Source organism: Marinomonas flavescens, assembly GCF_004352835.1.
Taxonomy (GTDB): domain Bacteria; phylum Pseudomonadota; class Gammaproteobacteria; order Pseudomonadales; family Marinomonadaceae; genus Marinomonas; species Marinomonas flavescens.
Genome location: NZ_SJSB01000003.1, coordinates 57672 through 173014, shown reverse-complemented (window position 1 = coordinate 173014; position 115343 = coordinate 57672). Strand labels below are relative to the sequence as shown.

Annotated in this window: 110 protein-coding genes and 1 tRNA gene (2 of these 111 cut by a window edge); 36 read left to right on the top strand and 75 right to left on the bottom strand. The window is 42.8% G+C overall.

The window, feature by feature from the left end:
• Window positions 1-194, bottom strand: partial view of an NAD(P)H-hydrate dehydratase gene (locus E0D70_RS04580; protein WP_133011101.1) — the beginning only. It extends 1357 nt beyond the left edge of the window; the window shows 194 of its 1551 coding nt (coding positions 1-194); its start codon is at window positions 192-194; its stop codon lies off the left edge, out of view.
• Between the two features lie 33 nt (window positions 195-227).
• Between E0D70_RS04580 and E0D70_RS04575 the strand changes: the two genes are divergently transcribed.
• Entirely contained in the window at window positions 228-977 is a 750-nt protein-coding gene (locus tag E0D70_RS04575; protein ID WP_133011100.1) for a sulfite exporter TauE/SafE family protein, read from the top strand.
• 70 nt (window positions 978-1047) lie between these two features.
• Here the strand turns inward: E0D70_RS04575 and orn are convergent, their stop codons facing one another.
• Entirely contained in the window at window positions 1048-1596 is a 549-nt protein-coding gene (gene orn, locus E0D70_RS04570) for an oligoribonuclease (RefSeq protein WP_133011099.1), read from the bottom strand.
• 74 nt (window positions 1597-1670) lie between these two features.
• Between orn and rsgA the strand changes: the two genes are divergently transcribed.
• On the top strand, window positions 1671-2708 hold the full coding sequence (gene rsgA, locus E0D70_RS04565) for a small ribosomal subunit biogenesis GTPase RsgA (protein ID WP_133011098.1): 1038 nt from the start codon (window positions 1671-1673) through the stop codon (window positions 2706-2708).
• 41 nt (window positions 2709-2749) lie between these two features.
• Here rsgA and E0D70_RS04560 read toward each other — a convergent pair whose 3' ends face one another.
• Window positions 2750-3655, bottom strand: coding sequence for a flagellar motor protein MotB (locus E0D70_RS04560; protein ID WP_133011097.1), 906 nt, complete (start codon window positions 3653-3655; stop codon window positions 2750-2752).
• Between the two features lie 31 nt (window positions 3656-3686).
• Window positions 3687-4541 carry a flagellar motor stator protein MotA gene (motA, locus tag E0D70_RS04555; protein WP_133011096.1) on the bottom strand — a complete coding sequence of 285 codons (855 nt, stop codon included), beginning with the start codon at window positions 4539-4541 and terminating at the stop codon, window positions 3687-3689.
• 91 nt (window positions 4542-4632) lie between these two features.
• On the opposite strand from motA, the gene E0D70_RS04550 reads away from it, so the two are divergent.
• The gene (locus tag E0D70_RS04550; protein ID WP_133011095.1) at window positions 4633-6108 is read left to right on the top strand and encodes an HDOD domain-containing protein; all 1476 of its coding nucleotides are present in this window, start codon (window positions 4633-4635) and stop codon (window positions 6106-6108) included.
• Window positions 6109-6129: 21 nt separating this feature from the next.
• Window positions 6130-7005 carry an archaetidylserine decarboxylase gene (gene asd / locus E0D70_RS04545; protein WP_133011094.1) on the top strand — a complete coding sequence of 292 codons (876 nt, stop codon included), beginning with the start codon at window positions 6130-6132 and terminating at the stop codon, window positions 7003-7005.
• A 79-nt stretch (window positions 7006-7084) separates the two neighbouring features.
• Here asd and secF read toward each other — a convergent pair whose 3' ends face one another.
• The 5 genes from secF to queA all read right to left on the bottom strand — a co-directional run bounded on the left by secF (window position 7085) and on the right by queA (window position 12550).
• A complete protein-coding gene (gene secF / locus E0D70_RS04540) occupies window positions 7085-7999 on the bottom strand; it encodes a protein translocase subunit SecF (RefSeq protein WP_133011093.1) in 915 nt (304 codons plus the stop codon).
• A 10-nt stretch (window positions 8000-8009) separates the two neighbouring features.
• Entirely contained in the window at window positions 8010-9860 is a 1851-nt protein-coding gene (gene secD, locus E0D70_RS04535) for a protein translocase subunit SecD (RefSeq protein WP_133011092.1), read from the bottom strand.
• Between the two features lie 77 nt (window positions 9861-9937).
• Entirely contained in the window at window positions 9938-10264 is a 327-nt protein-coding gene (gene yajC / locus E0D70_RS04530; protein WP_133011091.1) for a preprotein translocase subunit YajC, read from the bottom strand.
• A gap of 73 nt (window positions 10265-10337) precedes the next feature.
• Complete coding sequence (gene tgt / locus E0D70_RS04525; protein WP_207923203.1) at window positions 10338-11456, bottom strand: tRNA guanosine(34) transglycosylase Tgt; 1119 nt, start codon at window positions 11454-11456, stop codon at window positions 10338-10340.
• Between the two features lie 32 nt (window positions 11457-11488).
• The gene (gene queA, locus E0D70_RS04520) at window positions 11489-12550 is read right to left on the bottom strand and encodes a tRNA preQ1(34) S-adenosylmethionine ribosyltransferase-isomerase QueA (RefSeq protein ID WP_133011089.1); all 1062 of its coding nucleotides are present in this window, start codon (window positions 12548-12550) and stop codon (window positions 11489-11491) included.
• Between the two features lie 160 nt (window positions 12551-12710).
• Here queA and E0D70_RS04515 point away from each other — a divergent pair.
• Window positions 12711-12795 (top strand) — tRNA-Leu (locus E0D70_RS04515).
• 86 nt (window positions 12796-12881) lie between these two features.
• A complete protein-coding gene (locus E0D70_RS04510; protein ID WP_133011088.1) occupies window positions 12882-13079 on the top strand; it encodes a DUF2986 domain-containing protein in 198 nt (65 codons plus the stop codon).
• A 26-nt stretch (window positions 13080-13105) separates the two neighbouring features.
• On the opposite strand, the gene E0D70_RS04505 is transcribed toward E0D70_RS04510, so the two are convergent.
• The gene (locus tag E0D70_RS04505; protein ID WP_133011087.1) at window positions 13106-13918 is read right to left on the bottom strand and encodes a helix-turn-helix domain-containing protein; all 813 of its coding nucleotides are present in this window, start codon (window positions 13916-13918) and stop codon (window positions 13106-13108) included.
• A 216-nt stretch (window positions 13919-14134) separates the two neighbouring features.
• On the opposite strand from E0D70_RS04505, the gene E0D70_RS04500 reads away from it, so the two are divergent.
• From E0D70_RS04500 to E0D70_RS04460, 9 genes are all read left to right on the top strand, one after another.
• Complete coding sequence (locus E0D70_RS04500) at window positions 14135-15556, top strand: alanine/glycine:cation symporter family protein (RefSeq protein WP_133011086.1); 1422 nt, start codon at window positions 14135-14137, stop codon at window positions 15554-15556.
• 64 nt (window positions 15557-15620) lie between these two features.
• The gene (locus E0D70_RS04495) at window positions 15621-17024 is read left to right on the top strand and encodes an aspartate ammonia-lyase (RefSeq protein ID WP_133011085.1); all 1404 of its coding nucleotides are present in this window, start codon (window positions 15621-15623) and stop codon (window positions 17022-17024) included.
• The gene (locus E0D70_RS04490; protein WP_133011084.1) at window positions 17021-18049 is read left to right on the top strand and encodes an asparaginase; all 1029 of its coding nucleotides are present in this window, start codon (window positions 17021-17023) and stop codon (window positions 18047-18049) included. Before E0D70_RS04495 ends, E0D70_RS04490 begins: the two co-directional genes overlap by 4 nt.
• Before the next feature lie 228 nt (window positions 18050-18277).
• The gene (locus tag E0D70_RS04485; RefSeq protein ID WP_133011083.1) at window positions 18278-19165 is read left to right on the top strand and encodes a LysR family transcriptional regulator; all 888 of its coding nucleotides are present in this window, start codon (window positions 18278-18280) and stop codon (window positions 19163-19165) included.
• Between the two features lie 121 nt (window positions 19166-19286).
• Entirely contained in the window at window positions 19287-20543 is a 1257-nt protein-coding gene (locus tag E0D70_RS04480) for a CaiB/BaiF CoA transferase family protein (protein ID WP_133011082.1), read from the top strand.
• A 9-nt stretch (window positions 20544-20552) separates the two neighbouring features.
• Window positions 20553-21518 (top strand): hydroxymethylglutaryl-CoA lyase, encoded by a 966-nt coding sequence (locus tag E0D70_RS04475; protein ID WP_133011081.1) that lies wholly within the window; start codon window positions 20553-20555, stop codon window positions 21516-21518.
• Between the two features lie 56 nt (window positions 21519-21574).
• The gene (locus E0D70_RS04470; protein WP_133011080.1) at window positions 21575-22564 is read left to right on the top strand and encodes a TRAP transporter substrate-binding protein; all 990 of its coding nucleotides are present in this window, start codon (window positions 21575-21577) and stop codon (window positions 22562-22564) included.
• A gap of 57 nt (window positions 22565-22621) precedes the next feature.
• Window positions 22622-23185, top strand: a complete 564-nt coding sequence (locus E0D70_RS04465; protein WP_133011079.1) for a TRAP transporter small permease — start codon at window positions 22622-22624, stop codon at window positions 23183-23185.
• A complete protein-coding gene (locus E0D70_RS04460; RefSeq protein ID WP_133011078.1) occupies window positions 23185-24456 on the top strand; it encodes a TRAP transporter large permease in 1272 nt (423 codons plus the stop codon). Before E0D70_RS04465 ends, E0D70_RS04460 begins: the two co-directional genes overlap by 1 nt.
• A gap of 165 nt (window positions 24457-24621) precedes the next feature.
• Here E0D70_RS04460 and E0D70_RS04455 read toward each other — a convergent pair whose 3' ends face one another.
• A complete protein-coding gene (locus tag E0D70_RS04455; protein WP_133011077.1) occupies window positions 24622-25506 on the bottom strand; it encodes a DMT family transporter in 885 nt (294 codons plus the stop codon).
• Between the two features lie 154 nt (window positions 25507-25660).
• Window positions 25661-26449, bottom strand: coding sequence for an alpha/beta fold hydrolase (locus E0D70_RS04450; protein ID WP_133011076.1), 789 nt, complete (start codon window positions 26447-26449; stop codon window positions 25661-25663).
• Between the two features lie 432 nt (window positions 26450-26881).
• Between E0D70_RS04450 and E0D70_RS04445 the strand changes: the two genes are divergently transcribed.
• Window positions 26882-27676 (top strand): DODA-type extradiol aromatic ring-opening family dioxygenase, encoded by a 795-nt coding sequence (locus E0D70_RS04445; protein WP_133011075.1) that lies wholly within the window; start codon window positions 26882-26884, stop codon window positions 27674-27676.
• A gap of 31 nt (window positions 27677-27707) precedes the next feature.
• Here E0D70_RS04445 and E0D70_RS04440 read toward each other — a convergent pair whose 3' ends face one another.
• The 4 genes from E0D70_RS04440 to E0D70_RS04425 form a co-directional block, all read right to left on the bottom strand.
• Window positions 27708-28013, bottom strand: coding sequence for a hypothetical protein (locus E0D70_RS04440; protein WP_133011074.1), 306 nt, complete (start codon window positions 28011-28013; stop codon window positions 27708-27710).
• A gap of 51 nt (window positions 28014-28064) precedes the next feature.
• Window positions 28065-28358 (bottom strand): putative quinol monooxygenase, encoded by a 294-nt coding sequence (locus tag E0D70_RS04435; RefSeq protein ID WP_133011073.1) that lies wholly within the window; start codon window positions 28356-28358, stop codon window positions 28065-28067.
• A gap of 159 nt (window positions 28359-28517) precedes the next feature.
• Window positions 28518-29012, bottom strand: coding sequence for a TspO/MBR family protein (locus E0D70_RS04430; RefSeq protein WP_133011072.1), 495 nt, complete (start codon window positions 29010-29012; stop codon window positions 28518-28520).
• Window positions 29013-29572: 560 nt separating this feature from the next.
• Entirely contained in the window at window positions 29573-30088 is a 516-nt protein-coding gene (locus E0D70_RS04425; protein ID WP_133011071.1) for an NADPH-dependent FMN reductase, read from the bottom strand.
• A 77-nt stretch (window positions 30089-30165) separates the two neighbouring features.
• Here E0D70_RS04425 and E0D70_RS04420 point away from each other — a divergent pair, with 77 nt between their 5' ends.
• The gene (locus E0D70_RS04420; protein ID WP_240536983.1) at window positions 30166-30633 is read left to right on the top strand and encodes a GtrA family protein; all 468 of its coding nucleotides are present in this window, start codon (window positions 30166-30168) and stop codon (window positions 30631-30633) included.
• A gap of 20 nt (window positions 30634-30653) precedes the next feature.
• On the opposite strand, the gene E0D70_RS04415 is transcribed toward E0D70_RS04420, so the two are convergent.
• Genes E0D70_RS04415 through E0D70_RS04405 form a run of 3 tightly spaced genes read right to left on the bottom strand, consistent with a single transcriptional unit; the run spans window position 30654 to window position 33615 of the window.
• Window positions 30654-31673, bottom strand: a complete 1020-nt coding sequence (locus E0D70_RS04415) for a pirin family protein (protein WP_133011070.1) — start codon at window positions 31671-31673, stop codon at window positions 30654-30656.
• The gene (locus tag E0D70_RS04410; RefSeq protein WP_133011069.1) at window positions 31670-32938 is read right to left on the bottom strand and encodes a sensor histidine kinase; all 1269 of its coding nucleotides are present in this window, start codon (window positions 32936-32938) and stop codon (window positions 31670-31672) included. Before E0D70_RS04410 ends, E0D70_RS04415 begins: the two co-directional genes overlap by 4 nt.
• Window positions 32935-33615 carry a response regulator transcription factor gene (locus E0D70_RS04405; protein ID WP_133011068.1) on the bottom strand — a complete coding sequence of 227 codons (681 nt, stop codon included), beginning with the start codon at window positions 33613-33615 and terminating at the stop codon, window positions 32935-32937. The genes E0D70_RS04410 and E0D70_RS04405 overlap by 4 nt, the downstream gene beginning before the upstream one ends.
• 147 nt (window positions 33616-33762) lie before the next feature.
• On the opposite strand from E0D70_RS04405, the gene E0D70_RS04400 reads away from it, so the two are divergent.
• A complete protein-coding gene (locus E0D70_RS04400; RefSeq protein ID WP_133011067.1) occupies window positions 33763-34782 on the top strand; it encodes a glycosyltransferase family 2 protein in 1020 nt (339 codons plus the stop codon).
• On the top strand, window positions 34772-36226 hold the full coding sequence (locus E0D70_RS04395) for an ArnT family glycosyltransferase (protein ID WP_133011066.1): 1455 nt from the start codon (window positions 34772-34774) through the stop codon (window positions 36224-36226). The genes E0D70_RS04400 and E0D70_RS04395 overlap by 11 nt, the downstream gene beginning before the upstream one ends.
• A gap of 61 nt (window positions 36227-36287) precedes the next feature.
• Here E0D70_RS04395 and gbdR read toward each other — a convergent pair whose 3' ends face one another.
• Both gbdR and E0D70_RS04385 read right to left on the bottom strand, forming a co-directional pair.
• On the bottom strand, window positions 36288-37406 hold the full coding sequence (gene gbdR / locus E0D70_RS04390) for a choline metabolism transcriptional regulator GbdR (protein ID WP_133011065.1): 1119 nt from the start codon (window positions 37404-37406) through the stop codon (window positions 36288-36290).
• Between the two features lie 343 nt (window positions 37407-37749).
• A complete protein-coding gene (locus E0D70_RS04385) occupies window positions 37750-38874 on the bottom strand; it encodes an FAD-binding oxidoreductase (RefSeq protein ID WP_133011064.1) in 1125 nt (374 codons plus the stop codon).
• A gap of 300 nt (window positions 38875-39174) precedes the next feature.
• On the opposite strand from E0D70_RS04385, the gene E0D70_RS04380 reads away from it, so the two are divergent.
• Window positions 39175-40467, top strand: coding sequence for an aromatic ring-hydroxylating oxygenase subunit alpha (locus E0D70_RS04380; protein ID WP_133011063.1), 1293 nt, complete (start codon window positions 39175-39177; stop codon window positions 40465-40467).
• Window positions 40468-40569: 102 nt separating this feature from the next.
• On the opposite strand, the gene E0D70_RS04375 is transcribed toward E0D70_RS04380, so the two are convergent.
• The 9 genes from E0D70_RS04375 to dld all read right to left on the bottom strand — a co-directional run bounded on the left by E0D70_RS04375 (window position 40570) and on the right by dld (window position 51591).
• Window positions 40570-40818, bottom strand: a complete 249-nt coding sequence (locus E0D70_RS04375; RefSeq protein WP_133011062.1) for a hypothetical protein — start codon at window positions 40816-40818, stop codon at window positions 40570-40572.
• Between the two features lie 10 nt (window positions 40819-40828).
• Window positions 40829-41599: an electron transfer flavoprotein subunit beta gene (gene etfB / locus E0D70_RS04370; protein ID WP_133011061.1), complete on the bottom strand. Its 771-nt coding sequence runs from the start codon at window positions 41597-41599 to the stop codon at window positions 40829-40831.
• On the bottom strand, window positions 41589-42884 hold the full coding sequence (gene etfA, locus E0D70_RS04365; protein WP_133011060.1) for an electron transfer flavoprotein subunit alpha: 1296 nt from the start codon (window positions 42882-42884) through the stop codon (window positions 41589-41591). The genes etfB and etfA overlap by 11 nt, the downstream gene beginning before the upstream one ends.
• A complete protein-coding gene (locus E0D70_RS04360; RefSeq protein ID WP_133011059.1) occupies window positions 42884-44830 on the bottom strand; it encodes a (Fe-S)-binding protein in 1947 nt (648 codons plus the stop codon). Before E0D70_RS04360 ends, etfA begins: the two co-directional genes overlap by 1 nt.
• Before the next feature lie 32 nt (window positions 44831-44862).
• Window positions 44863-46938 carry a dimethylglycine demethylation protein DgcA gene (dgcA, locus tag E0D70_RS04355; RefSeq protein ID WP_133011058.1) on the bottom strand — a complete coding sequence of 692 codons (2076 nt, stop codon included), beginning with the start codon at window positions 46936-46938 and terminating at the stop codon, window positions 44863-44865.
• Window positions 46939-46983: 45 nt separating this feature from the next.
• Complete coding sequence (locus tag E0D70_RS04350; protein WP_133011057.1) at window positions 46984-47529, bottom strand: DUF5943 domain-containing protein; 546 nt, start codon at window positions 47527-47529, stop codon at window positions 46984-46986.
• 95 nt (window positions 47530-47624) lie between these two features.
• Window positions 47625-48602, bottom strand: a complete 978-nt coding sequence (locus tag E0D70_RS04345; protein WP_133011056.1) for a dipeptidase — start codon at window positions 48600-48602, stop codon at window positions 47625-47627.
• 300 nt (window positions 48603-48902) lie between these two features.
• Window positions 48903-49598, bottom strand: a complete 696-nt coding sequence (locus tag E0D70_RS04340; RefSeq protein ID WP_133011055.1) for a VC0807 family protein — start codon at window positions 49596-49598, stop codon at window positions 48903-48905.
• A gap of 256 nt (window positions 49599-49854) precedes the next feature.
• On the bottom strand, window positions 49855-51591 hold the full coding sequence (gene dld / locus E0D70_RS04335) for a D-lactate dehydrogenase (protein ID WP_133011054.1): 1737 nt from the start codon (window positions 51589-51591) through the stop codon (window positions 49855-49857).
• Between the two features lie 273 nt (window positions 51592-51864).
• On the opposite strand from dld, the gene E0D70_RS04330 reads away from it, so the two are divergent.
• A complete protein-coding gene (locus E0D70_RS04330; protein WP_133011053.1) occupies window positions 51865-52671 on the top strand; it encodes a M48 family metallopeptidase in 807 nt (268 codons plus the stop codon).
• Between the two features lie 319 nt (window positions 52672-52990).
• On the opposite strand, the gene E0D70_RS04325 is transcribed toward E0D70_RS04330, so the two are convergent.
• Complete coding sequence (locus E0D70_RS04325) at window positions 52991-53956, bottom strand: transposase (RefSeq protein ID WP_133011052.1); 966 nt, start codon at window positions 53954-53956, stop codon at window positions 52991-52993.
• A gap of 233 nt (window positions 53957-54189) precedes the next feature.
• On the opposite strand from E0D70_RS04325, the gene E0D70_RS04320 reads away from it, so the two are divergent.
• Window positions 54190-55065 (top strand): MYG1 family protein, encoded by an 876-nt coding sequence (locus E0D70_RS04320; RefSeq protein WP_133011051.1) that lies wholly within the window; start codon window positions 54190-54192, stop codon window positions 55063-55065.
• A 183-nt stretch (window positions 55066-55248) separates the two neighbouring features.
• Here E0D70_RS04320 and E0D70_RS04315 read toward each other — a convergent pair whose 3' ends face one another.
• The 12 genes from E0D70_RS04315 to E0D70_RS04260 form a co-directional block, all read right to left on the bottom strand.
• Window positions 55249-56139 (bottom strand): DMT family transporter, encoded by an 891-nt coding sequence (locus E0D70_RS04315; protein WP_133011050.1) that lies wholly within the window; start codon window positions 56137-56139, stop codon window positions 55249-55251.
• Between the two features lie 377 nt (window positions 56140-56516).
• Window positions 56517-56864, bottom strand: coding sequence for a DUF3024 domain-containing protein (locus E0D70_RS04310; RefSeq protein ID WP_133011049.1), 348 nt, complete (start codon window positions 56862-56864; stop codon window positions 56517-56519).
• 253 nt (window positions 56865-57117) lie between these two features.
• The gene (locus tag E0D70_RS04305) at window positions 57118-57465 is read right to left on the bottom strand and encodes a hypothetical protein (protein ID WP_133011048.1); all 348 of its coding nucleotides are present in this window, start codon (window positions 57463-57465) and stop codon (window positions 57118-57120) included.
• A gap of 93 nt (window positions 57466-57558) precedes the next feature.
• Window positions 57559-57879, bottom strand: coding sequence for a DUF4145 domain-containing protein (locus E0D70_RS17540; RefSeq protein ID WP_207923196.1), 321 nt, complete (start codon window positions 57877-57879; stop codon window positions 57559-57561).
• A 218-nt stretch (window positions 57880-58097) separates the two neighbouring features.
• Window positions 58098-58559, bottom strand: a complete 462-nt coding sequence (locus tag E0D70_RS04295) for a hypothetical protein (protein ID WP_207923195.1) — start codon at window positions 58557-58559, stop codon at window positions 58098-58100.
• A 141-nt stretch (window positions 58560-58700) separates the two neighbouring features.
• Window positions 58701-59768 carry a topoisomerase gene (locus E0D70_RS04290; protein WP_133011047.1) on the bottom strand — a complete coding sequence of 356 codons (1068 nt, stop codon included), beginning with the start codon at window positions 59766-59768 and terminating at the stop codon, window positions 58701-58703.
• A 1056-nt stretch (window positions 59769-60824) separates the two neighbouring features.
• Window positions 60825-60959 carry a hypothetical protein gene (locus E0D70_RS17755; protein WP_420813325.1) on the bottom strand — a complete coding sequence of 45 codons (135 nt, stop codon included), beginning with the start codon at window positions 60957-60959 and terminating at the stop codon, window positions 60825-60827.
• Between the two features lie 51 nt (window positions 60960-61010).
• Entirely contained in the window at window positions 61011-61856 is an 846-nt protein-coding gene (locus E0D70_RS04280) for a hypothetical protein (RefSeq protein WP_133011046.1), read from the bottom strand.
• Window positions 61840-62832 carry a type IV toxin-antitoxin system AbiEi family antitoxin gene (locus E0D70_RS04275; protein WP_133011045.1) on the bottom strand — a complete coding sequence of 331 codons (993 nt, stop codon included), beginning with the start codon at window positions 62830-62832 and terminating at the stop codon, window positions 61840-61842. Before E0D70_RS04275 ends, E0D70_RS04280 begins: the two co-directional genes overlap by 17 nt.
• Before the next feature lie 108 nt (window positions 62833-62940).
• A complete protein-coding gene (locus tag E0D70_RS04270; protein ID WP_133011044.1) occupies window positions 62941-64425 on the bottom strand; it encodes a carboxypeptidase M32 in 1485 nt (494 codons plus the stop codon).
• A gap of 210 nt (window positions 64426-64635) precedes the next feature.
• Window positions 64636-65826 carry a mannonate dehydratase gene (gene uxuA / locus E0D70_RS04265; RefSeq protein WP_133011043.1) on the bottom strand — a complete coding sequence of 397 codons (1191 nt, stop codon included), beginning with the start codon at window positions 65824-65826 and terminating at the stop codon, window positions 64636-64638.
• Between the two features lie 104 nt (window positions 65827-65930).
• Window positions 65931-67391, bottom strand: a complete 1461-nt coding sequence (locus E0D70_RS04260) for a mannitol dehydrogenase family protein (RefSeq protein ID WP_338068569.1) — start codon at window positions 67389-67391, stop codon at window positions 65931-65933.
• A 359-nt stretch (window positions 67392-67750) separates the two neighbouring features.
• On the opposite strand from E0D70_RS04260, the gene E0D70_RS04255 reads away from it, so the two are divergent.
• The 6 genes from E0D70_RS04255 (at window position 67751) to E0D70_RS04230 (ending at window position 73923) form a co-directional block, all read left to right on the top strand.
• Window positions 67751-68518, top strand: a complete 768-nt coding sequence (locus E0D70_RS04255) for an FCD domain-containing protein (RefSeq protein ID WP_133011042.1) — start codon at window positions 67751-67753, stop codon at window positions 68516-68518.
• A gap of 282 nt (window positions 68519-68800) precedes the next feature.
• Complete coding sequence (locus E0D70_RS04250) at window positions 68801-69802, top strand: TRAP transporter substrate-binding protein (protein WP_207923194.1); 1002 nt, start codon at window positions 68801-68803, stop codon at window positions 69800-69802.
• Window positions 69803-69896: 94 nt separating this feature from the next.
• Window positions 69897-70394, top strand: a complete 498-nt coding sequence (locus tag E0D70_RS04245; RefSeq protein ID WP_133011041.1) for a TRAP transporter small permease — start codon at window positions 69897-69899, stop codon at window positions 70392-70394.
• Window positions 70391-71701, top strand: coding sequence for a TRAP transporter large permease (locus E0D70_RS04240; RefSeq protein WP_133011040.1), 1311 nt, complete (start codon window positions 70391-70393; stop codon window positions 71699-71701). The genes E0D70_RS04245 and E0D70_RS04240 overlap by 4 nt, the downstream gene beginning before the upstream one ends.
• Before the next feature lie 173 nt (window positions 71702-71874).
• Complete coding sequence (locus E0D70_RS04235; protein ID WP_133011039.1) at window positions 71875-72960, top strand: class I mannose-6-phosphate isomerase; 1086 nt, start codon at window positions 71875-71877, stop codon at window positions 72958-72960.
• A gap of 75 nt (window positions 72961-73035) precedes the next feature.
• Window positions 73036-73923 (top strand): NAD(P)-dependent oxidoreductase, encoded by an 888-nt coding sequence (locus tag E0D70_RS04230; RefSeq protein ID WP_133011038.1) that lies wholly within the window; start codon window positions 73036-73038, stop codon window positions 73921-73923.
• 177 nt (window positions 73924-74100) lie between these two features.
• Here E0D70_RS04230 and E0D70_RS04225 read toward each other — a convergent pair whose 3' ends face one another.
• The 12 genes from E0D70_RS04225 to sdhC all read right to left on the bottom strand — a co-directional run bounded on the left by E0D70_RS04225 (window position 74101) and on the right by sdhC (window position 87979).
• Complete coding sequence (locus E0D70_RS04225; RefSeq protein WP_133011037.1) at window positions 74101-74580, bottom strand: hypothetical protein; 480 nt, start codon at window positions 74578-74580, stop codon at window positions 74101-74103.
• Between the two features lie 98 nt (window positions 74581-74678).
• A complete protein-coding gene (gene lhgO, locus E0D70_RS04220; RefSeq protein WP_133011036.1) occupies window positions 74679-75899 on the bottom strand; it encodes an L-2-hydroxyglutarate oxidase in 1221 nt (406 codons plus the stop codon).
• Window positions 75900-75930: 31 nt separating this feature from the next.
• Window positions 75931-76134, bottom strand: coding sequence for a cysteine-rich CWC family protein (locus tag E0D70_RS04215; protein ID WP_133011035.1), 204 nt, complete (start codon window positions 76132-76134; stop codon window positions 75931-75933).
• Window positions 76135-76305: 171 nt separating this feature from the next.
• Window positions 76306-77178 carry a succinate--CoA ligase subunit alpha gene (gene sucD / locus E0D70_RS04210; protein WP_133011034.1) on the bottom strand — a complete coding sequence of 291 codons (873 nt, stop codon included), beginning with the start codon at window positions 77176-77178 and terminating at the stop codon, window positions 76306-76308.
• 2 nt (window positions 77179-77180) lie between these two features.
• Entirely contained in the window at window positions 77181-78347 is a 1167-nt protein-coding gene (gene sucC, locus E0D70_RS04205; RefSeq protein ID WP_133011033.1) for an ADP-forming succinate--CoA ligase subunit beta, read from the bottom strand.
• 90 nt (window positions 78348-78437) lie between these two features.
• On the bottom strand, window positions 78438-79877 hold the full coding sequence (lpdA, locus tag E0D70_RS04200) for a dihydrolipoyl dehydrogenase (protein ID WP_133011032.1): 1440 nt from the start codon (window positions 79875-79877) through the stop codon (window positions 78438-78440).
• A gap of 114 nt (window positions 79878-79991) precedes the next feature.
• On the bottom strand, window positions 79992-81530 hold the full coding sequence (gene odhB, locus E0D70_RS04195) for a 2-oxoglutarate dehydrogenase complex dihydrolipoyllysine-residue succinyltransferase (protein WP_133011031.1): 1539 nt from the start codon (window positions 81528-81530) through the stop codon (window positions 79992-79994).
• Between the two features lie 33 nt (window positions 81531-81563).
• Window positions 81564-84407 carry a 2-oxoglutarate dehydrogenase E1 component gene (locus tag E0D70_RS04190; RefSeq protein WP_133011030.1) on the bottom strand — a complete coding sequence of 948 codons (2844 nt, stop codon included), beginning with the start codon at window positions 84405-84407 and terminating at the stop codon, window positions 81564-81566.
• A gap of 360 nt (window positions 84408-84767) precedes the next feature.
• Window positions 84768-85472 carry a succinate dehydrogenase iron-sulfur subunit gene (locus tag E0D70_RS04185; protein ID WP_133011029.1) on the bottom strand — a complete coding sequence of 235 codons (705 nt, stop codon included), beginning with the start codon at window positions 85470-85472 and terminating at the stop codon, window positions 84768-84770.
• Window positions 85473-85484: 12 nt separating this feature from the next.
• Window positions 85485-87257 (bottom strand): succinate dehydrogenase flavoprotein subunit, encoded by a 1773-nt coding sequence (gene sdhA / locus E0D70_RS04180; protein ID WP_133011028.1) that lies wholly within the window; start codon window positions 87255-87257, stop codon window positions 85485-85487.
• 3 nt (window positions 87258-87260) lie between these two features.
• On the bottom strand, window positions 87261-87608 hold the full coding sequence (sdhD, locus tag E0D70_RS04175) for a succinate dehydrogenase, hydrophobic membrane anchor protein (protein ID WP_133011027.1): 348 nt from the start codon (window positions 87606-87608) through the stop codon (window positions 87261-87263).
• Entirely contained in the window at window positions 87602-87979 is a 378-nt protein-coding gene (gene sdhC / locus E0D70_RS04170) for a succinate dehydrogenase, cytochrome b556 subunit (protein ID WP_133011026.1), read from the bottom strand. The genes sdhD and sdhC overlap by 7 nt, the downstream gene beginning before the upstream one ends.
• 569 nt (window positions 87980-88548) lie before the next feature.
• Here sdhC and gltA point away from each other — a divergent pair.
• Window positions 88549-89829 (top strand): citrate synthase, encoded by a 1281-nt coding sequence (gene gltA / locus E0D70_RS04165; RefSeq protein WP_133011025.1) that lies wholly within the window; start codon window positions 88549-88551, stop codon window positions 89827-89829.
• A gap of 73 nt (window positions 89830-89902) precedes the next feature.
• Here the strand turns inward: gltA and E0D70_RS04160 are convergent, their stop codons facing one another.
• Both E0D70_RS04160 and E0D70_RS04155 read right to left on the bottom strand, forming a co-directional pair.
• A complete protein-coding gene (locus E0D70_RS04160) occupies window positions 89903-90130 on the bottom strand; it encodes a hypothetical protein (protein WP_133011024.1) in 228 nt (75 codons plus the stop codon).
• The gene (locus tag E0D70_RS04155) at window positions 90127-91275 is read right to left on the bottom strand and encodes a DUF2066 domain-containing protein (RefSeq protein ID WP_133011023.1); all 1149 of its coding nucleotides are present in this window, start codon (window positions 91273-91275) and stop codon (window positions 90127-90129) included. Before E0D70_RS04155 ends, E0D70_RS04160 begins: the two co-directional genes overlap by 4 nt.
• A 116-nt stretch (window positions 91276-91391) precedes the next feature.
• Here E0D70_RS04155 and purM point away from each other — a divergent pair, with 116 nt between their 5' ends.
• The 3 genes from purM to E0D70_RS04140 are packed head-to-tail and all read left to right on the top strand — an operon-like array spanning window position 91392 to window position 93851.
• A complete protein-coding gene (purM, locus tag E0D70_RS04150; protein ID WP_133011022.1) occupies window positions 91392-92450 on the top strand; it encodes a phosphoribosylformylglycinamidine cyclo-ligase in 1059 nt (352 codons plus the stop codon).
• Window positions 92447-93100 (top strand): phosphoribosylglycinamide formyltransferase, encoded by a 654-nt coding sequence (gene purN, locus E0D70_RS04145; protein ID WP_133011021.1) that lies wholly within the window; start codon window positions 92447-92449, stop codon window positions 93098-93100. The genes purM and purN overlap by 4 nt, the downstream gene beginning before the upstream one ends.
• Before the next feature lie 16 nt (window positions 93101-93116).
• Window positions 93117-93851: a DUF3108 domain-containing protein gene (locus tag E0D70_RS04140; RefSeq protein WP_133011020.1), complete on the top strand. Its 735-nt coding sequence runs from the start codon at window positions 93117-93119 to the stop codon at window positions 93849-93851.
• Here E0D70_RS04140 and mobA read toward each other — a convergent pair.
• From mobA to E0D70_RS04120, 4 genes are all read right to left on the bottom strand, one after another.
• Window positions 93841-94419, bottom strand: a complete 579-nt coding sequence (gene mobA, locus E0D70_RS04135) for a molybdenum cofactor guanylyltransferase (RefSeq protein ID WP_133011019.1) — start codon at window positions 94417-94419, stop codon at window positions 93841-93843. The two genes, E0D70_RS04140 and mobA, sit on opposite strands and share 11 nt — an antisense overlap.
• 374 nt (window positions 94420-94793) lie before the next feature.
• Window positions 94794-95432 carry a helix-turn-helix transcriptional regulator gene (locus tag E0D70_RS04130; protein WP_133011018.1) on the bottom strand — a complete coding sequence of 213 codons (639 nt, stop codon included), beginning with the start codon at window positions 95430-95432 and terminating at the stop codon, window positions 94794-94796.
• A 107-nt stretch (window positions 95433-95539) separates the two neighbouring features.
• A complete protein-coding gene (locus E0D70_RS04125; protein WP_133011017.1) occupies window positions 95540-96874 on the bottom strand; it encodes an HlyD family type I secretion periplasmic adaptor subunit in 1335 nt (444 codons plus the stop codon).
• Between the two features lies 1 nt (window position 96875).
• The gene (locus tag E0D70_RS04120; RefSeq protein ID WP_133011016.1) at window positions 96876-99185 is read right to left on the bottom strand and encodes a type I secretion system permease/ATPase; all 2310 of its coding nucleotides are present in this window, start codon (window positions 99183-99185) and stop codon (window positions 96876-96878) included.
• A 144-nt stretch (window positions 99186-99329) separates the two neighbouring features.
• Here E0D70_RS04120 and E0D70_RS04115 point away from each other — a divergent pair, with 144 nt between their 5' ends.
• Entirely contained in the window at window positions 99330-99698 is a 369-nt protein-coding gene (locus E0D70_RS04115) for a hypothetical protein (protein WP_133011015.1), read from the top strand.
• 24 nt (window positions 99699-99722) lie between these two features.
• On the opposite strand, the gene E0D70_RS04110 is transcribed toward E0D70_RS04115, so the two are convergent.
• From E0D70_RS04110 to E0D70_RS04090, 5 genes are all read right to left on the bottom strand, one after another.
• Window positions 99723-101681 (bottom strand): bifunctional diguanylate cyclase/phosphodiesterase, encoded by a 1959-nt coding sequence (locus E0D70_RS04110; RefSeq protein ID WP_133011014.1) that lies wholly within the window; start codon window positions 101679-101681, stop codon window positions 99723-99725.
• A gap of 10 nt (window positions 101682-101691) precedes the next feature.
• Window positions 101692-102321 (bottom strand): transglutaminase-like cysteine peptidase, encoded by a 630-nt coding sequence (locus E0D70_RS04105; RefSeq protein ID WP_133011013.1) that lies wholly within the window; start codon window positions 102319-102321, stop codon window positions 101692-101694.
• A gap of 80 nt (window positions 102322-102401) precedes the next feature.
• On the bottom strand, window positions 102402-102689 hold the full coding sequence (locus tag E0D70_RS04100) for a DUF1244 domain-containing protein (RefSeq protein ID WP_133011012.1): 288 nt from the start codon (window positions 102687-102689) through the stop codon (window positions 102402-102404).
• 15 nt (window positions 102690-102704) lie between these two features.
• Window positions 102705-103316: a DTW domain-containing protein gene (locus E0D70_RS04095; RefSeq protein WP_133011011.1), complete on the bottom strand. Its 612-nt coding sequence runs from the start codon at window positions 103314-103316 to the stop codon at window positions 102705-102707.
• 4 nt (window positions 103317-103320) lie between these two features.
• Window positions 103321-104046, bottom strand: coding sequence for a pyridoxine 5'-phosphate synthase (locus E0D70_RS04090; RefSeq protein WP_133011010.1), 726 nt, complete (start codon window positions 104044-104046; stop codon window positions 103321-103323).
• 152 nt (window positions 104047-104198) lie between these two features.
• On the opposite strand from E0D70_RS04090, the gene E0D70_RS04085 reads away from it, so the two are divergent.
• From E0D70_RS04085 to E0D70_RS04075, 3 genes are all read left to right on the top strand, one after another.
• Window positions 104199-104873 (top strand): DNA-3-methyladenine glycosylase I, encoded by a 675-nt coding sequence (locus tag E0D70_RS04085; RefSeq protein WP_133011009.1) that lies wholly within the window; start codon window positions 104199-104201, stop codon window positions 104871-104873.
• Between the two features lie 34 nt (window positions 104874-104907).
• Complete coding sequence (locus E0D70_RS04080; protein ID WP_133011008.1) at window positions 104908-105555, top strand: DsbA family oxidoreductase; 648 nt, start codon at window positions 104908-104910, stop codon at window positions 105553-105555.
• 156 nt (window positions 105556-105711) lie between these two features.
• Window positions 105712-105906, top strand: coding sequence for a (2Fe-2S)-binding protein (locus E0D70_RS04075; RefSeq protein WP_133011007.1), 195 nt, complete (start codon window positions 105712-105714; stop codon window positions 105904-105906).
• A gap of 4 nt (window positions 105907-105910) precedes the next feature.
• Here the strand turns inward: E0D70_RS04075 and bfr (E0D70_RS04070) are convergent, their stop codons facing one another.
• From bfr (E0D70_RS04070) to E0D70_RS04030, 9 genes are all read right to left on the bottom strand, one after another.
• Window positions 105911-106375 carry a bacterioferritin gene (bfr, locus tag E0D70_RS04070; protein ID WP_133011006.1) on the bottom strand — a complete coding sequence of 155 codons (465 nt, stop codon included), beginning with the start codon at window positions 106373-106375 and terminating at the stop codon, window positions 105911-105913.
• Window positions 106376-106386: 11 nt separating this feature from the next.
• A complete protein-coding gene (gene bfr, locus E0D70_RS04065; RefSeq protein ID WP_133011005.1) occupies window positions 106387-106860 on the bottom strand; it encodes a bacterioferritin in 474 nt (157 codons plus the stop codon).
• Window positions 106861-106914: 54 nt separating this feature from the next.
• A complete protein-coding gene (parC, locus tag E0D70_RS04060) occupies window positions 106915-109218 on the bottom strand; it encodes a DNA topoisomerase IV subunit A (RefSeq protein ID WP_133011004.1) in 2304 nt (767 codons plus the stop codon).
• 238 nt (window positions 109219-109456) lie between these two features.
• The gene (locus E0D70_RS04055) at window positions 109457-110341 is read right to left on the bottom strand and encodes a GNAT family N-acetyltransferase (RefSeq protein WP_133011003.1); all 885 of its coding nucleotides are present in this window, start codon (window positions 110339-110341) and stop codon (window positions 109457-109459) included.
• A 112-nt stretch (window positions 110342-110453) separates the two neighbouring features.
• Window positions 110454-112349, bottom strand: a complete 1896-nt coding sequence (gene speA, locus E0D70_RS04050; RefSeq protein ID WP_133011002.1) for a biosynthetic arginine decarboxylase — start codon at window positions 112347-112349, stop codon at window positions 110454-110456.
• 169 nt (window positions 112350-112518) lie between these two features.
• Complete coding sequence (gene lipA / locus E0D70_RS04045) at window positions 112519-113478, bottom strand: lipoyl synthase (protein WP_133011001.1); 960 nt, start codon at window positions 113476-113478, stop codon at window positions 112519-112521.
• A gap of 1 nt (window position 113479) precedes the next feature.
• Entirely contained in the window at window positions 113480-114124 is a 645-nt protein-coding gene (gene lipB / locus E0D70_RS04040) for a lipoyl(octanoyl) transferase LipB (RefSeq protein WP_133011000.1), read from the bottom strand.
• Window positions 114125-114430, bottom strand: a complete 306-nt coding sequence (locus E0D70_RS04035) for a YbeD family protein (RefSeq protein ID WP_133010999.1) — start codon at window positions 114428-114430, stop codon at window positions 114125-114127.
• Window positions 114431-114455: 25 nt separating this feature from the next.
• On the bottom strand, window positions 114456-115343 hold the 3' portion of the coding sequence (locus tag E0D70_RS04030) for a D-alanyl-D-alanine carboxypeptidase family protein (protein ID WP_133010998.1). The gene runs 261 nt beyond the window's last position; the window shows 888 of its 1149 coding nt (coding positions 262-1149); its start codon lies off the right edge, out of view; its stop codon occupies window positions 114456-114458.

Here is a 115343-nt window from a genome sequence, read left to right as displayed (position 1 = left end):
ATAAAACGCTGGGAATTTGATGATTTTGTGGCAATATGTTTGTTTGTAGAAATATGTTTAAACAATGCATTTGCCGCACGCTGCATAACAGAAAAACTGTCACCTTCTGCGTCAAACAGAGCGGTCTCTATTTGCCTAATACCTGCTACGTCAAATGCTGGCTGAACAGAAAAACTCTCAATGTGCTTAGTCATTTTTTTCTCCTATCAACATCACTAAGGTTATCTATGGACTGGCTACTTATCTTACTCATTTCTATTGCCGTTATTATTACCGGCATTTCTAAAGGCGGATTTTCTGGCGCTTTTGGCATCATTGCCGTGCCACTCATTTCGCTAAAAACATCACCCATGCAAGCCGCCGCGATCATGCTGCCTATTCTATGTATTATGGACCTGTTCACCGTACAAAAATTCTGGAAAAAATGGGATACCACACAACTAATACAATGCATCCCGCCAGCTATTATAGGCGTTATCATAGGCGGCTTAACAGCTAATTGGTTTTCTGAAGACTGGTTGAAAATACTCGTTGGCATTATTGCCATTGGCTTTTCTATCAATTCTTGGCCAAGAAAAAATCGAAAAAAAGACCTAGCACCATTAGGGGCACTGGCGTCAAAATTTTGGTGCACACTGGGTGGTTTTACTAGCTTTATGGCCCATGCTGGAGGGCCGCCAATGAGCGTCTATCTTTTAAGGGCAAAGTTAGACAAAACACGCTACGTTGCAACAGCCGCCGTTATATTTGCCGCCATTAATTATGTCAAACTTATTCCATACACTCTCTTAGGAGACTTTCATACAGAAACCATTTTATTGTCCCTGTGCTTTACACCACTCGCTTATTTAGGCGTACACACTGGCGCCTGGCTGCACTACAAACTATCTTCCGATCTATTTTTCAAATGCATGTTCACATTTTTATTTCTAACAGGATTAAAACTCACCTGGAGTGGCTTATTGGTGGTTCTATAAAAAAAGCACGCTAGTTAAGCGTGCTTTTTTAACATCAAAATAAAACGGGTCACTTAAACCACTAAGTCAACTATGCCAAGTCAAACATAGTTTTTCGATAATGCTGCAGCTCCGCTATGGACTCCATAATATCGTCCAATGCTAAATGCGCTCCAGTTTTAGAGAACCCCTCTAAAGCTTCAGGTTTCCAACGTCTAGCCAACTCTTTGATAGTACTCACATCGATATAACGATAATGAAAAAACGCCTCAAGCTTTGGCATGTATTGGTACAAAAAACGACGATCTTGACCCACACTATTACCACAAATAGGCGACGCACCAGCAGGCAAGTATTGCTCTAAAAATGCAATGGTTTCTGCTTCAGCTTGCTCCATACTAATCTGTGATGATAACACTCGTGCCGTTAAACCAGACGCGCCATGATGCTGCGTGCACCATTCATCCATTGCATCCATAGTGGCTTTATCTTGATGAACAACAAGATTAGGCCCTTTTGCCAAAATATTTAGATCCTTATCCGTTACGACAGTAGCAATCTCGATAATGGTTTCTTTCTCAGGATCTAATCCGGTCATTTCTAGATCAATCCAGACTAAATTTTCATTACTAAAGCTCATCTTCATCCAAATCCTTTATTATCAATGCTAAGCATTATACTCTATGCGTCTTACTATATGGCTAGCCTAAACTAATGTCGAAGCGAAAACTAACGAAACAACAAACGTGGCGAATTGAAAGAATTCACAAAGAACGCGTTGAACGAACACAAAAACGTGACGATCGAGCTGAAGAAGTGCTCCAGTCTTCTGACTTAGGCCCTGAAACAAGCGGAATTATTCTGTCGCATTTTGGTACTCAAGTAGAAGTGGAAGGGACCCAAGAACCTTTTATTGGCGTTGCTACCCGCTGTAATCTGCGCGCTAACCTTGGCCAACTGGTCACCGGTGATAAGGTGATCTGGCGACCAAAACAAAACGAGGGTGGCATTGTTGTTGCCACAACACCTCGAACCACCTCACTTTCACGACCCGACATGCACGGCCGACTTAAACCAGTGGCCGCCAATATAGACCATATCGTTATCGTTATCGCCGTGGAGCCAGAAGCGCACGCCAATCTGATTGATCGCTATTTAGTGGCTGCTGAAACAGTGGGTATTCCTCCGGTGATCTTGCTCAACAAAAGCGATCTGATCAACGAGACAAATAAGCCTGGGCTCGATTCTTTAATGAGCACCTACGAAAAGCTCGGCTACCAAATTATTCGTACGTCCATATCCAACCAAGCAGGCATGGATTCTCTTTACGAGTTCATGCAAAACAAAACCAGTGTTTTTGTTGGTCAATCTGGCGTCGGTAAATCATCACTGATTAGCACCTTACTTCCCGGCGTAGACATCACCGTTGGGGAATTATCACAGAAAAGAAAAAAAGGAGTTCATACTACGACAGCCGCACGTTTATTCCATATGCCTAAGGGGGGCGATCTTATTGACTCTCCCGGCATCCGAGAATTTGGCTTGTGGCACATTTCAGAGGATGAACTATTAAATGGTTTTATTGAGTTTCGCCCGCACATTGGCTACTGCCGATTTAGAGATTGCGCTCACGAAAAAGAGCCTGGCTGCGCCATTTTAGAGGCTCTTGAGAAAGGCGAAATAGAGCAACATCGTTTCCAAAGCTACCTCCGAATTAAACAGTCTATTCGAGACAATAACGCCATCTTTTAGATGGCGTTATTACTTCTGTTACCTGATAAAAAATCAAACAACTAGAACACAGACTCAGGAGAGAGATTCAAATCTGATTGCTTTGTGACTGGACCATAATTCAGATTGTTTCTTTCTAACAACTTTTTATAAGCAGAATCCGTTAACAAGGTAATGCTAATTCGTCGATTCTCAGCACTATTTGGGTCCACTCGATTGTAGGGCACCGTATCAGACAAGCCAATAACTTGGGCAATTCGCCTATCTTTCACACCACCTTCTTCGAGAATTTTTCTGGCCGCATTAGCACGGCGTGAAGACAAATCCCAATTATCCAAGCCTTTACCATCAAACTTCACCGAGTCCGTATGCCCTGTAATAGCAATTGGATTGGTTACATTGGCAAAAATGGGCGCCATACTAAGCAAGGTGTTCTCAAAATCCGGTATGAATTGTGCACTACCTCGTTCAAACATGGGCTTATCAGGATTATCAAGCAAAGTCACTCGAACACCTTGAGGGGTAATTTCAATGCGAATACTATCCATCAATGAATTACTCAGATTCATTTTTTTCAAATCGGACTGCAGAGTCTTATTCATTTCTTGCAATTCTTTTTGGCCGTCATCCTTGGCTTTTTCTTTTTGATTATTGATTTCAGGCGTACTACCAGGATCAGGAAGATCGAGATCTAATTTTCTTTCTGTACTTTTCGCCGGACTGCCTCCTAAATCTATTGGTTTCGCACTATACCCTGCTGAGGATTGGCCAAGCGGATCATTAAAATAACCTTGGATACTGGCCAACTCTTGAGGAGAAGAGACATTAATAACCCACAACACCAAAAAAAACGCCATCATAGCCAACGCAAAATCAGCTAAAGCAATTTTCCAAGCTCCACCATGAGGGCCACCTTTTTTGACTTTTTTAACCCTACGGATAATGATGTTGTCAGAACCTACTGCCATAAATAATATTCCATATCAATCAACAACAAGATCATCGGTATTGCTTCAATTCATCAGACAGCTCAATAAAGCTGGGTCTCATTTCTGGTGGCAACAACTTACGACCTGTTTCTGCCGCAACCGGTGGAGCGTACCCAGAAACAACGGAAATCAAACAAGACTTAATACACAAATACGCTTTTAACTCATGGGTTCCTAAGTTTTCTAAATGCGCCGAAGCTGGGCCAATGAAACCATAAGCAAAGAAAATACCCAAAAAGGTACCAACCAATGCCGCCGCAACATGATTACCTATTTCTGTCATCGGGCCACCAATAGACCCCATGGTAATAACAATACCTAGCACCGCGGCCACAATACCAAAACCTGGCAATGCCTCTGCCACACGATTCACAGCGTGACTTGGCGCAATTAACTCTTCTGCAATTTGTTCAATCTCCGAATCCATAATGGCTTCAAGCTCGTAAGCAGGCAGCCCAGTCAGAGTAAAAATACGATAGTTGTCAGTTAAAAAATTTACAACCTCATGATCCCTTAACACATCAGGAAAGCGCGCAAATAATTCACTGGTAAAAGGCGATTCAATATCATCTTCAATCGCCAAAAAACCATCCTGACGGCTTTTTTGAAACAATGAATAAACCAACCCTAAAAGCTGAAGGTAAAAAACCTTATTATGACGACTTCCCATCACAACTTGAGGCGCCATAGAGAGCACTTTTTTCTGCAAAGAAAAGGGGTTCGCCATCATAAATGCACCTAAAGCGGCACCACAGATAATGAGAACCTCGAATGGCTGCCATAAAATAGCCATATTACCGTGTGACGCAAGGTACCCACTTACAACGCTGATAATAACAATCAGCATGCCCGCTAGCGCAAACATATTTTTTCCTTAATATGACAAAGTATGCTCTGTAATGAATATACAGTATGATTAATGAAATCAAGTATTTTAGAGCGCAATGCAGCAACCTATGAAAGATAAGTCACCATACGGCCTAAAAAAATGGCTACATTTTCTAAAAGAGCATAAGTTTCCTGTTGATGCAGGACACTTAGCGAACTTAAAGAAACATATAGCGCACCCTGATGCTACCATTGAAAACTTACAAACTAAAATTAAAACTGAACCCCTTGTTGCTTTTGCATTATTAAACCAAGCCAATGAAATCACTCCAAACAAGCGTGGCGAAATAAAAAACCCCTACCACGCAGGCTCTATGCTTGGCATGAGCGGAATTGCAAGCAGCCTTGAAAAGCTTACACCTTACAAGCATGCCAAAGACAACCCTGCTCACAATGCCTTCTTACGCGAAATACAAACAAGCTACGAAGCCGCTGGCATTGCGAATCGCTGGTCTGCTGATAAAAACATGGCTAATGAAGAAGTGTTCTGGCTAACTTTTTTCAGAAACACTCCTCGCTGGCTAATGTGGTTTTTCGCTTACCCTACTATGGATCGTCTGCAAAAAAAGCTCCTTTGTGGAGAAAGCGCTGCACAAGCTGAAGTGAGCGTACTGGGTTGTCGCATTGACGAAATAACCGTCCACATGTGCAAGCACTGGAATGCACCTAGAGCGATTATCGAATCTTTTTTAAACAAGCACATTCCCAATACAGAAGAACTAAAAACACTGGCTCGCTTAAGTCACACACCCGATGAGCTTCCAGGATTCACAGAAGACAAGCGACTGACGATACTCATTAATAGCCCACTCATTTTTGTTTATTGCGCGAACAAACTTACCCAAGAGGCAGCATTGCATGGCTGGCAAGGTAGTACGCTGCACTTTTACTATCGAATCATTGCGACAGTAACCCATGACTACCTAGGAAAAGCCATACAAAACGCACACTTAGGTAGCGCAGAAGCCGCAACATTGTATATCAATACAGCAAAAGTACCACTTGCCTGTCAGCTGCTATCCCCAACACTTTACTTAACCGAACAAGCATCAAAAACACCAACTAACGCACCAACCTCTGTTTTTGATAAACTTAAAAAACAGTTAACAAACCCCGCGCTCAAAACAAAAGAAAAGCTGAATCTCGCCATTAAAACCATTAAACTGGGCATACCCAATGCTCAACAGGCAATGTTATTAAAGCACAAAGACAATAACATCACGCCAATTATGCAATTCGGGCAGGATGTGAGCGTTATCAAGAGTGTAATGTGGAACTCATCATCACCACTTTTCAAAAAAATGATACGAAAACGCTCAGCCATTCACTGCCAAGGAGCAACCCTAGCCGAATTAGTTAATGAACTCCCCTTTGGAGCAGACAATCTAATTGATCAAAATGGCCATTTAATACTCGCGTCCACACAAGTATCAGAGACCGAAACCTGTATATTTTGGCTAACCACGTCAAAAGAATTTACTGAAAAAGATTATTCAGATCTAAAAAAGGTTGTGATGCTAATTAGCCACTCTCTTAAAAAATAACATTAATACTAGGAAATAATTGTGACCAAAGATCAACTTTTTGCGTTCGCGCAACAAATAACACCACAAAAAACCTTATCTAGAGCGATAGGGAAAATTGCTGAATGCGAAACGACTTGGGTTAAAAACACCTTCATCAGTCAATTTGTTAAAAAATATCAGGTCGATATGTCTGAGGCAGTCAACAATGATCCGCTGTCGTACCGCAATTTTAATGACTTTTTCACTCGCGCAATCCGCCCTGAACTTCGCCCTATCAGCGATAACGACATTGTCTGTCCAGCAGATGGCGCCATAAGCCAACTTGGCGCGATTGAGCACGGAACCATTCTGCAAGCGAAAGGCCACCACTACAGCTTAACCAGCTTACTGGGCGGCGACGCGTCCTTGTCTGATCAATTTCTTGGCGGCTCTTTTGCTACAGTCTATTTATCACCAAAAGACTACCATCGTGTGCACATGCCACTAACCGGAAAGCTGACCAAGATGATTCACATTCCTGGTAAATTATTTTCGGTTAACAAAGTAACTGCTGAGCAGATTCCCAGCGTCTTTGCTCGCAACGAACGTACTGTCTGTTTATTTGATACAGAAGCTGGCCCAATGGCCGTTATCTTAGTAGGCGCCATGATCGTTGCCAGCATAGAAACCGTTTGGGCAGGTCAAGTAACACCTTTCAACAAAAATGTGGTTACCTGGGATTACAACGCCCTTAACAACATAGAAATTAAGAAAGGCGAAGAGATGGGTCGATTTAAACTGGGCTCAACCGCCATCGTTTTATTCGGTAAAAATGCTATTAATTGGGAAGAAAGCTTACAAGCAGAAAGCCCAACAAAAATGGGAATGGCATTCGGTAGTATTAACCACCCGCAACCTCTCAACAGATCACGCTAAAACCTTTAAACAAACATAAAAAAAGCCTGCTTCAATAGCAGGCTTTTTTTATACTTAAAACCAAACAAATGATTTTCCGTTATGGCATTTCGTCCTCTAACTTCTCTTTAGGAGTAGGTATAAGATCTTCACGGGTGACATTCATCGTCAATAGCAAGTTAGCCGCTACGAAAATGGACGAATAAGTACCAATAATAATCCCGAACAACAATGCCAACGAGAAATTATGGATCGATTCACCACCATAAAAGAACAATACCACCAAAGAGAATAAGGTAGTTAATGACGTAATAATAGTACGCCCTAACGTCTGATTAATAGATAGGTTAATCAAGTCATAAGGTTTAATGTCGCGCAAAATTCGAAAATTCTCTCGAATTCGATCACACACCACAATAGTGTCGTTCAATGAGTAACCAATAAGCGCAAGAATTGCTGCCAAAACCGTTAAATCAAACTCATAACCAAACAATGAGAAAAAACCTAATGTAATGGTAACATCGTGAACCAATGCCACGACTGAAGCGACAGAGAACTTAAATTGGAATCTGATGGCGACGTAAATCATAACAATAAGCAAAGCCAGCAGCATACCTAAACCGCCCTGCTCACGTAGCTCCTGACCAACTTGCGCCCCGACAAACTCAGAGCGCTTCAAAGAGACAGCAACACGACCACCATCTTCCAGCGTCGTTAGCACTTCGCCACCCAGTTCAGGTGTATATTTATTCGCCATGCGCACAACGATATCGGTCGGCGAACCAAAGTTTTGCACCACAACGTCGCTGTAGCCACCCTTATCAAGCAAACCACGAACTTCGTCTAACTTAGGTGCCTGTTGATAGGACACTTCAATTAACGTACCACCCGTAAAGTCCAAGCCGAACTTAATGCCTTTTGTGGCTAAAGAAGCAATAGAAATAAGGATCAGCGTAATCGAGAACAGCGCTACGACTTTACGCATCGCCATAAATGGAATTTTTGTCACTTTCATGGCTTTCTCCTTAAATATAAAGTTTCTTATTAGCACGTCCGCCATAGACTAAATTGACTTGTGCGCGAGTCACTACAATTGCCGTAAACATGGACGTAAGAATACCGAGAGACAAGGTAACAGCGAAACCTTTCACTGAGCCCGTACCAACAGCAAACAAAATAATAGCAACCAACAAGGTTGTAATATTCGCATCAATAATCGTCGTAAACGCTCGATTAAAACCTGAATGAATTGCCTGATGACTCGGCATCCCAGTGGCTAGCTCCTCCTTGATCCTTGAGAATATGAGCACGTTGGCATCCACCGCCATCCCCATGGTAAGCACGATACCCGCTATACCAGGAAGCGTTAACGTTGCCCCTAAGATAGACATACATGCAAGCAGTAGCACCACGTTTAAGGCTAAGGAAACGTTCGCAAACAAACCAAACAATCGGTAATAGGCAAACATAAACAACATGACCACAAGCAAACCGATTTCTGCAGAGACTATCCCAAGATGGATATTTTCCGCACCTAAACTCGGCCCGATTGTACGCTCTTCTACAAAGTAGATCGGCGCCGCCAAGGCACCAGCACGAAGCAATAAAGCCAATTCAGACGATTCACGTGGACTATCAAGACCAGTAATGCGGAATGAATTACCTAAAGTGGTTTGTATGGTGGCTAAAGAAATAATACTTTTAGTGCTGTAAGACTTACGCACTGGGACTTTCTTACCATCTTTCTCTACAAAAATATTACGCGATTTATGCTCGATGAAAACCACTGCCATATTACGACCGACAGCCGCACGTGTCACACGCGCCATTTTCTTACCACCAGCAGAATCTAAACTGATGTTTACTTGAGCATTACCATTTTGATCGAAAGACGAAGAAGCATCAGAAACGTTATCGCCCGTTACTATAATGTCACGATCCAAGCGAGCTGTACGACCACTACCATTACGGAAGGCTAACGTTTCAACATCTGACCCTTTCGCATCTAAGCCTGCTTCAAGGTGAAATTCTAAGTTTGCAGTTGCACCAATAATACGTTTTGCTGCCGCAGTATCTTGAACCCCTGGAAGCTCCACAACGATACGGTTACTGCCTTGACGCTGAACCAATGGCTCAGCCACCCCTAACTCATTTACGCGGTTACGTAACGTGGTTAAGTTTTGTTGAATGGCATAAGACTCTATCGCTTTACGAGCAGCTTCAGTATAGGTCGCATCAATATAGTAACTGCCGTTCGCTTCACGTTCAGTGTATACATATTGATCAAACTTATCTTTCAACAAACTCTGAGCTGTTGTTTGATCGGCTTTTTGCAAAAAGCGAATAGACAAGACACCATCATTAATGGAAACACTACGATAGCGAATCAACTCTTTGCGTAGGTCCGCTTTCATTTCACTTGAAGCAATTTCTAATTTTTGTTTCAGCGCTGCAGGCATATCGACCTGAAGTAAGAAATGAACACCACCACGTAAGTCCAAGCCAAGTTTAGCAGGACCTGCTCCAATAGAAGCCAACCAATGTGGCGTCGTTGGAACTAGGTTCAATGCTGTTACATAACCATCACCTAACGCAGCAGAAACAACTGGTTTAGCCGCTAATTGGTCCTCACCGTTATTGAAACGCAAGGTACCGCCAGCAGAGGTCAGCTCTGCTTTTTTCAAATTTATATGGGCGTCAGAAAGCGCCTTTTTTGCCTTATCTAATGCGGCTTCATCAACGACTGTCGTTGCACGCTGAGTGGATATTTGCAACGCCGGATCATCCGGATATAAGTTGGGTACGGCGTAGATAACCCCTAACGCCAATACAAGAAGAATTAGAAGATACTTCCACAAGGGGTACTTGTTAAGCATGAGAAATCCCTTACACCTAAAAATTAAGACTGAGTAGAATAAGAAAAGCGCCTAATAAAGGCGCTTTTCTAGAAAGGTTAGATGGATTTCAATGTACCCTTCGGTAGCACTGCGGCTACAGAAGACTTTTGGAATTTCATCTCAATTCCTTCAGAGACTTCTAGCGACACATAATTGTCATCAACTTTAGTCACTTTGCCCAAAATACCGCCACCAGTAATGACTTCAGTGCCTTTTGCCAAAGAAGAAATTAGGTTTTTATGGGCTTTCGTACGTTTTGCTTGAGGGCGCCACATAAGAAAATAAAAAATAACGACGAAGCCTGCAAGCAATACTAGATTAAAAATACCTGCACTGGCTGGGGCGCCATCTGCCGCGTAAGCGGATGAGATCAATGAGATCATGTTGTTAAACTCTCCAATGGTTTATGAAACTGTGATCAACTCTTTATTAAGAGCCGACCTTATAAATTGATTATTATTCACTCAAAGGCGGCGTTTCTAAGCCACGTTTCGCATAAAACTCATCAACAAAGGCGTCAAATTTACCTTCATCAAGAGCTTGACGCAATCCCGCCATGAGAGTTTGGTAATACCTTAAGTTATGAATGGTATTCAATTGAGCACCAACCATTTCTCGACACTTGTCCAAATGATGTAGATAAGACCGAGAAAAGTTTTTACAAGTGTAACAATCACATTCTTTGTCTAATGGGCCCGTATCGTGACGATTTGATGCATTACGAATACGAACAACGCCATCAGAAGTAAATAAATGACCATTACGAGCATTACGAGTAGGCATCACGCAATCGAACATATCGATACCACGACGCACTCCTTCGACGAGATCTTCAGGCTTACCCACTCCCATCAAATAACGCGGCTTATCCTGCGGCATTTTAGGAGTAACATAATCCAACACCTTCATCATTTCGTCTTTTGGCTCACCCACTGACAAACCGCCAATAGCATAACCGTCAAAGCCAATATCTACCAAGCCTTCTAACGATTCATCGCGAAGATTTTCGTACATACTACCTTGAATGATGCCGAATAGCGCTGATGGACTATCTCCATGCTCTTTTTTCGAACGTTTCGCCCAACGCAAACTCATGCGCATGGAATCAGCCGCACGCTCTGGCGTCGCTGGGTATGGCGTACATTCGTCAAAAATCATCACAATGTCAGAACCCAAGTCTTTTTGCACCTGCATAGAAATCTCAGGACTTAAGAAAACCTTGGAACCATTAATAGGTGAACGAAAGCTCACCCCTTCTTCAGTGATTTTGCGCATTTCCCCAAGAGAGAAAACCTGAAATCCACCGGAATCCGTTAAAATGGGTTTTTTCCATTGGGTAAAATCATGCAAATCGCCGTGAGCTTTAACGACATCCGTACCAGGACGCAACCAAAGATGAAACGTGTTGCCCAAAATAATATCGGCACCAATCTCTTCAATATCTTTAGTCAACATTCCCTTAACAGTACCGTAAGTACCCACTGGCATAAAAGCAGGGGTTTCCACTTTACCTCGAGGAAAAGTCAGCGTCGCTCGACGCGCCTTTCCTGATGTTGTGTGAAGGTCAAAGTCCATGAAACACTCTGGACGCTTATCTGACATACGTCTTATTCCTCACTCTGCGGGCCTAAAGCCTGCTCATTTCGCGTAATAAACATGGCATCGCCATAACTAAAAAAACGATATTCATTTTCAACAGCAGACTGATAAGCCGCCATAACATGATCGTAACCAGCAAACGCACTAATCAACATAATCAGTGTTGATTCTGGAAGGTGAAAATTCGTCACCATGCAATCCACTGTTTTGAACTCATAACCTGGGTAGATGAAAATGCTAGTATCATCTTTCATCGCTTTCAACTCGCCCGTTTGGCTGGCCGATTCCAAGCTGCGTACGCTTGTCGTACCGACTGCAATAACCCGACCGCCTCGTGCTTTCGCTGCTTTCACTTGCTCAACAACGCTTTCTTCTACCTCAACATACTCAGCGTGCATGATATGATCTTTTACATCATCCACTTTCACCGGTTGAAACGTCCCAGCACCCACATGCAAAGTTACAAAGGCTGTCTCAACACCTTTCGCCTTAAGCTTTTCCAACAATGCATCATCGAAATGCAACCCTGCGGTTGGCGCGGCAACTGCACCGGGCTTTTCGTTATAGACTGTTTGGTAACGCTCTTGATCACTGTCTTCATCTGGACGTTCAATATAAGGCGGCAATGGCATATGACCAATCCTCGCCAATACATCCAACACCGGCTCTTTAAACAACACTCGAAACAAGGGACCAGATCGGTCTACCATCGTTGCTTCGATTGCCTCACCTTTATCTTGCCCAAGAATTAACTTATTACCTGGTTTCGGCGCCTTACTTGCTCGAATATGAGCCAAGGCTTCTTTCTCATCAACGATTCGCTCAATCAAGATTTCGATCTTGCCACCGGATTCTTTCTGACCAAATACTCGCGCGGGAATAACACGCGTATTATTAAAGACCATCAGATCGCCAGGGCGAACCAAATCTAAAATATCAGGAAACTGCAAATGTCCCAACTCACCACTTGGTCCATCAAGGTGCAACAATCGGCTCGCCGTCCTATCCGGCATCGGATAAGTAGCAATTAGTTTTTCTGGTAAGTCAAAATGGTAATCAGAAACTCGCATGATAAAGAAAACGACCTAAAAAAAAAGACCCAGCATTTTATCGAATTTTCATACGAAAAGGTACGACTGTAATAAAATACCTGAAACATAGTAAAAAATACTTCAACACACTGTTGACAACCCTGAAAATTCCTATAGAATACGCCTCACCTTTTTCAAGGCCAGTGTGGTGGAATTGGTAGACACGACGGATTCAAAATCCGTTGCCTTCGGGTGTGGCGGTTCGAGTCCGCCTACTGGTACCAACATTAAAAGCCCTGATCATTGATCAGGGCTTTTTTTTTCGTTCCTTAATGGAATGTTCAATAATCATGCATTAGGAACTAGCACTATGAATCGCCGCAAAAAAATTAAAGACATTTACGATAAGCGCATGAAACAAGCCAATCTAAAGGTCAATCCGAAGAAAGCCAAAGCTAAATATATTTCTAAAGCGGATAGAGCAAAGATGGAAGCCGAAAGTGCCGCTCTTGAAAATAATGAAGAAAACAACGAAACAACAGAAGTGATTGACGATACCCAAGCCTAATCACCTCCTGCCTTTCTAAAGATTGACTAAAAACGCGCTCGAAAATGCCATTCGTCGGGCGCCATTTGGTTATCAATAGCCTGACGAATTCCTAAATCAATCTCCTCACTGTCTCTACTATATAAGCCACAAAGCTTAAGTGCATTATGTCGGTCTACGCGTGGCCCAAGGTATTCATACACCACACGTGCGCAACATGGCATCCTTTCACCACTACCAGACACCCCCAACCTCAAACCATTCAACCTATCTACACGACTCTTAAAGGAAGGGAATAAAATCGTTTGCGTCATTTCAACTCCCGTCAATGATTCATAGTCCATTAAAAAAATGCGACCTGAAAGAAATTGCACCATTCCTTTATATAAGTTATGAAACGGCTTCTTTCTGCCTTTTTCTTGTAACCTTTCGGTTCTTTGGTAACAGGTCTTTCCATCTTGCTCTTCAATACAAATCAAAGTGCGTAATATTTTTCCGGGATGAGCCATCGAGAAATAATATTCAAAATAATAACCCAGATACTTATCTAATCCATTTTGACCCAGCTCATTCAGCTTTGTTAAATGCTCAGTCTCAATGGATACGCCTCTTGATTGTATTTGCGACGCTGGCCGTACCTGAACTAATCGTAAAAATTGGTGATGGGGCAACACAATCTCATAGTGCTCAACCCCAAAAAACTCACAAAATCGACGCATCGTATTGGCAGAAGGTCTGTTTATACCGCTCAAATACCGGTTAAATTGTGGTCGATTAATGCCTAAGCGACGACACACTTCGGCCGTCGATTTGTAATAACTGCATAACAAGCGCAAGTTATCTTTAAAATCATCGTTCATTAGCAACACAACACCCCCATCAATTAAGGCGCCATTCTAAAGCAAAACAAATCAAAGCCGAACCTAGGAATAGTGTAAGTTGCCTCCTTATTAGCATCAACTTGCACCAAATAGTAACAAGTCACAAACTATCTATCAGGCTTCCTCTCTAGTTCAATTAGCCCTCGCCGTATTTAGATAAAAATAGTTTATACATCCTTTATAAGGAGCACATTAATGCTTTCCCTTCTTAGCGACCTCTTATGGAGTAAAATCCTAATAGCTGTACTTCTCGGCCTTGGTCTATGGTTCACCCTCGCTTCTGGCTTTATCCAGTTCCGTTACTTTAAAAAAATGTTCTCCATTCTTACTGCGCGCCATCACGAATCGGATGGACATTTAAGCTCTTTTCAAGCCTTAATTTTGTCTGTTGCCGGTCGCGTTGGTGGTGGCAATATTGCTGGTGTCGCCGTGGCTATCACTCTAGGTGGCCCTGGCGCTATCTTTTGGATGTGGGTGGTGGGTTTAATCGGCATGGCCACAAGCTTTGTTGAATGTACACTGGCGCAAATATACAAGGTCGCAGAGCCAGACGGCACTTACCGTGGCGGACCCGCTTTTTATATTTCAAAAGGCCTTGGTAAAAAATGGAAATGGCTTGCCGTCATTTATTCTGTTTTATTACTCGCCACTTTCGGTATCGCGTTTACCACCCTACAGTCTTACGCTGTTGCCAACTCCCTTAAAGATGCTTTTGGCATCCCACTTTCTTACAGCGGTATCGGTTTAGCGATCGTTGTTGGCTTAATCATCTTCGGTGGTGTAAAGCGTATTGCAAAAGTGGCTGAGATTTTAGTGCCAGTAATGGCGGTGGGTTACCTATTAATCGCACTGGTCGTACTGGCTATGAACATTAGTGCAATACCCGACACCTTGATGATGATAGTTAAAAGCGCATTTGGCTTAGAACCAGCCATCGGTGGTGGTGTCGGCGCTGCCATTTTAATGGGCGTCAAGCGCGGTCTATTCTCTAATGAAGCGGGTCTGGGTAGTGCTCCAAATGTTGCTGCCGTTGCCTATGTACCTCACCCTGCAAACCAAGGCGTTGTTCAAGCTTTCTCGGTATTCATTGACACCATAGTGTTATGCACCTGCACCGCACTTATTATTCTTCTGGGTACGACATACGACCCAAGTGTCGTTAGCGCCGCCGATGGCGTTGCACTAACTCAAGCGTCTTTAGCCACTTTTATCGGTGAACCTGGACGCATATTCGTCAGTATTGCTCTGTTACTATTTAGTTTTAGTACTGTTTTGTATAACTACTACCTAGGTGAAAACAGCCTGAGCTACTTAACAAAAAGCAGCAACGCATTCCTAATGAATGGCTTTCGTATTTTGATTCTTTGCTTATGCTGCTTGGGCGCTATTTTGGACTTAAGTACAGTATTTTCTTTTGCCGATTTAACCATGGGACTACTTGCCCTAGTTAACTTGTTCGCATTAGCACTTTTGTTCAAAAAGGCACTCAGCGTTATCAAAGATTATGACAGTCAAGTTAAAGCAGGTCATGCACATCCGACGTTCAACTCAGCCAATTTTCCTGAGCTAGATCTCGACAAAACAGCGTGGCCTGAAATTAAGGCAATTAAAAAATAATCCAACCGCCACACCTTAATGATTAAGGTGTGGCTTTTACATTTAGTAATGAGGAATAATAAAAATGGCAACTCGCTCAGAATACGATTTACTTGGCAATATGGATGTTCCTGCTGATGCATTGTATGGCATACAAACTCAGCGTGCGGCACAAAACTTCTCAATTACTGGCGTCCCGATTTCACACTTCCCTGAACTAATCAAAGCGCTTGCTATGGTCAAAGCCGCCGCCGCTCGCACCAATCAGGAAATGAAGTTACTGTCTGCTGAAAAAGCCGATGCCATTGTCTTTGCTTGCCAAGATTTAATACAAGGCGATCATCACGATCAATTTATCGTTGATGTTATTCAAGGTGGCGCAGGCACTTCCACCAACATGAATGCTAACGAAGTCATCGCCAATTTGGCCTTAGGAAAACTTGGCTTTGAAAAAGGTGATTACAAAAACCTACACCCGAATGATGACGTAAATCGCTCACAATCAACAAACGATGCCTACCCAACCGCCGCGTGTCTCGGCATTCAATTTGCTGCAGATAACTTTATTCCAAGCCTAACTTCGCTTAAAGAAGCACTAGAAGAGAAAGCCAAAGAATTTGCACACATCGTTAAGATGGGCCGCACCCAATTACAAGATGCCGTGCCGATGACACTCGGACAAGAATTTGATGCTTTTGCCGTCACATTAGGCGAAGACATAGATCGTATTAGCGAAGCTTGCGCCCTACTTTGTGAAGTTAACCTTGGCGGTACCGCTATTGGTACCGGCATCAATACCACAGAAGGCTATGCCAAGCTGGTCGTTGAAAAACTCGCTATAATATCTGCAAAGCCGTTAGTTCCTGCCAGCAACCTAGTTGAAGCCACGTCTGATATGGGCGCATTTGTGTTCTTTTCAGGCATTTTAAAGCGCTTAGCGATTAAACTCAGCAAGATGAGCAATGACTTACGCTTGCTTTCTAGTGGACCACGCGCCGGTCTTGGTGAAATTAATCTACCGGCAATGCAACCTGGCTCCTCCATTATGCCTGGCAAGGTGAACCCAGTTATTCCAGAAGCAATGAACCAAACTGCCTATCAAGTCATTGCCTCTGATTTAGCCGTCACCCTCGCTGCCGAAGCGGGTCAATTGCAGTTAAATGCAATGGAGCCAATGATCATTTACAATTTACTCAATTCATTGAAAATGCTAAAAGAAGCATGCTATATGATGGAGCATCGTTGCATCCGAGGAATCGAGGCTAACGAAGCCGTTTGTGCAGGTCACGTAGAAAACAGTATCGGCATTATTACCGCACTTGTTCCCCATATCGGTTATGCTAATGCCTCTCGTATTGCTAACACAGCACTGCATACTGGTAGCACCGTTAGATCGTTAGTCATCGAAGAAAATCTCTTGTCGGAAGAGCAACTGAACATTCTTTTGGACCCGAAATCCATGTTATCGCCTAGTAAGGTTAAGTTATGAGTTCACAAGTCTTAATTCTTTATACTGGTGGCACCATCGGTATGGTACAAACAGAGCAAGGTTTGGCGCCCGCCTCCGGTTTAGAAGCTCGCATCAAGCAAGCCATGGGAGCAAGCTTAGCAGACCTGCCAAGCTTCGATGTGATTGAGCTGAATCCACTCATCGATAGTGCCAACATCACCCCCAACAACTGGACCGAGTTAGTCTCAACCCTCGCAACTCACTGGCAAGACTATGAAGGATTCATCATCCTACATGGGACTGATACCATGGCATACACTACCTCGGCATTATCTTTTATGCTGGGCGCTTGTGATAAAAATGTCTTAGTGACGGGGTCGCAAATCCCTCTTGGGATGAATCGCAGTGATGCAACCAGCAATTTACAAGCCGCATTGTCTTTAGCGTGTAGTCACCCTATTACAGACGTTAGTTTGGTATTTGATGGCAAACTGATGCGCGGCAACCGCGTACAAAAAGTCAGCAGCGGTCGATTTAAAGCATTTACGACACCAAATGACGAGTTACTCGGCGAAATAGCCATCGATATGCAGCTTCACTTCGATCGGATGCTAAAAAAATCTCCCACAACAGACACTCTTTCTATGTCTGAAAAAGCACTTACATTTCAAGAAGGGGCTGTAGCGGTACTTATGTTGCACCCTAGCCAACCCATTTCTATCTATCAAAGCATTCTGAATGATGATAACTGCAAAGCCATTGTTTTAATGACCTATGGCGCAGGAAACGTACCAGATAAAAATACTGATTTTTTAGATTTTTTAATGCAAACATCATTGCGCAATAAAATCGTGATTAATCTGACACAATGCATGCACGGCGGTGTATCACAAGGCGCTTATGCCGCTGGTTCCGTATTGTCTGAACGAAAAGTGCTAAGTGGTTACGACATGACCCTTGAAGCCGCATTTTGCAAACTGCATTTTTTGTTAGCACAAGGCAACAGCTACAACGACATCCAAGAGAAATGGGATACTAATATTTGTAACGAATTCAGCGCTTAAAGCATTCGTTTTACAGCAAAAAAAAAAGGATTTGAAGACTACCTTCAAATCCTTTTTTTTATCCTCTTTTAGCAACCGTATATTTGTCTATCCTAAGCACCATATAACCAATATCGAAAACAATCTAGTAATCGCTATACGTCATTGCGGCCTTTAATCGATTACAATGTTGCTGTCATAGGACACTTTTATTTCGCCACCATAAAAAATATAACAAGGAATAGATTGATGCGCATATCTCCTGAATCACTAAGACTATTCATCAGTGTTATTGAGCAAGGTTCCATTTCTCGCGCTGCAGAAGCCAACCATATCGCAGCATCTGCCATCTCAAAACGAATAAAAGAATTAGAACTGTTACTTCATACCCCACTCATCATGAGAAATAACAGAGGTATTAAGCCCACGCCAGCAGGAAGATCACTGATTAACCTATCAAGAGGAGTATTAAACCAACTGGATGACATATATGATCAAATGAATGATTTTTCCCATGGCGTAAAGGGGCAAGTCCGTATGGTTGCTAATATTTCTGCGATTAGCCAGTTTCTCCCCAAACAATTACGTTCGTTCTTAAATAAGCACCCTCTTGTTCAAATTCACTTAGAAGAAAAAATCAGTAGTGAAATTATTAGAGCAGTCGCTGAAAATGAAGCAGATATTGGTATTGTCAGCACTGCATCAGATGAATACCCAAACCTTTCTATTTATCCCTACAAAACAGATCGCCTTGTTGTCATTACCCCCATCGGTCATCAACTTAATCTAAAAAAAGACGTCATGTTTGTCGACACTTTAGACTATGCCTATGTGGGGCTGCATACTGGCAGCGCGATAAACAATCAAATGATTAAAACGTCTTTAGCGGCCAATATTCCATTAAACATGCTCATCCAAGTCACCAGCTACGAAGCCCTGTGCAGTATGGTCGAATCTGGATTAGGCATTGGCTTAATGCCTATCGACATTGCTCGCCCTTACATAAAAACCGCTCGAATCGAAGCGGTTCCATTATTAGACAAATGGGCTCACAGAGATTTGAAAATCTGCACCAGAAACTCAAGTGAGCTACTTGATGCGGCTTACCATTTATTAGACCACCTGCGAACAACCTAATGAGTGTCTTAGCCATCTCCTAATGAGATGGCGGTCTAACATATGAATTCTTTAAACCTATAACTATTTGCAAGATGATAGCCCTATCAAATAATAAAAATAGCTGTAAGGGTAGGCAAAAATGGACAACAACAATTCCTCTACTGACAATCAATCCGCAGAGCATCAATCTACTGACAAGCAAACAACAGAACTACCCTTAATGGGGGTACGTGTTTTAGAACTTGGATCTCTTATTGCTGGTCCTTATGCCGGTAGTATATTGGCTCAGTTTGGTGCAGAAGTAATCAAGGTCGAGCCCCCTGGGAGCGGCGACCCACTACGAAAATGGCGTAAAATGTACAAGGACACGTCTTTGTGGTGGTACTCACAAAGCCGCAATAAAAAGTCCATTACGCTGAACCTAAAGTCTGAAGAAGCTCAAAAAATCATTCAAGAATTAGTACAAAGCGCAGATATAGTTATTGAGAATTTTCGCCCAGGCACTCTTGAAAAATGGAATATCGGTTGGGAACAACTGTCCGCAATAAACCCAAAACTCATCATGCTAAGAGTGTCTGGCTATGGCCAAGATGGCCCTTACTCTTCTCGCCCGGGATTCGCCGCCATTGCGGAATCCATCGGTGGTTTACGCCACCTTACTGGTTATCCAGATCGCGCACCTGTACGTGTCGGTGTCAGTATTGGTGATACCTTAGCGTCTCTTTATGGTGTGATCGGGGCCATGATGGCCATGCATCACCTGAAAAACAATAATGGTGTCGGCCAGTTCATCGATGTTGCTCTCTACGAGTCTGTCTTTGGCGTTATGGAAAGCTTGATTCCTGAATATGGAATGTTTGGTTTTATTCGCGAACGAACCGGTGCAAGCATGCCAGGCATAGCACCATCCGGCTCTTACACGACAAAAGATGATCGTTACATTGTTATTGCCGCCAACAGCGACAGTATTTTTAAGCGCTTTATGAAGGCCATCGGCCGCAGTGATCTAGCAGACGCCCCTGACCTCGCACAAAATGATGGCCGCGCCAAACGCTCGGATGAATTAGACATTGCCATTCAAACTTGGACCTCCACACTGTCACTTAAAGCGGCATTAGAGGTGCTAGAAAAAGCCGCGGTTCCGTCTAGCGGCATTAATAACGCAGAAGATATTTTTAATGACCCACATTTTCATGCCAGAGAAATGATAGTCGAACACCCTCTTTCTGAAACCGATACTATTTCTCTACCAGGTATTGTTCCAAAACTGAGCCTTACACCAGGAAAAACAAAATGGCTAGGCCCAAAATTGGGAGAACACACGGAAGAAGTTTTAAGTTCAATTGGTATTGATTCGACAAACGTTGAATTGTTACGCCGTAATGGTGTTATTTAGGGGATGAACATGTTCGCACAAAACTTTCCGTCTAAAGTACTGATTAATGAAGTGGCTACCAGAGATGGTTTTCAAAGTGAGGAGGTATTTATTCCCACCGAGAAAAAAATTGACATGATTAATCGATTGTCTTTATTAGGCCTTAATAAAATAGAAGTAACTTCCTTCGTTTCGCCAAAAGCGATTCCTAACCTGCGTGACGCAGAGCAAGTAATGGCGGGGATTACTCGCCACCCTAACGTCACTTACGTGGCACTTGTACCCAATGAAAGAGGCGTAGAAAGAGCACTGGCAAGTAAAGTCGATGAAGTTAACTTAGTCATGTCGGTCAGTGAATCTCATAACTTAGCCAATATGCGTATGACCTGTGATCAATCTTTAGTGCAATTCAAACAGATCGTAAAACGCTTGGAAGGCAGTGATATTAAAATAAATGCATCACTTGCCACGGCGTTTGGCTGCCCATTTGAAGGCATAACACCGCCCCAAAATGTTATCGATACCATACATAAATACCTAGATATCGGCGTCCAAAGTATCTCTGTCGCTGATACCACAGGCATGGCAGCCCCACGTCAAGTGTACGATCTATGCACTCAAATAAAAGAGATGTTTCCCTCTCTTGAAACCACTCTACACCTTCATAATACTCGCGGTATGGGGCTAGCAAATGCCCTTGCAGGAATCAACGCGGGCATAGTTCAGTTAGACGCTTCTTTGGGCGGCATTGGCGGTTGTCCATATGCGCCCGGCGCAACCGGTAATATTTGCACTGAAGATTTGGTTCATATGTTAGAGTCCATCGGGTTAAATACTGGCGTTGATCTAGCATCATTATTAACAATCGCTCGAGAATTACCTGATTTATTAGGACATGATATTTCAGGGCAAGTTGCTAAAGCGGGATTGAGGACAGAGACACGACCTCTATCAAACAGTGTCATTGAACTTAAAAGGAGAATGTCACAATACTAAAAATGCTCAAAATATAAAAAAACATTAATGATTTATAATAAAAATAGGACAAAATCATGAATTATAAAACTTTTTTAACCGCTGGGTTATTAACCTCTGCTTTGACTTTCTCACTCTCCGCTGCAGCAGAAACTACGCTTAGAATCTCTTTACAGCTACCCTTAACTCACCATCTTGGAAAAAACCTTATAGACTTCAAAAAAGAAGTCGAGGCAAAAAGCCATGGTGATATTAAAGTTAAAATATTTCCTTCCGCACAATTATTTAAAGACAGTGAAGTGCATCAGGCAGTCAGTTCAGGCGCTATTGAAATGGGCGTAATTAGCCTATCTCAATTAGCCGGCACTATCCCAGCGGTAGACATTTTTTACGTTCCTTTCATGTTCCCAAGCCAAGACAAAGTTGAAGAAGCCACTCAACCAGACAGCCCAGTACGGACTCTATTAGATAACGCTATTTTAAAAACCGGAGTTCGCCCACTTTGGTGGCAAGCATACGGTGGCGTCGCCCTTCTCTCGAAGAAAAAAGCCATCAAACACCCTGAAGATATGGAAGGAATGAAAGTTCGAGTGTTCGGTAAAACACTGGGAGAATTTGTCACTGCGGTTGGCGGCGCGCCAACCTCCATGTCAGGCTCAGAACAGTTCCTCGCCTATCAAAGAGGCACGGTTGATGCGGGTATGACGGGTGTATCTGCCGTTGGACCAAGAAAACTGTATCAAGTGATGGACTATCTGACGCTAACAAACCACGCTGATATTGAATTCATGACCATCATCAATGAAAAAACATGGGAATCTTTATCCGCTGGCGATCAAAAAATCATTTCATCAGCCGCTCGCGATGTTGAGGTCCAGCTACGCAATAAAATTAAGAAAATTGAAAGCGATGCCGTTGCTGATGCTGAAAAGCACATGACCGTCATTCGCCTAGACGATAATGATATTGCACAGTGGAAAGAAGCGACTACCTCGGTAAAAGAAACATACCTTAAAAACTCTGGTCCTCTTGGCGCCAAAGTCCTTAAAGCCGCTGAAAACCTTTAAAAGTCCGTTGCGAGCACGCAAGTGCTCGCAACGATTTTCTCGTTTAGGAGCACGGTAATGCCTAATACTGAAGAAAAACGAACCGATCCCACTGCCAGTAGAGAGCATGATCCTGCTCTTTGGGTTCGCTTAAATTATAAATTAATCACCTTTTGCGGTCGTCTCTCTGCTGCCTTTTATGTCGCTATCACACTCATAATCACCTATGAAGTCGTCGCGCGATATATTTTTACAGCGCCTACTATTTGGTCAGAAGATGTTTCTTTGTTGTGTCAAATATGGGCAACTTGTTTAGGAGCAAGCTGGGCTCTGCAAAACAAAACACTCATTCGAATTGATTTTTTAACCAATTTATTAGGTTTAAAAGCAAAAAAAGCGTCTGATTTTCTCTCCCTCCTTTCCATTACTTTTTTCGCTGGATTTATCGCTTACTACGGCTACCAGCTAGTAGTAGATTCCATCTCAATCGGCGCCGCGTCGGCAAGCATGTTAGGACTTCCTCTATGGATAACTAAATCCGCTATCCCGATTGGTTTTGGATTACTGACCATTCAATCTATTCTGGAAATGGGTTTATTGTTCACCAGAGAATATAAAAATCACGAAGAGGTCTCGCTATAATGACCATTGTTTTATTATTAAGCCTATTAGTCGTGACCTTGCTCATTGGTATCCCTGTCGCTTTTGCATTAGGTGGTATTGGTCTTGCTATGCTTCTTTATGCTGGTTTTTCTCCCATCATGGCACCCATGGCGATCTACTCCTCATTCGATAGCTTCATTCTGTTATCTGTTCCGCTGTTTTTAATGATGTCGAACATACTGCTACAAGGTGGCGTCGGACGGGATTTATTTAGAGCGGTTCAATCTTGGGTAGGCCATTGGCCTGGCGGCCTTGGCATTGCAACTATCGCGTCTTGCACCATTTTTTCTGCCATTTCTGGTTCATCCGTCGCAACGGCTGCGACCATCGGCAGCATAGCCATCAACGAAATGACTGAGCGCGGCTATAATCGCCCTTTTGTGTATGGATTAATCGCCGCTGGCGGCACATTAGGCATTCTAATTCCTCCTTCTATTCCGATGATTGTGTATGGGGTAATTACAGAAGAATCCATTGTTGATTTATTTTTAGCCGGAATCGTACCTGGCTTATTAATGGCGACAGGTTTCATTCTCTATTGCCTTTTTTATGCAAGATACAGCAAAGATTATATTGCCAGCGAGAAAGCCACTAGCGCAGAACGTAAGTCTGCCACCTTGCGAGCATTACCGACTATTTTCTTGGCAACCATCATCATTGGTGGTATTTACACTGGTATTTTCACACCAACAGAATCTGCCGGCGTTGGCGTGACAGTCTCCCTTGCTATTGTGATTCTCATGAGAACCTTCAGTGTCGAGAAATTCAAAGCCGCAGCGATGAATACGATGAAGCACACGGTAACTATCTTCTTAATCATTGCCGGCGCCAAAGTATTTAGTAAAGCCATTACCCTGTATCAAATACCACAAGATATCTCCATGTTAGTCAGTGAAAATATCTCTGAAGTGGGTTTATTTATTGCGGCAGTGTGTTTTATTCTATTAATAATGGGATTCTTTTTAGAGTCTGTTTCTATGTTATTAATTATGATGCCTGTGCTTTATCCGTCACTCGGATTATTAGGCATTGACCCAATATGGTTCGCAATTATTTTTGTCATAATGATAGAGTGCGCTTTAATAACCCCACCCGTAGGTTTGAATTTATTCGTCATACAGTCAGTTTCTGGTGGGCGATCATCGGAGATAATAAAAGGGGTCTGGCCATTTATAGTAATAATGCTTCTTTGCTTACTACTGGTTTATTTCTTTCCCGGTATTGCGCTATACGTTCCCTTTAATTTTTAGTCTAGAGGAATGGAACACCGATATCTGCATGAAGTGTAGTGCTTAAGTCATTCACTCTACAGCAGAACCAAAAAAGGGTTTGAAGATTGTCTTCAAACCCTTTTTTATCCAACTTTTTTATGTAACATGCTTTTATTCGTTATGGTTGCGGTTTCAGTATGAGATTCAGACAGAGGCCGCTGTCACTAATAAAACGCTGACCACTATCATGGAACCACCAAACCATTGCTGCGCCGTTATTTTTTCTGAAAATCGATATTTGGAATAATACAAGGTACCTAAGATTTCCAGCTGACCTAACGTTTTAACCATAGCTGGATTTACTAACGCGAATCCTGTAAACCAACCAATGGACCCTAAAGAGCTCAAGACACCCACTTTAAGACTCAGCGCTCTATTTTTCCTAAATGGAGCCAGAACATCACGACTTTTCACCACTTGTAAGCCGCACAAAATCACAGACTGTAACGCTAATACATACCATAAGGTTACGCCTGCACTGGTAATAATAGAACCTTCCAATGAATGGCTTGCCATTGACGCCATCACTGATGTAATTGCAAAACAAAGACCACTACCCAGACCAAACATTAATGATGAATCTTTATGAACTTGTTTTAAATTCTTCCATTTCAAACTCATCACCAAGGCTCCGAAAACACCAAAAGCGATTCCCCACCACGCCATGGTGGTCAATGCATAATTCAGTAGCGGCAAACCAATTAGTGCCGCTAGCACCGCTTCCGTCTTCGCCAACAATGTACCTAAAGCAAAGCTGCCAGATTGAAACACTCGCAACATTAAATAGGTCGCAAAAATCTGAGCAAGCGCACAAATACTTGCCGTAATAAAGAAAATCGACCCTGCTGGTAACGACACCCATCCCAATAAAAAAGCACAAATCAACAGATATAAAGTAACCAGTGGCAATCCATAAAACGAACGGGACATAGTGGCATGCAAAAAGCCTGATTCATGCGCTAATGTATTTTGATGAGCCGTACGAACAGACTGACATGCCGCCGCAAATAAAGTAATAAAAACCCACATGAAATCAATGCTTTCCTAGTAAAAAATCAAGAGCGCTAAGCATGACGTTAAGTGTGGTATTTGTAAAAGGAATTAATATTATTAGTTAGATTCCTAAGCGGAATATTAGCTTCAATGTCAGACTATCATCTATTCTTATGAGAAGAATATCACCTTAAAGCAGAGTGTCGTCACTAAGAACGTGTGTGCACTCTTCTGCGTGGCTTGTCACCAAAAAGTGACTTGCCCCCTTAATCTCATAGGTTTTACTATTCGGAATATGTTCTTTCAAATGTTCACATATTGAGCGAGCCACTGGGTTAGAGTGGTCGCCGTAAACCAGACGCGTTGGTACAGTACATTTTTCTAGATGGCTCAGATCATAGTCCATACTAGAACAGAGTTCCCAATGACGGATATTATTACTCGTTAAAGGCTCCATACTCTCTTTTATAAAGTCAGGAAATAATTCAAAAGCCCCCGCTTCACCCCAAAAATCGATAACTTGACCACAAGCATAATGTTTTTTATTCGCCACATCTCGACGATATTTAAACAAAAAATCCTGAACAGAGTCACTCATTTCTGTATCTTGAGTACGATCCAACACCCATGTCGCAACCGGTTCAAATAGCGTGACTTGACTAAGCTTTAAATTACCTTGAAGTGCTTGAACTAATGCAACAACACCACCAAAAGAGTGACCAACCAAATGAATAGCTTCATCCGTTAACGACTGAACTACCTGCTCTAAAATAGCCAACTCTGTTTGGATAGAAGGCGTAGAGAAGTCATCAGGGTCTGGCATACCACAATGGCCAGGAAGCTTTATCGAGATACAACGATGATTTTCAGCTAACAGTTTAATCATTTTTTTCCATGTCGATGTAGTCGCATAAGAGCCATGAATAAACACAATTGGTGATCCAGCCCCCTGTTCTTCAAAATAATTTTCTATATTCATGCTGACTACCTAACGCTTACGTTTGACTTCTAATACTGAATAAACAGAATACACGTTTTATAGTTGACTAAAAAGTAATCAATGCCGTTTTGTATCGTATTCTGAGATACCCGTTGCAAAAATTAACCATCTTGAGCGAAGAATTTAAAGCCCGATTATATTTCGGACTTTAAAAACACCATGATATAGAAACATACCGTGCCACTACACCTCATGGAATGGCGCGCCACCAACAAAAAACACTCGTGAATTAGAAACGATTTGTTGTTAATGATTCAACAATAGATCTATTTATCTTCAAATTGACAATGAATATTATACTTCCATCAGATCACCAAGCCGTGATCAGCCACGTTTTTAACCTTAGCCCTCACTGCGCCTGTGCTTGATGGCGTGCCGAATAACCTATTCATTACTTATCGAGACATTAGAATGACCCACCAGCCGACCCTTTTTATTTCTCACGGCTCACCAATGATGGCCTCAGAAATCAGCAGTACTTCTATTTTTTTAAGTCAATTAGGAAAGGAATTAGCCAGACCCAAAGCCATCGTCATTTTCTCAGCCCACTTTGATCTAGCGGCCGACATCGTGATCACATCCGGCCAGCACCCTGAGACCATCCATGACTTTTACGGTTTCCCTAAACCCTTTTATGACATCCAATATAAGGCACCAGGCGCCCCTTTATTAGCACAAGAAATCGCGTCTTTTTTCCATAAGGCAGGATTAAAACCGATATTAGACAGTACACAAGGCTGGGATCATGGTGTCTGGATCCCTCTTAAATTGATGTATCCGAAGGCAGACATTCCTATCGTGCAAATCTCTATTAATAGCCAGCTAGGCCCGCAAAGAAATTACCTCTATGGGCAACTTGTTAGCACATTAAAAGATGACAATATCATGATCATTGGATCAGGAGGTATTAGCCACAATCTGAAAGAACTGTTTAACCGAAAACCAACGGAAAATCGCGTAGCGATGGTGACAAGCTTTACCGATTGGGTGCATGAGAAGCTGATAAATAAAGACATAGATGCACTATTAAACTACGAGAAAGAAGCGCCTTTTGCTCACTTTAACCACCCGACTAAAGAGCATTTTTTGCCACTGTTCGCCGCGCTCGGCAGCAGCGACTTGAGTTCCGACTCAACTCACGTTCGGCGTCTTCATAGCGACGTAGAAGGAGACGTTCTGTCGTTAGACACCTATTTATTCTCATAAGCTCCTACAAGAACCCCATGCATCAGCCCGATTATACTTCGGGCTTTAAAAATACCATGGTATAGAAAATATACAGTGCCACTACACCCCATGGAACGGCGTACCACCAAAAACTGGTAATTGTGCTGCCTTTCCAATAGTGAATCAGTACGATGATCGCCGTAATCACAAAGGACAATGGCAAGACAAAGAAAGAAGAACTCAATACCTTGTCATCAAACTCTGTTAAGACATGATGTTGAGCAATGGCGCCACCAGCAAAAATACTCATGATGACCATATAGCCACCCAGCGCCAACTGCACAAACGTGCCTATCACCACCCATATTAAAGGCATTACTCATCCTTAAATTTTATTCATCTTTGATACTGTTACTGGCAGAATTGGTTATACCAAATCCAAGCGTAATACCTTAGTTGGACCTGCTCGAAACGAAGGCGTCAGCTTACTGGCTTCTTTCATATGAGGTGTTTCATGATGCGCATGCCATGCGGCTTCACTGGCCCAACGTTCAGTAAGTACAAGCTGGTCATCGTTATCTGATACTTTATGAAGCTCATACTCAAAGCAACCCTCTTCTTCTAATACCAGTGGTTGAAGCGTTTTAAAAAGACGGATTTGTTCATTGGCTTTACCCGTTTGAACATCAATCAAGACCACTAGTTTTACTTCCTTATCCATAATAACCTCATATTCTCGGTAGTCCGATAGACAGCACTCAGTGCTATCACGTTTATAGTCAATATTTGAGCACCTTCTCTTTATATCAAACTCAATGCGTTAAGTACGATTCTATTGAGCTGTTTCTAATCATTATTCACTGTGTATTACTGAATAGCATTAACTCAATATAGAGAGATTGAGCTGCCAAATAGAAAAGTTAAGTGCAGCCGCGAAGCTTACCCAAAGAAGATATGGTAATAGTAGAAAACTTGCCAGTGGACTAACACGCCAAAATGCAATCAGCGTAGCGACAATCATGCCCCACAAAAAGAGAATATTGACGAAGGCATAGGCACCAAGATGCCACGCAAAAAAGAGCCAGCTCCATAGACCATTCAAGGCAAGTTGAATAAGAAACAGCGAGAGCGCTACTCGTGCAGAACGATCTCCATGACACCAAACAAGCCATGCTGAAAATGCTATTAGAACATAAAGGAATGTCCATACCGGACCAAATAACCAAGCAGGTGGTGCCCATTCTGGCTGCGTTAATTGTGCATAAAAACTTTTCGCTTGGATGGAAGCCATCGCACCAAGTAACGCGACAAGAAAACAAACGCAAAGCCAAAAAAACAGACCTAGCGCTTGTTGTCGTTTTGAAAACACAGCCATATTTCAACCCTCTGTTAATTGTTTTTTAATTGATACTCCACGAGTAAGCTAGCCATACGAAAAACCTCTTATATATTGATTTTAATCGTTTTTTTAGGCCAATCGTGAGCCAATATAAATATATTATGAAAGCATTTTATTTACCTATATCACTTCACTGAAAATAGGCACATACTAATTTTGTTGTAAATGAATTGATTCAACTCTTTACAGCAATAGCCCTCAGGTTAGCTCAAACTGACTTTAGGTTAATTCAGTTTATAACGAGTAGAAATTATTATGAGCAAGGGTCAAGACAGTAAAAAAGATTCGAAGAAGAAACCGCTTTTAACAGCAAAAGAAAAAAAAGCAGCCAAGGTTATTAAAAAGTCCCCCATTAGTAACGTGTTAACTAAGTAAGCTTATTATGGTCACCATCATATCTGGTGACTTTTACGTCTACCGATACTCATATCTCTTATTTAGGAGTACGGCTGAAGGTGCTTTTAATGACAATACCAGATATAAAAAATCCAACACGATCGTTGGATTTTTTATATCTCGGGTAACACCAATAACACTTAAGCTTTAGCAATAAGGTCCAGCAAAGACTGCTTAACACTGGCATCAAGTATTTCACCCTCTTTCATGACCTCATAAAAAGAAGGTACACTCAAACTACCCAGCACATTAGCATCAAAAAACGGTAAATTATTCAGTGCTAAGTTCAGTACATTTTGAGCACCTCCAGGACCTGGCGATGTCGACAAAACAATAACGGATTTATTCTGATACACCTTTTTAACCAACCGTGATGCCCAATCAAATGTATTCTTGTAGGCCGCTGAGTAAGATCCATTATGCTCAGCAAAAGACACAACGATTAGATCAGCATCCGCAATTTCATCGATAAAAGATTGAGCTTCCTCTGGGATACCAAACTCCTTCTCTCTATTTTCACTGAAAATTGGCATAGCAAAATCATTAAGATCCAACACAGTGACCGACGCACCTTCAATTAAACTTGCCGTATAAGAAGCAAGCGCTTTATTGATTGACTGTTCACTCGAACTCGCACCAAATGCTAGTACTTTCATATATTCATATTCCTTCAACTATGTTGTTTTAAAGACAATTCATTTTTTTTCGACGAACCTATTTTTACACTAACTCAATGATTCAAACTATCTTTCAAAAATCTTTTGTACGCTTCGCCATTGTTGGCAGTCTTGGCTTCTTAGTAGACCTAATAAGTATGATTGTTCTGTCTTTTTGGTTATCACCAATGATGGCAAGAGCTGGTGCTTTTTGGTTTGCCGCTAGCTCAAATTGGTTATGGAATAGACAATTTACATTTAACACCAAAAAGAAAATGGCTATAAAGGAAATAATCCATCAGTGGGCTCATTTTATTTTTTGCTCTGCTTTATCTTTTATCCCTAATTGGGGGTGTTATTACTTCTTAATGCATTTTTTCACACCAAATCCCCAGTTACACTTACTCTCGTTACTGTGGCCTTATTTAGCAATGGCGCCTGGAATTCTTATAGGATTGTTTTTAAATTACGTTTTTTCCCTGCGATGGGTATTTGCAACTAATTCCAACGAGCCTTTAGCTAAGGTACAAAAAAGGCCTCTATAAAGAGACCTTGAATTATCGAATCATTGATCAGGTTGTTCTTCTAAACCATTTACATGATGAGCAAAACGACCTTTCTTCTTATCATGTACTTGATCGTGTCGTGACCATGGCCAACCACCAAATTGCGTACGCTGATAATCTGCGACAGCTTGCTGAAGCTCTAATTTGGTATTCATTACAAATGGGCCCCGCTGTTGAATTGGCTCCTCAATGGGGCGACCTTGTAACAATAAAAATCGCGCTTGTTTTCCTACGTTCTCAATCACTAATGATGCATCACTTTTCAGCTCAATGGCTTCTTTAACATCCACACTGGTGCCATCAAGAATGACTTCCTCTCCTTCGAAAAAGTACAACATACGGCTCAACCCAGCTAGTGCTTTTGGCAAAGTCCAGCAACCATTTTTTGGAATATCAATCACCCAAATAGCCACATCATTACTTTTCTCAGCGGCCCATGAATCAGGAGGACAAGGCAAGGCCTCTACCGTACTAAGCTCACCAGCAATAATACGAACAGAAGTAGTAATACCCGCCTCATCATGCAATTCAACAATCGGCGTGTCTTCACGCCATAACATCGCAAAGTGAGGTGGCACCATTTTATTTTTAGCAGGTAGGTTTAGCCAAACTTGAAAGAGTTCAAGAGGATTTTTGTCCGACTCTTTAAGCAAAGGAAACATTTCAGAGTGCTGAACCCCCTTACCCGCAGTCATCCATTGCGTATCACCTTTCCCATAACGTCCAGCCGACCCAAGTGAATCTGAGTGATCTACAAAACCTTCATTTACAATAGTGATGGTTTCAAAGCCTCTGTGTGGGTGTACTGGAAAGCCTGGCACTTTTCTACCATGATACATGCGCCAACCGTCAATACCTTGAAAGTCTTGACCAATCGGACGGCCTTGCAACGAGGCGTCTGGTCCCATATCTGGATTCGCTTTTGGATAATCATCGTTATGAAACGCACAAAATAAAAATGGGTCTAACGTTGGCCAAAACATTTTTAACGGTAACCGTTTTATAATGTTGACACTCATGCTTTCCTCTCTGGTGGGAACCGTACTGTCGCGGTACACCCAACCTCTTCATTGTTTAACAAAGTAAACTCACAATGATATTTCGTACAAATATCACGAACGATCATTAACCCTAACCCATAACTTTCGCCTGTAGGCTTCCCTTCAAGGCCGCAACCAGAATCAATAATTTTGATAAGATTATCCTCCATGACCACCAAAACCTGCCCTTTATCTGTGCAAGCTAAAGCATTCTTAACAAGGTTACCGACCAAAATATGCAAAGTGGGTACAGGAAGCTTTGTTTTAACACTGCCTTGAGAAGAGACTTTCAGCTCGACAAATTCATTAGGCTGATATTCTCTGTGCGCTTCGCAAATCAATGCCAGTTCGGCCTCATTAATCACGCGCGTAGACATGCTGTCCGTGTCTTCATCGCGCGTCAGAGACAACAAAGTAGTGATATAATCTTCCATTTCTTGGCAAGCTTTAACCATGCGCGTACGCTGACGTTCCATGAATTCTTTTGAATCTGATTTATTTAATAAGGTAAGCGCCCCTCGCATTACCATTAATGGCGTCCTAAGTTCATGACTTGCATTACGGTTAAATGCACGCTCACGCTCGACCAAGCTTCTAATTTGATTTTGATAACTATTTAAGCGGTCGACTAACTGATGTATTTCCCGTGTTGCGGCACCATCAGGTAGAGATATTGGTGAAAAATTTTCAGGGCTGCGTGACTCTAAATTTTTGGATAAATTAGACAATGGCTTAGTCAATCGATTCGAAATACGCATAACTACCCACAAACTGATGATCAAAAGCAATAACGACATAAACAGTTGCGTAGTTTGTGTATCAAACATTTTTTCTTCACTCGATTCATAAATTGCATCGTGGTGAATCAGGTATAAATCTCTAAGCTTACCGTTGATCATCACTTTAGACAGCATAGAGAAGTATTCGAGTTTTGTTTCTGAACTAGGGGCTAGATGATAAGGTTTATCATTAGATATATCTGATTCTAATACCACCCAAGCAGGTAAGTTTTTCTTGCCTAAATACGCATTAGAAAACGGTGGCACGGCAACATGTGTTAGGTTTGTGCCCTGAAAAAGCGCGGTTGCAGTAGCAATATCTTTATCCATTCTTGTTTCAGCGTAGACAGATTCCATATCTTCGATCATGGATTCAAGCATCGAAAAATGAAAAGCAATAATGGCAAAAGCAACAATTGAAAAATACGTAACGGTTAACTGTTTAGAGGTTCTTATCTGTTTCATTCTTCGTCTTCTGCTACCAAGCGATAACCAACTTTTGAAATGGTTCTTAAATAAGCATGTTCAAAGGGGCGATCTATTAAACTGCGTAACTGATAAATATGGCTACGCAGCACCTTACTATCTGGCTCTTCATCTCCCCATAGGGCATCACAAATTTCTTCTTTACTCACTACTTCCGGCGCATGATTCATTAAAGCTTTCAAAATTGTGTATTGTGATGGGTTTAGAGAATAGCGGCTGCCTTCCCTTTGTAACACGCGTGTTTTCATATCCAATGTCAGAGCGCCAAAGGTTAATATTCGATTAGCAATACCACCATTTCGACGGCGAATAAGCGCCTGAAGACGAGTGTCTAGAATCTCTAAGTCGAAGGGCTTAATCAGGTAATCATCTGCCGCATGGGCAAAACCATTAAGAATATCTTCTTTTGTATCTCGTGCTGTAAGCATTAATACAGGCGTATCTATGCCGCTTTCTCGCAGTAGGCGACACACTGTCAGACCGTCCATTTTAGGCAACATAACATCTAAAACAATCGCATCGTAGTGGCCTTTTTTGGCCAACTCAAGACCTTGCAAACCATTATTTGCGTAATCTAAAATATCGCCTTTGATTTCAAAATAATCGAAAATAACACCAGCAATATCTTTATGATCTTCAACCAATAGTAACTTCATACGTTTCTCTGTTTTTATACCTAGTGGATACTGTATTACCTAGGATGAATTGTTACACAATAGCATGAAAAAAAAGTGAATCATCTTTTTACGACACCACTATAGCTAGTATGCCATTATCCAAAACAAAGTACGCAAAGGTGAGTTATGAGTGCAGTACCTTATCTCTACAAAGCACAAATAAAAAAACCGCAGCGACAGCAGGCATTAGTGAGCGTTATCATTCCCTTTTTAAACGAAGAGGATGTGTTAATTGCCTGTCATCGAAGAGTCTGCCGTGCATTGGACGCACTGGGTCAACAGTGTGAAATCATCTATGTTGATGATGGTAGCACAGACAATAGTTGGCACATTGTCAAAAATTTCAACCATCCTCTTCATCAAGTCCAGTGTTTAAGATTGAGCCGTAATTTTGGCAAAGAAGCGGCGACCAGCGCTGGACTAAAAGCCTCAACCGCTCGTTGTGCAATCCTGCTAGATGCTGATTTGCAAGACCCACCTGAATATATTAAAGACATGGTGAAAGCATGGAAAGACGGCGCTCAAGTCGTTGAAATGCAGCGCAAGAAACGTCATGGAGAAAATGTCCTAAAACGTTTGAGCGCACACCTTTTTTATAAACTCATGTCAAAAATGAGCGACCACCCGATTACAGAAAATGTTGGGGATTTTCGCTTACTAGATCAAAAAGTTGTGGACGTAATTAATGCACTGCCAGAACGCACACGCTTTATGAAAGGCTTATTAGCATGGCCGGGGTTCAAACGTGTTATTTTGCAATTTGATCGAGACCCCCGTTTAGCTGGCACGACCAAATGGAATTATCCAAAACTGATTCATTTGGCTTTAGAAGGTATTACATCTTTTAGTACAACGCCTTTGCGTTGGGCGACTATAGCGGGCATTCTTACCTCTCTAAGTGCATTTGTTATGGCACTCGTCATTCTCACCAAAACACTCATATGGGGAGACCCTGTCACAGGCTACCCTTCAACTATGTTAATAATACTCTTTCTAGGAGGTATACAATTATTATCCATTGGTGTACTTGGCGAGTATATTGGCCGCTTATTTATTGAATCAAAACAGCGCCCTCTCTACATCCTTATGGAAGAGACATTCAACCACCCCACATTTGCACGTCAGGAAATAGAGTATGCCCCTTAAGTCAAATACATTCCCCTCGTCTAAACTACTGTTACTCTTATTACTAGGCTGTGTGGTACTGCGTCTTTTATCATTAGGCCTTTATCCATTAATGGACACTACCGAAGCTCGCTACGGTGAGATGGCACGTATCATGGTAGAGACAGGCAATTGGATCACCCCAATGTTTGATTACAATGTGCCTTTTTGGGGGAAACCTCCAATGTTTGCCTGGCTCAGTGGCCTCGGTTTTAGTTTATTTGGCATCACTGAATTCGCCGCTCGCATCCCTCATTTATTAGTAGGAATAGGCATTCTTTATCTGGTCTATTTTCTGACAAAAGAATATTTTGACTCTAAAAAAATGGGCATTTTTTCGAGTGCTGTATTAGCCTCTACTTTTTCATTTTTATTAATTTCAGGCGCTGTCACCGCAGACACGGCACTGACATTTTCGATTACACTTAGTATGGTCAGCTTTTGGCAAGCCTGGAACAATAAGCACCCTATTTGGGGCTATTTATTTTTCATTGGACTTGCATTAGGCATGTTATCTAAAGGACCGCTAGCCGTTGTTTTAGTTGGTATTAGCCTTACTCTATGGCTTATTCCTAATTACCGCTGGAAACGTTTATGGGAAGTTTTACCATGGGGCTACGGTAGCCTTCTTTTTCTAATTCTATCGATTCCTTGGTACGCAATTGCTGAATATAGAACGCCTGGATTCTTGGATTACTTTATTGTTGGTGAGCACATCAAACGCTTTATCATTGGTGGCTGGCAAGGCGATTTATACGGCACCGCCCACGAAAGAACTCGCGGTACTATTTGGGTATATGCAGTGGTCGCTATGTTGCCTTGGACACCACTGTTAATCGCCCAATGGATACGATTAATTCGGACTGGTCAAGACACTCAAGAGTCTAGTAATGGATTTGGCAGCTTTCTGATTGCTTGGATGCTAGCACCATTGCTGCTCTTTACATTTGCAGGCAATATCCTATTGACCTATGTCATGCCAGCATTACCAGCGGCTGCAATTTTAGTGGTTCATTACCACCGCTATAGAGCATTACCGAAATGGCTTTATAGTCTAGGACTAGTAACACCAATCTTGCTAATTGCATTTATTAGCGCACTGCATTTTCACTATGGTGAAATACGTTCAGATAAAAAAATAATGACCATATGGAAACTACAAGACGAAAGCAAAGCGGATGATTTATTTTATCTAAGAAGCCGCCCTTTTTCGTCCGAGTTTTATTCTTCAGGGAAAGCATTACAACGATCTGGTGATGTCCATTCTTGGCTGCCTAAGCAAGAAAAACCGTTTTTCATAGTGCAAAAAATAGACAGAAGTGCAGTGTACCCAAATTGGACTTGTTCAGAACGAGCTGAGATAGCAAAGAAAAAACTTTTATTCTGCGAGCCAACACCGCACACAGTACCAAATACTAAATACTAAATAAGAGAGTTTAAATAAGGGAGTAATTATTACTCCCTTATTTAAAGAGGCCTAGACCATGTTAAATAGCCACAGAGCCATAACTTGGCTCAGCATGGGCATTGTCCAAGGCCGAAGAAGCATGAGCCATATAAACAACACTTCCTGCATCATTTAACTCACTAAGATGAGGCACAGCCTCTACGTTGGCCCAAGCTATCTTACGCTCATCGCGGGGTGAAATTCCGATGTGTTTACGGTAGCAACGGCTAAAATGTGGAGTCGAAATAAATCCGCACGCGGTGGATATTTCCACGATGGACATGTTCGATTGTTTTAATAACTGACGCGCTCGATCTAAGCGCAAGCGCAGATAATAACGTGAGGGTGAACAATCTAAGTATTTGTGAAACATACGCTCTATTTGTCGACGAGACACATCCACAAACATGGCCATTTCATCCAACTCAATAGGTTCTTCTAAGTTATTTTCCATTAACTGAATCACATCAACCAGCTTAGGCTTACAACCTCCGCCGTTATTTAATTGTCGCAATGGCATACGCTGTTGGTCAGATTCCGTACGGATACGCTCACAAATAAACATATCTGACACGGCATTCGAAAGCTTGGCCCCATGCTGACGAGCAATCATCGTCAGAAACATGTCCATTGGTGCACTACCACCAGAAGATGTTAGTCGATTACGGTCGATGGAAAACAATAAATTATTGCAGTTTACCTTAGGGTAACGCTCTTGCAAGGCGGTTAAACACTCCCAATGAACACTGCAATTATATTCGTCTAGTAAACCGGCATGCGCTAGCACATAAGCGCCAGTGCAAATACTTCCTAAATGAACGCCTTTGCGCGCTCTTTGTTGCAACCAAGACACCTGCTTACCGGTAAAAGTACGGGTAATGTCTAATCCACCCACAACGATGATCAAATCCAGTTCAGGCGCATTCGCTATGGAAAAATCTGGTGTCAGGCTTAAGCCGTCACTGGCGGATAATGGTTGTCCATCTTCAGAAATTAATTGCCAGCTATACAACTCTTCTGCAGATAATTGATTCGCCATTCTTAATGGCTCTATTGAAGAGGCCAAGGCGATCATAGTGAAATGATCCAATAATAAAAAACCCACTCTCGTGACTTTTTTCGCTTCTCGATGAGAAGCTGGGGGTGTCGCTGTAGCCATGTCTGTGCCCTCCTATTATGTTTCTTTAAATTAGGCAAAATTCAGACCAATATTAAAGAAACACTATTTTTATTTTTTAGGGTTAAACGATCAAATTTCAAAGAGTGCTAGTCACGCTTTGCATTCAAAAAATAGTTAACCATTACTGTAAAATAGCGGCATTAATCACATGACAATGTAATCAAGCTACTTACAACAATCAAACAAAATTGAACGCTATTTCTTACCTGACTAGCATTTAATTTTTTCTGAGACGGATAAGCGCCTGCACTACTTTAGCTTATCCTTGACCTTTTATTGATCACTCATTTAATAAAAAATTATCCCTTACAAAATTTTTGGCTCAAAACTCAATAACAACATTAGACTTAGGGACGGTACAACAAGAAAGAACATACCCTTCCGCCACATCGTCATCAGTGATACCACCGTTATGGTCCATTTGTGTTTGCCCTTCTTTTACCAACACTTTACAGGTACCACAAATGCCCATACCGCAGGCTTTGGGGATCATTAAATCCAATTTGGCCGCCGCGGTATGTAAGGTTTCTCCAGCCGATACCTGAATACTTTTGCCGGTGTTAGTAAACTCCACCCGCAGTAAATCTTCTTGATTAATGGCATCGGCTTCCGCTTGTGCCACTTCCGCTTGCTCTAAGGCATCTTCAACCGCGCTCTCTGGCGTCGCACCAAAAGATTCTTCATGGTAATGGGACATGTCGAAGCCATGTTCTTGCAATAACTGCTTTACCGCTTTCATATACGGCGTTGGACCACAGCAAAAAATCTCTCGCTCCATAAAATCTGGCGAAATCATTTTTAGTTTATCTTCATCAAAGAAGCCTCGATAACCTTGCCACGGCAAGCCGTTTTCCATGCGTTCGACAATCAAATACAAGCCAAAGTTATCTAACCGTGACGCCATATGATCCAGTTCGCGCGGATAAATCACATCTCGAGGAGAACGGGCGCTATGGATAAAGGTAATGTCCACATCGGCGTTTGTATCAAACCACCAGCGTGCCATCGACATGACCGGGGTAATGCCCACGCCGCCCGACAGCAGAAGCACTTTATCAGCACTAAAATCAATACAGTTAAACTGGCCTACTGGCCCATGAACCGCCAACTCGCTGCCGATTGCCATATTGTCATGAAGCCAGTTCGATACTTCCCCACCCGGCACACGCTTAACCGTAATGGAAAAACTGTAAGGCACCGATGGTGAACTCGAAATCGTATAAGAGCGCATCACTTGTTTGTCGTTGATCTCTAGTTCCAAGGTCACAAATTGACCCGGTTTAAAGAAGAACATCACCGGCTGCTGCGCCATAAAACAAAAAGTGCGTACGTCCCACGTCTCATGAATGACTTTTACGCAGCGCACATTGTGACGGCCATTCACCCAAGTTTGAGTATTTACTGGGGCTAAGTAATCCGCATTTACAGCAGGAGTCGAATCAGTCATAAAGAGTTCCCAATTAGTGACGCTATTGTCTGGTATTTCGAACATTCTCTTAGGAGTTTGGATAGACCAATTAACTCTAAACGACAATAACTTGCTCATTGCAGCCAACACCATGTAATACAAGCCATTGATGGTCGATTTGAATGTCACAGGATGTCGTGATTAGACATTTTAATAAGCCGTCATTGGGAGAAGATAAGCCTAATGTTATCGCTCAAGAATCTCATCATACGAGATGAGCATCTCGCCTATATTAATAGGCTCATTCTCCATTCTTTTTGTTATTAAGGGTCCAGAAAGATGAACCAGAACGATCTACTCAATGTCCGCCACGCTACCCTTGATGAGGCACGCTCTGGCATGCTCAGCTTGTTGGAAAACCGTCTTGAAAATCACTCTCTTGAGGCACCGCTTTATAACGACCCTCATTTGTTTCGAGTAGACATGGAAGAAGTCTTCCAAAAAGAATGGCTGTTCGTTGGCATGACCAGTGAAATCCCCCAAAAGGGCAACTATTTCACCGTCGAAGTAGGCCAGAACCCAGTGTTAGTACTGCGCGATGCGGATGGCAATATCAACGCCTTTCACAATACCTGTCGCCATCGGGGCTCGGTCATTTGTACCGAACATCGAGGCAAGGTAGCCAACCTCGTTTGCCCTTATCATCAATGGACCTATGATCTAAAAGGCAATCTTCTGTTTGCTGGCACCGAGATGAAGCAAAATTTTGATAAAACACAGCACGGCCTAAAAGCAGCCCATTGTAAAAATGCCGGTGGCTTTATTTTTGTCTGTTTAGGAGAGACGGCACCCGACGATCAGTTTGATGAGTTTCTAACCACCTTGGATAAATACATGGAACCCTACGACGTCGAGAACACCAAATTGGCGGCGGAATCGACCATGTACGAACGCGCTAACTGGAAGTTGGTGCTTGAGAACAATCGTGAGTGTTATCACTGCTCAGCCAGCCACCCAGAACTACTAAACTCTTTACTTGAGTGGGATGACACTCACGACCCACGCGCACCTCAGGACTTTCACGATCACTACAATGCTCAAGCCGCACAATGGGACGCTGAGGGTATTCCCCATGAACACAAAAGCTTTGGCGCTTCTCAGCGTAACCGCGTGGTGCGTATGCCACTGAAAAAAGGCACCAAGGCGATGACGATTGATGGCAGCGCAGCGTGTAAAAAGCTGCTTGGTAGAGTGAAAAATCCAGAGCTCGGCTCAATGCGTATTTTGCACTTGCCGAATTCTTGGAACCACATGCAATCTGATCATTTTGTGGTCTTCCGCGTGCTGCCGGTATCGGCTCAAGAAAGCATAGTGACGACCAAATGGTTTGTTCACAAAGACGCAGTAGAAGGCGTCGATTATGATCCTAAGACATTACGTCATGTTTGGGACGCCACCAATGAACAAGACAAAATCCTCGGTGAACGTAACCAACTGGGCATTAACTCCATTGGCTATCAACCCGGCCCTTATTCAGAAACCTATGAATTTGGCGTTATTAACTTCTTAGAATGGTACGCCAATACTATTAAAAAGAACCTTGTGACTAAAAAGAACCTTGTGACACCGTAAGGTTACACAGCAAGCACTTGATTCAGACATGCTCTTAATACCAGGCATAAAAAAACGGGCGTTTAAACAGCGCCCGTTTTACAACACATCTCTTTGCCCTGATTACGCTGCACCAGTAAAACTGGCAAAACGCTGCAACAGTGCTTTCACTTCTGGTAACACAGTCACTTCATTATGCTCCATCTCTTGGCAAAGTTGTTGCACAAAAGAGATTTGCTCAGGGTAATCCTTTAACCAAGCTAAGGTCGCATCGCGCACTTCATCCAAGCTTTGCTGTTGGCTAATAGGCGCACCAAGCGCGATCAGCTTTTCTTTAAAATCTACTTCATCAACCAAGTCTACAATCATCATAGTTTAGTACCTAGCGAATCACTTTCTCTTCTAGTAAAAGATCAAAAATAGCACGCGCTTTCTCTTTCGGCGTTTCGTTCTTCATCACCTTGCCAGTGCCCCCTTCGGGTTTCGCCGTGGCCGCTTTAAAGCGTTCGGCAGCGGTTTTCGCTTTCACTGTTTTTAAGCGCTTCGGACGAGATTTTGCGACTGACTCTTGCCAATCTACACGAATCCGATCCACTTCACCAACACTCTCGACGCTTTCTATACTCGCTCGTAAACCAAGCGCAAACGCACTTTGGCGGGCGATTTCAGCGGCATGATCAACACTGGCAATAAACGGCAGCTTAACACTTACTGCACGACGCTGGCCTCGTGGTAGCGCCAACAACACTTGCGCTTCGCCATCCTTCACTGAAACGATATCCGCCACCCGCGCCACCACTGGCCAACCTAAAGCATGGGCCAATAAATAAGGCACCATGCCAGAGGATTCTCCACTTTCAGCGCGCACACCGGTGAGCACAATGTCTATTTTTTCTTGCTGTAAAAACTGGCTCAATATCGGCACCGCATCAATACTTTTGTCTTGTTTCAAGATCGTCATTGATGGCAAGCCCATGCCCGCATATTGACGTAATACCGGATCATCCGGATCACCAACATGCACCACAGACAGCGCCTTAGCAACCAACTTTAAACCCAATTCTACCGCCCGCCCATCTTGATCCGCACGTCGTGCACGACCCGATTGAGGATGACGCCCCACCGACACCAAAGAAACAACATTAAGCGACATTCTGGCTCTCCTCCGGGCTATTCTCTTGGCTGGGCTTATCATTCACCCCGTATTCTTGAGCCAACTGCATCAGCTCCGATAAAATAACGTCACTGTCATCAATCACACTTAAATGCGATCGCTTCACCATGTCACAACCGGCGTCCGTATTAATGGCAATAATCTTTTCGCACTGACCAATCCCCTGCATGTGCTGAATTGCACCAGAAATTCCGACAGCAAGATAAACCCGCGCTGTGACCCAAGTACCTGAAGCGCCCACCTGACGAAAACGCGGCATAAAGCCATCGTCTACTGCAACGCGGCTTGCTCCTTCAGTGGCACCCAGTGCCTGTGCCGTTTGATGATATTGCGCCCAGTTATGGATGCCATTGCCTGCCGAAACAATAAACTCCGCTTCGGCCAATGGAATTTCATTAGGGTCTACCGCCACCTGACCGTGATCGATCAAGTGTGCCGACTGAATCTCCAGAGCGTCCACACTGATCGGCAAAACTTCATGTCGTGTTTCATCAATGGCGTTACCGCACTCTTCTAACACCATCACAATACGAGGTGTTTGTCTGGCGATATCAAGGCTGCCCCCTGCACCACGACAAACGACTTTCTCAGGTATCACTTGCCAAGCTTGTGTCGCTGGCCGTTCTCCCAAGCTCGCCGCAAGACGAGAACCTAAGTCCGTACCACCATGAATACTGTCTGGAAATAACCAATGCTGAGGCGCCAATTGCGTGTCTATTTGGACCAACGCCGCCACTCTCGCTTCTGGCGTAAATCCTTCAAACTCAGTACCGGTTAGGTGAATCAAGCGATCCACACCCGCCAAATCAAACTGGGTTTCTTTGACATCACCAAAGCACACTGCCACCACGGCGCCGTTGCCTTCCATGCCCCCTTGTAACGCATGCGCAAGACCCAGAATGTCTTTGTCATGGGAGGACAAGCGACCACCCACTAAATCTGGTACCACGACAAGATAAAAATCAGGCGTCGTCACCACATGCAACGGCAACACAACCTCTTGTGCTGAACCATGGCGTTTGTTTGACGTGTCTGCACCATTGCCCTTTAAGCGATCAATTCGTTTAATGCCATTGGGGCCAATAAAACCAATTTGATGCGGATTTTTACGGATCAAGCCACTGGGCCCAACGACACTACCAAGGCCTTCATTGATCACCTCATGGTACAAAGGGTGTAAGCGATTACGAGCAATCCATTCCTTACGAGGATCACGACGTACTATGCCTAACGAAGATATGCCTAACGAAGAGACGTTACTCATTAGTGCACCTCCTCAGCCAGCTGACCCACCAAAATTTCAGCAATGTCTTTCACCACAGGTCGAGGCTCCACCACCCCTTCCAACATCGCCGTACATTGCTGACAACCGACCGCCACTAGTTCAGCACTTGTCGCAATCACATCTTCCATTCGCATGTCCGCAATACGACGTTCGCCTGGAATGTCGGTGATCGGTGCGCCACCGCCACCGCCACAACAACGAGAGCGGAAACCGGAGCGTTCCATTTCAGCAATCTCAATGCCTAATGAACGCAGCAGTTCACGTGGCGCATCGTACTCACCGTTATAACGCCCTAAGTAACAAGGGTCATGATAGGTTACTTTGCCACCTTTGAAGGCGTCTAGCTTGAGCAAACCTTGTTGCACCAATTGATTCAAAAACGTCGTGTGATGAAGAATCTCAACACCTTGACCTGATGCGCCTTTAGAAAGCACACCATCGTCATCAAAATCCCCATATTCATTGCGCAAACAGTGATAAGCATGCGGGTCTGTCGTCACTATCTTGTTAAATTCATACTGCGACAAGGTCGCTAAATTACGCTTCGCCAAACTTTGAAACGTAGCGTCATCGCCTAAGCGTCTTGCCACATCGCCACTGTCTCGCTCTTCATCCCCTAAAATCGCCACATCGACATTGGCGGCTTTCATTAGCGAGACAAACGCCCTAAGAATACGCTGACTGCGCATATCAAAAGCGCCATCGGAGACCCAAAACAAGACATCAACGACTTTTTTCTCTTTCATCAAGGGCAAGTTCTGATCCGCGGCCCAATGGGTCCGGCTCGCTGGCGAATGGCCATTTGGATTGTCTGTCGCTATGATATTTTCTAAAATCTCGGCGCCTTTGTTTGGCGTTTTGCCTTTTTCCATGGTGAGAAAACGACGCATATCGACAATCGCATCCACATGCTCAATCATCATTGGGCATTCTTCGACACAGGCCCGGCAAGTGGTACAAGACCATAAGGTATCCGCATCGATCAAACCGGCGGTAATCACATTATTGATGCCACCTTGGGCCTCACCAAGCGCTTTACCTTTTCCGTCAGCCGCAGGATAAGGGCTTCCTGCGTAGTTCGCATCTGTCCCACCCGCTAAACCAACCACCATATCTTGAATCAGCTTTTTCGGATTTAATGGCTGTCCTGCTGCAAACGCTGGGCACATGGCCTCGCATTTACCACACTGCACACAGGCATCAAAACCGAGTAATTGGTTCCATTTAAAATCACTAGGCTTGGCCACACCGTGAACCTTGCCGCCTAATTCAGCCGGCTTCAAACCCGTAGAGCGGCCACCACCAAAACGCTCAGGACGACGGTGAAAAGCAAGATGCAACGCCCCTGCAAAAGCGTGCTTCATCGGCCCGCCCCACGTCATGCCAAAAAGCATTTCCGACAAACTCAGCACAATGCCAATCGACAAGACGATCGTCAGTAACCAACCGCCAGTGCCTTCTGGCAAAACACCCGCCATCGGCAACGTCAGTACAAAAAAGGTCACGGCAAACGTCAGCAAGCTTTTCGGCAGACGCATCCAAGGCCCTTTCGATAATCGACTAGGTGGATTAAAACGACGCTTAGCAATAAAGAGTGCACCAACAAACATCAGCACCAAGGCAACCAAAAGCGCCCCAGCAAGAAGCTGATGACCAACGCCAAACACATGCACCAAGATCACCAGAGCCATGGACAAAACGAATCCGCCAGCGGTCGCCACATGGATTCGAGACATGTATTTGTCGCGTTCCACCACATGATGAAGGTCGTGCAGATAGCGCTTCGGCATTGCCAATAAGCCAGCCACTATGTTTACTTTGTCCGGCTGCCCGGCGCGCCACAAATTCGCACGCCGAACCCCGCCAATCACCGCCAAAACAAGCAGCGTCACAATCAACACTGAAGGTAACCAGTCAATAACCATGATGAATCCTCATCAACCAAGCGCGCTAATCGTTAAAGGTCTTTGCACAAACGCAAAGCATCGTACAGCGCCGCATGGGTATTTCGCTGTGACACACAATCGCCCAAACGCCATAAGATCATGCCATCGCCTGTGTCTTTGCCATGTTGCTCAAGCACAGGTTGTGGCTTGATATCGTACAAAGCCTCAACGTCGATTTGACCTTTATTGCAAGACGCGGCTTTTAACGCGTAATACAAATCTTCATTAGGTCGGGTGCCATTTTCAACCACCACTTGGTCCACGACGCGCTCTTCTTGTTGGCCGGTGTATTCGTTTTCTAATACCGCCACCAAGTTGCTGCCTTCACGATAGACTTTTTCGAGAATCAGATCCGAAGACATGATGACTTCTTTTTCATAAAGCGAACGATAGTAAGTCGGGAACGTAGTACCGCCGATGCCAACACCTGGCTTGATATCATCCGTAACCAACTCCACCAAGGCGCCTTTTGACGCTAAGAAATCCGCCGCTGACATGCCAGAGAACTCACAAATAGTGTCGTAGATCAGCACGTTTTTGCCCGGCTCAACCTTGCCACTCAAAATATCCCAAGTGGACACAACCAAACCTTCTTCTGCGCCCCACTCTGGGTTTTGCTCAAGAAAAGGACGACCACCCGTGGCCAAAATACACACATCGGGCGCCAAGCTGTTCACCAAGACTTCATCCGCTGCGGTGTTGAGTCGGATATCCACGCCCAAGCGTTCTAGCTCCATGATCAGCCAACGACTAATACCGGCGATTTGATCCCGTTGTGGCGCTTTCGCAGCAAGGGTAATTTGCCCACCCAGCTCAGCGGCGGCTTCAATCAAGGTAACCTTATGACCGCGTTCTGCCGCCACTCGAGCGGATTCCATACCACCAGGACCACCCCCAATCACCACCACATTGCGAATCACTCCACTGGTTTTTTCTATCACATGAGGCAAGCCCATGTACTCACGGGAAGTCGCCGCATTTTGAATGCACAATACATCCAAGCCTTGGTATTGGCGGTCGATGCAATAGTTTGCGCCGACACACTGGCGAATTTGATCGACCTGATCCATTTTGATCTTGGCGATAAAATGCGGGTCAGCAATGTGCGCTCTTGTCATACCGACAAAATCCACATAGCCCCCTTCAATAATACGTTTCGCTTGATTTGGATCCTTGATGTTTTGCGCATGAATCACAGGCACATCCACCACAGTCTTAATCCCAGCCGCAAGATGCAAAAAAGGCTCAGGCGGATAAGTCATATTCGGAATCACGTTTGCCAAGGTATTGTGCGTGTCACAACCGGACCCCACCACACCAAAGAAATCGATCATGCCAGTGTCGTTAAAGTATTTGGCAATTTGCTTCATGTCTTCATGGTTCAAGCCATCAGGGTGAAATTCATCCCCTGAAATACGCATACCCACAACAAAGTCAGGACCGACTTCTTTGCGTACCGCTTTCACCACTTCCATGCCGAATTTCATCCGACCTTCAAAGGTACCGCCCCACTCATCGGTGCGTTTATTAACCCGAGGCGACCAGAACTGATCGATCATATGCTGATGCACGGCGGATAACTCAACGCCATCCAAACCACCTTCTTTCGCGCGCCGCGCTGCTTGCGCAAAATCACCAACAATACGCCAGATTTCTTCTACTTCAATGGTTTTACAGGTCGCACGATGGACCGGCTCACGAATACCAGAAGGCGACATAAGGTTGGGCCAGTTTTCACCATCCCAACGAGAGCGGCGCCCCATGTGACTGATTTGAATCATTATTTTTCCGCCATGCTTATGCACGGCGTCGGCTAGATTCTGGAAATGAGGAATAATACGATCAACCGATAGATTGACAGAACTCCACCAGCTTTGTGGGCTATCGATCGACACCACACTGGAGCCACCACAAATACACAGACCACAACCACCTTTGGCCTTTTCTTCGTAATACTTCACATAACGGTCTGTTGTCATGCCCCCATCAGTGGCATATACCTCCGCGTGAGCCGTACTGACAATGCGGTTACGCACTGTTAACTTGTTGATATTTAATGGCTCGAACAACGCATCATATTGGGACATAGTAGAACCCCGCCTTCTTTAAAATAACGGACAGCAAATGAAAAATTAAATCGGTGAAACAGAGAAATAACCGACATCAAAACCTTCTTGTGCAGCACTTTGCGTTTGCTCAGCTTTGGTACGAATAGACAGGCCTTGGCTTTTGGCGACCTGATCCAAGGCACCGGCAAACCAACCGGTAAACATGTAATCCACTTTACGATTAACCTTACTGCCGTGCTCTTGCAGGTAATGGTAAACAAACGCCGAGTTTTCCAGACGAACCTTAGCCGTGCCTTTTGCGACATCCAGCGCTTCGGTAATGAAAAATCCCCAGCCACGCTGAGAGAGACGTTTTAAATAATGGTGCCACACCTCATCGCCAGTAAAACCATGCAACTCAGCTTCTTTTTCACACCAAAAATACGCGGATTTATAACCTGCTTTATAAAGAATTTCGGCATATCGCTCTGCCCCAATTTCGTTTTCAATTCCCATGTGGTTATTCACGAAAAAGTGACGAGGTACATACAACATTGGCAAAGCATCGGTATTCCAAACACCGGTTTCATCGTCTACTTGGATTGGCATTTCTGGTACGTGCGTTCCCATAATTTTCCCTTAAATCGTTATTATCTATCATCTTTTGTTTTCTAGAGATTGAAGCTAAATGAGCCAGTATGTTGCGATAACACAACAAAACCGTCTTATTCGCCCCACACGTTTTCCAGTAATGAAACCCAGTTTTCACCCATGATCTTGCACACTTGGCGTTCGCTGAACCCGCCTTTCAGCAAGGCTTCCGTTAAATTAGGAAACTCACCCACGGTACGAATGCCTTTCGGATTAATGATCTCCCCAAAGCGGGTTAGTCGGCGGGCATAGCCCTTGTCATGAGTCAGATATTCGAAGAAATCTTCACCGTGACCTTGGGTAAAATCGGTACCAATGCCAATGGCGTCTTCACCCACTATGTTGTAGATGTAGCGAATGGCTTCTACGTAATCTTCGATGGTGGCATTGACGCCGGCGCGCAAGAATGGAGTGAACATGGTCACACCCACAAAACCGCCATGATCAGCGATAAACTTAAGCTCTTCGTCGCTGCGATTGCGAGGGTGCTCTTTTAGCCCTGACGGCAAGCAATGGGAATAAGCGACGGGGTGTTTGGATTCGAGAATAACTTCTTTGGCGGTATTGGGTCCCACATGAGATAAATCACACAGCATGCCAACGCGATTCATTTCGGCCACAATCTCACGACCGAAACCAGACAAACCACCATCGCGCTCGTAGCAACCAGTGCCTACTAAGTTTTGCGTGTTGTAGCACATCTGCACAATACCAACACCAAGGTCTTTAAAGATCTGTACATAACCGATTTGGTCCTCAAACGCATGGGCATTTTGAAAGCCCATCATGACGCCGGTTTTGCCCTCGGCTTTCGCTCGATGAATGTCTTTGGTGGTATAGACCTTAGTCAGCAAATCACTGTTGGTTTCAATCAGCTGATTCATTTCCACCACATTGCGTACCGTGCCTTCAAAATTTTCCCAGAAAGACACTGTGCAATTTGCGGCGGTTAATTTGCCTTTGGCCATGTCTTCAAAGAGTTCGCGATTCCACTTCGCGCAAATCAAACCGTCAATAACAATGGCTTTATCATGTAGCTCTGCTGCGTTCATTGTTTTTCCTTCCCGATCAAAATGAGGCTGTAAAAGTTGAAAATCATCAATGAACTCAGTGTAATTTTTCGATTCATTAGAGAGGTAGCTGGAAACGACTAGAGGAACACCAAAAGCGACTTAGCCAAAACAGCACGGCAAAAGAACGACTTCATTAATGCGAGAAAATGATCAGGAAAGGACGTTCTGGTCGTTAAGAATGATTTTATGGGAATGAATAAAAAAGAAATGGCCATGTTTACCTAGGATGATAAACATGACCATTAATTGTCTGGCGGGCTGTGTAACGCTAATAAAGTGCTATTTTTTTACCAACAACTCTTCGAGCTTTAACCCCGTCGCTTTATTAATGCTGCGCCATAGGTAATAGAAAATGCCCATCATCATGATCATCGACGGAATCGCAATCATCGGATAACTGTAGAGCGTCATTTGCCCTAGTTCTTCATTGAAGGCTTCGGTGCCCGATGGGCTAATAACAATCCATTTTGCCAAGATGTAATTCATCGTCGCAGAAAAAGCGAAGGACGCCACAATCAAATACGTCGCTATCATCAGCCTTTTCTCAAACTCAACCGTGCTGTGGTTTTCCTCCAGCTTTTGCTTAATGGTCTCAACGTTCATAACAGAGGCATTAAAAAACAAAGTTCGCACCAGAGGATAGCGCGTAAAAGTAGACACCCACACGCTGATACCAATTAACGCAGGGACCGCGGCTTCTTTGATCGCCAACCACTTGTTGTCTAGCTCAAACAAACCAATGCTGCCAGTGAGCAACACACTGACCAACCCTAGTAAGGCAATAAAGTTAAATTTCCTGTACTTAATCAGCTCAAACAGCCCCCAACCCAATGGAAACGCAAGCGCAGCCACCAAGCCACCACTGACGCCGAGTTTGTCTTCACCGCTCATTTTCATCAAAATAAAAGAAGGCAAGATAACACTCACCATAAGATCAACCATCGGACGTGGCTTGTGTGTTGGTGTACTGTTCATAATTTTTGGGTTCCAAGGTAAAAACAAAAACACAGGCGGACTATCATAAAGGAAAACGCACTCATAAAGAAAACGTATCATAAACGAGATAGACAATGTTTCACTGTAAAAGTGCCATACTGAGAATCAACTAACACTCCCAGTCTTAATCGCTTTCCACCCTATTGATTGTTGAAAAAAAAGAAACCGAGATGTTTCCATCTCGGCTTCTTGTCATTGTACTGCTAAATCAAGGTTCTTTTAGATCAGGCCGTGCTTATTTGCAGCCACAACCCTGATGCTTATCATCTAGTGATTGCCAGTTTTTTAGTTTACTGGTGCCACCGATGCCGGAGTTGAAGCTGTTGGTTGGATCTGTTTTTTGATAAAACTCACGCAACGCAGGCTTCGCAATGTATTCATGCCCAACATTGTGCTCCGCTGGGTACTCAGCGCCACGAGCGTCATAGCTGGATAGAATTTGCTTTTTGACCGCCTTCGCATCCACACCTTTTTTCATGATGTAGTTTTGATGCATGACATGGCAAAAGAAATGGCCGTAGTACATTTTTACCGCCACTTTTTCGTCGATCTCGGCTGGCAAGGTTTCAAACCAATCTTGTTCATTACGCGGGAACGCCACGTCAATGGTCATGATCGAGCCCAAATCTTTGCCATTCATCACATGGTAACGACCCAATGCGCCGCCGGTCACATAACGATGTAAAATCGCTTGATCCGCTTCGCGATCCGTACACTCTAGAAAATCCCCTTCATTGTCTTTGAAGAAGTTGTCCAAGTAGGCTTTAGTTTCTGCTACGCCATCATTACTAGTTTCGACAATCCAATGGTGCTCGTATTTATCGCGGTATTCTTCCATACGTTTTGGCAAATGATTCGGGAACAACTGGCTGATGTACTGCATCATACGATCTGAAAACTTGTTCGGCATAAACTTAAATTTGCCAGCCCAACGATCGACCGCACGTTTTATCGCAAACATCTTAGGAATGTATTTGGTGCCTAATTTATCAATCACCAAGAAGCTGTCTTTACCGTATTTTTTACTGATGTCATAACTACTGCGATGCATGTATTCACCAGACACGGGTAAATTGGTAAACGTCGACAACATATCCCGACGCATCTGCTCCATAACCGCAGGATCGTTAGTACCAACATAAAACACCTGATGCTTTTCAGGAATGGGAAAAGTATCAATACGCACCGCGAACACCGCCAATTTACCGGCGCAACCAGACGCTTCAAACAAGCGCCTTGCATCTGCATTAAAACGGGATGGCGTGTCGGCGTCGACATCGCGAATACGCTGCTGGTATTCGTTATCGGAACCGCGTTTGTCTGGGAAATGAATGTCTTTTTCTTGGTAACTTTGATTACCAAGGCTCGCTAGCACCTGCTCTGGCGTATCGCCTAGATCGATGCCAAGGTTATTCACCAACTCCAACTCGCCGTCGCTTGTCACTTGGGCAAACAAGGACATTTCTGTGTACGCAGGGCCACGCTGCACTAACGCACCACCTGAGTTATTACAAATACCACCGACAATCGACGCACCAATACACGATGAACCAATCACAGAATGTGGCTCACGACCGTACGGTTTTAGCCTTTCTTCTAGACCAAACAAGGTACTGCCTGCCAAGCCCACGATCTGTTTACCTTGGTCGATAAGCTGAATGTCCTCAATACGCATGGTGCTGATGATCACAATCGGGCGATCGTACTCAGCACCATTCGGCGTCGATCCGCCAGTCAAACCCGTGTTCGCGGCTTGCATGATGACAATCACATCCGCCTTCACACAGGCTTTTAATACTTTCCAAATCTCCACCAAACTGCCCGGTCGCACCACCGCATATGCCTTACCACCACCAAGGCGAAAGCCCTGACAATAAGGCTGCTTCTTGTCTTCATCCGTTAAGGTATATTGACTTCCTACAATGGCCTTTAATTCAGCGGCCAAATCTAAGCTAAAACTGGATTCTGTCATAAAAATGCTTCGTAACATGTTGATGGAGGGGGAATAAGTATACTCGACTCGCGCGACGATAAAAACGCGCTACCTTCACCAGATGGGACATAAAAATAGGTCATCTGGCGCAAATTCTTTTACTGACACTTTTAGCACGCTCTCAAAGCATGCTGCTAGACGATTCATAATGAGAGCCGCGTTAACAAATATCCCACTGCTAGCGCGAATTATTTGCTGCTAGAATGAAAAAATATTCGACCCTACACAGGTTACTTTTAAGGCAGTTCAGACATGAAATTAATAGCGCATTCACAAAAAGTGGCCTTAGCCGCCGCAATGATCCTATTGGCAGGTTGCAGCGCCTCTCCTACAGGTCGCACCCAATTTGTGGCCTTACCAGACAGCCAACTGGATCAAATGGGCACGGAATCCTTCACCGCCATGAAGAAAGAAACGCCTATCTCAAGTGATACGCAATTGCGCCAGCAAGTACAATGTGTCGCGAACGCGCTAATCGCCGTATTACCAGATGATTACCGCAACCAAAAATGGGAAGTAGTGCTGTTTGACGACAAGCAAGTCAACGCCTTTGCCCTACCGGGTTATAAAATCGGTGTCTACACTGGCCTACTGAGCGTGGCGAAAAATCAATCTCAACTCGCCGCCGTTGTCGGCCACGAAATCGCCCATGTGATCGCCCGCCACGGTAACGAAAGAGCCTCAACGCAAATGGCCACCAGCCAAGCCTTAGCATTAGGCTATCAATTGAGTGGCGAAGAGTCGGTAGAGAAAACCGCGATTTTCCAAGCGCTTGGCATAGGCGTACAAGTAGGCATCATCTTACCCTTTAGCCGAACCCATGAATCCGAAGCAGATTTACTCGGTTTAGAATACATGGCGAAAGCAGGATTTGACCCAAGAGCAAGCGTACAGCTCTGGCGCAACATGGCCGCCGCCGGCAGCAGCGCCACACCAGAACTCCTATCTACTCACCCATCCCATGACACCCGGATCAACGACTTACAGACCTACATGCCTAAAAACCTCGCCGTCTACGACACCCTAGTCGCACGTCATAAACAGGCAAAATGCTACTAAACACATTGTTCAGCGTAATGCTTTAATTGCTTTCTTTAATAAGACAGGCTTTGCTTTAATGCTTTAATGCTTTAATGCTTTAATAAGACAGGCACCTTTAAAACCCAGCAATAGCAAGGATTTGAGTATGCCTGTCTTGTTAATTCGCACCCAACCTAGTCGTTGCCAATGAATGCAGAAAACAAGATATAGTCGATAGGAGGAAGAAACTGAGCTAGAGAGCTCATTATCGTTGAATACTGTGGTTATTAGGTTATTTTTTCCGTGGGAGCGCCTCAATAACAAGCTGATAAGCCGTGATTTAATCGTTTGTTTTCATTCAGGCGAGTAGTTGAACACTCTTTCTATTGCACTTTCGCTGGTGTGATTCGCAATATTGCTCAATCGATAACTCTTGCCCGACAACACTCCCCGTTCTGGCTTCAAATTCAGTGGCAATACACAGCCAATTGTCGGATGAAATATTCAGTCTTTGTAGAATGGGAAGCAACGATGCATCAATAGAGCCTTTTTTACCTTCTTTCACTATTCGTCCTGTCATATCGATGAGTTCTAAGTAATCCACGAGTTTAAAAGGCAAACCATTTGGCATGTCTTTTTGTGGATTCCCGACAAATGGATAAAGCGCTTTAGCTTGATACTTTCCTTTCATCGCCGCTACTCGTTTCTTAATACTGGTGAAATCTGAGCCTTCTGGTGTATCACTGATGCCTGATCTTACGGGATTTAAATCAACGTAGGCCATGCAAGCCATGAGTGCCGCCTCATCAAGTAAAGCCTGAGACTTAAAGCGCCCTTCCCAGAAATGTCCTGTGCATTCATCTTCTCGATTAGCTCGCCGTGCAATCGGTTCGTTAAGCTCTTTCATAAACCAGCTTAAGTCTGTTAAGCGTTCTCGGTAAGTTTCAGCGGCGGCTTCTGCTAAAGCAATCACATAGGCTGGAAGCGAACCACCGGCCAGATATTGCTGAGTAAACGCTGTGCCTTTATGAATCCTATGCCAACGCTCTAACACTTCAAACACAGACCAATGCTTCGCTTTTTCTGAATCGATATGAAGCACCACATGAAGGTGGTTACTCATCACCGCGTAGGCACAAATATCGATTGAAAAGACACTGGCAAGAAACAGCAAGCGGCTCTCCACCCAACTGCGTCGATGCTCATAACTTGTTCCTGTGAATGGATCTTCACCACATAAAAAGGCCCGACGAACACATCGGGCAACGCAGTGGTAATAAGGGGTATCGTTCACGCATACTTGCTGACTTCTGGGCATTGGCATAATCCCGCTCCTCTTCCTTGAGAAAACATAGATTAAGTATAGAAGAAGACTGGGGAATAAGCCGAAAAGGGCTGAAAGACCTATGGTTACTGGCTTTTGTACATGCCTGTCTTGGATACTGTGAGACATATTTAAAATGAACGGTGTCACCTATCATTAAAACCCCGTAAAATCCCGATTTTTAGTACGTGTGTGCTGTTAAGTGAAATGACATCAATAAAAGAGACCATAGAATGACCAAACAAACTCAAGTAATCGCAACGCACAATGGCAACTTTCACGCAGACGACGTATTTGCGGTAGCGGCACTTAAACACATTTTTCCATCGGTAGAATTAATACGCACACGTGACTTAGACGTAATGGCCAAAGCCGACATTGTGTTAGACGTAGGCGGAATATACGACGCTGAAAAAGGCCGTTTTGATCATCACCAAAAAGGCGGCGCAGGCGCACGAGAAAACGGCATCCCGTTTTCATCATTTGGATTGATTTGGCAAAAGTACGGTCTAGAAATATGCGCTGGCAATCAAGAAGTCGCCAACTCATTGGATAAAAACCTAGTATCAACCATAGACGCGATAGATTGTGGCCACGTAGAAGGTGTAGCAACGGGCATTAGCCTGAGTCAAACCATCTCAATGTTTAACCCTACATGGCAAGAAGAAGGCGACTTTGATGCCTGCTTTGATGAAGCCGTTGCCTTTGCATCTCGCCTATTAACTCGATTCATTGCGGCGGCAAGTGGTGGCGTAAACGCAAAAACTATCGTCGCCGACGCTATAGAAAAAGCCGCTGATCCAAGAGTCATCGTATTAGAACAATACACGCCATGGAAAACGACTGTCCTGAAAACATCAGAAGACGCTTTGTTTATGGTCTACCCGTCGCAAACAGGCCAATGGCGCATACAAACCGTGCCCGTTGAACTCGGCTCGTTTGAAGATCGTAAAAAGCTCCCAGCGCCGTGGGCAGGTTTATCTGATAAAGAACTGCAAGACGTCACCGGTTTAGACGATGCCATGTTCTGCCATAACGGCTTGTTTATCGCAGGTTGTGCCTCGTTTGAAAATACAATGAAAATGGCACAAATGGCGTTAGATTACTAACCCTTACCCCCCCCCTCGTAGGACAATCCCCACGTAGGACAGGCACTGTTAATACCCAGTAATCACAAGGGTTTTGATGTGCCTGTCCTGTGTTCTACTGGACAGTTCATTGCTCAGGGCTTTCTGCTTGTAAACAGCCCTCCCTTAAGAAAACAAAGATTAAACATACCTATCTTGGGTACTTTATTCAATCAGCACCCGCTTGCGCGTTAGCGCTATCCCTAAAATTATTAATAGCATCGCCGCTAGGCTGTGCCATTCAATGACTTCGCCCAAAAGAAGCACGCCAGTAAAATACGCCACAATAGGAATTACGTAATTAATGTAAGAAAGAAACGTAGGGCCTGCGGTGGCGATAACGGCAAACAAGAGAATGGTACCAAACGCCGTTGGGCCAACACCTAACCACAACATGGATAACGCGGCTTCTAAAGAATAGCTTTGTTGCCATGGTAAATCTTGCCACAGCCACAATGGCACGATAGCGATACTGGAAATGATCATCACGCCAGCCGCTGTTACGACAGGAGTATAGGAAGGCAATCTCCTTACCAAAATGGCATTTATCGCATAACTAAACGTAGCGAGAAAAATCAATAAACCACTCAATAAGTTACTGTGAGCGCCTACTAACGACGGCCAAAGCACAATCGCCACGCCGGTAATACCTAGCACAAAACCGAGGATTTTAAAGCGATTAAGACTTTCCCCTGAGACAAAATAATGTGCCAAAATCATGGTCGCCAACGGCATAAATGCCATCAACAATCCCGTAATACCTGAGCTAATATCCTTCTGACCGGTTGAGATCAAAAAAAATGGCAACAAGTTACCCATAGTACCCAGCAGCAAAAATACCGCCCAAGCCAACGGGTCCACAGGCAAACGCCAACCCTTTGCATACATAAAAAAAGTGAGAATAATCGCTGCAATCAAGACCCTAAGAGAAACAATAGCCACAGGGCTAAAGCTTTCCAGTGACACAGCGGTAAACATGAATGACGTGCCCCACAACAGAATAAGCAACAGCAGGGAAAGCCAGTTTTTAACAGTAGGTGTGTCGTTGTGAGCCATATGATTGATCCAATTAGCATTCTTACCGCATACATAAATAGAGAGTGTAACCGACAAACTCCCTCTTATTTGATGTTTTTAAATACCAGCTTTTTTCGAGGTCATATTTGACAGCAAGCGACTCTTTAGACAGCTGAACGCTAAACCTATTTGAGAACGCAAAAATTAACCATAGGAAACATCAGGAAAACAGACTAAATCTTTGTTTTTATTAGGCTTTAAGCATGCCTGTCTTGGTTAAGAGGCGGTCTTGGTTAAGAGGCGCAGATTTGTTGTGGGCTTTAGTTATGCCTGTCTTGGTTAATATTGATTAATAAAGAAAGGCGCTCTGGAGCCATTTAAAACTCTAGAACGACCACATAGATTTGAAGAATTCCTTACCCAAAAAAGCAGCTGTTCTCATCTTCTGCCACTAAGCTAAGAAAGTCCTCAATGTGCTTCACCTCTGGTGCCACCGAATAACTGTGCCATTTTAAGTCTTGGCGCATCCAGTACACTTTCCAGATTTTTTTAGACTTCACATACGTTGCTTTAGCCACTGACGACTCTATTTTCTTGTTAGGGTCACGGTAGTGAGGCCGAACCTCAAATATTTCGACACTTTGATTATCAATACGGTAACCCAAATCAATTTCTGCCCGCACATACGCCGGTGGTCGCTTTTCCTTCAAAAACTTCTCAAGCTCATTCTCGCAGCGCTTTATTTCAAACTCACTTATTGCCATTCTTCAGTCTCTATTTTTGGTTTCACAGATAACGCCCACAATAATGGGAGAACTTCAAACAGTCTACAATCAACAAGAAAAAAACTTAGGTTGGTGGGCTCTGTGGTACTAAAGGCTTATGTATGCCTGTCTTGGGTGCCGCTCCTATGAAAGGGCTAACGCCCGCATAAGGGGCAGCAAAACGTAGCGGCGGTGTCCCGTGAGCAAAGCGAATATGCTTGATACGCTTGTTATATTTGCGCTTCTATTGCAGCTAATTTAACATTCCTTGTCTCTCTGCTCGTTTAATATTGTCAAGAGGTTTGAGGCATGCATGCTGATACATTTCCTCTCGTTGCCTTTTGTTTAGCTTGAGCACTTCCTGAGCAGCATACCCCATATATTCATAGTGCTGCTCAGCTTTGAAGCCACTAGAACGCCTTAAGACAGAGATCATTTTTGCGAACAAGTTAGAGTCTTCCTCTTTCTCGGATCCGTTAGCAAGATGCCAGCATACGTAAGCCATAGCAACATGGCTTTTTCCAAGGTTTTGCTGGGCTTTCGCTGGGTCAAACCCAATGAAAAACAAACAAAGCAGCAATAACTTAAAGCTGAATTTCATGTAACTCTCCTTGTCCACCAAAGTACATAACGCCCGCATAAAAGGCGGAGCGTCAGCGACGTCCAGCCCGTGGGGCGATTTTTGATGCGTTTGTTATGTTCGTTGCATCGACTGCATATACTCTTGAGTCATTAGGTTGCTAACAACCCAATGAATTACTAAGTTGATCAATAATTTAAGGTCACCAATATCCTTGTCTTTCCACTTGCGTTGGTAGTGTGTTTCATCGTTGCCCAACCAAACGGCACGAGTGGCACATTCTTTAATGTTGGTGTCGGTGATATATTGATTAATGCATTGCATCAACATCATTTTCCTGATCTTTTCAGCATCATCAGTTTGTGATGATACACAATAATCTTTTATCAGGAACTCAAGTGCTTTTCGGTAGCCCATACCACAAACTTCACTCAACCCAGCTTGCTCTGCATTTGTTGATTGGTTGAATATTTCAACAAAACTTGGAGATATAGTGGCTATTCTTTCATCAAACTCAACTGGTTTAAAGTGATTAGGTGTCGAATGCGTATAACTAAAATAGCCATCTGTTATGCCTTTACTTTTAGACTTTCTCTCAAAGTGAGCAAGAAACAGATGCCCACACTTGAGTGATGGACATTCGTATAGCCCCTCTAAATATCGACTCCAATTCGAATCCCCTGTATTAATTTCTTTAAATATCTCAGTTCTGTTTGTTCATAAGTAGTATCTTCACTGCTTGATATACCTTTAAATCGATAGACTCGCTTTGAAACTTTCCTACTTTCTCCAGACAGACCAAAGCTCCCAGTCTGGCTTTCAGCGTTTACACTTAAGCCAGCACTACCTTTACCGCTATTGTCGTAATATTCTTCTATTTCTACTTCTACAGCATTTTCAATTCTTTTTGCTATAGCAAGCTCCTGAGCTACTCTAGCTTGGTGCTGCGAAAATTCCATTTTTATTTCTTGTTTTGCTGCCTCTTCCCTCAAAGCCTCAAGGCTTCGGGCAGATGCTTCATTCATTGAATTTGAAGAAGCTTCTACTCCATCAATAACTAAACCAACAAGCGGACCACCAACAAGTCGAGCAGCGGTTTTCCATGCACTAGACATAACTTATATTTCCATAATTTAAGAGAAGGCTAACGCCAAGCTCAGGCGTTTTGTGAGCTTGACCGATTTTTTGCGCTTTTGCTCTTACAGCAAAAAACGGGCGAGTTTGCAAAATCGCTTGCAGCGCCTTGTTATGTGATTTTAGAAATACTCTTCCATTATCATAAATGAAAGCTGCGTTCCTTCCCTTTCTGGAGAAAGCAACGGAACGATGTCATTTTGGAAAATTTGATTACAGTCTGCAAGCGCTTCATCAGCATAAATTAATGTATATACATTATGCTTATTGAAATAGGCTCGATGCTTTTTCATTTCTTTAGAAAAATTATCTGCGGCTATTTCATTTACTTTCTTCTGTGTCATACCTTTAATTTTACGAAGATAACCATGGGTAGACCAAGGGGATATTTCGAAACCTACCTTGTTAAGTGTAAAAGGGTTAGTAATCATGAAATCTAATCTGTACCTATGCTTAGGTTCCAAGCCTAAATATCTGTATTCAGGAATCATAAGAGGTATGGATAAAGGATTGGCTGATTGTCGGACGAAGTCGCAATATAATCCCGCTATCTCGTACTCGTAAGGTGAACCTGAATTTCGGACCAATACATTTTTATAAAAGACCAAGTATTGCTCTATGTCTTTAAATTCAACTATTTCATCTTGACCCGGAATCACTAGTCCAGTTTCTAGAACGTGACCTATTGTCCAATAACCATGCTTAAATGCTCTAATTTCACTATTATCATTTTCCCACTGGTCCCCATTAAACCGAGGCGTAACGAGTAATCCGTAATTTGCATTTTGCTGACCAATCCATATTTCAGACTCTTCTACTTTAGGACGGTTTTTGGATAATTCGTCAAAACGTTTTAAGTAGCTTCTCTTTAAAAATAGTATTAAATATTTTTTGAAAGGTGCACTATCCTTGGCTGAACTTTGTATCCATTCGTATGATTCTCCTGCACCAGCTTCAATTGCTTGTTTTAGCCCGCTAAGCCATTTGATAGTAAATTCATCATGGGAATGTATTACTTCATGTTTCAAGTCAAAAAAATCATCTGTTTTACTGCCTATCTTGGCATTCAATGATGCTTCATCTCTTACATCTGTATCTGCCAAGACTAATGGAAGTAGCTCCCTTAGTTCCTTCTTTATGGATTCTACAATACGATTTCTTGCAGTTTTATTGGGATCTCTTTTAGCCATAATTTAACACCATACTTCCCTGATCACATAACAGCTTATTAGTACGCGTGCGCGTTTACACATTTTCAAACTTTCCAAAATTATCTATAACCAACTGATTTTTAATAATTTTATAAAGCTATTCACAATATTAAAAACGGGCTAAACGAGCGTGCGCGTTATCACTTTTATCCCCAGCCTCTTATCTCAGTACTGTGAATCATTAGTCATTGATCTTAAGGCGGTTTTCCATTTTATGCCAGTGTATACGCGCAAAATATGGTTATTCAAATTTGCTAAATGAGCAAACAATAGACTCGTTTAAAAATAACCTTTCTACTTATTGTTTTTTTCTATCAGGAATTGACTACCTACCTGCCTTAATGCTGGCCATTAGAGTTCGATTTTTGTGTTGAGATAGCGATCAGAGAAGCAAGGTGAGTGTCTAGGACAAGGTCAAACGGATATCTAAAAAAGTAACGTCGATCGGTGATATTTACACTGTTCCAAGTGGTGAGGTAAAAGTCAGGTCAAAGCCCTTTTTGAAGCAGTGTTTCTGGTTGCGAGAGGCTTGTTGGGCAAAAAGGGGTTCGACCCTTTAGTCAGCAAAACGATAGAAGTAAAGCCCATAAAAACCAAAGAAATAACCCCATCTTCCGTCTTCCCCTTGAAGAAAAAAGGGGAAGAAACTCGTGCTCGTATTCATAGAGTATTTGCGGTAACAAATCCTTGTGAAAGCGTTGCTTTCATTGCCAGATTCCCGTCGTTCCTCCGTTCATACTGACCTACGTTTAGGTAAGCTCAATCGGTGTTTTCGATGAGGTAGGCGGCAGTTTCGAAGAGAAACGCCGGTTGAGCTGGATGACATGCCATTTATCGGCAAAGTAGCCACCAGCCGGGGTCAAGTCCCTTTAAGCGCAGTGGGTTTAGGTGTTGCCAATTCAGTGGGATTTTTAAGGGGCATATCCCTTAAAAAATCCTATCGAAAGTGATTGTTCACGATTGCATAATGTTCATGATTCATGAACAAGGCTAGATCGTGAACAATCATAGATATAAAAGCCTTCTCTCAGCTTATTACAAGTAGCGTCCTTCTAGGTGTTTTCTGAAATGTGCGGCGTTTAGGGTTTCGCCTGTGGCGCGTTTAACCAGTTCATCTGTGGTGTACAACGAGGCTTGTGTCCAGATGTTGTCGCTGAGCCATTGGAAAATTGCGTTTGAGTTCAGGTAAGTATCTAATTTTTTTTAGATTCCAGATTTCAGTCACAACGACTCCAAGCTCACTCCATCCCAAAAATCGGCAAGCCACAGCTCTATGTCATCGGAATTATGCGGGCTTTGGATTTTTAGTAAACTGGTTATCAACCATTCCATTTGAGACGTCTTGAGTTCTCTCAAATAGCCTAATGTTTTAGCGCTGGTGTTGTGATGAGACAAGAGCATATTGAGATCGTGTCCTAATAAAAACGCACCTTGTCGCTCAATATTATAATTGAGCTTTTCCGCTGGAATAAAATCTTCATATAAACGGTCCCACTCGACGTTGGAATATTCAGTGAGAATCGTTAAAAAGTCCGCTATATCTTTGTTTGTTTCTAAATGTCGCTCTTGCCATGCAATTAATTTTAGCAGTACAAAACCAGCCAACGAAGACACTTTCAGATTTAAGTCTTTACCTATGTCGATTAACACCGAATTATCAAAAGCTTCTTGAAAACCTGCAACCGACATAGTGATGGCATGCTCTGGTGGCCATTGTATCTCACTCTCATCATCAGCAATGGAACCAAACGGGATAATATCTACAGGCAGCCCACTTACGTCGTGCATTAGACGATGAGGTAATTTTGTATCGCTTAGCCCAGATTCCAACAATGCAATTTTAACTGAAGTAAAGCTTTCCCAATCAGAGACCAAGATTGCTGTATCTATATCATGGGTTTTTCTACCTGGTTTTCTATCAAAGACATGATAAAGCAATAAATCCCGCGCTGTAGCTCCGGCAATAAAATAAGGTATGTTAAGCAGCGATGTCACATTCATAATGATATCAAGCACTGGTTTGAATGCAGGATTGATTGGGTGTTTGAGTCTATAGATATTTTTCATAAATCATCCTTGAGGTTTCTATATTGCGGCTATCCTTGCTCGCTTCTAGTTCGGCCACAGCCAATAAGGCTTGGCTTTTAATAGTCCATTCTAGCTTCGGTCCCCAGAACGCAGGAACCAACCATAAAGCACCTTCTGGATTTGCTCGATAATTCAGTTGAGCCAGTTTTTTTTGTAACGGTAAACGGGTAAATAGCTGTAAGTCGTGAGGATGAAGGTAGTGGGTAAGAACATCTGCTGCGGCTTCTCCCCCCCAGTAATCGTCATCTTCTATTGGTAGGTCTTGCCAATTGCCTTTATATTCAAGGCGAACACCACCTAACTTAGGCCGAATAGACAATCGATAAGTGTCTATCCAAATAGCTAACATGCGTTTCGCATCAAGTATTCGTCTGTTTTTTCCAAGACTAATTAAAGATTCCTCTTCAAAAAAGCCCAACCCCTTACTTACCATTCCCAATGAGATGTTCGCGTATTCCGCGATTTCTCTATAAGAGCTATTAAGAATGTCAGGCTTAGACAGCAAAGCAAACAAAAGTTTCGCTGAACCTTCACCTAATTTACTGGGTTTGGCTTCATTGCTGAATGTCTTTTGAGTTCTGTCTTTTTGTGACTCAATCCAAAGATGTAAACCATTATTATCTACTTTCGTATTGCCAGCAGTATCAATGAAGTTAAGCCCTTTTTGCGTGCATATCTCAGCTAAATAAGGCGTAAGACGATTACAGATTAATAAAGCATTAGAAGCGACTTCGCTCAATAAAGGCTCTAGGCTTTCCTTTCGATGTATATTTTTTACCGCAACATAAAAGTGATAACTATCACCACTGACAGTCAAACATAATTCACCATCACTGAAGCTACCATCATTGAGCTTGTCATTCTGTATGAATTTATCATTTTCTATGAACTGAGCTTTAATGTGCGCAGGAAGTAATGCCAGCGCGTTGACCGCTAATGATGATTGCTTAGTCATAGTTAATATCGCTCTATCTCAAGTTATTGTTCACGATAATATATCGTTCATGATTCATGAACAAGACTATATCGTGAACAATCATAGATATAAAAGCCTTCTCTCAGCTTATTTTAAGTAGCGTCCTTCTAGGTGTTTTCTGAAATGCGCGGCGTTTAGGGTTTCGCCTGTGGCGCGTTTGACGAGTTCATCTGTGGTGTGCAGCGAGGCTTGTGTCCAGATGTTGTCGCTGAGCCATTGGAAGATGGGGCTTAGATCGCCGCTTTGGATGGCGGCGTCGAAGTCGACGGTTTTTGTCATGGTGGCTTTGTATTGGGCGGCGTACATGGCGCCAAGTGTGTAGCTTGGGAAGTAGCCGAAGGCGCCGTCTGTCCAGTGGATGTCTTGCATGCAGCCGTTTTTGTAGTTGTCTTTGGTGGAGAGACCAAGAGACGCTTTCATTTTTTCGTCCCACAGTGCAGGCACGTCTTTGTGCTCGATGACGCCGTTGATCAAGTCGCGTTCTATCTCATACCGTAAGATCACGTGCGCTGGGTAAGTGAGTTCGTCTGCGTCGACACGGATGAAGCCTTTGTCCACACGAGTGTAGATTTTCTGTAGATTTTGTTCGGCAAATACGGGGTCTTGCTGCGCATTAAAGGCGTCTTTTGAAAGTCGTGACAAGTGTGAAACGAAGGCGTTGCTACGCCCTATTTGCATTTCAAAGAACAAGGATTGGGATTCATGAATGCCCATGGAGCGCGCTTCGCCAACGGGTAATCCTGCTAGGGCTTTTGGTAAACCTTGTTCGTATCGTGCGTGGCCTGTTTCGTGAACAATGCCCATTAAAGCTTGCACGAAATCTTCTTCATCATAGCGGGTGGTGATGCGTACGTCCGATGGTACGCCGCCACAAAATGGGTGTACGCTTTCGTCTAAGCGACCGCGCGCAAAGTCAAATTTCAGCAATTTCATGACTTCTAGGCCGAGGGCTTTTTGCGTGGCACTTGAATAGCGACCCGTTGGCATGATGATGGATTCAGAACGCTGTTTGTCTAGGGCCTTTTCAATGAGTTCTGGTAGCCAGAGTTTCACATCAGAGAATAAAACATCTAGGGAGGCGCTGCTGGTGCCCGGTTCGAATTTATCGAGCATGGCGTCGTATGGTGTCAGTCCTAATGCATCGCCACGGATCTGTGCTTCTTCTCTCGATAGCGCGACCACTTCTTGCCAGTTTTTCTCAAACCCTGTCCAGTCGTTTTCTTGGCGTTGTGAGCGCCATGCGTGTTCACATTTAGAACCTGCCATGGATTGCGCTTGCACTAAGGCTTCTGGCAGTAAGGCAGCTTGCTGCCATTGGCGTTTCATTTCACGTAGGCTGGCGTCTTGCTCAAAAGTTAGCGACTCTTGTGCCGCCTTGGCAAACCATTCTTCTAGCTGTGGCTGGGTGGATAATCTGTGCACGTGGACAGAAAGTTCTGCCATGGCGCTGGAGCGCGCCTCATTGCCACCAGCCGGCATATTGGCCGCGGCGTCCCAGCCAAGCATCGCCTGTGCATGGTTAAAGTGATGGATCGTTTGGTAATGCGAGGTTAGCTGATTGTATGCTGACATGATTCGATTTTATTCCTATTTACGTTATGCACTTACTCTCTGACGCCAAGTAATGAAATTTTATGGCTGATATCTTATTACATTGCCCTTCATGGGAATAGGCTAATAAGATGCAGTAACTTGCATAGAGGCGACCAAAAATACCAAGGAGGCGCCTAAAAAAAAGCCCGAGTTAACGGGCAATGGAAAAGTGGGTATCACGAGAGACTATCAAGAAGCGTCTAACATCGCTTTCAAACCCATTTCTAGGCCTCGGACTTCGGCAAGCCCTTTCATTCGGCCAAGTGTGGAATACCCTGGCTTAGCATTTTTATCTAGGTCGTTGAGTATTTGATGGCCGTGGTCTGGCCTCATAGGAATCAATCGATGGGCATTATTTGTGTCGCCCTTGCGTTTCTTTTCTTCCATTATCAATGCTCGTACAACTCCCACCATGTCGACATCGCCGGTTAGGTGAGAGGCTTCATGAAAGCTGCCATCTACGTCTTCTCGTTTAGTCGATCTTAAGTGCGTGAAGTAGATGCTAGAACCAAAGCGTTCAATCATATCAACAAGATCATTGTCTGCTCGCACCCCATATGAACCCGTGCATAAGGTGATGCCATTCGCCGAACTGGGTACCGCATTAAGAATCCATTCTATGTCGTCTTTTACGGAAACGACGCGAGGTAGACCAAGAATAGGTCGTGGTGGATCATCTGGGTGAATGGCAAGCTTTAAACCGCCCTGCTCTGCGGCTGGAACAATAGCCTCTAAAAAGAGCTTGAGATTATGACGCAATACGTCTTTGTCTATATGGTCGTATTCTGCCAATTTAGAGCGAAACTGCTCTAATGTGTAGCTTTCTTCTGCGCCCGGTAAGCCAGCAATAATGTTGGCAACTAGACGATTTTTATCTTCTTCTTTTATATTTTCAAGAAACGTTTTTGCGGCTTCTTTTTCTGCCTCACTGTACTCAGCAGCAGCACCTTTGCGCTCTAAAATATACAATTCAAAGGCCGCAAACGCAGTTTGGTCAAAGCGTAGAGCTCTTGAGCCATCTGCCAGTTCGTAGGAAAGATCGGTACGTGTCCAATCCAACACAGGCATAAAGTTGTAGCAAACAGTATCAATGCCACATTGCGATACATTCAAAAGCGTTTGCTTATAATTTTGAATGTATTCAAGGTAGTTACCTGTGCGCTTTTTTATGTCTTCATGCACAGGCACACTTTCTACCACGGACCAACGCAAACCACTGGCTTCTATCATGGCTTTGCGAGCCTGAATAGCGGCTACCGGCCATACTTCGCCATTGGCAATATCATGCAATGCGGTAACAACGCCTGTTGCGCCTGTCTGACGAATATCTGTTAATGTGGTGTCGTCATTTGGTCCAAACCAACGCCAAGTATGTTCCATTTTTTTCTCCGCTAAATACTTTATTACTTCTGTGTTTACTTCGTTATAAAACGTTGCGTTTCATATTAAGGATACAAGGCTAATCCACGCTAGATTACCTATCACTACTCGTCACTTTCGAACACTGTCAAACACGCCATCACACCCTGTGTGATTAGCATTCGGTACGCACTTAACACAGCCTGATAAAAGCCATCGTGCTCACGTAATATGCTAGGAAAAATGTCGCTCATATCGAGAATATTTCGAACAATTTCTTGAGGTTTATCTGTATTCGCATGACACTCACTCAACCGTTCAGCCAGAGGATCGTCAACTAAATGTTGTTGACCCTTTAAATTTCGACCACTCACATAAAGAATCCAAGCGGCAATCCCCAATGCGACGGCAAAGATATCTTTATTCGCGTTAAGTCTTTCTTCTGTACAAGCGAACCAACGCTGAGGGATTTTCTGGGAGCCATCTATCGCTACCTGTGACAGCCGATGATGCAGGCTGTCATTAGAAAAACGTAACATTAGGCTTTCTATATAAACCGGTACATCCACTTCTTCCGGCATTTCTAATGTGGGTGCGGCTTCCACATGCATGTAATGTCGAACCAATGCAGCAAACTCGGGAACCGCTCTGGTTTTTGCAATGGTTTCAAAATTCGCCGCTGACCCGATATAAGCCAACAAAGAGTGACTTCCATTAAGTAAACGCAATTTCATGGTTTCAAATGGGTGCACGTCTTTGACCATTTGCACGCCATCATTTTCCCAATCAGGCCGCCCTAACGGGAAGTTATCTTCTATTACCCATTGACTAAATGCTTCACTGAGCACCGCATTAGGATCTTCTATCTTAAAATCGCGCTGTAGTCGTTTTTTTGATTCATCTGTCATGGCCGGAACTATCCTATCGACCATAGAACTCGGAAACGCCACTTCATCTTTAATCCATTGAGCAAACTCATCACTACGCTGGGCGGCCAATTCGCAGACGGCCTGACGAGTCAAGGAACCATTATTAGGAATATTATCGCAAGACAATATGGTAAATGGCGCAAGCCCTATTTCTCTTCTTCGATACAAGGCTTCAACAAGAATACCGGGGGCCGTTTTAGGCTGTGCTGGGTGCTTCAGGTCATACTGAATACTCGGATCATCAAGACGCAACTTTTTATCCGTCAAAGCGATGTAGTAGCCCTTTTCAGTGACGGTTAACGTAACTATTTTGGTATGCTCTGACAGCAACCTTTCAAACAAAACCTCTTTGTCATCACCTGCATACAACGCTTCTCTGATAGCGTTAATTTCTCTTAAATGCCCATTCTGGCTATTTCTATATTCAACAACGTGGTAACGACAACCGTAGCGTTCTAATTGGTCGACCAATTGATAATTAGAACGAATATTGACCGCACAAATCCCCCAAGACCCTCCCATATTTCGGTTTAAGTTTTTTTCTATATAAACCGCTTGATGTGCTCGGTGAAATGCACCTAACCCAATATGTACGATTCCAACTTCTATGTTTTCTGGGGAATATAGGGTTTTTGTTGTATTTATCGTCACCATCATAATTCCTTTCTTTTATTAGACGTTATGCTCTATATATATGAATTTATAGTGATTTTTTAGTGAGTTATTTATATTTCATTAACATAAAAACAGACATTTATCAGTTAAATAGCATCATCCTAAAGAGCGCTAAAAAGCATGACCTCAGAGGTATATATTGGATGAAAGTATTTTTTAGGTCAACCAATTGATAAATTGGTTGACCTATCTATCATATATTTATAATCTTGAATGATAATACATTGTGAGATCATACAAAGAGACCTCATCCAAACACGCTGCCTAAATAACTATCAGACAATTCATGACAGCTCTTATTAAAGGGTGTTTTTACTCATTGGCTTAAGCGAATTATAAATATGATCAATAAACTAACTAAACCCAAACGCCTATATCAAGAAATTGGATTAGCACTTTATGAAGAGTTCAGACAAAGTAACTTTCATATTGGCGATCGGCTTCCAACAGAGCGTGATATTGCTGAACGCTTAAAAGTCAGCCGTACCGTCGTTCGTGAAGCGTTGATTATGCTAGAGCTTATGGAGCTTGTTGAAATACGCAAAGGCAGCGGTATTTATTTAATCAAACAGCCAACAAATGACACATCGAACCACGAGCTGGAGTCATCATTAGATAAAGACGATGCAGGGCCATTTGAGATGATGCAAGCCAGACAACTGCTTGAAAGTCATGTGGCCGAGTTCGCAGCTACACAAGCCACTAAAAAAGACATCATAAAAATGCGTAATGCCTTAGAACTTGAGAAACAAAATATTGATGTGCTTGATCATAAACATGATGGAGATAAGCTTTTCCATTTTGCCATCGCTGAAGCAACTCAAAATAGTGTGCTAGTAGATCTAGTCGAGAATCTATGGGAACGACGAGAAAACAGTTTGATGTGGAAGCAGCTTCATTCTCATATTACCGATCAAACTTATCGTAAAAAGTGGCTAATTGATCATCAAAATATTCTATCTGCCATTCAGCAAAGGAATCCAGATGCAGCACGTATGGCAATGTGGCGACATTTGGAAAATGTAAAAGACACATTACTCATGCTATCTGAACACCAAGACCCCAACTTTGATGGTTATCTTTTTAGCTCAAACCCTGTGCAAGTCTAAAACAATTTGTACGACTTTATATAAATAAAATCACAGAATACGACTAAAACACTACCAATACTCAGATGTCTGAAAACTAGAATAGTCACTTCAAAACACCATGTTTTGGCCTGAAGCGACTATTCTAGATGATTTTACTACCAAAAAACCTAAGATAAAGAATAAGGAAAAATAACGCATAGACAAGGTACAAAATTTTAAATATAGTGGAATCGCCTGTTTAAGTACTATTGCATTACAAATAGATACTTTTAACTTGATCATATAATAAGGATAAAAATAATGATGACTTTCGATAAACACCTAAAGAAAATGCTAAAAGCAACATTGATTGGTGCTGCAATCGCAGCGTTAGCAGTACCTGCAAGCGCTGAGACAACTTTGCGTGGCGCTAGTATGTTTGATGGTCAGCACGCATTCACCAAGACATTGGTAAAATTCGGCGACCTAGTGACTAAGTATTATCATGGCGATGTAAAGTTTGATTTACGCCTCAACAGTGAACTTGGTGTTGAAAAAGATTATGTAACTTACCTAAACCAAGGTATCGCAATCGACTACACTATATTAGCCCCTTCAAACATGGCACGTTTTGCACCTTCTATCCCATTAATGGATATGCCGTTCTTGTTCCGAGATCAAGCACAGTGGAACAGAGTACTTTCTAGTAATGTGTTTGCACCTCTTGAAAAGGAGCTTTATAAAAAGGCTGACATCCTTATTGTTGGCTACGCAGGCGGCGGAACACGCAACATCATTTCCAATAGAAAAGTCAGCAACCTAAAAGAATTGGCTGGTCTCAAAATGCGAGTAATGGGCGCCCCTATTCAGGCCCAAGTCTTTAGCGCAATCGGCGCCATACCTTCCGCAATTGCTTATAACGAAGTATATAACGCAATCCAAACAGGTGTGGTAAGTGGCCTAGAAAATGAAGCGTCTAGCATCCAAGATTTAAAGTTTTATGAAGTCGCTCCCTATCTTGCAAAAACGGAACATACCATCACCGTACGCCCTATTGTGTTTAGCGGAAAAACCTTCCGAAAATTACCACCTAAACTTCAAGCTGCCATTATGAAAGCGGGTAAAGAAGCAGGCGAATATGGCCGCAAACTTGAGACTCATGAGGACGCAGTTAAGCTGAAACAAATGGCTGACGCTGGTGAACTCAAAGTATCTGAGTTTACTGATCGCGATAAACTTCTAGAAATGGTTAAACCTGTCCAAGATAAGTATGCAGCAAGTATCGGCGCAACTGCGTTACTAGAAGCTATTCGTAGCAAGTAATCATTTCGTCATTCTCGTTTAATATCTCCCGTGATCTGTATAGATCACGGGGATGTTTTTTCATTAAACGCATCTTATGTTTGAAGGTTTTTTTATGATTAAACACATTTTAGAATCGCTCTGTAACGTACTACGAGTAATTTTGGCGATATTAGTAGGTGCCTTAATTATCCCTGTTGCGATGCAAGTTATTGCACGCTACACCGGTATAATTCCTGTTTATCTATGGACTGAAGAGCTAGCGACATTCATTTTTGTTTGGGTCGTTATGATTGGTTCTGTCGTGGCAGTTTGGGATGGCATCCATTTTGATGTACAAGTGATTCCAGATAGCTCTAACCCTCTTATTCTGTTTTTTCAAAAAGCCATTGTGCAAATCCTTGTCGGTGTTTTCGGAATGCTATTCGCTTGGTATGGAATCGGCTACGCGGAGTTTGGCTTTATTCAACATTCGGTAATGATGAACGCCAATCTAATTGTCACTTTCATTTCAGTTCCTCTAGCTGGATTACTATGGGCTATTTTCTCACTTTACCGCCTGTATGAAGCTTTTGAGACCTATCGCTCTTACTCTATAAGGATTGCCTCATGATTCTTACTACTGGACTCGCTTGCTCTTTATTAATTGGCGTATTTGTTCTCTTAGTTATTCTGCGCGTACCTGTTGCGTTTGCATTAGGTCTTGCCACTATTCCTGTCGTAGCACTTGAAGTGCGATTAAATCCATTTATCATTATCGATCGCATGTTTCAGTCGTATAATTCGTTTATTTTATTGGCGGTTCCCTTCTTCTTGTTAGCCGCCAATTTAATGAATTCAGGAAAGATCACAGACAAGCTCATTGATTTAGCCAAGGTGCTTACCGGTTGGATGCCTGGTGGTTTGGGTCATGTTAACGTTGCCGTGTCTATGTTGTTTGCTGGAATTTCAGGCTCCTCCACGGCAGATGCCGCAGGTTGTGGAAAAATATTGATACCCGCCATGATCAACGAAGGTTATGATCGTCGCTTTGCTATTGCTATCACTGCATGCTCATCTGTCATGGGGGTTATTATTCCCCCCAGTATTTTGATGATTGTTTGGGGTGGAGTTATGCAGGTTTCTGTTGGTGCACTCTTCTTGGCTGGTGCCATACCAGGCATCATGATCGGCGGCGCACTTATGGCAACGGTTTACGGTTTTGCCAAAGTGTACAACTACCCAATCGAAGCAAAACCAACCCTTGCTTCCACCTTTAAAGCCTTTAAAGGTGCTGCGCTTGCCATGCTAACACCAGTGTTCGTCATTTATGGCATTGTTGCAGGAATTGTTACACCAACTGAAAGTGCCATCGTCGCTGCTATTTATTCATTATTCCTTGGTATGGTAGTTTATCGAACTGTCACTCCTAGAGATGTTGGAATTATTCTTTATGACACAGGGCGATTTGCTTCAATTTCTCTATTTGCCATTGGTACCGCGTCTGTATTTGGCTGGTTACTTGCTTATTACAATGTTCCGCGCTTGATCATTGGAGGGATGACAGAAATGCATTTAGGCAGTTTAGGAACGGCCCTTGTTATTGCTTTCTTATTCTTATTCTTTGGCCTCTTTATTGATGCAATACCCACCATTATAATCTTAGGCACGGTATTACTACCCGTCGCAACACAGGCAGATATTTCGCCTATTGTGTTTGCCATGATAGGGATTATTTCTTTAGCATTTGGACTGGTGACTCCCCCGTATGGCCTCTGTCTTCTGATTTCGGCCTCAATAGGCGAAATGAACGTAACTAGCGTATTGAAGCAAGTTGCCATTATTCTTCTACCTATGCTGTTAATATTATTACTGGTTATTATCTTTCCAGAAATTTCTTTATGGCTCCCTAAAACACTCATGCCAAATTCTTTTAAGTAATTAAATATCTTACCTCCACACCTTCACTAATAGGGTGTGGAGTTTTTAAGCAATGAATATTTCATATCATCACAATTCAATCTAAGCCGCATATATTCTACTTATAGATTAGCGCCACAAAGTGCCGTATCCAAACTGCAAAATATAGGCTGCATTAAACAAAAGGAATGCTTATGAATTATAGAAAAAAACTCGTTCGCTTTACTTCAAACCGTGTATGGCGCACTTACACTGGGGGGAAAATCCTTGATCAGCTAGAGAATAAAAATACCCCTGAAGATACCCACTTCCCTGAGGATTGGATAGGCTCAACAACTCAAGCGGTCAACCCAGATAGGGGAAATATTGTTGAAGGAATTTCACATGCCACTATTGGTAATGACACTATTCGCTTTGATGAACTAATTGCTTTAGATCCTGACTATTTCTTAGGTAAACAACACATAAAAGCATTTGATGTAAACCCAATGCTACTTGTAAAGTTTTTAGATTCCTCCGTTCGACTGCACTTTCAAGCACACCCTACAGCGGAATTTGCTCGTGAGCATCTCAACAGTAATCACGGCAAAGCAGAAGGTTACTACATCCTAGATGTCCGTGAAGATATCACTGACCCCTATGTCTATGTTGGCTTTCAGCACCCACCATCACGAAATGCGTTTAAAGAAATGATAGAGACCCAAAACATCAACGCTATGGAAGCCTGTTTTGATAAAGTTCCCGTAAAATCCGGTGATTGTCTGTATATACCTGGTGGCTCACCGCATGCCATTGGCGAAGGAATCTTAATGGTTGAAATAATGGAGCCATCTGACTTAGCAGTACGCTTTGAATTCACTAAAGCTGGTTACACCATGCCAGAAGAAGCACGTTTCATGAAACGAGGCCTCGATTTTTGTATGGATGTGTTTGATTTTTCAGCATTGTCTGTGCCGGAAGCAATTAAGAAATTTTATCAGCAACCAAAACTAGAGCGCCATTATTCTGAGCATTCATTCCAAGAAACCTTGATCGATGAAAAAGTAACAGACAAATTTAGGGTTAAAAAATCGACTATTTCTGAAACCATTGATAAATCAGAAAAAGATTTCTATATAGGCATTATTGTTGCTGGTGAATGCAGCATAACGATCGGTAATGAAACAACTAAGCTTAAAAAACTTGATCGGTTTTTTTGTCCTGCTGGTATCGATGTCGCAACAATAAGTACAGAGTTAGGCGTGGAAATTTTAGAATGCTACCCACCGAAAGTTCAATAAACGTAGACCCTTATTCCTTATTTTATTACAGAGACTTACGTCTCATACATGACTAGCTTTATTGGGAGAAAGAAAATGACAAAACCGACTATTGGATTTATAGGACTTGGCTTAATGGGAGCCGCCATGGTAGGACGCCTTCAGTCTTTAGGGTATTCATTAACTGTAATGGGCAATGTCTCTCGCCCTCGAATTGATGCAGCGGTGGCAGCAGGTGCAATCGAAGCGACTAATCCTCGCGCGGTAGCTGAAGCCAGTGATATTGTCATGCTATGCATGGATACATCAGCTTCAGTTGAAAGTCGCATGCATGGAGATAATGGTGTAATCAGTGGATTAAAACCTGGAACGATAGTCATCGACTTTGGTACGTCTCTGCCTTCTTCCACACTGGCATTAGGAGATGAAGTCGCGTCTGTCGGAGGTGCTTACTTGGATGCACCATTGGGTAGAACACCCTCTCATGCCATTGATGGTTTACTGAATATCATGTGCTCTGGTGACAAAACTGCTTTTGAAAAAGTTCATCCTATATTGCTAGACTTAGGTGAGAATGTTTTTCATTTGGGTAAGCTAGGCTCAGGCAATACAATCAAACTAATTAATAATTTTTTTGGTATGACAACCGCAAACGCAATGGCTGAAGCTTTTGCAATGGCTGACCAAGCAGGTGTGTCACGCCAAAGCCTTTATGACGTAATGTCAGCCGGCCCGCTACACTCAGGTATGATGGATTTCGTAAAAGCGTACGGTGTAGATGGAGACTCTAGTAAGTTAGCTTTTTCTATCCGCAATGCATCAAAAGACGTAGGCTACTACCGTCAAATGGCAAAAGATCTAGGCGTAAAAACAATCATGTCTAGCGGCGCTAATGAAGCCCTCTCTACCGCAATAGATCAGGGTATGGGTGATAACATGGTCTCTGAGATGGTAGATTATTTTGCTAAAGACTTAACTAAGTAAGAGAATTTAATAAAACGGTCTTTCGATCGTAATGAGTCTAAATAAAAAGCCTAACAAGGAAAAAGTTAGGCTTTTCGATAAGAGGGTCCACTTTAGCCAATAGTGCATAACATATAATGTAAGAAACCATGTGCAACCTGATTCATCCGCTACTTTACGTGAAACCGTATGGACTCGTTATTGATAAACCTTAGCCATCGCTAACTGTTGATTTGCATTGGATAAGTGTAAAGCATTCATCATAGCGACTTGCGAAGGCATAGGCTGAGTTTTCAATTTATCTGATGAGGCCGCGGCGGGTAATGCTAAATCTCCTCGTTCGGCAATAACTTGTTTAAACGCTTTCATGTCGATTTCATCAGAGCCGCGCTTCACTCTGTTCATTTCATCGGGTGTTAATGTGGCGACTTTGCCACCTGGTAGATAAATAGCACCAGTGACAAAATCGACACCAAAAGCAACGACACCGGGCACAAAGAAAAACAATAACCCTACCGCGTCTAATACGGCAACACCCACATCTATCGTGCCCTTTGTCTGCCCTCTTCTTTCTGGATAAAGAAGTGTGCCACAAGCCGTCAGTTGAGTGACTAATAGCATTGAAATGACACTTCGAAAGAATAATTTCGATTGTTTTTTGCCTTTTAACGCCAACATGATTTCGCCTCAGAATAGCCAATTAGATTGACCGAACTCTATATTGAAATGGTCAACACAATCAAACCATACCATGTTGTTTTCATAATCCTTTCGGTTTAAATAGTTGTGATCAGGTCATCTAATTTATCGACAATGTAATTGCCGATAGGGAAAGCGCTGGTTGCTGCAGGCGATGGAGCGTTGCAGACGTGTAAGGATCGCGGGCTTTTAGCAAACAGAAAATCGTGTACCAAACTGCCGTCACGCATCACCGCTTGAGCACGAATACCCGCCGGATAATTTTGCAGGTCCTCTAGTGCTATTTGATCACAGTACTTTCTAACTTGAGATAAGTAGCCTATTTTAAACCAAGAGTTTTTGGTCTCTTTTAGCCCTACTTTCCAATTGTTTCCGATCAAGCGCCAGAAACCGGGAAAACGTACCATGTCCCAAATATCACGCGGACTAATATTAATCGTGCCGTAGCCTTCACGTTTCCAGCCTTGTACGGCATTCGGCCCTACCGTCACTGAGCCGTCTATCATTCGGGTTAGATGCACGCCTAAAAAAGGCAGTTCAGGATCAGGTACAGGGTAAATTAGGTGATTGACGATTTGGCTGTGCTTGCGTGGAAGTTGGTAATATTCCCCTCGAAACGGGATGATTTGAAAATCGGTAGGAATATTTAGCATACGAGTGAGTCTGTCCGCCATTAAGCCAGCACAACACACTAGATAGCGCGTATTTATTAAATCATGTCCAACATGAATAGAGACTTTCTCATGGCTTTCTTGCAACGCGGATACTTTGCAGCCAAAGCGAATTTCACCGCCTTTGTGCACAAAAAGCTCGGCTATTTTTTGGCAAACTTCGCGATAATTGACGATACCGGTAGCAGGCACAAACAAAGCGGCGATGCCTTTTACATTGGGCTCACGGCGATATAAGGCGTCGCGATCTAAACGAAACACTTCCAGTTCATTTTCTTGGCAACGCGCATAGAGCGCATTCATTCGCTCTTCTTCTTCGGCATTGGTGGCGACAATCAACTTACCGCACTCTTCGAATTCAATCCCATGCTTTAAACAAAAAGCTTTAGTCGCGGCCGCTCCTTGCTTGCAAAAAGATGCTTTTAAACTGCCCGGAGCATAATACACGCCAGCGTGAATCACACCAGAATTGTGCCCGGTTTGGTGCTGAGCGACTTCCTGCTCCTTCTCTAACAATAAAATCCGATAGGTAGGATAACGCTGCTGCAGCTGCCAAGCCGTTGATAAACCTACGATGCCACCTCCGACTACCGTAATATCATATGTGACGCTTTCTGAATCATTCATCCACTGTCTCTTTTAATTGTTTTAAGGAAGCTTAAACACCGGTCTTGTGTGCGGTGGCAAACGCCTTTGGATCACTCTTATATTGCTCAATACAGCGCAGGCAAATGCAGTTACGGCCCACTAATGCCTCGGGTAAAAGAGACAGCAATGCTTCAGGAACATCCTCCATAAAACACCAACACGCACCATCAGGGTTGCATGAATTTGCAGCCGAGCAAAAAGGACAATTCATCATAAACCAAGTGCCCTGTTTAGTTGGTAAAAAGGCAAAAAAAATCCCTGCCGAAACAGGGATTTTACTATAGCTGTAGACTTAGCACTATTAGCCTAAAGGCTAGTTATCTAAGTCTCTAGTTTCTAACTAAAAAGCATCTAACTAAAGAGCCTCTCATTAGACACTAGTAACTTACCAGCCAGTAAGTTCTTTAAGGCCAGCACCGATGTCTGCAAGAGAGCGAACGGTTTTAACACCAGCGTCTTCTAGTGCAGCAAATTTCTCATCCGCTGTACCTTTACCACCAGAGATGATCGCGCCAGCATGACCCATACGCTTACCAGCAGGTGCAGTAACACCAGCAATGTAAGATACAACAGGCTTAGTTACGTTTGCTTTGATGTAAGCAGCCGCTTCTTCTTCAGCAGTACCACCGATTTCACCGATCATAACAATCGCTTCAGTCTGTGGATCGTTTTGGAACATTTCCAATACGTCGATGAAGTTTGTGCCTGGGATTGGATCACCACCGATACCAACACAAGTAGACTGACCGAAACCAGCATCTGTTGTTTGCTTAACGGCTTCATAAGTCAAAGTACCTGAACGAGATACGATACCTACTTTACCTGGCATATGAATATGGCCAGGCATGATGCCGATTTTACATTCGCCCGGTGTGATAATACCTGGGCAGTTAGGACCGATAAGGCGAACGCCCAAAGAGTCACAAACTACTTTACAGTCAAGCATATCAAGAGTCGGAACACCTTCAGTGATACAAACGATAAGTTTGATACCAGAGTTAGCCGCTTCAAGAATAGAATCTTTACAGAAAGGCGCTGGAACGTAGATAACAGACGCTTCAGCGCCAGTTTGTTCTACTGCTTCTTTTACTGTATTGAAAACAGGTAGGCCTAGGTGAGTTTGACCACCTTTACCTGGAGTTACACCACCAACCATTTTTGTACCGTAAGCAATTGCTTGCTCAGAATGGAAAGTACCCTGTCCGCCAGTGAAACCCTGACAGATAACTTTAGTATCTTTGTTAATTAAGACAGACATTATTATTTGCCCTCCGCAGCTTTAACGACTTGGATAGCTGCGTCTTTAAGACTTGTTGCAGCGATGATGTCTAGGCCAGAATTAGCTAGCACTTCACGACCTTTTTCAGCGTTAGTACCTTCAAGACGTACAACAACAGGCACAGTTACGCCTACTTGTTCTACTGCTCCGATGATACCTTCAGCGATCATGTCACAACGTACGATACCACCAAAGATGTTAACCAATACTGCCTTAACATTGCTGTCAGAAAGAATGATTTTAAATGCTTCAGCAACACGTTCTTTTGTCGCGCCGCCACCAACGTCTAGGAAGTTAGCTGGCTTGCCACCGTGTAGATTAACGATGTCCATTGTACCCATTGCTAGGCCGGCACCGTTTACCATGCAGCCAACGTTTCCGTCTAGAGCAACATAGTTAAGTTCCCATTGTGCTGCATGTGCTTCACGCTCATCTTCTTGAGATGGATCGTGGAACTCTTGCATTTTCTTCTGACGGTAAACAGCGTTGCTGTCGATACCGATTTTGCCATCTAGGCAATGAAGATTACCTTCGTCAGTGATAACTAGAGGGTTGATTTCTAGCAATGCAAAGTCGTAGTCGTGGAACATTTGAGACAAACCAAGGAAGATCTTAGTGAACTGCTTGATTTGAACTGGGTTAAGGCCCAATTTAAATGCTAATTCACGAGCTTGGTAAGGTTGAGCGCCAACAACAGGATCAATGATCGCTTTGTGGATTAGCTCAGGAGTTTCCTCAGCTACTTTCTCAATCTCAACACCGCCTTCAGTAGACGCCATGAAAACAACACGACGAGTAGAACGGTCAACAACGGCACCAAGGTACAGTTCGTTAGCAATGTCAGTGCAAGATTCAACAAGAATCTTAGCGACTGGCTGGCCTTTTTCGTCAGTTTGGTAAGTAACTAGATTTTTACCTATCCAATTATTTGTGAATGCTGTAATTTCTTCATAAGAATCAACAAGTTTTACACCACCTGCTTTACCGCGACCACCAGCGTGAACCTGAGCTTTAACCACCCATTTGTCACCGCCAATTTTTTTCGCTGCTTCCACTGCCGCTTCCGGCGTGTCTACTGCGTACCCTGTAGATACTGGCAGACCGTATTCAGCAAAAAGCTGTTTAGCCTGATATTCATGTAAGTTCATTTGATTCTTCCGCTCATCTGAATGATTGACATAAGCTCTGCCTGTTAAGGCAGACATTACCGGCACAAGGCCGGCAAATCTAAATTTCTATTAACGCTTTTTACGGTTTGCAATGTGGATAGCATGGCCATCTACTGCTAACGCCGCTTCATGTACTGCTTCACTTACCGTTGGGTGAGCGAATACAGTCAAGGCGATATCTTCCGCTGTAGAACCAAATTCCATTGCAATAACAGCTTGTGCGATCAAGTCAGCCGCATGACCACCAATAATATGGCAACCCAAGATACGGTCTGTTTCTTCATCAGCAATGATTTTAACAAAACCATCGGTGTCGTTAGCTGCCATTGCACGACCAGACGCCGCGAATGGGAATTTACCTACTTTGTATTTAACGCCTTCTGATTTCAATTCCTGTTCGTTTTTACCAACCCAAGCAAGTTCTGGGTGAGTGTAAATAACAGAAGGAATGCAATCGTAATTCATTTGCGCTTTATGGCCTGCGATAATGTCCGCAACCATTACACCTTCTTCAGATGCTTTGTGCGCCAACATTGGACCACGAACGATATCACCAATAGCAAATACACCTGGTACAGACGTACGGCATTGCTCATCAACGAAAACAAATCCACGCTCGTCTAGCTTAACGCCAGAATCGTCTGAGAAACAACCTTGAGTGAATGGCTTACGGCCAACCGCTACGATTAATTTGTCGAACGTTTGCTTCTGCTCTTCACCCTTAGCATCAAGGTAAGTCACTTCCACTTCTTCGCCGTTGATTTGGCTGCCTGTTACACGAGCGCCAAGACGAATGTCTAGATCTTGTTTTTTGAAGATTTTAGCGGCTTCTTTCGCGATGTCTTGATCACAGATACTTAGGAAAGAATCTTGTGCTTCTAATACAACCACTTCAGAACCAAGACGAGCCCATACAGAACCCAACTCAAGACCAATAACGCCAGCACCGATAACGCCAAGACGTTTAGGTACAGCGCGGAAATCCAATGCACCCACGTTATCAACGATAATATCGCCAGTTTGTGGTGCAGGTGGAATATTTACTGGAATAGAACCTGTCGCCAAAATCACATTGTCTGCGTCCATAACAGTAACGGTACCGTCATGCGCTGTGAATTCAACTTTTTTGTTGGCTAGAACTTTACCGAAACCTTCAAAGCTAGTAACACCATTGGCTTTGAAAAGACCTGTAATACCACTGGTCAATTGATCAACGATTTTGTCTTTGCGATCAACCATGGTATCAATATCCATAGCAACTTCGCCAACACTGATTCCGTGAACACCGTAAGAGGCTTTCGCATCATGGTATTTTTGTGAAGAATCTAGCAATGCTTTAGAAGGGATACAACCCACGTTTAAACAAGTACCACCTAGACGAGGCTTATCTTCTTTATCTAACCATTTTTCGATACAAGCCGTTTTCAGACCTAATTGAGCCGCACGGATTGCAGCAACGTAACCACCAGGGCCGCCACCGATTACAATAACATCAAATTTAGTAGACATATGCGTTTCCATTTATCCTATCGAACTGCAGCAGCCCTTGTGAGGCTGCCGCGAAATCAATTCGCACTTTTAAAATAGTACGAACCCTTAGATTTAAAGCTTAGATTTCTGCGCTTAGATTTCTAACAACAAACGCGCTGGATCTTCTAAAAGCTCTTTAATTGTTACCAAGAATTGTACGGCTTCTTTACCATCAATCATACGGTGGTCATAAGAAAGGGCTAAATACATCATTGGTTGAATCACAACTTGACCATCTACTGCCATTGGACGTTCTTGGATTTTATGCATACCCAAAATAGCAGTTTGTGGTGGATTGATGATTGGCGTTGACAACAATGAACCAAACGTTCCACCGTTAGTGATAGTGAAAGTACCACCTTGCATATCATCCATACCAAGCTTGCCATCACGACCGCGTAAAGCGAAGTCCATGATATTAGACTCGATATCAGCAAGGCCCATTGCTTCGGTGTTACGAAGTACTGGAACCATTAAGCCACGAGATGTCGATACAGCAACACCGATGTCTTGGTAGCCATGGTAAACCATGTCATTACCATCGATAGAGGCGTTGACCGCTGGGAAGCGTTTTAGAGCTTCTGTTGCCGCTTTCACGAAGAAAGACATAAAGCCAAGCTTAGTGCCGTTATGAGTCTTGATAAACAGATCTTTGTACTTCTTACGAAGTTCCATGATCGGGCCCATATTAACTTCGTTATACGTAGTCAATAGTGCCGCTGTTTGCTGTGCTTCAACAAGGCGTTTAGCGATAGTGGCACGAAGACGTGTCATAGGAACACGTTTTTCGATACGACCATCAGCACCCAATGGTGCCATAGCAGCTGGCGCTGCTGCTTTCGCCGCAGGTGCTGGAGCCGCAGCTGGTTTCGCTTTAACGGCTGCATCTACGTCTTCTTTGGTGATACGACCGCCTTTACCAGTGCCTTTAACTTGTGCTGTTGTAAGACCCGCTTCCGCTAATGCTTTACGAGCTGCAGGTCCTGCAACACCGTCTTCATCAGATTCAGCAGCAACAGTAGCTGCTGGCGCCGCTGTGGCAACAGGTGCGGCTGCGCTAGAAGCGCCGACCAAGAAGCTTGCGATAATTTCATCACTAAGAATCGTTTCGCCTTCTGCTTTTAGAATCTCACCAATAACGCCGTCAGCAGGGGCAACTACTTCTAAAACAACTTTGTCTGTTTCGATGTCAACAATATGCTCATCACGTGAACACGCTTCACCTGGTTGTTTGTACCAAGTTGCTACCGTGCCGTCGGCAACAGATTCAGGGAAAGTTGGCGCTTTAATTTGCACACTTTCTTTCGCTGATGTTGCTGCAACAGGTGCAGCAGCAGAAGCTGGTGCAGCTGCGGCAGGTGCCGCTTCTTGTTTCTCTGCTGGTGCTGCAGCAGCACCAGATTCAAATACAGCCAAGACTTCATTGCTAAGAACAATATCGCCTTCTGCTTTTAGTATGTTTTTTAATACGCCGTCTGCTGGCGCAACCACTTCCAAAACAACTTTATCCGTTTCGATGTCAACAATATGCTCGTCACGAGCACAGGCTTCACCTGGTTGTTTGTACCAAGTAGCAACGGTGCCGTCTGCTACGGATTCTGGAAAAGTTGGTGCTTTAATTTCAATACTCATTTGATACCCTTATCTCTCTGACAGGCTATGGTGCTAATCAACTAATGCGTCGTTGACAAGCGCTTCTTGTTCTTGAACATGGATAGACATGTAACCAGCCGCTGGTGCAGCAGACGATATACGGCCTGCAAAACGAATTTTGATCTCTGGAAACAATTTCTCCAACACTCGGTTCATACGGTGACGATTGGCATGCCAAGCACCTTGGTTTTTCGGCTCTTCTTGACACCAAACTAGGCTCTCAATATTCTTGTATTGCTCCAACTCTGACTCTAGATCATCGTAAGGGAACGGATACAATTGCTCTAAACGAATTACCGCCACATCGTCTTTTTCAAGTTCAGCACGACGATTAATCAAGTCGAAATAAACTTTACCACTACATAGAATAATACGTTTTACTTTATCCGCTACGATGGTCTCAGATGTGTCTGGTAGGACTGTTTTAAAGCTACCATCAGCCAAGTCTTCTAACGTTGAGATTGCTTGTTTATGACGAAGCAAACTCTTAGGAGACATAATAACAAGCGGACGACGCATTGGGCGAATCGCTTGACGGCGGAGGATATGGAATATTTGCGATGGTGTTGTTGGCACACAAACTTGAATATTATATTCAGCACAAAGCTGCAAAAAGCGTTCTAGCCTTGCAGATGAATGCTCAGGACCTTGACCTTCATAACCATGAGGTAACAACATAGTCAGACCGCATAAACGCCCCCACTTGTGCTCACCACTGGTGATAAATTGGTCAATAACCACTTGCGCACCGTTTGCAAAATCACCGAACTGTGCTTCCCAGATAACCAAGCCTTTTGGCGCAGTTGTCGAGTAGCCATATTCAAAAGCCAATACCGCTTCTTCTGAAAGGTATGAATCGTATAAATCCATCGTCGGCTGACTGTCAGATACATGTTTAAGCGGAATATAAGTGCTGCCATCTTTCTGACTATGAATCACGGCATGACGGTGTGAGAAAGTACCACGCCCTGAATCCTGACCAGTAAGGCGGATTGGATAACCCTGCTCTAACAAGCTCGCAAAGGCCAACGTTTCGGCGTAACCCCAGTTAAGAGGTAATGCACCCGCGGTCATTTTATCACGGTCTTGATAAATTTTCTGAACCTGGCGCTGAACAACAATACCATCAGGAATAATTGTTAGCTTTTTCGCCACTTCTTGTAATTTAGCAAGTGGGTAGCGAGTATCTCCAGCATCTGTCCACTCAGCACCTAGGTACGGTTTCCAGTTGATGAATAATTCAGATTTCGGTTCTAATACTAGGCTCTTAGCAACATGGCGCCCGTCGTCAAGATCTTGACGATTCTCAGCGATCATAGCTTTAGCTTGTTCTTCAGTAACAATATTTTCAGCCGCTAAGCGCTCTGCGTATAACGCTCGTGTTGTTTTTAGCTTATTAATAACACTGTACATTAATGGCTGTGTACCAGAAGGCTCATCGGTTTCGTTATGACCACGACGGCGATAACAAACCATATCAATCAGTACATCTCGACCAAACTCGTAACGGTAATCCAAAGCTAGTTGAGTAACAAACAATACCGCTTCTGGATCATCACCGTTAACGTGGAAGATAGGCGCTTGAATCATTTTCGCAACATCGGTTGCGTACTCTGTAGAGCGTGAATCATCCTGACGGTTAGTCGTGAAGCCTACTTGGTTGTTGATAACGATATGAACCGTACCACCAGTATGGAAGCCACGAATTTGAGACATCTGGAATGTCTCCATCACAACACCCTGACCAGCAAACGCAGCATCACCATGGATAGAAATAGGAACAACTGTTTTGCCTATTGTATCTTTGCGGCGATCTTGACGAGCACGAACGGAACCTTCTACAACAGGAGAGCCAATCTCTAAATGAGATGGGTTAAAAGCAAGCGCTATATGTACTTCGCCACCCGCTGTCATCACATTAGAAGAGAAACCTTGGTGGTATTTAACATCACCTGATGTACTAACCAGTTTTTTACCCTTGCCTTCAAACTCATTAAATAAGTCTTTAGGATTTTTACCTAACGTATTCACCAACACATTTAGTCGGCCACGGTGAGCCATACCAATCACGACTTCTTTTGCGCCTAGTGCGCCAGAACCTTGAATCAATGCATTAACCATTGGTATCAAGCTTTCGCCGCCCTCAAGACCAAAGCGCTTCGCTCCTGGATAACGGCTTGCTAAGTACTTTTCTAGGCCTTCAGCTGCGGTTAAACGTTCAAGAAGATTTTGTCGTGTTTCAGGGGAATATTCAGGACAAGAGCGTACTGATTCTACACGTTGTTGAAGCCACGCTTTTTCTTGCGTATTAACAATGTGCATGAATTCATAACCTATATGCTGACAATAGGTTTTTTCAAGTTCAGCGATGATGTCGCTTAACTTCATTGAATCTTTATTAAAGAATAAAGAGCCAGTTTTAAATTGAGTATCAAAATCAGCACCAGTTAACTGGTGATAAGCGATATCTAAGTCTGCTACTTTCTCACGTTTTTGAAGACCCAATGGATCTAAAGAGGCATGTTGATGTCCGCGTACACGGTAAGCATCAATAAGTTGTAGCACATTGATCTGTTTATTTTCATGTTCAGAGCTTGCAGCAACACCGGTAGAAGCAGGCATTGCTCGGAATTTATTTTTTCCGATTTCTAAAAACTGCTGTTGGATTACTGAATGTGGTAAATCTGTTGATTGAGCCTCACTTACACGAGGCAATTGATCAAAACATTTACGCCACTCTTCCGACACTGAATTCGGATCGACTAGGTAGCTTTCAAACAACCCCTCAACGTATTCCAAGTTACCACCTGAAAATTGAGAGGTGCTCCATAGCAACTCCATTAAACTTTCGTGCATTCTCGATCACCCTTATGTTCGAGCCAGCTACCGGGGTCCCGGTATGAACTTATCATATCAGTCAATAATTCCATCAGGCCCGTAAGGCTGTTAAAGCCTCGATTTGTTGTCAATTTATCACCGTATATGTCCTGTTGCATTCTATACCAAACTATTATTTATGCCGTGTCTCACAGCACTTTGCCTAAGCAATCAATCCAATAGTCTCTCTAAGTACATCCTTGCAAGCACAGGACAAATTTTAAATTCTTTTTGTTCAGTTCTCTACACCAAAAGATGCAAAAACGGCGGCATTGAAGAACAAATTCAAGCCGCCTGAGCATTATTCACTCTATAACAACAAAGTGAATCATTTATGACTTAAGTCGCTCTTTGCAAAAGCATGGTACGAATATTACCAATGGCTTTTGTAGGGTTTAATCCTTTCGGACAAACATTGACACAGTTCATGATCCCATGGCAACGGAATACGCTGAACGGATCATCTAGCTCACCTAAACGCTCTTGTGTTGCTGTGTCACGACTGTCCGCCAAGAAGCGGTAAGCTTGTAGTAAACCAGAAGGTCCAACAAACTTATCAGGATTCCACCAAAAAGATGGGCACGCTGTTGAACAACAAGCACACAAAATACATTCGTATAGACCATCAAGCTTTTCACGCTCTTCAGGACTTTGCAAACGTTCAATCGCAGGTACTGGCGTATCGTTAAGAAGATAAGGGCGAATTTTTTCGTATTGCTTGTAAAATTGACCCATATCAACCACTAGATCACGCACTACAGGCAGGCCAGGCAACGGACGCAAGACAAGCTTACCTTTCTTCGCTGCTTCTGAAACTGGTGTAATACAAGCTAGACCATTTTTACCTGACATGTTCATACCATCGGAACCACACACACCTTCACGGCATGAACGACGGTAAGAAATACTAGGATCTTGAGCTTTCAACAAGTTCAATACATCCAAAACCATCAAATCTTTGCCCGCAGGCAAATCAATCTGGTAGTCCTTCATGTATGGCGCATCGTCCACTTCAGGATTGTAACGATAAATACTAACTAACATTCCAATTACTCCTTAGTATGAACGAATTGTTGGTGGAAAAGCTTCCATCGTTTTCGGTCCAAAGTTTACGTCACGTTTCGTAACTGCTTTGCTTGCAGGATGGAACAATGAGTGTTTCAACCAATTCTCATCATCACGCTCGGTGAAATCGTTACGCGCATGTGCGCCACGACTTTCTTTGCGGAATTCTGCTGGAATAGCGGTTGCTTCTGCTACTTCTAACAAGTTCTCAAGCTCAAGCGCTTCAACACGTGCGGTGTTAAATGCCTGACTCTTATCACTAAGATTTAGGTTTTCTACACGCTTACGAATGTCTTCAAGGGCTTTCAAGCCTTTCTGCATCATTGCGCCTTCGCGGAATACACCAAAGTACAACTGCATTACTTTTTGAAGCTCTGCACGAACCGCAGCAACATCTTCACCACCTGTTGAATTATTCAGGCGAGTCAAACGAGCCATGGCTTTTTCAATGTCGGTGTCATTTGCATCAAGAGAGTCAAAACCAGCGTCTAGCACTTTCTTAACATGTAGACCAACTGCACGACCAAACACAACTAAGTCAAGTAACGAGTTACCACCTAGACGGTTTGCACCATGTACAGACACACAAGCGATTTCACCACATGCATACAAACCATCGATGATCACATCTTCGCCGGCTTCGTTTTGCATTAGCGCTTGACCACTGATGTTAGTCGGCACACCACCCATCATGTAATGACAAGTAGGAATAACTGGGATTGGTTCTTTTACTGGATCTACGTGAGCAAAAGTACGAGACAACTCTAGGATACCAGGAAGACGTTTATTCAACGTTTCTTCACCTAGGTGATCAAGCTTAAGCAACACATGATCGCCTTCTGGACCACAACCACGACCTTCTAGGATTTCAAGAATCATAGAACGTGCCACTACGTCACGACCTGCAAGATCTTTCGCGTTTGGCGCATAACGCTCCATGAAACGCTCGCCATCTTTGTTGATCAAGTAACCACCTTCACCGCGACAACCTTCTGTCACTAGTGTACCGGCACCGTAGATGCCCGTTGGGTGAAACTGCCACATTTCCATGTCTTGTACAGGGAAACCAGCACGCAACGCCATACCAACACCATCACCCGTGTTGATGTGTGCATTAGTTGTAGACTGGAAGATACGACCTGCACCGCCAGTCGCTAGTACGGTTGCTTTTGCTTTAAGGTAAAGTGTTTCACCTGTTTCAATGCAAATAGCAATCACACCAACAACAGCGCCTTCGCTGTTTTTAACAAGGTCAGTGGCATACCATTCATTTAAGAAGGTAGTGCCGCCTTTCAAGTTTGCTTGATAAAGCGTGTGCAACAAAGCATGACCAGTACGGTCAGCGGCAGCACAAGTACGAGCCGCTTGGCCGCCTTTACCAAAATCTTTTGATTGGCCACCAAAAGGACGTTGGTAAATACGACCATTCTCTTTACGAGAGAATGGTAGACCCATGTGTTCAAGTTCAAATACGGCTTGTGGGCCTACAGAACACATGTATTCGATCGCTTCTTGGTCGCCAATATAGTCTGACCCTTTTACGGTGTCATACATGTGCCAGCGCCAATCATCATTTGGATCTTCACTTGCGATTGCACAGGTAATACCACCTTGTGCAGAAACTGTGTGTGAACGAGTTGGAAATACTTTCGTTACACACGCAGTGTTTAAACCAGATTCTGTCAATTGCAATGCGGCGCGCATACCAGCACCACCACCACCAATTACAATGGCATCAAAAGAAATAGTACGAATATTTGCCATTACTTATAGCCCCCAAAGAACCTGAATGCCCCATACGATGTAAACAAACATCAGTAGACCGCATAAAGCTTGAAAAAAGAAACGAATACCGGTTGGCTTAATGTAGTCGGTTGATACTGACCACAAACCAATCCAGGAGTGCATACCAATGGACAACAGCATCATTAAACTAAAGATGCGCATCCAAGTAGTCTCGAACAAAGCACTCCACTGATCAAATGTCAGATCAGGGTGCATTAACAAGTAACCGATAATAAACACAGTGTACAGAGCCAACACAACCGCTGAAACTCGCTGCATCATCCAATCATAAAGACCGGAACGGCCGAAATTTGTAATTTGAGTTACCATATCCACACCCCTGCTAAAACGATTAGGACAGCAGCAATTACTAAGTTAGCAATAGCAGCTTGGCGCCCACTTTCCAATTCCTCAAAATACCCTAGATCCATAAACAAGTGTTTTACACCTGCTACAAGATGGTACATCAAGGCAGAAACGACACCCCAAATAATAAACTTCGCTAGGAAATTGTTTTGAAGCATGTCAACAACGTGGTCAAAACCTTCTTGAGACTCTAAAGAGACATCAAATGCATAAAACAAGAAAACCAAACCGATAAAGAGAATGATTCCTGTTGCACGATGAAGAATTGACGTTATTGCTGCTACGGGCTGAGATATTGTTGAAATATCAAGGTTGACTGGTCTTTTTTTACTCACGACTCTTTACACCATTTTATCGATTGAGTGGTCAATCACGACCCAATATCTATATGCACCAACGTATTAACTCGCGTAAAATACGACTGCATCATAGGCCTACTTTGAAAATCCCATCGATTTGCGAACGAGTTGAGATAAAGGAACTACTCTTTATTTTCAAGACATCAACAAATCAATGGAATCATCGTGACCGCAATTATAGACCAGCGAAATTTACTAAGACAAATAGACAAGAGTATGGGTTTTCAATGATCATCATTCACAAGCTGAATGTAACCATAAGCCAGAACAATAATGGTACTAAATTACGAAATTTTTCACAGCGAAAAAAGTGAAATAACACTTATATTTCATAACGATAGGTGTAGACGGTATATTTTTTAAACATAGCATAAAAGTCAATTTTGTCAGATAATTACAAACACAAAGATAATTATGCAAGTAGTTTGCAAATGCATAACATTGACTTTTATAGTGCGTAGACAGTATTTTTTGCCCACCTTCTTGGCTAGACAGATCAATTTGTGACTTTTTAGCCTCGGATCAGAATACGAAGGAGACCATAAATGGCTGATAAAAAAGCTCGAATTACAGTGGATGGGATCGATAATCCAATCGAATTACCCGTTCTTTCCGGTACACTAGGTTCAGATGTTATTGATGTTCGCACTCTAGGCTCTAAAGGTATCTTTACCTACGACCCTGGATTTATGTCAACTGGCTCGTGTGAATCTGCAATTACTTACATCGATGGCGATGCAGGTATTCTTTTACACCGTGGCTATCCCATTGCGCAACTAGCAGAACATTCTGACTATCTAGAAACCTGTTACCTTCTTTTGTATGGAGAGTTGCCAGATAAGGATCAAAAAGAAGCGTTCGTAGAAACTGTTGGCAATCACACAATGGTAAACCAATCGATGCATAAATTTATCGAAGGTTTCCGTAACGATGCACACCCGATGGCAATCATGTGCGGATTGGTTGGAGCGCTATCTGCTTTCTACCAAGATCACATGGACATCAACAATGCAGAGCATCGCGAGATTGCGGCTTTCCGTTTAATTTCGAAAATGCCGACACTTGCTGCGATTTGCTATAAATACTCTAAAGATCAGCCAGTTATGTACCCACGTAACGATTTATCTTACGCTGAAAACTTCTTGTACATGATGTTTGCAACACCATGTGAAGAGTACGTTGTAAACCCAGTATTTGCTAAAGCGATGGATCGAATTTTCATCCTTCATGCGGACCACGAGCAGAACGCCTCAACGTCTACTGTACGCTTAGCAGGCTCTTCTGGCGCCAATCCATTCGCTTGTATTGCTGCTGGTATTGCAACCCTTTGGGGGCCTGCTCATGGCGGTGCCAACGAAGCAGTATTAACGATGCTTGAAGAAATTGGCGACGTTGCAAATATCGATGAATATATAGCAAAAGCAAAAGACAAAGACGATCCTTTCCGCTTAATGGGCTTTGGACATCGCGTTTATAAAAACTTTGACCCACGTGCCAAGGTAATGCGCGAGACCTGTGACCAAGTTTTAGCTGAATTAGGACAATCAAATGATCCTTTGCTAAAAATTGCTAAACGATTAGAGCAAATTGCGCTTGAAGACCCTTACTTTATTGAGCGTAAATTGTATCCGAATGTAGATTTCTACTCCGGCATTATCATGAAGGCCATTGGCATCCCAAGCAGTATGTTTACGGTGATTTTTGCCATGTCTCGTACTAGCGGCTGGATATCTCATTGGAATGAAATGATCAGCGGCCCCTATAAAATTGGCCGCCCTCGTCAGCTTTACGTTGGTAAACCACAACGCGATTACCCTGAAAAGTAAAACAAAGTTGATACAAAAAACCGCGCCAAGGCGCGGTTTTTTTTACTTCAAATTGTAATTAAGTAGAGAAGTATTATTCCTCTTCTTCAACAATCTCCGTAATGACTTTGGACGAGCATTTAACACACTCACCTTCAATCCAAACTCGATCCGGAGTTGAGTATTCGATAGGATTTTTCATCCCTAAGTCCATTTCCATACACTCATTACACCAAGTTTGGCGCAAGAAATCCTGCTGCTCTTCTTCATCTCTAGCAAAAAAATCTAACGTCACTACAGAGTCTTCATTTAATTCTGTCACTGCTGAACTCCACTATATTTAAAGGTTTCAATTGGTTCTGCTGGGACATCAACCTGATTGACACTTTCGCCCACCATAGGCTCCCCAGCAACGCCGTTACTCTTTGTAGCAATGGGCTTAGTATTATCAATCTGCAACAGGCTACTCAAAGAAATGCTGTTTATTAATTTTTGTTTACTGCCGTTAATCGCTACCGAAAAAGTCACTAGATCCCCCTTCGCACCCACAACAAAAACATCCCTAACAACACCAACCTGCTCTAAATAAGACTGAACTTTATTCAAAGCAAGGTAACTATTTATGCCTGACACCTGAATCATTAAACGACTTTCCACAGCAACGTTTCTAACGGCTGCATAGCGTGTAGACAAGACTAACGCCATATCAGAACTAGCCTGATCAGCCAAGGCCTGCAAGCTATCGCCATTCAGAGAAAACCGCTGACTGGTACCATCATCCAATAAAACCAGCAAGGTTCCACTTACCGTTCCGGCATAATCAGTCACACGCATTGCAGCAACAGCATCCGTCTGATATCGCTTACTTGCTTGCTTAATACTGCTTTCAAAGAACCCCCATATATCAGATGGAGAAATAGCACTCTTATCAACAGAATCCACCAGAGGCGCGTAAATTGGAACACCAACCATAGCTGCAGACGTTGCCAAATCATTCAATAATTCCGAAGGAGCATTGGCGCCAGAAATACTTCTCACACCATTATCTTCACTGACCGCCCAAACCAAAACTGAAGGTCGATTATTCCCCCATACCGGCAAATTGTTTTTGGATAAAAAACGATCTATCGATTCACGATAGAAAATAACACTCACTTTTTTACCCGCTACAAGCTCTCCATTTACAGGCAGCAACTGCGGCAAAGAAACAACCGAATGCTGCGCAACCCATGTCGGAGCATCTGATTGAGCCTGCTTTAACAAATCACCACTAATCGCTTTCTTATCGCCCGACACTCTAACCAACACTTGCTCAACCGCTTGAGAAAACGCCTCATCGAGCAATTGATCATCCGAACCGACCACTGGCAGCTTAATATCAGCCCTATAAAGATTGCTCACAGGGACGGCATTTGCTAGTGACACAAAAAAAACACTGAATAAAACTATCAATATGCGAAAATTCATAACCCTTCCTTCGTTTATTTGCTTATTCTACTGTCTTAATAACAAAGAACCATAGCCCTAATGTGTCACTATGCTAAAATGCATTTTTTTCCTCGTACCATGATAAGGCATAGGCAATGACCAAATCGGACAAACCATCGATTAGTTATAAAGACGCAGGCGTAGATATTAATGCCGGCAATCAACTTGTTGAACGCATCAAAGGCGTCAGCAAAAAAACTCGTCGCCCTGAAGTAATGGGTGGATTAGGTGGGTTTGGCGCATTGACTCGCCTTCCAACTAAATATAAAAATCCTATCCTTGTCTCCGGCACAGATGGTGTAGGGACCAAGCTGCGTTTGGCCATGGACCTTAACAAGCACGACACTATCGGTATCGACCTAGTGGCAATGTGTGTTAACGATCTTATCGTCGCTGGAGCAGAACCTCTTCTTTTCCTAGATTACTATGCAACAGGTAAACTAGACATCGACGTGGCCGCAAATGTAGTCACTGGCATTGGTGAAGGCTGTCTTTTATCGGGCTGTGCCTTGGTTGGCGGCGAAACCGCTGAAATGCCTGGCATGTACCACGACGGCGACTATGACCTAGCAGGTTTTTGTGTTGGCGTTGTTGAAGAAGAAGCGATTATTGACGGCAGCAATGTAAAAGCTGGCGACACACTAATTGCACTAGGCTCTTCTGGCCCGCACTCTAATGGCTACTCATTGATTCGTAAAATCCTTGAAGTCAGCAAAGCCGACCTAAATCAAGAAATTGATGGCGTGGCACTAAAAGATGCCTTGATGGAACCTACTCGCATTTATGTGAAATCCATCCTGAAATTAATGGAAACTATTTCTGTTAATGCGCTGTCTCACATTACTGGTGGCGGCTTGCTAGAAAATATTCCTCGCGTATTACCAGAAAGCGCGGCGGCTCGTATCGACGCCACTAGCTGGAAACGCCCTGCTGTGTTTGATTGGCTACAAGAGCAAGGCAACGTTGAGCAAGAAGAAATGTACCGCGTCTTAAACTGTGGCGTTGGTATGGTACTTGCGGTTGATGCGGACAAAGCGGATACCGCCTTAGCGATATTAAAAGCAGAAGGTGAAAACGCTTGGGTCATCGGTGATATTTGCGATCGTAATGACGGCAAAGAAGTACTGATTTCTGACCTTGAGGCCAATGCATGAGTTTTCCCATCGTTGTCTTAATCTCTGGCAGCGGTAGCAACTTGCAAGCTTTGATTGATCAAAGCTTGCAAGGTAAGCTCGACATCACCATCAGCGCAGTGATCAGTAACAAAGCCGATGCTTATGGGTTGGAACGAGCCCGTAATGCGGGCATACCTACTCATGTTTTGGATCACAAAAGCTTTGCTGATCGTGAGGCGTTTGATCAATCGCTACAAGAAACGATTGATCAATATCAGCCGAAACTTGTTGTTCTAGCGGGCTTCATGAGAATTTTGACCGATACCTTTACCCGTCACTACGAAGGAAGAATGCTTAACATTCACCCTTCTCTGTTGCCGAAGTATAAAGGTTTAGACACGCATCAGCGCGCTATCGATGCGAACGATAAAGAACATGGAGTATCAGTGCACTTTGTCAGCGCTGAACTTGATGCTGGATCGGTTATCGTGCAAGCTAGTACTCAAATAGAGCCAGAAGACACCGCCGAATCATTAGCTATGAAGATTCACAAACTTGAACATGTGATCTATCCACTGGCAGTAAAGTGGTTTAGCGAAGGCAGACTAACGGTTAATAAAGGAAAGGCGTTTTTTGATGGCCAACCACTTCCTGCAAGTGGCGCCAACTATAAAGAAACACCTAAATGAGATAAGGATATAGAATATGGGTATTCATAAGATTTTTGCATTTATCGCTGTAAGCTTACTGACTTTACCCATATCACCTGCCTACAGCGCAACCTCTTCCCAAGATTCTTTTTTAACGCCCTATTCCGCGGTTTATAGCACCATCTGGAAGAAAGGCATCACAATGAAAGTTAAAGGCACACAAACCCTGTCCAAACAGGCTAATGGCACTTGGCAGTTTTCATTTACGGCTGACAATTTTTTCGCATCTCTCAGCGAAAAAAGCACTTTCATCGTTAAAAACCATCAAATAATTCCAACACACTATTTATATCAAAGCAGCGCATTCGGTAAAAAACGCAAGGCCGAGTTGTTTTTTGATTGGACAAAAAATCGCGTACGAAATGATATAAAAAACAAACCTTGGAACATGTCTATCAAACCAAACACCGTTGATAAACTCAGCGTGCAATTACAAATTAGAGAAGACTTAAAACAAGGAAAGGATAACTTTGATTATCTTATCGCAGACGGTGGTTACACTAAAAACTGGCGTTTCAAACGATTAAAGACAGAAAATATTGAAACTAAATTTGGTGAAATATCAGCCATTAAAATGATTCGGACCGACAACAAAGACTCTAATAAACAAACCTCTTTTTGGTTTGCTCCTAAATACGATTACCTACTGGTTAAACTCACACACAAAGAAAAAGGCGGCGATTCTTATACCTTGGACATAGAATCCTTGAAAGTGCTCGCTAAACACTAGAATCTATTTGCTCTTGATAATTCACATTCAAAAGCTCGCCTTCTACACCCCAGAGTACAGAGTCGTAGCCATGTTCTCGATAATAAGCCATCACACTGTTTCTATCTCCCCCATCTAAAAACGTCGCTAAAGATTGCAAGCCTGATTGAACTGGAATAATGGCATGCAGAGGATGTAAACCACTACCACTTTCTAAACAATGTATTCTTTCTGATTGCGCCTGACTCGCAACCTTTAATGCAGCAAAAGCGGCACTAGAGATATTTGGCGTATCGCAGGGCGCCACCAAAATATGAGTTGTCGACGCTTGGTTTAAGGCACTCCACAAACCAGATAGCGGCCCTCGCTCTGCGTAAGCCTCCCCATCCTGTATGAGCTTATAGCCAAATAACTGATAGTCTGAGAAGCGCCGATTCACATTTAAACAAACATGCTTTACTAACCCTTCCATAGCTTGAGCAACCCAAAAAGCCATAGACTGCCCCTTATAAAGTACCAGACCTTTTTCTACACCTGACATTCGCTGGGCTTTACCGCCCGCAATCACAACACCTGAAAGTGTGTACACAACAACCTCACCTAAACGATGGCCAACTTTCGCCTACGACAAATAAAACACCTTCAATAGTGTTGCTGTACTCTAATAGGGATTAATTCTAACCATAAGAGACACGAGCTCTCGCTGCGAGAGCCCGCCTGAATGATACGTTATTAAAATCCATAAGATTATTTAATAATAAGTTATCTATAGCCTCTAACAAGGCATAATCTCATTAATAACGCGGCATCTTATAAAAAGGTAAACGAAGCATCAATAGAAATACAAAAGAATGGAATGACGAGATAAAGGCAGCAGAGATTAGAGGCAATCAAACATCTGCTGTTTATATGACATGAAACAGGTTAGCCGTATTTTGAAAATAGTGAATAGCATCTCGTATATTATGGCGCTGAAAATGCTCCTTGCACAAGAAGAGCTAAAGACAAACGATCCTTAGTATTAGTTTTCTTAAATATTGATGTAAGGTGCGATTTCACCGTTCTCTCAGTAATATCCATCTCAATAGCAATCTGCTTGTTCGACAAACCATGAGAAATATAATCAGCAACACTAACTTCTCGCTCAGATAAAGAGCTCAATAAAACTTGATCCGTAGTGGTTTTTTGCTTAGGTGCAGATTGAGCTATCAGATTTAGAATAAATGACTTCCCACCCCAAATCTCACCAGACCCAACCACTGATAAAGCCAATGCTAATTGCTCCTTACCAATATAAGGTGAACATTGACCTCGAACACCACTTGAAAGTAATCTCAAAGCAGCAGTTTGGCTTGGTTGATTTGGAAATACTATCACTTTTGTATTTGGAAAAGCGCCACATAAATAGACGACATCTTCTACTCTCTTAGAAAATTCTTTATCTTCTAGAAATACAAAAAAATAAGCAAATGCCGCATCAGACTCTAGCTGAAGCTTTGCACTATCGCCATCAAGGGCTCTGATCAAGGTCACTTCCTGATCAACAATTTTATTCCAATGATCCCAAACAGAATCATCCGTGTTCCAGCACAAAATTTTCAAAGCATCCCTCATCTACTACTTTTATTGGAATCAATTATACTCACGACCAAACACCAGACTGTGTTTATTTGTTACTTAATCATAGACACAAAGATTCGCTTTTATGATCATCGCTCGTGCAAAGCATTTTGCTTTGCCTTAATAATTGGTTTCAACAAATATTTTAATAATGTCTTCTTACCAGTAATCACATCCACTGTCGCTTGCATACCCGGAATAATGGGCAAACGCTGTGAATTGTGTTCCAAATAATTACGGTCAGTCCTTACCCTTACTAGATAAAAGCTCTTTCCCTCTTCATCCAAAATAGTATCCGCACTAATATTCTCAACAGTCGCCTTTAAGCCACCATAAATAGAAAAATCATAAGCAGTTAATTTAACAACAGCATGAAGTCCTGGCTTGATAAAACCGATATCTTTAGGACTTACTTTCGCCTCTATCAGCAACGAGTCTTCGATAGGAACAATTTCTAATAGATTCATACCCGGAGTAATAACACCTCCAACTGTATTTATTTGTAACTGCTTAACAATTCCTTTAACAGGAGACCTTACCTGAGTTCGAGACACTTTATCTTGCAGAGAAACATTCGTCTCTTTCAATTGATCCAGTTTACTTTGAACCTTGGTTAAATCCTCTTGTGCTTCCGCTCGAAACTTAGCCGAACTTTCTTTCAGCTTATTCTCAGCTTCTTTCAACGCTGACTCAGCCCTAGGAATGGCCAATTGAGTCGCATCCAAGTCTCCCTTGAGCTGATTCACTTGTCGCTCAAGCTGCAACAACTCAACCCGTGAAACGGCACCTTGCTCAAACGCAGGTCGTGTCAAGTTAAGCTCTTCCGTTGATAACTCAAAGCTTCTTCTAAGGTTGCTTAATTTCGCTTCTTGCTCAACAATTTCTTGTTGCTTTTGAGCAACCTGCTGATCAAAAACACGCTGATTACTTCGTAGTGAAGCCAATCTGTTTTTATACAATTCCATCTCGCGGCTAACAACATTAGGATGCAACGCCCTCATATCTGAAGCAAATGTCGGTTCCTTACCTAACGCCTCCGCTTTCAATCGAGTTGCACGAGCTCGTAAGTTAACTGACTCGACTTCCTGTTCTCTAAGAGAAGAAAGTGCCTCTGTGTTTTCGATAGTCATCAATATCTGACCACGCTCAACGGTTTGCCCTACTCGAGTGTTAATTTCTTTTAAAATGCCGCCTTCCAAATTCTGTATCTGCTGCACTTGGCTTGACGGGATAACTTTGCCCACCCCAACAGTAACTTCATCGAAGCTTGTGTTATCAGCCCAAACTAAACCCAAAATAACAAAGACAAGAATCACCCATAAAATAATACGTCCACCACGGGGTGTTTTTAGCATTAAAGCTGAGTTTTTATCATTCAGAAAACTCAAATCACTTTGTGATATTTTATTCAATTTTTTAGCCATGTTAACTAACCTTAAGCTTGCCTTGTCTTAGCGCTTCATGTACTTGCGCTTTTGGTCCATCTGCAATTAGTCGACCGTTATCCATCACAATGATTCTATCTACCATATCTAACATCGACGCTTTATGTGTGATTAATATCAATGTTTTATCTTTAACAACATTAATAAGACGGCGCTTCATTCTTGTCTCAGTTGTGTTGTCCATCGATGCGGTAGGCTCATCTAGAATAAGAATCGGTGGGTTGAAGAGCAAAGCTCGTGCTATTGCAATACTTTGACGCTGACCACCCGATAAGAGCATTCCTCGCTCACCCACAATACTGTCTAAACCACTAGGTTTACGATTGGCAAATTCGGACACACCTGATAATTCCGCTGCGCGAATAATCGCCTCATCCTCCATATATGGAACACCCATCACAATATTGTCCCGAATAGAGCCGTAAAAGAGCGTTACGTCTTGGGAAACGGAGCCAATATTACGACGCAGGTCTGTAGGATTGATTTGACGTACATCGACACCATCGACACGAACCGCACCGTCAATAGGTGTATAAAGCCCCGTCATTAATTTACCCAATGTGGATTTTCCAGAACCAATACGACCGATGATACCTACTTTTTCACCAGGCTTAATCTTGATATTAATTGAACTAATCGCTGCTTGTTCTTGCTCTGGATAAGCAAAACTTACTTCATCAAACTGGAAGTCACCTTCAAATTTAGCACGATGGACAAATTTCACATCATCAGGGTTTTCTACCGGTGAACTCATAATTGCATTGAGCGAACTAAAAGCAGACTTGGCTTGGTTGTAACGGGTTGCAAGCCCTGCTATTTGCGCCATTGGCCCAAGTGCTCGACCCGTTAACATAACAGATGCGACCAACGCGCCCATACTCATGTTGCCTTCAGAAATCTGATAAACACCAACAATAACAATAACAACCGTTGTGAGCTGTTGAACAACCATAGCAAAAGAAGAACAAGACTGAGACAATTGACGTGTTTTAATCCCCCAATCTGCAATGTTACCGACCGCATTTTCCCACTGCTTTTGGAGAACGCCTTCCGCATTATTTAATTTAACACTCTCGGCGTTATACAGGCTTTCAATTAATACCGCATTTTTCTGAGAGGCTGTTTTTTGGCTTTCCTCAATCGAACGTCGAAGCGGTATTTGAATAATGATGCTGTAAGCTAAAATTAGAAATATGGTAACAATAGGAATATAGCCAACAGGTCCACCGATGAGCCAAATAACCCCCACAATCAAAAACATAAAAGGAATATCAACCAAGGTAGTAATTGAGGCAGATGTAATAAAATCTCGAATACTCTCAAATTCCTGAAGATTTTTTGCAAAAGCCCCCACCGATTTAGGTCGAGATGCCATGGTAATGTTATTTACTTTAGAAAAGATGGCAGCAGAAATCAGAATGTCTGATTTTTTCCCTGCAATATCGATAAAATAAGAGCGCAATGTGCGTAATAAAAAGTCAAACAAATACACAACAGCAGCACCAATAGCCAACACCCATAAGGTGTCGAAGGCATTATTAGGAACCACCCTATCATAGACATTCATCACAAAAAGCGGACTGGCAACAGCAAAAATATTAATCAATAAAGAGGCAATAAACACATCTCGATAAATGCGCCAAGATTGCGTAATCGTCCCCCAAAACCAGTGTTTTTTACTGGCTTTTTCACTCTCTTTTTCTGAACGTTTATCAAATTGATAAATCGGCTTAACAAAAAAACAATAGCCACTGTATGACTCTAATAGCTCATCAAGAGGAAGTGTAATTTCCCCTTCTCCAGCTTCAGGACGCATCACTTTCGCAAAGCCTTCCTGCTGGTTAACTTCTAATAAAACACAAGCGTGCTGATCTTTAAGCAACAAAACCGTAGGTAAAACCATATCTGGAATTTTTAGCAATGGTCGCTTGATAAACCGAGAGCTGATGCCAATGCGCTTCGCCGCACGTTTGAAAAGCGCTGGCGTCATATCATTGTCGGTTATAGGTAAACCGGCAGCAATGGAATCCGCTGAATAAGGGTTGTGGAAATATTTACTTAATAAGACTAAACAATCGAGAAGTGGGTTTGGATACTCTAGGTCTGCGCCCAAAATATTCCACTGACTAGAAGCAGCTTCATCACTGGAAGTTTTGTTATCTGAAGTGGAATCTGGCTGCTCAGGGTTATTAGCTGTGCCAGCACTTTCCTCGTTTTTCACCTTATCATCGATTGGTGATTCGTCAGATACTGAAGTCGGGGCTTGCCCTGGACGAGCGGAGTCAGACATACTTCATTTAGCTCCTTAAATAGTACTAAAAACATAGGCTTAATAACCTACTTCAAATAACTCTAGTCTAGAATAGTGCTTATTGAGTAAGATAGAAAGACTACCAATGAATCTATACTAGATTAAACAACATGGAGAAGCACTGTGCTCTACGCAAAAGTGAACGAAGAAGGTGAAATTATTGATGTTGCCACCTCTCAATCAAGCGAATACAAGCTGCTAGTTGCCCCTAATGACCCCACTGTTGCGGAGTTGTTAGAATCTAAATTCAAAAACATTGAAACAGACACTCAAGAAATTCTTGATAATTCTGACGTTGACATGATGCGTGTAATAGAAGATTTGATCGATCTATTGAGTGCAAAGCGCATCATTCAGTTCACTGAACTTCCGATGGCAGCACAGAAAAAATTGCTCAGTCGAAAATGGGTTCGTGGCGTACACAATGGCAGTGATGATGGCCTTATCATTGATGATACCCTCTCTTCTGATGACAATGACGCTTTAATTTAGCACGTCATTGTCATTTTAATTGGGCTACATCTCTTGAGCTTGATCTATAGCATAACCTTGACCTGCAGTGATATCGAATTTCTCTAGACGACTCAATTGCTGCTGGCTTTCAATACCTGTTGCAATTATTTGAATATTTAAACTATTAAACATTTTACACAGTATATGCATGAAAAAAGCTTCCGACTCTTTGCCTGTCGCCAGCTTCGTATAGGAGGGATCTACCTTCACATAGTCCGGAAGCAACTGCTGTAAATAATGAAAGGTAGTAAATTGCTTACCTACATTATCAATCCCAAACGCCACATCGTGTCTTTTTAATACCTCTGACAATACTATCGCCTGATCTTCGACAGCCAACACACTTTGCTCTGATACCTCAAAAACAAGTTGCTTACGGATCGCCAGATCTAAGCCTTGCAAGGTTTCATCCAACCAATCAGTAAATGTAGGCTTTGAATACGCAGAGGCAGAAAGGTTAATAGCTAAAGGAGTCTGTTGTTGATCACTATGTCGCTGCGTAATAAATTCAATCACTCGAAGAATAATGACTTTATCTAATTGATCTCCCAGATCAAACTGCTCAGCCAAACCAATAAAGTACCCCGCATGATACTGCTTACCTTCATAATCAAGACTCGCAAACACTTCTTCATGCATAACGGTGGACGCTTCTTCAAAACATACAATTTTCTGCTTCCTTAAAAGAAACGCTCGATTTTTAATCGCATACTCCAACATATCTTTCCAAACAAGCCGTCCAATGGCCATGTCTTGACCAGTAATCGCATCAAAAACACGAAGAGTATTTGAGCCAGCGGTTTTAGCCTCTCTCAACGCAGCATCTGCTTGAGCCATGGCATTAGAACGACTCACTTTACCATTTAATGAAACTGCACCAATATTCGCAACCGCGTCTGCGTAGGCTATTTGATTAGGAATAAGCACCATTAAACCTTCCAAAATATCCTCAACAACATGCTTCAATCTATCTTGGTCGATATTAGGTATTAAAATAATAAAATCTGCACCAGACAAGCGAGCGACTGAAGAAGAGGAAGCCACTGTTTTCATTTTATCCGTCATGATATTAGCTGAAGCCTGAATAAACAGATCAGCCGCTTCATAACCACGCTCATTATTGAGCTTTCCTAAATCAGATAAACTAACAAGCACTAGGCCATCCATGGTGCGATCACTACTGGAAAAATAAGCCTTAGCCTGACTTTCAAAAAAATTACGATTACCTAACCCACTTACTGGATCTTTAAAGGCTTTCGCCTGGAGCCATTGAACCGTTTCAGCCTCTGCATCAAAGTCTTTTTCAAGCTTTTCTGTGAGTCGATTCATTGCTTGCACAACCAATTTTAATTCACGTGTTTTTGGCAGGTTTTTCATTTTAATAAATTGGCGATGTTGTATCGCTTCTGCTTGCTTTACCACTTCTCCTAATGGCCTAAAGAGGAAACGAAGCGCGATACTGCCGAACAAGATTGTAACCACGCCTATAATAAAAAAGGACACCAACAAGTTTCTGCTTGCTAACCATAACTGGTTATAACCATAACCAGCGCTACCAGTAATGTAGACTTGCCCTAATTCATTCCAGCCATTAGAGATAACCGCATTAGCTTGAGGAACATCAAAACTAATGAGCTTAATAAACCACTGAGGAACACCATCAATTTTTGTTTCATTTTTACGAACAATATCTTTGTCTGTGGCGTAAACGTGCATTCTAATTTCAGAAAAATAGCCACTGTCAAAAACAGCGTTAATGGCACTGTCTACTGACGCATAATCTTGCGCTGCCATAAAATCAGACACTGTCATACTAAGTGACGTGGCTGAATCTTGTGTTGTCGACTCTAGCTGATTGATCAAATAGCCTTTGGTTGTATTGAAATTAATCCCCATTACAACAACGAGTATTACTGAAAAAATGACTATAATCGTCATCATCAACTGGCGAAATAGCGTCACTTGGATTCTCCTAGTTATTGTACGTGGCAAGTCGGTTATTTAAATCGGTCCAGAGACTCAATCTCGATGAACCTCCCACTAATTGACCACGCCCTTTTTCTTTTGAAAGCCACAGGTTTTTTGCATTAAAAGAATAAATGGGTAATAAATCATGGCGCTGTGAGGCAGGCTTCAATTCTTTGTCTAAATTATCTAAAATGACGGGAATAGACGTTGGTTTGTTATAATAAGCCAATACCATGTGATGCTGATTGAGAGTAAGTGCTTTAACATAAACTAGGCGAAGCTTCTCATCAGGCACACCCAATTCTCGCAAAGTGAAATATTTGGCAATCGTAAAGTCTTCACAATCACCACCTCTAGTCGCCAAAAATTCAATCGGCGTTGCCCAGTAATCTTCTTTCCCCCAATGGTCAAGATCATCCACAAAGTCCAATGAATTAAAAAAATTATTCACCGTTGCCAGCTTATTAACAATGGAAAGATTCTGAGAATCAGCGACCAACCTTCGCCATGCTAACACCCGTTTCTCAGCATTCGGTCCGTACTGTCTACCCACTTTTTGAGCAATCGCAAAATACTTATCCGATATATCAGCATAAAGCCAAAGCTGAGGGATAATACACAATATTAAAGACAAACAAACAACCCGTTTACGAATTGAAACGCTTCTCGTTAATGATCGTATAAAAGCAATAAGGCCGTTTGGCACGTTAAGCCTTACTTAGGCACTTTTGCGGCAAAAGCAGCAAGCTGCTCAACAGTTGCCTCCGGTTGATACTTTTTCTTCCAGTCACTGTAAGGTTCACCATAAACATACTCACGAGCGCCATCGTAATCAATCTCAACGCCCTTTTCTTGAGCCTCTGCCATGTACCATTTACTTAGACAATTACGGCAAAAATCAGCCAAATTCATAAGATCAATATTTTGCACCGATTTGTTGTCATCTAAATGTTTAAGGAAACGGCGAAATACGGCAGCTTCAATTTCAGTTTGTTTATCCATGAACTTACCTTAGTGTTAGCGATCGATTATTGACGAATGTTTATGACTCTTTGGCTGACAACGCCATTGCCACTCAATTGATGCGACCATAAAATCTCTAATTGGTTGCATTGTATCTGTTGTTAATTGTTCCACGGCATAGCAGCACGCTTCTAACGTTGATAACGCTTTATCATTAGGTGACTTGCGAATTTCATACTGCTCTTTTGGCGGGCAGGCAAACATTAGGCTATTAATTGAATGCAATAATGGCTGGGTCAAATAGAATCGCTTTGCCTTTCGCCACGTAGCATCTATCAAAATAATCCCTTTGATAATGGCAATTTCTTCTTTCTCTAATTGCTCTATCAAGTCCGCCTGTTCATTAGGATAAACAACGCGCCATTGCGTAAACTCTAAACTCTGTAATCGAGCTTCCAACGTCACATCGTCCATCGCAATGCATTCAATTTGAGGCAACGCCAGCGCCAACAAAGATACGGTGTTTTTCGCGTGCTTCGCCTCTTTAGGATCCTGCAATACGATAATACGCAGATCAACTGAGCGACTTGACGGCAATAAATGGCAAACACACTGAGTCTGTAAAAAATGACAAACTTGGCAACGCGGACGTTTCTCACGCATCATTATATTAAGAAAGTTTTTCTAGATACGCTTTAATCACATTATCCCAACCTAAGTCTAACGCTTCTGCCGTTAATGCATGACCAATCGACACTTCCGTTATCCGACCTGGCTGGCATAACACTTCGATATTAGTGAGATCTAAATCATGTCCTGCGTTTACACCAAGCCCTACATTCAAAGCCGCTTGCGCGGTGTTTTGATAAGCTTGTGCAATAGATTCAAAGTCCGCATTATGATAATTATTAGCGTACTCCTCTGTATAAAGCTCAACTCGATCTGCGCCCACTTCTTTTGCGAGCGCCATATTGTCTGCATCGGGATCCATAAACAACACAACTCGAATGCCTTTTTCTTTGAGTTTAGCAATAACTGGACGCAGCGCATCTTGGTCGCGAGCAATGTTCCAACCGTGGTCAGAGGTTAGTTGATTCGGATCATCTGGTACTAAAGTGCATTGATGAGGCACGACTTCTAGCACCACTTCTAAAAACTGTGCGTCAGGAAAGCCCTCAATATTTAATTCTGCATTAGGATAACTTTTTAACAGTTCTTTTAGATCATAAGCATCTTGATAAGTTGCATGACGCTGGTCTGGTCTTGGATGGATAGTAATACCAAAAGCGCCGAGCTCTAAGCTGCGCTTGGCCATATCAACCATGTTTGGGTAATTTCTTCCACGAGAATTTCGAAGTAAGCCTATTTTATTCAAGTTAACGCTTAAGTGTGTCATTTAACTTCTCTCGATCTGTTTGAATGTATTTTGTCGCATTATAAGACAAAGCATTAGCTAACATCACTAAAATACCACATCAATTACCCATCTCTACCCAGTTTCATTTCATATCCTTATGGTAAACTTATCCATAGTAAAAAGGAGTCGTCATGTATTACGAACCATTTCAAACAATTTATGACCGCGCCGCATTAAGACACGGTGGCAAACAAAACCTAGAACAGCAACTAACCAAACCATTAAATCACGCTCAGCTTTGCCAACATTCAGATGATCGTTGGTTAGCCGCCTTCTCACAAAAAATATTTCAATCTGGCATCAATTGGCAAGTTGTAAGAAATAAATGGGAAGGGTTCGAAACGGTATTCTTTGGTTTCGACATTGAAAAAATGCTTTTCATCCATAATGAAATGTGGGAAGAAAAAGCCAAAGACACTCGTATTATTCGTAACTTTGGTAAAGCCATGACCATTCGTGAAAATGCATTAATGATCAGTGAATGCCAACAATCCAACGGTTCATTTTCAAAATTTATTGCAGATTGGCCGACAAATAACATTATTGGGTTATGGGCTTATCTTAAAAAACACGGTCAACGACTGGGTGGAAATACAGGGCCGTATACGCTTAGGATAATGGGCAAAGACACTTTCTTAATGACAAAAGATGTTGAGGGTTATTTACGACTTAATGAGATCATAATAACAGGAAAAGATACCAAATCCGCGCACCAAGCAACACAAGATGCCTTTAATCATTGGCAAGAAGAAAGTGGTCGATCGCTAAATGAAATCAGCCAATGTATTGCAATGAGCGTCAATTAACTTACCTTTTAAGAATCACAGTTTAGGAGAGAACATGGCAGACCTGCGCATCGATATTATTTCAGATGTTGTTTGCCCCTGGAGCTATCTAGGGTATACAAGATTAAAACAAGCAATAGAACAGTTAGGAGATAATTACCGGATCGACATTCGCTGGCAACCCTTTGAACTTCATCCTGATATATCACCAGAGGGCGAAGACAGAGAAGTTTACTTGAGCAAGCGATTTGGTAGCCAAGAAAGACTAAACGAAGCGACTCATGCCCTACAGCAAGTAGGAATAGAAAACGGCATTACGTTTAATTTTTCAGAAAAAGACCGCCTACCTAATACCAAACTGGCTCATCAGTTTATCTTAGCGGCAAGTAAAGTAGATTTATCAACGCCACTGGTTGTTGCCTTGTTCAATGCGCACTTTACCCTTGGGCAGGACATTGGCAAAAAGACCAAACTTGAAGAGATAGCGTTGAGTATTGGGATGAAAGAAAGCGATATTCAATACGCTTATGACCCGAAAGCGAGGGCTATCGTCGACAAAAAAATAGCCAGACTGACAAGTTTAGACATCACCTCAGCGCCCACCTACGTCATTAATGACAAATATATGATCCATGGCGCTCACTCCCCTGAAGATTTTCTAAAAATCCTCAATGATATTGCGGAAAAAAGCCTCTCAGCCTAGCCTTTAGTGTACTTATACGAGTTAGTTTATTCGCTATCTCGTATAAGTTATTTCAAAGACATTATCTATAAGTAAAGAAACCCATAAAAGTTGATAATCATTTTCATTCGCAGTATTATTCTATTATCAAAACATTAATAAGAGTGATTTTCATTTATGTACGTATGTCTTTGCAATGGAGTAACCGACAATCAAATCAAACAATCTATTCATGAAGGCTCCATGACGATGAAAGCCTTGTATCAAGACACCAACTTGGGAAATCAGTGCGGAAAATGCTGCCAATGCGCTAAACAAATACTGAATAATGAGCTTCTGAAAATTTCAGAAACCCAATATCAGGCTGCCTAAGTCATTACATTTGTGATTGAAGGTAGTTTTCGATACCTGAATTTTTAATCAGAATCTGTTGAGTTTCCAGCCAATCAATTTGTTCTTCTTGCTCATCTAAAATCTTTTCAAGCGCGTCTCGGCTCATAAAATCCAATTTAGTTTCACACAGATCAATGGTTTCTTTCAGCACCTTGAGTGTATCAAGCTCAAACTCTAAGTTCGCCGCAATCATCTCTTCGCTGTGCTCTCCAATACGTAAGCGCCCTAAATCCTGAAGATTAGGTAAGCCCTCTAAGAACAAAATTCGCTCAATCAAACGGTCTGCATTTTTCATTTTCTGAATAGAGACTTTGTAATCCGCTTTGTCTAAGCAACTAAAGCCGAAATCTTTAAACATTCGAGCATGTAAAAAATACTGATTAATACCAACAAGCTCATTCGCTAACACTTTATTTAAACCAGCAAGTACGCTGCGATCGCCTTTCATAAAATGCTTCCTTATTTACCCATTTGCGACTGAATATAGTTTTGTTGACCGATTTTATCCATTAGGCCAAGCTGCTGCTCTAACCAATAAACATGATCTTCTTCTGTATCAAATAGTAATTTCTCTAACATTTCACGCGTCTGATAATCAGCTTCTGCTTCACACAAGGCGATGGCTTCGCGAACACAAGTAACCACTTCAAGCTCTAAAGTAAGGTCATTAGACATCATTGACTGCACATCTGAACCTACCATTAAATCTCGACGGTTGGTCATACATGGCACACCTTCCAGAAAAAGAATGCGCTTAATCAACCAATCTGAATGCTGAGTCTCTTCTTCCATTTCATGATTTAAGCGAACATAAAGCTTATCCATGCCCCAATCATCGTACATACGTGAATGGATAAAATACTGATCTATAGCCGCCAATTCATTCGCTAAGAGCTTATTTAAGCCATCAATAACCTTCTTACTGCCTTTCATCTCTATCTCCTTATGGCCATAAGACCATCTTGCATGCATTTATCAATAGGGTCTTTAATCGCGTAACAAATCCGCTTCACCTTTATTCGGCTTGCCTTCTCCGACTTTAACGTCAAAGGAATCAATTCTCTGGAAGCCTCTAGGCAATTTTAAACCTCGACGGCCACGCTCACCCACATAATCTAACAAGTCTTTTTCCATAAAGGACATAAAGCGTTTGCCCGCGTAAGCCATCAGTAGGTCATTGGGTAATACACACGCCATTGATACCAGTAGCTCTTCTCTCTCGGCCGCTCGAGCACTTGGAATACTTAACATTTTATTCCCTTTGCCTTTCGCCATTTGAGGCAAAGAAGCCACATCAAACACCAGCATACGCCCCTCATTGGAAACCACTACAACTCGCCCTGTTTGTGGATTTTCTACCAACACAGGCGCCATCAGCTCAGCACCTTTAGGCAATGTTAGTGTTGCCTTACCAGATTTGTTTTTTGCATAAAGGTCTTTTAACTGCGCAACAAAACCATAACCGGCATCACTGGCAATAAGATAATGGGTATCTTCATTATTTAAGACCGCGGCCACAATTGAGACATCTTTTTCAAGGCTAATACGACCTGTAATTGGCTCGCCCTGTCCTCGTGCAGAAGGTAAAGTATGCGCCTTCATTGAGTAGGTACGACCGTTAGAGGCGAATAAAACTAGGGTTTGATTAGATCGGCCTTTAGCACTGACCAAGAAACTGTCACCCGATTTGTAGCTAAGCCCTTCCACATCCAAATCATGACCTTTACCAGCGCGGATCCAGCCTTGCTTAGAAATAACAACGGTAATAGGGTCATTTGAAAGTAAATCTTCTTCATTGAACGCTTGGGCCTCTTTGCGCTCAACGATAGGTGTGCGACGATCATCACCGAAAGCATCAATGGCTTCACGAATTTCTTTGGTAATCAGTTTTTTCAATTTACTATCTGAAGAAAGTAATGCTTCTAGCTGCAAACGCTCTTTTTCCAACTCCGCTTGTTCTGCTAGAATTCTAACTTCTTCAAGTTTTGCCAAATGACGTAACTTCAACTCTAAGATAGCTTCTGCTTGAATTTCTGTTAATCCAAACTTGGCTATCAACTCGATTTTGGGCTTTTCTTCAGTACGAATAATATGAATTACTTCATCAATGTTTAGAAAGGCAACTAATAAGCCTTCTAAAATATGAAGCCGACTATTCACCTTATCTAATCGGAACTGTAAACGGCGGCGAACCACATCAATGCGAAAGCGTAACCATTCCGTTAAAAAGTTTTTAAGCGTTTTAACCTGAGGCAAGCCATCCAACCCTATGACATTCATGTTTACACGGTAGGATTTTTCTAAATCCGTTGTCGCAAAAAGATGCGTCATCACAGATTCGATATTCACGCGATTAGACTTAGGAACAATCACCAAACGAGTAGGATTTTCATGATCAGACTCATCTCGAAGGTCAACCACCATCGACAGTTTTTTAGCCGGATTTTTATCCTGCATCTGTGCGGCTATTTGCTCAAGAATTTTACTACCAGATACCTGATGCGGTAGTTCATGAACAACGATCTCCCCTTCTTCCACTTCGTAACGAGCACGCGCCTTAATCTGCCCTTTACCTGTTTCATAAAGCTTGCGTATATCACTACGTGGCGTAACAATCTCACCGCCTGTTGGAAAATCTGGCCCTTGAATAAAGCCGAGCAGATCATCTAATTCCGCCTTCGGATTATTAAGAAGGTGAACACAAGCTTCTCCCACTTCTCTTAAATTATGAGGCGGAATATCTGTTGCCATCCCAACAGCAATGCCTGTCGTACCATTAAGCAATAAATTGGGTAGGCGCGAAGGCAATACTGATGGTTCCTGTAACGTACCATCAAAGTTAGGCACCCAATCAACAGTCCCCTGACTCACTTCGCCCAGTAAAACATCCGCATACTTTGATAATCGAGACTCTGTATAACGCATCGCTGCAAATGATTTCGGGTCATCCGGTGCACCCCAATTGCCCTGCCCATCCACCAACGGATAACGGTATGAAAATGGTTGCGCCATCAGCACCATGGCTTCATAGCAAGCACTGTCTCCGTGCGGATGAAATTTACCTAATACATCGCCCACGGTACGCGCTGATTTTTTATACTTAGCCGATGCTTTTAAACCAAGCTCACTCATTGCATAAACAATACGTCGCTGAACGGGCTTTAATCCATCACCAATGTGTGGCAAAGCACGATCTAAAATGACGTACATGGAGTAGTTTAGGTACGCTTTCTCTGTATAGTCTTTTAATGACAGCGTTTCATTAGACTCAAAACTTAACGGCTCACTCAAGGAGGAGTTCCTTCTACTGCATTTTGGCGTAAATTACTCGTACACCAAGAATTGAAAAAAATAGTGTGTTCGTACTATAAAGAAACATGCTTATTGCCTGCAACCTTAGCTCTAAAGTTTATCTGGATAGGTTCTTTAATCGCTCACCCATAACCTAGTTATAAATGAATTATGGCAACAGACATGAGAGAAATATTGAGGCTCTGCTTTAATGCCACTATTCGTTAGTGACTGGATTTCATCTTAATAACATGGCCGTTAGTACATGATCTTCCCATTGACCATTTATCTTTAAATAGTCTTTAGCATAACCTTCTTTCACAAAACCTAACGCCTTGAGTACCGCACCACTTCGCTCGTTTCTAGGCATATAATTTGCCTGAATCCGGCTAAGATGGCACTCTTTGGAAATATAGTCATTTGCCACACTCAACAACTCATGCATCAAGCCTTTACCCTGTTCAGCTTCTCTTAAGCTATAACCAAGGTGACAAGACTGAAACACACCGCGCACAATATTGGAATAATTGGCATAACCTAGCATTCGACTTTCATCAGGCGATAAAAAACAAAAAGCGACGCCACGATCCTCAATAAAATCTCGACGCATTTCTCGTATCCGCAAGGTACAAACTTCTAGCGAATAGTAAGCATCTGCTCGCAAAGGCTCCCAAGGCGCAAGGAATTTTTTTTCTTCAGATACATACGCCTTTAATAAACCAGCGTCTGACTCATCGAGAAGCTTAAGCACGCCTCTTGCGGTGTTAATCCTCGGGAAACGCGACGTTTGATCCGCTGCATTAGTTTGCTTGAATGATCTATTTTCTAACACTTCCACTAATCGTAGCGAATAAGATTCAAACCAAAACTGCTCGGCTAACGACAGTGTTCTTCGCAGGATATTGTTGTTGATCCAACTAGTGGCTGTTTCGCGGTCTTGCCAATAGGTAATCAGTAAATCGGTTTCACCTAGTGAACACTCTGCCGCTAAAAAGCCAGCTTGCTCTTTTGCTAAGTCACGAAGCTTATCAATCATAATTCTATAGGTCATATTCTCAAGCATCACCACGCTAGAAAGTATAACGGCAAAACAAGGTGCATTCGATTGAGACTGAATCGTCATAGTCATCCTAGTTAATAGAAAAATAACTAACTCGTGCCCACAAAAGTGAGCAAGAGTTACAATGGAGTTATTTCGGACTAATCCTCTAAAACAACGAATTTAAGCCTATCATTTACGATAGATACGTTGTTCCTCTTAACACCTTATTGTAGGTTTCAATAAGTTTCGTTTGCTCTTCAAGGTCCAAATCACTTGCAGATACTTTATCTTGATAACACTTCAGTAGCGCTTTTTCATCATAGCTTACATACTTAAGTACATCTTGAACGCTATCCCCCATCAACACATGGTCAATTCTAAAACCATCATCAGTGAGATAAACATCGACCGAGCAAGTATCACCAAAAAGGTTATGCAAATCTCCGAGAGTCTCTTGATAAGCACCCACCAAGAAAAAGCCCATTAGATAATCATCATTGACTGGCGGTGGCGGAAGCGGTAATGAAGACTCGATCCCTTGCCCATCAACATAACGATATAAGCAACCATCTGAATCACACGTAACGTCTTGTATTTTACCTCTAAACGAAGGCGCCTGATCCAGCCCTTGCAATGGTAAAACAGGAAAAAGCTGATCAATCCCCCACGCATCTGGCATGGATTGGAAAACAGACAAGTTCACAAATAACTTCTCTGCAAGGCGTTCGTTAAGCTCATCAATAACAGGGCGATGACCACGGTTACGATTGTCTAATTTTGGCAATAAATTACGACAAGCCACAACAAACAGGTTTTCAGCCTGAGCTCGCTGCTCAAGATTAAGCTGGCCATGGTTATAAAGAGTTAAGCTGTCTTTAAAGTCATCAAGAAGATCGTGGTAAATCTCAACCAGAGAGCGGTTATCATTTTCCTCGTCATTTTTCAGACTCTGATAACAATCCCAAAGGCGCTGTATTTCTAGCACACTATCTGAATCTGGTGCGTCAATCGGCAATAGTTCTGCGCCATGAGAAAAAACATCTGCAATCATCATTGCATGATGCGCCGTCACCGCTCGTCCAGATTCTGAAATCAAATTTGGGTGTGGCAAATTGTATTGATCACACACGTTATGGAATGCAAACACAACGTTATTAGCGTATTCGCTGATACTATAATTTGCAGAATAGGCATTCTGCGAACGAGTTCCTTCGTAATCTACACCTAGCCCGCCACCAACATCGACCCATTTCACAGGAACACCCATCTGGTGTAACTCTGAATAATAACGTGCGCATTCTTTTAAGCTGTTTTGAATATCACGAATTTTAGTAATTTGAGAGCCAAGATGAAAATGAATCAACTCAAGACAACCCAGCATTTCTAAGTCGCGCAAACGATCAACCGCACGCAATAATTGAGATGTTGTTAGGCCAAATTTAGATTTCTCCCCACCACTGTTGCTCCAATGGGTGGAACTGGTGGATGCTAAACGAATCCGAATACCGATTCGTGGTTTCACATTAATCTTCTTGGCTTCATCTAAAATAAGATCAAGCTCATGGAGCTTCTCAACCACAATAAAGACTTGATGACCCATCTTTTCAGCCATCAAAGCCAAATGAATAAACTCACGATCTTTATAGCCATTGCAAACGATGATGCCATTCGGGTTCTGGTGCATGGCAAGCACAGCCATTAATTCAGGCTTACTTCCTGCTTCCAAACCAACGGTAGAAGGATTATCTGGCTGACAACCTGCAATTTCTTCTACTACACGTCGCTGCTGGTTTACCTTAATAGGATAAACAATTGAATAGTTCGCTTTATAATCATAATGCTCGATGGCTTGGCAAAATGATTCAGTGATTTTTTCGATTCTTGAATGCAGAATGTTAGGAAAACGCACCAAACATGGATAAGGAATGCCTTGATCTTTTAGCGCTTTAGAAAGCTCTGTTAGATCAATACTGTTTTCCCTATCTGGCAACGCCATAACACGACCTTGATCGTTGATAGAGAAAAAGCCTGCACTCCAATGAGTGACGTTATAAAGTTCAATAGAATCTTTCACTGACCAAGGCTTCATTTTGCCTCCTAAAATCCGCATAAATACATCAAAAAAAAGCTTAGATTAATGGCTCAAATACCCACTATCTCAACTTACTATAATTTTTATTTCTTTCAATGACATAATAAAAAAGCGGCGCCAAGGACAAAACCCTCGACTCCGCTCTTTTTTGTACCGTTATAATAGCTTAAGAAACTCGTTCACCGTGAGCTTGTTTATCGGCATGATAAGAAGATCGCACTAGCGGTCCACAAGCGGCATGCTTAAAGCCAAGTTCTTTTGCCACTTCTTCATAGCGAGCAAACTCTTCCGGCGGCACGAAACGCGCCATAGGATAATGATGCTTAGAAGGCTGAAGATACTGACCAATCGTCAACATTTCAACATTATGTGCGCGCAAATCTTTCAGCACATCGACGATCTCTTCAAACGTCTCACCTAAACCAACCATCAAACCTGATTTTGTTGGAACATCAGGGCAACGATCCTTGAAATTTTTCAACAAGTCTAAAGACCATTGATAATCAGAACCAGGTCTCACTTGACGATACAAGCGTGGAATGGATTCCAAATTATGGTTAAACACATCAGGCGGTGCAATTTGCAAAATATCCAGAGCTGTTTCCATACGACCACGAAAATCAGGCACTAACGTTTCAATTTCAATGTTAGGACTTAATGCTCGGGTTTCAGTAATACAGTCTACAAAATGTTGAGCGCCACCGTCACGCAGATCATCGCGATCTACAGATGTAATTACGACATACTTAAGTTTCATATCTCGTATTGCGGCTGCTAACTGTTTTGGCTCGTCAGGACTAAGCGCATTAGGACGACCATGTGCCACATCACAGAAAGGACAGCGACGCGTACAAATTTCACCCATGATCATAAATGTAGCCGTACCGTTACTAAAGCATTCACCCAGATTAGGGCAATTAGCTTCTTCACATACTGACGCCAATTTATGTTCACGTAACGTTTTTTTAATACGAGCAATCTCAGGAGAAGCAGGCATTCGCACACGCAACCAATCTGGTTTGCGTGGAATTTCTTCTGTTGGAACTACTTTTATAGGTATGCGTGCCATTTTATCGGCACCACGAAGTTTTTCGCCTTGGACAACGCGTTTGCGTTCTGCAGTCATTCTATTTCCACCCTTGTTGGATAGTCGGATGTTTGTATCCGAGCTGCTCAGCAAGCTGGTTCGCTAACTGAACTTTAACATTAGAAAAATCGACTTGGCTGTTAAGTTGTGCCATATCGACCATCTGAAGACCTTGATAACCACATGGATTAATACGATTAAACGGCGATAGATCCATATCAACATTTAGCGCTAACCCATGAAAAGAACATCCTCGTCGAACTCGCAAGCCCAAAGACGCTATTTTTTTTTCATCTACATACACACCAGGCGCATCAGGTTTAGCATAAGCTTCAATACTATTAAGCTTTAGTGTCTCTATAATGGCATTTTCAAGCACACTGACCAAATCCCTCACACCAATACCGAGTCGTTTTAAATCAATCAGTACGTACGCGACTAGCTGACCAGGACCATGATAGGTAACCTGCCCCCCTCTATCTACTTGGATAACAGGAATATCTCCGGGTGCAAGTAAATGCTCTTCTTTACCTGCTTGTCCTTGTGTAAATAAAGATGGGTGCTCCAGCAGCCAAATTTCATCTTGATCTTCTTTAGAGCGAACTTGGGTGAATGCTTTCATTCGTTCCCAAGTTGTCTCATAAGCGACCACACCTAAATCACGGCAAATAAGGTTCAAATTCATCTAAAGAACCATCTTAACCGCTTCAAGCGCCATTAGATCTTTATGCAAATTTCCTAGCTGCTCTTCACCCTGAGCCAAAATACGGAAGCTGAAACTGACAAAGCGACCTTTACTAGAACGATTTATGTTACTCGCTTCATTCCCCATTTCAGGAGCATGAACCTGCATGCACTCGACAATGTCCATATGCACACCATCAACATCAAGCGCCACTACTTTTACAACGTAGTTTTCACAAGGAAATTCTATTTTAGGTGCATCTACAGCGTTCTCAGCTTGGTCACCGTTTTTTGTAATCAGAGCCATCAGTATTCCAATAGACCATTAAGGTCTAAAATAAATTCATGAAGAAGAGTTTAATTTTATCAAACATACGCTTAAAGAATCCACCCTGATCAACCGGTTCGAGAGCAACAACGTTTTTCTCCAACACAATATTTCCTGGTGTCCCTACAGTGATTTTACCTAAAACATCACCCACTTTAATCGGCGCTTCAAGCGTAGGGTTTAGTTGCAAGCTTGCTGGCAAAGAATCTGCATCTTGGCGAGGCAATGTCACTAATACATCGTTAGCAAAACCCACTTTGACTGTATTCTGGCTACCACCCCAAACACGCGCATTGCTTAGCACTTGTCCACGGCTGTAAAGCTTACGAGTTTCATAATATCTGAAACCGTAATCCAATAATTTTTGCGATTCACCGGCTCTCGCTTCATCAGATTTCGTCCCCATTACTACGGAAATTAGACGAGTGCCATTACGAACAGCGGAAGCGGCCAAACAGTAACCTGCGGCTTCAGTGTGACCTGTTTTCAAGCCGTCAACAGACTTATCACGCCATAAAAGACGATTTCGGTTAGGCTGGCGAATATTGTTGTAAGTGAAGTACTTCTCAGCATAAATAGGATAGTTTTCAGGGAACTGAGTAATCGTAGCTCGCGCTATAATCGCAATATCATGGGCACTAGAGTAATGACCATCAACTGGGTATCCCGTTGCATTTACAAAATGAGAGTCTTTCATTCCAAGCAGTTTTGCATGTTGATTCATCAAATCAGCAAAGGCAGATTCACTGCCTGCAATATGCTCTGCAATCGCTACTGTCGCATCGTTACCAGACTGTACGATCATACCTTGCATCAGTGTTTTTAAAGGGACCTTGGTTCCTTCGCGAACAAAGGTGCGTGAACCTTTCATGCGCCAAGCTTTCTTACTAAT

What these genes read in the sequence shown, in the direction of transcription:
- E0D70_RS04575 (WP_133011100.1), top strand. Translation starts at nt 228, where the DNA reads ATGGACTGGCTACTTATCTTACTCATTTCTATTGCCGTTATTATTACC.
- orn (WP_133011099.1), bottom strand. Translation starts at nt 1,596, where the DNA reads ATGAGCTTTAGTAATGAAAATTTAGTCTGGATTGATCTAGAAATGACC.
- rsgA (WP_133011098.1), top strand. Translation starts at nt 1,671, where the DNA reads ATGTCGAAGCGAAAACTAACGAAACAACAAACGTGGCGAATTGAAAGA.
- E0D70_RS04560 (WP_133011097.1), bottom strand. Translation starts at nt 3,655, where the DNA reads ATGGCAGTAGGTTCTGACAACATCATTATCCGTAGGGTTAAAAAAGTC.
- motA (WP_133011096.1), bottom strand. Translation starts at nt 4,541, where the DNA reads ATGTTTGCGCTAGCGGGCATGCTGATTGTTATTATCAGCGTTGTAAGT.
- E0D70_RS04550 (WP_133011095.1), top strand. Translation starts at nt 4,633, where the DNA reads ATGAAAGATAAGTCACCATACGGCCTAAAAAAATGGCTACATTTTCTA.
- secF (WP_133011093.1), bottom strand. Translation starts at nt 7,999, where the DNA reads ATGAAAGTGACAAAAATTCCATTTATGGCGATGCGTAAAGTCGTAGCG.
- secD (WP_133011092.1), bottom strand. Translation starts at nt 9,860, where the DNA reads ATGCTTAACAAGTACCCCTTGTGGAAGTATCTTCTAATTCTTCTTGTA.
- yajC (WP_133011091.1), bottom strand. Translation starts at nt 10,264, where the DNA reads ATGATCTCATTGATCTCATCCGCTTACGCGGCAGATGGCGCCCCAGCC.
- tgt (WP_207923203.1), bottom strand. Translation starts at nt 11,456, where the DNA reads ATGGACTTTGACCTTCACACAACATCAGGAAAGGCGCGTCGAGCGACG.
- queA (WP_133011089.1), bottom strand. Translation starts at nt 12,550, where the DNA reads ATGCGAGTTTCTGATTACCATTTTGACTTACCAGAAAAACTAATTGCT.
- E0D70_RS04510 (WP_133011088.1), top strand. Translation starts at nt 12,882, where the DNA reads ATGAATCGCCGCAAAAAAATTAAAGACATTTACGATAAGCGCATGAAA.
- E0D70_RS04505 (WP_133011087.1), bottom strand. Translation starts at nt 13,918, where the DNA reads ATGAACGATGATTTTAAAGATAACTTGCGCTTGTTATGCAGTTATTAC.
- E0D70_RS04500 (WP_133011086.1), top strand. Translation starts at nt 14,135, where the DNA reads ATGCTTTCCCTTCTTAGCGACCTCTTATGGAGTAAAATCCTAATAGCT.
- E0D70_RS04495 (WP_133011085.1), top strand. Translation starts at nt 15,621, where the DNA reads ATGGCAACTCGCTCAGAATACGATTTACTTGGCAATATGGATGTTCCT.
- E0D70_RS04490 (WP_133011084.1), top strand. Translation starts at nt 17,021, where the DNA reads ATGAGTTCACAAGTCTTAATTCTTTATACTGGTGGCACCATCGGTATG.
- E0D70_RS04485 (WP_133011083.1), top strand. Translation starts at nt 18,278, where the DNA reads ATGCGCATATCTCCTGAATCACTAAGACTATTCATCAGTGTTATTGAG.
- E0D70_RS04480 (WP_133011082.1), top strand. Translation starts at nt 19,287, where the DNA reads ATGGACAACAACAATTCCTCTACTGACAATCAATCCGCAGAGCATCAA.
- E0D70_RS04475 (WP_133011081.1), top strand. Translation starts at nt 20,553, where the DNA reads ATGTTCGCACAAAACTTTCCGTCTAAAGTACTGATTAATGAAGTGGCT.
- E0D70_RS04470 (WP_133011080.1), top strand. Translation starts at nt 21,575, where the DNA reads ATGAATTATAAAACTTTTTTAACCGCTGGGTTATTAACCTCTGCTTTG.
- E0D70_RS04465 (WP_133011079.1), top strand. Translation starts at nt 22,622, where the DNA reads ATGCCTAATACTGAAGAAAAACGAACCGATCCCACTGCCAGTAGAGAG.
- E0D70_RS04460 (WP_133011078.1), top strand. Translation starts at nt 23,185, where the DNA reads ATGACCATTGTTTTATTATTAAGCCTATTAGTCGTGACCTTGCTCATT.
- E0D70_RS04455 (WP_133011077.1), bottom strand. Translation starts at nt 25,506, where the DNA reads ATGTGGGTTTTTATTACTTTATTTGCGGCGGCATGTCAGTCTGTTCGT.
- E0D70_RS04450 (WP_133011076.1), bottom strand. Translation starts at nt 26,449, where the DNA reads ATGAATATAGAAAATTATTTTGAAGAACAGGGGGCTGGATCACCAATT.
- E0D70_RS04445 (WP_133011075.1), top strand. Translation starts at nt 26,882, where the DNA reads ATGACCCACCAGCCGACCCTTTTTATTTCTCACGGCTCACCAATGATG.
- E0D70_RS04440 (WP_133011074.1), bottom strand. Translation starts at nt 28,013, where the DNA reads ATGCCTTTAATATGGGTGGTGATAGGCACGTTTGTGCAGTTGGCGCTG.
- E0D70_RS04435 (WP_133011073.1), bottom strand. Translation starts at nt 28,358, where the DNA reads ATGGATAAGGAAGTAAAACTAGTGGTCTTGATTGATGTTCAAACGGGT.
- E0D70_RS04430 (WP_133011072.1), bottom strand. Translation starts at nt 29,012, where the DNA reads ATGGCTGTGTTTTCAAAACGACAACAAGCGCTAGGTCTGTTTTTTTGG.
- E0D70_RS04425 (WP_133011071.1), bottom strand. Translation starts at nt 30,088, where the DNA reads ATGAAAGTACTAGCATTTGGTGCGAGTTCGAGTGAACAGTCAATCAAT.
- E0D70_RS04420 (WP_240536983.1), top strand. Translation starts at nt 30,166, where the DNA reads ATGATTCAAACTATCTTTCAAAAATCTTTTGTACGCTTCGCCATTGTT.
- E0D70_RS04415 (WP_133011070.1), bottom strand. Translation starts at nt 31,673, where the DNA reads ATGAGTGTCAACATTATAAAACGGTTACCGTTAAAAATGTTTTGGCCA.
- E0D70_RS04410 (WP_133011069.1), bottom strand. Translation starts at nt 32,938, where the DNA reads ATGAAACAGATAAGAACCTCTAAACAGTTAACCGTTACGTATTTTTCA.
- E0D70_RS04405 (WP_133011068.1), bottom strand. Translation starts at nt 33,615, where the DNA reads ATGAAGTTACTATTGGTTGAAGATCATAAAGATATTGCTGGTGTTATT.
- E0D70_RS04400 (WP_133011067.1), top strand. Translation starts at nt 33,763, where the DNA reads ATGAGTGCAGTACCTTATCTCTACAAAGCACAAATAAAAAAACCGCAG.
- E0D70_RS04395 (WP_133011066.1), top strand. Translation starts at nt 34,772, where the DNA reads ATGCCCCTTAAGTCAAATACATTCCCCTCGTCTAAACTACTGTTACTC.
- gbdR (WP_133011065.1), bottom strand. Translation starts at nt 37,406, where the DNA reads ATGGCTACAGCGACACCCCCAGCTTCTCATCGAGAAGCGAAAAAAGTC.
- E0D70_RS04385 (WP_133011064.1), bottom strand. Translation starts at nt 38,874, where the DNA reads ATGACTGATTCGACTCCTGCTGTAAATGCGGATTACTTAGCCCCAGTA.
- E0D70_RS04380 (WP_133011063.1), top strand. Translation starts at nt 39,175, where the DNA reads ATGAACCAGAACGATCTACTCAATGTCCGCCACGCTACCCTTGATGAG.
- E0D70_RS04375 (WP_133011062.1), bottom strand. Translation starts at nt 40,818, where the DNA reads ATGATGATTGTAGACTTGGTTGATGAAGTAGATTTTAAAGAAAAGCTG.
- etfB (WP_133011061.1), bottom strand. Translation starts at nt 41,599, where the DNA reads ATGTCGCTTAATGTTGTTTCTTTGGTGTCGGTGGGGCGTCATCCTCAA.
- etfA (WP_133011060.1), bottom strand. Translation starts at nt 42,884, where the DNA reads ATGAGTAACGTCTCTTCGTTAGGCATATCTTCGTTAGGCATAGTACGT.
- E0D70_RS04360 (WP_133011059.1), bottom strand. Translation starts at nt 44,830, where the DNA reads ATGGTTATTGACTGGTTACCTTCAGTGTTGATTGTGACGCTGCTTGTT.
- dgcA (WP_133011058.1), bottom strand. Translation starts at nt 46,938, where the DNA reads ATGTCCCAATATGATGCGTTGTTCGAGCCATTAAATATCAACAAGTTA.
- E0D70_RS04350 (WP_133011057.1), bottom strand. Translation starts at nt 47,529, where the DNA reads ATGGGAACGCACGTACCAGAAATGCCAATCCAAGTAGACGATGAAACC.
- E0D70_RS04345 (WP_133011056.1), bottom strand. Translation starts at nt 48,602, where the DNA reads ATGAACGCAGCAGAGCTACATGATAAAGCCATTGTTATTGACGGTTTG.
- E0D70_RS04340 (WP_133011055.1), bottom strand. Translation starts at nt 49,598, where the DNA reads ATGAACAGTACACCAACACACAAGCCACGTCCGATGGTTGATCTTATG.
- dld (WP_133011054.1), bottom strand. Translation starts at nt 51,591, where the DNA reads ATGACAGAATCCAGTTTTAGCTTAGATTTGGCCGCTGAATTAAAGGCC.
- E0D70_RS04330 (WP_133011053.1), top strand. Translation starts at nt 51,865, where the DNA reads ATGAAATTAATAGCGCATTCACAAAAAGTGGCCTTAGCCGCCGCAATG.
- E0D70_RS04325 (WP_133011052.1), bottom strand. Translation starts at nt 53,956, where the DNA reads ATGCCAATGCCCAGAAGTCAGCAAGTATGCGTGAACGATACCCCTTAT.
- E0D70_RS04320 (WP_133011051.1), top strand. Translation starts at nt 54,190, where the DNA reads ATGACCAAACAAACTCAAGTAATCGCAACGCACAATGGCAACTTTCAC.
- E0D70_RS04315 (WP_133011050.1), bottom strand. Translation starts at nt 56,139, where the DNA reads ATGGCTCACAACGACACACCTACTGTTAAAAACTGGCTTTCCCTGCTG.
- E0D70_RS04310 (WP_133011049.1), bottom strand. Translation starts at nt 56,864, where the DNA reads ATGGCAATAAGTGAGTTTGAAATAAAGCGCTGCGAGAATGAGCTTGAG.
- E0D70_RS04305 (WP_133011048.1), bottom strand. Translation starts at nt 57,465, where the DNA reads ATGAAATTCAGCTTTAAGTTATTGCTGCTTTGTTTGTTTTTCATTGGG.
- E0D70_RS04295 (WP_207923195.1), bottom strand. Translation starts at nt 58,559, where the DNA reads ATGTCTAGTGCATGGAAAACCGCTGCTCGACTTGTTGGTGGTCCGCTT.
- E0D70_RS04290 (WP_133011047.1), bottom strand. Translation starts at nt 59,768, where the DNA reads ATGGCTAAAAGAGATCCCAATAAAACTGCAAGAAATCGTATTGTAGAA.
- E0D70_RS04280 (WP_133011046.1), bottom strand. Translation starts at nt 61,856, where the DNA reads ATGAAAAATATCTATAGACTCAAACACCCAATCAATCCTGCATTCAAA.
- E0D70_RS04275 (WP_133011045.1), bottom strand. Translation starts at nt 62,832, where the DNA reads ATGACTAAGCAATCATCATTAGCGGTCAACGCGCTGGCATTACTTCCT.
- E0D70_RS04270 (WP_133011044.1), bottom strand. Translation starts at nt 64,425, where the DNA reads ATGTCAGCATACAATCAGCTAACCTCGCATTACCAAACGATCCATCAC.
- uxuA (WP_133011043.1), bottom strand. Translation starts at nt 65,826, where the DNA reads ATGGAACATACTTGGCGTTGGTTTGGACCAAATGACGACACCACATTA.
- E0D70_RS04260 (WP_338068569.1), bottom strand. Translation starts at nt 67,391, where the DNA reads ATGATGGTGACGATAAATACAACAAAAACCCTATATTCCCCAGAAAAC.
- E0D70_RS04255 (WP_133011042.1), top strand. Translation starts at nt 67,751, where the DNA reads ATGATCAATAAACTAACTAAACCCAAACGCCTATATCAAGAAATTGGA.
- E0D70_RS04250 (WP_207923194.1), top strand. Translation starts at nt 68,801, where the DNA reads ATGATGACTTTCGATAAACACCTAAAGAAAATGCTAAAAGCAACATTG.
- E0D70_RS04245 (WP_133011041.1), top strand. Translation starts at nt 69,897, where the DNA reads ATGATTAAACACATTTTAGAATCGCTCTGTAACGTACTACGAGTAATT.
- E0D70_RS04240 (WP_133011040.1), top strand. Translation starts at nt 70,391, where the DNA reads ATGATTCTTACTACTGGACTCGCTTGCTCTTTATTAATTGGCGTATTT.
- E0D70_RS04235 (WP_133011039.1), top strand. Translation starts at nt 71,875, where the DNA reads ATGAATTATAGAAAAAAACTCGTTCGCTTTACTTCAAACCGTGTATGG.
- E0D70_RS04230 (WP_133011038.1), top strand. Translation starts at nt 73,036, where the DNA reads ATGACAAAACCGACTATTGGATTTATAGGACTTGGCTTAATGGGAGCC.
- E0D70_RS04225 (WP_133011037.1), bottom strand. Translation starts at nt 74,580, where the DNA reads ATGTTGGCGTTAAAAGGCAAAAAACAATCGAAATTATTCTTTCGAAGT.
- lhgO (WP_133011036.1), bottom strand. Translation starts at nt 75,899, where the DNA reads ATGAATGATTCAGAAAGCGTCACATATGATATTACGGTAGTCGGAGGT.
- E0D70_RS04215 (WP_133011035.1), bottom strand. Translation starts at nt 76,134, where the DNA reads ATGATGAATTGTCCTTTTTGCTCGGCTGCAAATTCATGCAACCCTGAT.
- sucD (WP_133011034.1), bottom strand. Translation starts at nt 77,178, where the DNA reads ATGTCTGTCTTAATTAACAAAGATACTAAAGTTATCTGTCAGGGTTTC.
- sucC (WP_133011033.1), bottom strand. Translation starts at nt 78,347, where the DNA reads ATGAACTTACATGAATATCAGGCTAAACAGCTTTTTGCTGAATACGGT.
- lpdA (WP_133011032.1), bottom strand. Translation starts at nt 79,877, where the DNA reads ATGTCTACTAAATTTGATGTTATTGTAATCGGTGGCGGCCCTGGTGGT.
- odhB (WP_133011031.1), bottom strand. Translation starts at nt 81,530, where the DNA reads ATGAGTATTGAAATTAAAGCACCAACTTTTCCAGAATCCGTAGCAGAC.
- E0D70_RS04190 (WP_133011030.1), bottom strand. Translation starts at nt 84,407, where the DNA reads ATGCACGAAAGTTTAATGGAGTTGCTATGGAGCACCTCTCAATTTTCA.
- E0D70_RS04185 (WP_133011029.1), bottom strand. Translation starts at nt 85,472, where the DNA reads ATGTTAGTTAGTATTTATCGTTACAATCCTGAAGTGGACGATGCGCCA.
- sdhA (WP_133011028.1), bottom strand. Translation starts at nt 87,257, where the DNA reads ATGGCAAATATTCGTACTATTTCTTTTGATGCCATTGTAATTGGTGGT.
- sdhD (WP_133011027.1), bottom strand. Translation starts at nt 87,608, where the DNA reads ATGGTAACTCAAATTACAAATTTCGGCCGTTCCGGTCTTTATGATTGG.
- gltA (WP_133011025.1), top strand. Translation starts at nt 88,549, where the DNA reads ATGGCTGATAAAAAAGCTCGAATTACAGTGGATGGGATCGATAATCCA.
- E0D70_RS04155 (WP_133011023.1), bottom strand. Translation starts at nt 91,275, where the DNA reads ATGAATTTTCGCATATTGATAGTTTTATTCAGTGTTTTTTTTGTGTCA.
- purM (WP_133011022.1), top strand. Translation starts at nt 91,392, where the DNA reads ATGACCAAATCGGACAAACCATCGATTAGTTATAAAGACGCAGGCGTA.
- purN (WP_133011021.1), top strand. Translation starts at nt 92,447, where the DNA reads ATGAGTTTTCCCATCGTTGTCTTAATCTCTGGCAGCGGTAGCAACTTG.
- E0D70_RS04140 (WP_133011020.1), top strand. Translation starts at nt 93,117, where the DNA reads ATGGGTATTCATAAGATTTTTGCATTTATCGCTGTAAGCTTACTGACT.
- E0D70_RS04125 (WP_133011017.1), bottom strand. Translation starts at nt 96,874, where the DNA reads ATGGCTAAAAAATTGAATAAAATATCACAAAGTGATTTGAGTTTTCTG.
- E0D70_RS04120 (WP_133011016.1), bottom strand. Translation starts at nt 99,185, where the DNA reads ATGTCTGACTCCGCTCGTCCAGGGCAAGCCCCGACTTCAGTATCTGAC.
- E0D70_RS04100 (WP_133011012.1), bottom strand. Translation starts at nt 102,689, where the DNA reads ATGGATAAACAAACTGAAATTGAAGCTGCCGTATTTCGCCGTTTCCTT.
- E0D70_RS04095 (WP_133011011.1), bottom strand. Translation starts at nt 103,316, where the DNA reads ATGATGCGTGAGAAACGTCCGCGTTGCCAAGTTTGTCATTTTTTACAG.
- E0D70_RS04090 (WP_133011010.1), bottom strand. Translation starts at nt 104,046, where the DNA reads ATGACACACTTAAGCGTTAACTTGAATAAAATAGGCTTACTTCGAAAT.
- E0D70_RS04085 (WP_133011009.1), top strand. Translation starts at nt 104,199, where the DNA reads ATGTATTACGAACCATTTCAAACAATTTATGACCGCGCCGCATTAAGA.
- E0D70_RS04080 (WP_133011008.1), top strand. Translation starts at nt 104,908, where the DNA reads ATGGCAGACCTGCGCATCGATATTATTTCAGATGTTGTTTGCCCCTGG.
- E0D70_RS04075 (WP_133011007.1), top strand. Translation starts at nt 105,712, where the DNA reads ATGTACGTATGTCTTTGCAATGGAGTAACCGACAATCAAATCAAACAA.
- bfr (WP_133011006.1), bottom strand. Translation starts at nt 106,375, where the DNA reads ATGAAAGGCGATCGCAGCGTACTTGCTGGTTTAAATAAAGTGTTAGCG.
- bfr (WP_133011005.1), bottom strand. Translation starts at nt 106,860, where the DNA reads ATGAAAGGCAGTAAGAAGGTTATTGATGGCTTAAATAAGCTCTTAGCG.
- E0D70_RS04055 (WP_133011003.1), bottom strand. Translation starts at nt 110,341, where the DNA reads ATGACGATTCAGTCTCAATCGAATGCACCTTGTTTTGCCGTTATACTT.
- speA (WP_133011002.1), bottom strand. Translation starts at nt 112,349, where the DNA reads ATGAAGCCTTGGTCAGTGAAAGATTCTATTGAACTTTATAACGTCACT.
- lipA (WP_133011001.1), bottom strand. Translation starts at nt 113,478, where the DNA reads ATGACTGCAGAACGCAAACGCGTTGTCCAAGGCGAAAAACTTCGTGGT.
- lipB (WP_133011000.1), bottom strand. Translation starts at nt 114,124, where the DNA reads ATGAATTTGAACCTTATTTGCCGTGATTTAGGTGTGGTCGCTTATGAG.
- E0D70_RS04035 (WP_133010999.1), bottom strand. Translation starts at nt 114,430, where the DNA reads ATGGCTCTGATTACAAAAAACGGTGACCAAGCTGAGAACGCTGTAGAT.